This is a genomic window from Pseudomonas sp. UFMG81 (assembly GCF_015354575.1).
In the GTDB taxonomy this organism is placed as follows: Bacteria; Pseudomonadota; Gammaproteobacteria; order Pseudomonadales; family Pseudomonadaceae; genus Aquipseudomonas.
On sequence record NZ_JACAFQ010000010.1, the window covers coordinates 1 to 114493 of the forward strand.

Consider the following 114493-nt stretch of genomic DNA (forward strand, 5'->3'; position numbering starts at 1 on the left):
GCTCAGCGATTTCGGCTCGTAACCGCGCTAGTTCGCTGTCTTCCTTGGTGATGGTTTTACGCTCGGGAGAGCTCAGCGGCAGGCCTTTACGCGTAGCATCAACCCAGTTGTCGAGCGTTTTGACGGACATCTCAAGCTGACGTGCAGCTTCAGTTCTGCCAACGCTTTCGGCTAGAGCTACGGCTTGCGTTTTGAACTCATCGGTGTAGTTGCGGCGAGTACGTGGGTACATGGCGACCTCCAAGAGAACGATGTAAGTATCGCTTCTTGGCGTCCGTTGTCAGGGGACAGGCCCATGGTTACTTTTTGATGCTTCAAAAAGTGACCCGCCGTAAGGGCGGAAAGGTGAATAAGCGTCACCCGTGCAAATGGATATGTTCACAACTTAAAAACCGCCAACCAATTAACCAATTAACCAAGCAATTATTAAGCAAGAGCACAAAAACCTGCCCAACATCAGATCCCAAGAAACTGACACAACTCCCGCTTCTTGACCAACGCATCCCTACGCCCCAGCTCGATCAACTCACTGCAATAACCCGCCTCGAACAACAAATAGCTCAACACCCCCGCCCCGCTGGTCCTGGTCGCACCCGGCCCCCGCAGGAACAACCGCAACGCCGCCGGCAACTCCCGCCGATGCCGAGCAGCAATCTCATCCAACGGCTGGCTGGGCGCCACCACCAGCACCTCGATCGGCGCCAACCCCAGGCGCCGCGTATCCAGGTGCGCAGGCAACAGATGACTGAGGTGATTCAGCCGCTGCAGCAACTCGATATCGTCCTCGAGGCTGTCGATGAACGTGCTGTTGAGCATGTGCCCGCCAATCTGCGCCAAGCTCGGCTGCTGGCCGCTGAACACCCGCTGGGTCGGCAGCGGCGGCGCCGGGCGCTGCGGGTTGCCACTGACCCCCACCACCAGCACCCGGCTGGCCCCCAGGTGCAAGGCCGGGCTGATCGGAGCCGACTGACGCACCGCGCCATCGCCGAAATACTCCTCGCCAAGCCGCACCGGGGCGAACAGCAGCGGGATGGCCGAACTGGCCAGCAGATGGTCGATGGTCAACGGCGTGGGCATGCCGATACGCCGATGGCGCAGCCACGGCTCGATGGTGTCGCGGCCTTGGTAGAAGGTCACCGCCTGGCCGGACTCATAGCCAAAGGCAGTCACCGCGATGGCCCGCAGCTGATTGGCCGCCAGCGCATGGCCAATGCCATCCAGGTCCAGGTGCTGATGCAGCAGTTTGCGCAGCGGCCGGCTGTCGAGCAACGCCACCGGCACCTGGCCGCCCAGACCCAACAGGCTGTGGCCGACAAAGCGGCTAGCCTGGCGGATCACCCCAGGCCAGTCGCTGCGTAACACCAGGTGGCTGCGAAAGTGCTGCCAGAACGCGGTGAGCTGATGCACCGACTCGGCAAAACGGCTGGCGCCGCTGGCCAGTTTGACCGCGTTGATGGCGCCGGCGGAGGTGCCGACGATCACCGGGAAGGGATTGGCCGCGCCGGGTGGCAGCAGTTCGGCGATGCCGGCAAGCACGCCGACCTGGTAGGCGGCGCGGGCGCCGCCGCCGGAGAGGATCAGGCCGGTGGTTGGGGTCATGCTTCCTTCCTGGATCATGTTTGACTGGGCTGGCCACTTCGCCGCTGCGATTTACCCGCGAAGAAGCCACCGCTGCATTAAAACCGTCAGCGCTTTTTCTTGTCATACAGCCGCGGCTCGCCTTCGGGCCGCGACTTGAAGCGCCGGTGCGCCCACAGGTACTGCTCCGGGCACTCGCGCAGGACACCCTCTACCCACTGGTTGATGCGCAGGCAGTCGGCCTCTTCGGTCTCCCCCGGGAAGCCTTCGAGCGGCGGGTGCACCACCAAACGATAGCCACTGCCATCCTCCAGGCGCTTCTGGGTGAACGGGATCACTCGCGCCTTGCCCAGCCGGGCAAACTTGCTGGTGGCGGTGACGGTGGCGGCGGGGATACCGAACAGCGGCACGAAAATGCTCTGCTTCATCCCGTAGTCCTGGTCTGGCGCATACCAGATCGCCCGGCCCTTGCGCAGCAGCTTGAGCATGCCGCGCACATCGTCGCGCTCCACCGCCAGCGAGTCGGGGTTGTGGCGCTCGCGGCCACGGCGCTGGATGAAGTCGAACACGGCATTGCCGTGCTCGCGGTACATGCCGTCGATGGTGTGGACCTGGCCCAGCAGCGCGGCGCCGATCTCCAGGGTGGTGAAGTGCACGGCCATGAGGATCGCGCCCTCGCCGTCACGCTGGGCGGCCTGCAAGTGCTCGATGCCCTCGATGTGCGCCAGGCGCGCCAGGCGGGCCTTGGGCCACCACCAGCTCATGGCCATTTCGAAGAAGGCGATGCCGGTGGAGGCGAAGTTTTCCTTGAGCAGACGCTGCCGTTCGTCGCCGGAAAGCGCAGGGAAGCACAGCTCCAGGTTGCGCGCGGCGATACGCCGACGCTCGCCGGCCACCCGGTACATCACCGCGCCCAGGGCGCGCCCCAGCCCGAGCAGTGCGCGGTAGGGCAACTGGGCGACCAGCCACAGCAGGCCCAGGCCGAGCCACAGGGCCCAGAATCGTGGGTGGAGGAAATAGCGGCGAAAACGCGGGCGTTCCATTGAAGCTTCCGGCAAGACAAGGGCCGGGCATTCTACATCGGTTGCGGGCAAACGGTCTTATCGCTATAAGTCAGGGCACTTTTTTCGCAACAAGCCGTCTATGCAGACCATGAGCCTCAACCAGACACCCGACAACGCCCCCGTGTTCCAGCTCAAGGGCAGCATGCTTGCCATCACCGTGCTGGAACTGGCGCGCAACGACCTCGAATCCCTCGACCGCCAGCTGGCGGCGAAGGTGGCGCAGGCGCCGAACTTCTTCAGCAACACCCCGCTGGTGCTGGCCCTGGACAAGCTGCCCCCCGACGAGGGTGCCATCGACCTGCCCGGGCTGATGCGCGTGTGCCGCCATCATGGTTTGCGCACCCTGGCGCTGCGCGCCAACCGCATCGAGGACATCGCCGCGGCGATCGCCATCGACCTGCCGGTGCTGCCGCCGTCCGGTGCCCGCGAGCGACCGCTGGAGCCAGAGCCTGAAGTGAAGGCCCCCGAACCCCAGCCCACCCCGCCACCGGCACCGGCCGAACCCGAGGTGCGCCCAACGCGCATCATCACCTCGCCGGTACGTGGCGGCCAGCAGATCTACGCCCAGGGCGGCGACCTGGTGGTCACCGGCTCCGTAAGCCCGGGCGCGGAACTTCTCGCCGATGGCAACATCCATGTGTACGGCGCCATGCGCGGCCGCGCCCTGGCCGGTATCAAGGGCAACACCCGGGCACGCATCTTCTGCCAGCAGATGACCGCGGAAATGGTCTCCATCGCCGGCCAGTACAAGGTCTGCGAAGACCTGCGCCGCGACCCGCTGTGGGGTGCGGGGGTACAGGTCAGCCTGTCCGGTGACGTGTTGAACATCACCCGTCTTTAACGGATACTTGCCGGCATTTTTAGCGCAACTTCTTTACCGTTGCCGTTTTTGTGTATTTGCAGGGACCTCTTGTCCCGACTTATTTTAGGGGTGAAACACCTTGGCCAAGATTCTCGTGGTTACTTCCGGCAAGGGGGGTGTGGGCAAGACCACCACCAGCGCCGCCATCGGTACCGGCCTCGCACTGCGTGGCCACAAGACGGTCATCGTCGACTTCGACGTCGGCCTGCGTAACCTCGACCTGATCATGGGCTGCGAACGCCGCGTGGTGTACGACTTCGTCAACGTGGTCAACGGCGAAGCCAACCTGCAGCAAGCCCTGATCAAGGACAAGCGCCTGGAGAACCTGTTCGTGCTGGCCGCCAGCCAGACCCGCGACAAGGACGCCCTCACGCAAGAAGGCGTGGAAAAGGTCCTGATGGAACTCAAGGAACAGTTCGACTACGTCATCTGCGACTCGCCGGCCGGTATCGAGAAAGGCGCGCACCTGGCAATGTACTTCGCCGACGAAGCCATCGTCGTGACCAACCCCGAAGTGTCGTCGGTGCGTGACTCGGACCGCATGCTGGGCATCCTGTCGAGCAAGTCGCGCCGCTCCGAGAACGGCGAAGAGCCGATCAAGGAACACCTGCTGATCACCCGTTACCACCCTGAGCGCGTCGAAAAGGGCGAAATGCTCAGCATCGCCGACGTCGAAGAGATCCTGGCGATCAAGCTCAAGGGTGTGATCCCCGAGTCGCAAGCCGTTCTCAAGGCCTCCAACCAGGGCATCCCGGTCATCCTTGACGACCAGAGCGATGCCGGCCAGGCGTACAGTGACACCGTCGACCGTCTGCTGGGCAAAGAGAAGCCCCTGCGGTTCATCGACGTGCAGAAGCAAGGATTCTTCGCGCGTCTGTTTGGAGGCAAGTAAACCATGAACCTTTTTGACTTCTTTCGTGGCAGGCAGAAACAGACCAGCGCGTCGGTAGCGAAAGAGCGTCTACAGATCATCGTGGCGCACGAGCGCGGCCAGCGCAGCACCCCGGACTACCTGCCCGCCCTGCAAAAGGAGCTGGTCGAAGTGATCCGCAAGTACGTCAACATCGGCAACGACGATGTGCAGGTGGCGCTGGAGAACCAGGGCAGCTGCTCGATCCTCGAGCTGAACATCACCTTGCCTGAGCGCTGATTCAGCGTTTACAGGCCGATCTGGGGCTGCTTTGCAGCCCTTCGCGGGCAAGCCCGCTCCCACACGATCAGTGCAGCCCTTGAGGTTTGCGCAGTACCTGTGGGAGCGGGCTTACCCGCGAAGGGGCGCAGAGCGGCCCCAACTGTCTATAGAGAACCTGCAATGCCGCTGTCGAACATCCAGATCCTTCACGAAGACGCTGCCATCCTGGTGATCAACAAGCCGACCCTGCTGCTGTCGGTACCAGGCCGCGCCGAGGACAACAAGGACTGCCTGATCACCCGCCTGCAGGAAAACGGCTACCCCGACGCCCTGATCGTCCACCGCCTGGACTGGGAGACGTCAGGGATCATCCTGCTCGCCCGTGACGCCGACAGCCACCGCGAGCTGTCGCGCCAGTTCCACGACCGCGAGACAGAGAAGGCCTACACCGCGCTGTGCTGGGGCCAACCTGCGCTCGACAGCGGCAGCATCGACCTGCCCCTGCGCTACGACCCGCCGACCAAGCCGCGCCACGTGGTCGACCACGAGCAGGGCAAGCATGCCCTGACCTTCTGGCGCATCATCGAGCGTTGTGGCGATCACTGCCGGGTCGAGCTGACGCCGATCACCGGGCGCTCGCACCAGCTGCGCGTGCACATGCTGTCGATCGGGCACCCTTTGCTGGGCGACCGCCTGTACGCCAACCCCGAAGCGCTGGCAGCCCATGAGCGGCTGTGCCTGCACGCCTCGATGCTGAGCTTCACCCACCCGGTCAGCGGGGAGCGGTTGAAGTTCGAGTGCCCCGCGCCGTTCTGATCTTTCAACGCAGGCCTCATCGCCGGCAAGCCGGCTCCCACAGGACCGACACAGACCCTGTGGGAGCCGGCTTGCCGGCGAACGGGCCAGCACAAATTCCTGAGCAACTGCGCTAAACTCGCGCCACTGCTGTCTGGAGTGACTTATGCGCGATGCCCTCAACGCCGGCCTGATCGAATACCTCAAGGCCTCCCCGACGCCCTTCCATGCCACCGCCAGCCTCGTGCAGCGCCTCGAAGCCGCAGGCTTCCAGCGCCTGGACGAGCGCGACAGCTGGGCCACGGTGCCCGGCGGGCGCTACTACCTGACCCGCAACGACTCCTCGATCATCGCCATCAAGCTCGGTAAGCATTCGCCGCTGATGAGCGGCATTCGCATGGTCGGCGCCCACACCGACAGCCCGTGCCTGCGGGTCAAACCGCAGCCTGAGCTGCAGCGCCAGGGCTTCTTGCAGCTGGGCGTGGAGGTGTACGGCGGCGCCCTGCTCGCCCCCTGGTTCGACCGCGACCTGTCGCTGGCCGGGCGGGTCACCTTCCGCCGTGACGGCAAGGTCGAGAGCCAGCTGATCGACTTCAAGCTGCCGATCGCCGTGATCCCCAACCTGGCGATCCACCTCAACCGCACCGCCAACGAAGGCTGGATGATCAACCCGCAGAACGAGCTGCCGCCGATCCTGGCGCAGGTGGCGGGTGACGAGCGCATCGACTTCCGTGCCCTGCTCACCGAGCAGCTGGCCCGCGAGCATGAGCTGAATGCCGATGTAGTGCTCGACTACGAGCTGAGCTTCTACGACACGCAAGATGCCGCGCTGATCGGCCTGAACGGCGATTTCATCGCCGGTGCCCGCCTGGACAACCTGCTGTCGTGCTACGCCGGCCTGCAAGCGCTGCTCAATGCCGACAGCGATGAGACCTGCGTGCTGGTGTGCAACGACCATGAAGAAGTCGGTTCCTGTTCGGCCTGCGGCGCCGACGGCCCGATGCTCGAACAGACCCTGCAGCGCCTGCTGCCGGACGGCGACGCCTATGTGCGCACCATCCAGCGCTCGCTGATGGTCTCGGCCGACAATGCCCACGGCGTGCACCCCAACTACGCCGACAAGCACGACGGCAACCACGGGCCCAAGCTCAACGCGGGGCCGGTGATCAAGGTCAACAACAACCAGCGCTATGCCACCAACAGCGAAACCGCTGGGTTCTTCCGCCATCTGTGCATGGCTGAAGAGGTACCGGTGCAAAGCTTCGTGGTGCGCAGCGACATGGGCTGCGGCTCGACCATCGGCCCGATCACCGCCAGCCACCTGGGAGTGCGCACGGTCGACATCGGTTTGCCGACCTTCGCCATGCATTCGATCCGCGAGCTGTGTGGCAGCCATGACCTGGCGCACCTGGTGAAGGTGCTCACGGCCTTCTACCGTAGCCGCGAACTGCCCTGAGTCGGCGCTGGGCCCTTCGCGGGCAAGCCCGCTCCCACAGGATTGCCTCAGTGCTTGAGAGCTGCGCCTAACCTGTGGGAGCGGGCTTGCCCGCGAAGGGGCCTGAACAGGCCGCCACCTGCCCCCGGTCAATCCGCCTCGCTTGCAAGGCGCTATGCTTGATACATGGCCCATCAAGCACAAGGATTGCACTCCATGTCCCCGTTCCTCTCCCTGTTCGTGCCCGTGTTCGGCTTCCTCATGCTGCTGACCATCGGTTTCAGCCTGCGCGAGCGCAACATCGGCGTGCTGATGATGTGGATCGGCACCCTGGGCATCTTCGGCCTCACCTGCTGGAAGATCCTGGAGAAACTGCCCACATAAACCTCTACACTCGGTGAATCGTTTGACCTGAGGTTGATTTCCCGGTGCCTGCCCTCCTGCGTTGCCTGTCCCTGCTGCTGTTACTGTTCATCACCCCGGTGCACGCCGCCGGCCTGCCCAGCCTGCTGGGCGCGAGCGCGCCCGCCCAGCCCGAGGCCACCGAGCCCTTGGGCAAGTCGCTGGACGAGGTGATCAAGAACCTGGAGAACGACCAGCAACGGGCCAAGCTGCTGGCCGACCTGAAGAAGCTGCGCGACGCCACCAAGCAATCGCAACCCAACGTCGAACAGGGCGTGCTCGGCCTGATCGGCGGTGCCCTGCACGACTTCGAAAAGCAGTTCAGCGGCGACGCCAGCCCGTTCAACCGCTGGTCGCAGGAAATCAGCCAGGCACAAGACGAACTGACCGCGCTGGTGGTGCCGGTGCACCAATGGCCAGCCATCCTGTTCGGCTTCGCCGCGATCATCGCCGTGTGGAGCCTGTTGGCCTACGCCTTCAACTGGATCGGCCACCGGGTGCGCATTCGCTTCGGCCTGACCGAGGAACTGCCCCAGCACCCGCGCACCTGGGACCTGGTGCGCTTCGCCCTGCGCAAGCTCGGGCCGTGGCTGGTGGCGCTGGTGTTCACCGTGTACCTGAGCTTCGCCCTACCCTCTTCGCTGGGCAAGTCCATGGCCATGGTGCTGGCCTACGCGCTGGTGGTCGGCACGCTGTTCTCGGCGATCTGCGTGATCGCCTTCTCGCTGCTCGACGGCCCACACCGCCACCGCGCCCTGCACATCCTGCGCCACCAGGCATTCCGCCCGCTGTGGCTGATCGGCAGCTTCGCCGCCTTTGGCGAGGCGATGAGCGACCCGCGCCTGACCACCGCGCTGGGCAGCCACCTGGCCCATGCCCTGGCGACCGTTGCCAACGTCATCGCCGCACTGTGCACCGGGTTGTTCGTGCTGCGCTTCCGCCGCCCGATCGCCCACCTGATCCGCAACCAGCCACTGGCCCGGCGCCTCACCCGCCGCACCCTGAGCGACACCATCGAGCTGCTGGGCAGCTTCTGGTTCGTCCCGGCGCTGATCCTGGTGGCGATTTCGCTGTTCGCCACCTTCGTCTCCGCCGGCGACACCAGCACCGCCCTGCGCCAGTCGCTGATGTGCACCGTGCTGGTGGTGGTGTGCATGGTGCTCAATGGCCTGGTGCGTCGCCACGCCGCCAAACCCAAGCGCGCCAACAAGCGCCAGGCGGTGTACACCGAGCGCCTGAGCAATTTCGGCTACCTGCTGGTGCACCTGTTCATCTGGCTGGTGTTCATCGAACTGGGCCTGCGCGTGTGGGGCCACTCGATGATCAGCTTCGCCGAAGGCGATGGCCATGAAGTCAGCCTGCGCCTGCTGGGCCTGGCCGGCACGCTGATCGTCGCCTGGCTGGTGTGGATCCTCGCCGACACCGCCGTGCACCACGCCCTGGTACGCTCGCGCCGCGGCCTGGCCAATGCCCGGGCGCAGACCATGATGCCGTTGATCCGCAACGTGATGTTCGTGGTGATCTTCATCATCGCGGTGATCGTCGCCCTGGCCAACATGGGCATGAACGTCACCCCGCTGCTGGCCGGTGCCGGGGTGATCGGCCTGGCGATCGGTTTCGGTGCCCAATCGCTGGTCGCCGACCTGATCACCGGGCTGTTCATCATCATCGAGGACAGCCTGGCCATCGATGACTATGTGGATGTCGGCGGCCACCTCGGCACGGTCGAGGGCCTGACCATCCGCACCGTGCGCCTGCGTGACATCGACGGCATCGTGCACACCATTCCGTTCAGCGAGATCAAGAGCATCAAGAACTACTCGCGCGAGTTCGGCTACGCGATCTTCCGTGTGGCGATCCCCCACAACATGAACATCGACCAGGCCATCAGCCTGGTCCGTGAGGTCGGCCAGAAACTGCGCAGCGACCCGCTGATGCGCCGCAACATCTGGTCGCCCCTGGAGCTGCAGGGGGTGGAGAGCTTCGAGTCGGGCTCGGCGATCCTGCGGGCACGGTTCAAGACCGCGCCGATCAAGCAGTGGGAAGTGTCGCGGGCGTTCAACCTGGCGTTGAAGCGCCAGCTCGACGAGGCCGGGCTGGACCTGGCGACGCCGCGGTTGTCGGTGCAGGTGGTGACGGCGGGGGGTGGTGCCACCCCTGAAGCCGGTGGAGCCGCCAGCTAGGGCCGCTTCACGCCCCATCGCCAGCAAGCCGGCTCCCACAAGGTGCACGCGTCCCCTGTGGGAGCAACTGTCTTGCGCAGGTTTTCTGTAGGAGCGGCCTTGTGTCGCGAAAGGGGTGCGCAGCGCCCCCAGGTTCTCGAGTACGCCCAAGATCGCCGGGGCCGCTCTGCGGCCCATTCCGACCGGTCCGGCGCCCCGGCAAGGCCGCTCCTACAGGTGATGTGCAAACTCCAGGGTGGGAGCCGGCTTGCCGGCGATGGGCTGCACAGCAGCCCCTTACCCCGCCTGTGCCCGGATGCGGATCGCATCATGGCGCCAATACTCCAGGTCACAGTCGATCAGATGCCCATGCTGGTCGCTGTTGACCCGGGTGATATGCAGCCCCGGGCTGCCCGCTGACACTTTCAGCGCGCTGGCCGCATCGACCGGCAGGGCAGTCGGCAGGATCTCGAAACAGACCCTCCCATACTGAATGCCGTACTCCCGCCCATAGATCTCGGTCAGCGACTGCGCCAGGTCCTGTTCCAGAATGTCGGGGAAATAGCGCGGGTTCAGGTAGTGCTCGGCATACAGCACCGCCCGCCCATCGATGCGCCGCAAACGGCAGATGCGCACCACGCTGGACAACGCCGGCAGGCGCAGCCGTGCGCAGATGGCAGCGGGGGCCGGTTGCAACCGTGCCGACAGCAGCTCGGTGCTGGGTAGCCGCCCCTGATCCCGCACCATCGCATGGAAATGGCTACGCTCGATCAGGTCGTAGGTCAGCCGCTCGGGCGCGACGAACCAACCCCGCCGCTCCTCGCGGTAGATCAGCCCTTGCGCCTCCAGTTGCACCAGTGCCTCGCGCAGGGTGATGCGCGTGGTGTCGAACACCTCGCTGAGCTTGCGTTCAGCCGGCAGCTTGCCGCCAGGTGTCAGCAGGCCGTGTTCGATCTGCTCCTGCAGGGCATGGCAGATGGCTGTTACCGCGCGCGGTGGCGTCGCTTGCATCAAAGGTTACCTATCTGGACTAGTCCAGCCCCAGAACAGGGCACTTGGAGAGTAGTGCAAGCCTAGGCAGGGCTGATGAACATCCTGTGACAAAGGCTTTTATCGAGGCCTGCCAGATCCGGGCCAGCCCTCGCGGATCAAGGCTTTCGATCTGGTCTACGCTGTATTTCCAGAGCCTTTTCCAAGCCTTGGCTGGCCTTCCCCTACATCAAACTGTCACGCAAGCGGCCTACCTTGGCTCAAGGTTTGCTGACCTAGACCAACGGTTGGCAGGCACAGGTTCATCACATAACAACGATTGCAAGGCACCCACCCAAGGAGCTTCGGATGAAAAAGTTGTTCATGGCGTCACTGCTCGGCTCGGCCATCGCGTTCTGCACCACGGCCATGGCCGACGACCTCAAGGCCCTGGAAGACGCCGCCCGCAAGGAAGGCACGGTCAACAGCGTGGGCATGCCCGATGCCTGGGCCAACTGGAAAGGCACCTGGGAGGACCTGGCGAAAAAGTACGGCCTCAAGCACAGCGACACCGACATGAGCTCGGCCCAGGAAATCGCCAAGTTCGAAGCCGAAAAAGACAACGCCAGCGCCGATATCGGTGACGTGGGCGCCGCCTTCGGCCCGATCGCCGCCGCCAAGGGCGTGACCCAGCCGTACAAGCCCAGCACCTGGGACCAGGTCCCGGCCTGGGCCAAGGACCAGGACGGTCACTGGGCATTGGCCTATACCGGCACCATCGCCTTCATCATCAACAAGGACCTGGTCAAGGAAGGCGAACGCCCGAAAACCTGGCACGACCTGGAAAAAGGCAAGTACAAGGTCGCCATCGGTGACGTCGGCACCGCCGCCCAGGCCGCCAACGGCGTGCTCGCTGCCGCCATCGCCTACAAGGGCGACGAGAACAACGTGGCGCCGGGCCTGCAGCTGTTCACCAAGCTGGCCCAGCAAAAACGCCTGTCACTGGCCAACCCGACCATCCAGACCATCGAGAAGGGTGAGGTGGAAGTCGGCGTGGTGTGGGACTTCAACGGCCTGAGCTACCGCGACCAGATCGACCCCAAGCGCTTTGAAGTGCTGATCCCCTCCGACGGTTCGGTCACCTCCGGCTACACCACCATCATCAACAAGTACGCCAAGCACCCGAACGCGGCCAAGCTTGCGCGTGAGTACATCTTCAGCGACGCCGGCCAGACCAACCTGGCCATCGGCCACGCCCGGCCGATCCGTGCCGAGCACCTGAAGCTGCCGGCCGACGTGCAGGCCAAGCTGCTGCCCAACGAGCAGTACAAGGCCGCCCAGCCGATCAAGGACGCCGCGGCCTGGGAAAAGACCTCCAAGGCCCTGCCGCAGATGTGGCAGGAGCAAGTGATCATCGAGATGGAGTAAAGGCGAGGGCTACGCCCTCGTTCGCGGGCAAGCCCGCTCCCACAAGGCCCAGCGCACTACCTGTGGGAGCGGGCTTGCCCGCGAAGGGTCGCACAGCGGCCCCATCTGAAATCACTCGGAGCTTCGAATGAAACACAACGTCATCCTGGTCCTGCTCGACGGCCTCAACTATCAGGTGGCCCACCACGCCATGGGCCACCTGCACGCCTACGTCGAGGCCGACCGCGCCGCACTGTACCGGGTGGAGTGCGAACTGCCGTCGCTGTCGCGACCGCTCTACGAATGCATCCTCACCGGCGTGCCGCCGATCGACAGCGGCATCGTGCACAACAACGTCAACCGTCTGTCCAACCAGCGCAGCGTCTTCCACTACGCCCGCGAGGCCGGGCTGGGCACCGCGGCGGCGGCTTATCACTGGATGAGCGAGCTGTACAACCGCTCGCCTTTCGACCCGCTGCGCGACCGCCACACCCACGCGCCCAAGCTGCCGATCCAGCACGGCTTGTTCTACTACGCCGACCACTACCCCGACTCGCACCTGCTGGCCGACGCCGAGTACCTGCGCCGCCGCCACGCACCGAACTTTCTGCTGGTGCACCCGATGAACATCGACGACGCCGGCCACCGCCACGGCCTGGACAGCAGCCAGTACCGCAACGCCGCGCGCAGCGCCGACATCCTGCTCGCCGACTACCTGCCGCGCTGGCTCGAAGAGGGCTACCAGGTGCTGGTGACCGCCGACCACGGCATGAACAACGACCGCTCGCACAACGGCCTGCTGGCCGAGGAGCGCGAGGTGCCGTTGTTCGTGTTCGGCGATGCGTTCAGCCTGGACCCTGCGGCCAAGCCGTTGCAGACCGAGCTGTGCGGGACCCTCTGCGAGCTGCTCGGCGCCGCCCATGACAAGACCGTCTGCCGGGAGCTGCTCAAGTGACGACGTCCACCCGCGGCCGCTACCTGGCCCTGCTCTGCCTGTTGCCATTCGCCGTGTGCTTCGTGATCTTCCAGATCGCCCCGCTGGCCTGGGTGGCCATCAACAGCCTGCAAAGCGAAGCCGGCTGGGGCCTGGCCAACTTCAGCAAGGTGTTCGCCTCGAAGTTCTACCTGCAAGCGCTGCAACGCAGCCTGGAGATCAGCTTCTGGTCGAGCCTGTTCGGCATCGTCATCGCCACGCTCGGCGCCTATTCGCTGCGCCAGGTCGACTCGAAGCTGCGCGACTTCGTCACCGCGTTCGCCAACATGACCAGCAACTTCGCCGGCGTGCCGCTGGCCTTCGCCTTCATCATCCTGCTCGGTTTCAACGGTGCACTCACCCTGCTGCTCAAGCAGATGGGCCTGCTGGGTGATTTCAGCATCTACTCCAAGACCGGGCTGATCCTGGTGTACACCTACTTCCAGATCCCGCTGGGGGTGCTGCTGCTCTACCCCGCCTTCGACGCCCTGCGCGAAGACTGGCGCGAATCCGCCGCCTTGCTGGGGGCCAACCATTGGCAGTTCTGGCGGCATATCGGCCTGCCGGTGCTCACCCCGGCGCTGCTCGGCACCTTCGTCATCCTGCTGGCCAACGCCCTGGGCGCCTACGCCACGGTCTACGCCCTCACCACCGGCAACTTCAACGTACTCCCTATCCGTATCGCGGGCCTGGTGGCCGGTGACATCAGCCTCGACCCCAACCTGGCCAGCGCGTTGGCCATGGTGCTGGTGGGGCTGATGACCCTGGTCACGGTGGTCCATCAATGGCTGCTCAAGAGGAGCTACCATGCGCGCTGAAAGAAACGCCGGCGGGCTTTACCACAAACTGGTGGTGTACCTGCTGTTCCTGATCCTGCTGTTGCCGCTGGCCGGCACCCTGCTCTACTCGCTGGCCACCAGTTGGTCGGCCACGCTGCTACCCAGCGGGCTGACCTTCAAGTGGTACCTCGCGCTGTGGAGCGAGCCACGCTTTCTCGCCGCCTTCGGCCAGTCGCTGCTGGTGTGCGTGGGTGCGCTGCTGCTGTCGGTGGTGCTGATCCTGCCGCTGTTGTTCGTGGTGCACTACCACTTCCCCAAACTCGACGCGCTGATGAACATCCTGATCCTGCTGCCCTTTGCGGTACCGCCGGTGGTGTCCTCGGTGGGCCTGCTGCAGCTGTACGGCAGCGGGCCGATGGCCATGGTCGGCACGCCGTGGATCTTGATCGGCTGCTACTTCACCGTCGCCCTGCCGTTCATGTACCGGGCCATCACCAACAACTTGCAGGCGATCAACCTGCGCGACCTGATGGACGCAGCCCAACTGCTGGGGGCCAGCACCTGGCAGGCGGCGTTGCTGGTGGTGCTGCCGAACCTGCGCAAGGGCCTCATGGTGGCGCTGCTGCTGTCGTTCTCATTCCTGTTCGGCGAGTTCGTGTTCGCCAACCTGCTGGTGGGCACTCGCTACGAGACCCTGCAGGTGTACCTGAACAACATGCGCAACAGCAGCGGCCACTTCAACAGCGCGCTGGTGATCTCCTATTTCGCCTTCGTGCTGGTGCTGACCTGGGTCGCCAACCGCTTGAACAAGGACAAGACCTGACATGAGCTTCGTCAGCGTACAGAAACTGCAAAAGAGCTACGCCGGCAGCCCGGTGTTCGAAAACATCGACTGCCACATCGAACGCGGCGAGTTCGTCACCCTGCTCGGCCCTTCGGGCTGCGGCAAGTCCACCCTGCTGCGCTGCATCGCCGGGCTCACCCCGGTGGACAGCGGCCATATCCTGCTCGATGGCCAGGACATCGTGCCGGTCAGCCCGCAAAAGCGCGGGATCGGCATGGTGTTCCAGAGCTACGCGCTGTTCCCCAACATGACCGTGGAACAGAACGTCGCCTTCGGTTTGCGCATGCAGAAGGTCAAGGCCGACGAGAGCCAGGCGCGGGTACGCGAAGTGCTCGACCTGGTGGAGCTGGGCAACTTCGCCGGGCGCTACCCGCACCAGCTCTCGGGCGGCCAGTGCCAGCGCGTGGCCCTGGCCCGCTCGCTGGTCACCCGCCCGCGCCTGCTGCTGCTCGACGAGCCACTGTCGGCGCTGGATGCGCGGATCCGCAAGCACCTGCGCGAGCAGATCCGCGCGATCCAGCGTGAGCTGGGGCTGACCACCATTTTCGTCACCCACGACCAGGAAGAGGCGCTGACCATGTCCGATCGCATCGTCCTGATGAACCAGGGGCGCATCGTCCAGAGCGGTGATGCCGAAACCCTCTACACCGCACCCGTCGACCTGTTCGCCGCGGGCTTCATCGGCAACTACAACCTGCTCGACGCCGACAGTGCCAGCCGCCTGTTGCAGCGCCCGGTAAGCAGCCGCCTGGCGATCCGCCCGGAGTCCATCACCCTGGGGGTGAACGGCGAACTGGACGCCCAAGTGCGCAGCCACAGCCTGCTGGGCAACGTCATCCGCTACCGCGTGCAGGTGCGTGGCGTGGAGCTGGTGGTGGACGTACTCAACCGCTCGGCGGCCGACCTGCACGCCGACGGACAGCGGGTATCCTTGTCGATCGACCCCACGGCGCTACGGGAAGTGGCTTAAGGAGCAACTACACATGGCATTGGCAATTTTCGATCTGGACGAGACCCTGATCCACGGCGACTGCGCGTCGCTGTGGAGCGAACAGATGGCCCGGCTGGGCTGGGTCGACGGCAAGGCGTTCCTCAAGCGCGATCATGAACTGATGGAGGCCTACGGCAAGGGCCACCTGGCCATGGAGGACTACATGGCCTTCAGCCTGGAGCCCATTGCCGGGCGCACCCTGGAGGAGGTCGAGCACCTGGTCGAGCCGTGGGTGGAAGAGGTGATCGAGCCGATCATCTTCGGTGACGCCTGCCGTTGCATCGCCGAGCACCGCAAGCGCGGCGACCGCATCCTGATCATTTCCGCGAGCGGTACACACCTTGTTGGCCCGATTGCGGCGCGACTAGGGGTGGACGAATACCTGGCCATCGAGCTGGAGGCCGTGAACGGGGTGTACACCGGCAAGACCCATGGCGTGCTCACCTACCGCGAGGGCAAGATAACCCGCTTGCTGGAATGGCTGGACCAGGAGCAGGAGAACCTGGAAGGGGCGAGCTTCTATTCCGATTCGCGCAATGACCTGCCGTTGCTGCTGAAGGTGGATCATCCGCATGTGGTGAACCCGGATGCCGTGTTGCGCGAGCATGCCGAGAAAAATGGATGGCCGGTGCTGAGCTGGACTTGAAGGCGATGGGGGCGCTTTGCGCCCCTGTCGCGACACAAGGCCGCTCCTACAAACAGCGGACCGCGTCCCACTGTAGGAGCGGCCTTGTGTCGCGATGGGCCGCATAGCGGCCCCAACAATCTCAGGCCAGGCTCGGGTCGATCACCAGCACCAGCTTGCCCGACACCTGGTTGCTGGCCAATTCGGCATAGGCTGCCTCGGCGAACTCGATCGGATAGGTGTCGACCAACTGCGGCGACAACCGCCCCTCAGCGAACAGCGGCCACACCTGCTGTCCCAGCTCACGCAGCAATTCAGCCTTGAACCCATCATCGCGATTGCGCAGGGTCGACCCGGTGATTTCAAGACGCTTACCCAGCACCAGCGCCAGGTCCAGCTCGACCTTGCGCCCGCCCATCAAGCCGATGATCACCCAGCGCCCGTCACGGGCCAGCAGTTTGAGGTTGAGTGGGCCGTAGCCAGCGCCAACCGGGTCGAGGATTACATCGAACGGCCCCAGTTGCTCAAGGTCGTCGAGATTGGCATTGCGTACCACCCCACCCGCCGCACCCAGCCCCTGGCAATAGGCCAGGCGCTCGGCAGAGCCGACACTCACCCACACCGGGTTGCCGAACGCCTTGCACAACTGGATCGCCGCCGAGCCCACACCGCTGGCGCCGGCATGCACCAGCACCTTCTCGCCGGCCTTCAGGCCTCCGAGTTGGAAGATGTTCAGCCAGGCCGTGGCGTACACTTCGGGGATCGCCGCCGCCTCGTGCAGGCTCAGGCCTTCGGGCACCGGTAGCACATGGCGACCATCGACCACCACCTCCTCAGCCATGCCGCCACCGGCCAGCAGCGCGCAGACGCGGTCACCGACGCGCCAGTTGGCGCCAGCGCCCACCTCTTCAATGATGCCGGCACACTCAAGGCCCATATAAGGGCTGGCCCCCGGCGGTGGCGGGTAAAGACCGGCCTTTTGCAGCAGGTCGGCACGGTTCAGCCCCGCGGCGGCCACGCGGATGCGCACCTGCCCCGCATCACAGGCCGGGCGTTCGGCCTCGACCCAGGCCACATGTCCGTCAACGCCTTGCAATGCCTTCACAGTGCCTCCATAGTTGAATCATATGACGAGCCTGGGTGAGCATTTCCCAGGCTTTTTGCAGTATGCGTCCGGCTCCATGGAACCGGCGAACGGAAAAGACGGCCTACTATGCGTGATCAATTGCCTACACGTCGAATCAGCATGAAGCATTTCCTCCCCAGCACCGCCCTCGCCCTCGTCATCGGGCTCGGCAGCCTCACGCTCGGTGGCAATGCGGCCGCCGCCAACAAGTGGGACAGCCTGCAACCAGACCGCGACGAGATCGTCGCCAGCCTGAACGTGGTCGAGCTGCTCAAGCGCCACCACTACAGCAAGCCGCCGCTCGACGACGCCCGTTCGGTCATCATCTACGACAGCTACATCAAGCTGCTCGACCCGTCGCGCAGCTATTTCAACGCGGCCGACATCGCCGAATTCGACAAGTGGAAGACGCAGTTCGACGATTTTCTCAAAAGCGGTAACCTCGAGCCCGGCTTCACCATCTACAAGCGCTACCTGGACCGTGTGAAGCAACGCCTGGACTACGCCCTCGGCGAGCTGAACAAGGGCGTGGACAAGATCGACTTCACCGTCAAGGAAGACCTGCTGGTCGACCGCAAGGACGCCCCGTGGATGAAGAACCAGGCCGAACTCGACGACCTGTGGCGCAAACGCGTGAAGGATGAGGTGCTGCGCCAGAAGATCGCCGGCAAGGACCTCAAGCAGATCCAGGAAACCCTGATCAAGCGCTACAAGAACCAGCTGGCGCGCCTGGACCAGACCCGTGCCGAAGACATCTTCCAGGCCTACATCAACACCTTTGCCCAGTCGTACGATCCGCACACCAACTACCTGTCGCCGGACAACGCCGAAAACTTCGACATCAACATGAGCCTGTCGCTCGAAGGCATCGGCGCGGTGCTGCAAAGCGACAACGACCAGGTCAAGATCGTGCGCCTGGTACCGGCGGGCCCTGCGGCGAAAACCAAGCAGGTGGCCCCCGCCGACAAGATCATCGGTGTCGCCCAGGGCAACAAGGAAATGGTCGACGTGGTCGGCTGGCGCCTGGACGAAGTGGTCAAGCTGATCCGTGGCCCGAAAGGCTCGGTGGTGCGCCTGGAGGTGATCCCGGCGAGCAACGCGCCGAACGACCAGACCAGCAAGATCGTCTCGATCACCCGCGAAGCGGTCAAGCTCGAAGAGCAGGCGGCGAAGAAGTCGGTGCTCAAGCTCAAGCAGGACGGCCGTGACTACAAGCTGGGGATCATCGAGATCCCGGCCTTCTACCTCGACTTCAAGGCCTATCGCGCGGGCGATCCGGACTACAAGAGCACCACCCGCGATGTGAAGAAGCTGCTCACCGAGCTGCAAAAAGAGAAAGTCGACGGCGTGGTCATCGACCTGCGCAACAACGGCGGCGGCTCGCTGCAGGAAGCCACCGAGCTGACCAGCCTGTTCATCGAGAAAGGCCCCACGGTGCTGGTGCGCAACAGCGACGGCCGCGTGGATGTGCTCGAAGACGAGAACCCCGGTGCCTTCTACAAAGGCCCGCTGGCGCTGTTGGTCAACCGCCTCTCGGCCTCGGCCTCGGAGATCTTCGCCGGCGCCATGCAGGACTACCACCGTGCGCTGATCATCGGTGGCCAGACCTTCGGCAAGGGCACCGTGCAAACCATCCAGCCGCTCAACCATGGCGAACTCAAGCTCACCCTGGCCAAGTTCTACCGGGTCTCCGGGCAGAGCACCCAGCACCAGGGCGTACTGCCGGACATCGCCTATCCGTCGATCATCGACACCAAGGAAATCGGCGAGAGTGCGCTGCCCGAAGCCATGCCGTGGGACACCATCCGCCCGGTGGTCAAGCCGGCATCGGACCCGTTCAAGCCGTTCCTCGCCCAGCTCAAGGCGCAGCATGATGCACGCAGCGACAAGGATGCCGAGTTCGTCTACATCCGCGACCGCCTGGCGCTGACCCAGAAGCTGATGAACGAGAAGACCGTCAGCCTCAACGAGCAGGAACGCCGTGCCCGCCACGACCAGATCGAAGGCAAGCAGTTGGCGCTGGAGAACATTCGGCGCAAGGCCAAGGGCGAAGAGCCGCTCAAGGAGCTGAAGAAGGAAGACGAGGATGCGTTGCCGGCCGAGCCGGACGATACCAAGCCGGAGGACGACGCCTACCTGTCGGAAACCGGGCGCATCCTGCTCGACTACCTGAGCCTGAGCACATCGGTGGCCAAGCACTGAGTAGTGGCAGAATAATGTGACCTGTCATCAAACAGTCATCGGGCTGTCGTGAAATAGAAGGGCCGGGCGTGAAAGCGCCCGGCCTTTTTCTATTCAGGAAAGCAAGCCATGACCGTTACCGAACAGCTCAGCGCATTGAGCGCCATTCTGGCTCAACGAAGCGTACACAGCCTGTTCCAGCCCATCGTCTGCCTTTCCGAACGGAGGATTCTCGGCTACGAAGCCCTGAGCCGCGGCCCCTCCAACAGCCCGCTGCATTCGCCTCTGAACCTGTTCGCCATCGCCCGTCAGGCCGGCCGCTTGAGCGAGCTGGAAGTGCTGTGCCGCGAAACGGCCTGCCGGCGTTTTGCCGAGCAGGGCCTGGAAGGCAAGCTGTTCCTCAACGTCTCGCCCGAATCCCTGCTCGAGCCGCACTACCCTTCCGGGCGCACCCTGAAGATGCTGGAGCAGGTCGGCCTGCCGCCGAGCCGCGTGGTGATCGAGCTCACCGAACAAACCCCCACCGAAGACTTCCAGCTGCTGTTCAATGCCCTGCACCACTACCGCGACATGGGTTTTTCCATCGCCCTGGATGACCTGGGTGCCGGGTACTCGAGCCTGCGCCTGTGGTCGGAGCTGCGCCCGGACTACGTGAAGATCGACCGTCATTTCATCGATGGCATCCACCAGGACCCACTCAAGCGTGAGTTCGTCGGCTCCATCCTGCAGATCGCCCGCGCCTCCCGGGCCCAGGTAATCGCCGAAGGCATCGAACTGACCGAGGAGCTCAGTGTACTGAGCGAGATGGGCGTGGACCTGCTGCAAGGTTACCTGCTGGGCCGCCCGCAGGAGTTCGCCGCACGGGAATGCCAGAACCTGTTACCGCTGGCGCCCGGCAACCTGGTGGTGCTCGGCGAGGAACACGGCGACCTCGCTGCCCTGCTGATCCAGCAACCGACCGTCACCCTCGATACCCCTACCCAGCAGGTGCTCGCCGCGTTCCGCCGCCAGGCCAACCTGAACTCTGTCGCGGTGCTGGACGTGCGTGGCAAACCCTGTGGCATTGTCCATCGCCACTCGCTGTCCGATGCCCTGCTACAGCCTTTTGGCACCGACCTGTTCGCGCGCAAGCCCATCAGCCGGCTGATGAGCGAGGATTTTCTCGCCGTCGAGCGCGGGCAGTCGTTGCAGCAGGTCAGCCGGTTGCTTACCAGCCGTGCCCGGCAACGTATCGAGGAGGATTTCATCATCACCCAGAGCGGTCGCTACCTGGGCTTGGGGCGGGTGATCGATGTGCTGAAGCTGATCACCGAGCAGAAGCTCCAGCAGGCCCGGCACGCCAACCCGTTGACCCTGCTGCCGGGTAACGTGCCGATCCAGCAGTGCCTGGCACGCTTGCTGGAACAACGACGCGAGGCAGCGGTGTGCTATGTGGACATCGATAGCTTCAAACCCTTCAACGACATCTACGGCTATGCCCGTGGCGATGAAGTGCTGCTGTGCCTGGCCCAGTGCCTGAACGATTGCGTCGACCCGAGCCGTGATTTCGTCGGGCATATCGGCGGCGATGATTTCATGCTGGTGCTGGGTTCCAAAGACTGGCGCGAGCGCTTGCAACGGCTGGTGGAGGCGTTTGCCCGCCAATGCCTGCGGTTCTATCGCGCCGAGCATGTCGCAGCCGGATGCTTCATTGCCCATAACCGCATGGGGCAGCGCGAGACCTTTGCACTGCTGTCGCTGTCGATCGGCGTGGTATGGCTGGCCGCTGACATCAGCGAGCCGCTCGATGCCGGACAGTTGGCAGACCTGGCATCGCAGGCCAAGCGCCAGGCCAAGGAGACACAGGGGTCGAGCCTGAGCCTGATCGACACCTCGATACCTGCCTGAACGGGCGGCGCGGCGCTTTGTGGGGGCGGGATTACCCGCCAATGCCCTGATGACACCCCCGACGCTTTCGCGGGTATACCCGCGCCCACACGACTGCCGCGAGTGCCTTACGCCTCTTCCGGATACCGGTACTCGAACACCCGCACCACTTCCGAGGCATGCCATGAGGCCGCCTCCATGCCATCCACGGGCCCGTTGAACCTACCCAAACGCTCGACGCACTCGAAAAAGCCGGTACGCGGCAGGCGGCTGGCGCCCTGGCTGATCACCAGCGAGCTGCGCAAGGGTTGCTCGGCGCGGGCATCGAGCAGCGCCAGGTACTCCAGCGCCGCAGTGAGCGTCTGCATCGCCGGGCTGGGCAGTTGCAGGCGTTCGAGCAGCGCACGGTAGGTGAGCAGGTGGCGTTGACGGCGGGCCAGGTCGAGCTCGGTCAGCAGGTTTTCCCAGTGCTGGCGGCTGATCCTGACCTGGCTCATGACGGTTCGCTCCAGCCGGCCACGCCCAGGTGCCAGGCCAGGCTGCGCAGGATCGCGGCATCCGGGCGGCGCTCGCCGGATTCGATCATCGCAAGGTAAGCCGGGCTGATCCCGACGTTGCGCGCCAACAGCTCCGGGGCCATGCCCTTGGCCTGACGCAACGACGCCAGCTGGTCCAGTGAGGACAGGCTGGCGGTTTGAGTGGAGGCTTCTTCGTTGCTGGTGATGGAAGGTGCCATGGCGGGTGACTGGCCCGCAGCCACGAGCAACGCTTGATACTGCTCCCAGGGAACCACTGCGTACTCGGGCTGACCGTCCCGGCTGATGACCTGAATACCCATACAACCCCCTTTTGTAGGATTACGGCATGTAATCCGTAGGCATAACGCTTATGCCAATTATATTACCAACCTCGGGGGTTCGCCGTGAATCACTGCCTTGGGCGCTCCAGGCGCAGGGCCTCGGGAGTGTCCGGCAGGCGTTCGACCACGCGCAGTTTCTCCGGTGCCTGGCTGGCGCGCCAGGCCTTGAAACGGGCCAGTTCATCGGCCACGGTCTTGAGCACCCACCCCAGCACGGCAATATCGTCGAGGAACCCGACGCCCAGCAGCCAGTCGGGGATGGCATCCAGGGGGCTGACGAAGTACAGCAAACCGGCGACGATGGTCACCAGCGCCTTGGGGCTCACCGCGCGGTACTCGCCCCGCCACCAGGCCAGGCACAAGGCCTGCAACAAGCGTACGTCCTCACGTAATTGGCCAATCCTGGGGCCTTTGCGGGCCACGGCGAACAACAGCGCCGGCAAACGGCCACGGCTGAGCAGGCGCTCGGCCAGCGGCAGAAAGCGAGCGAAATTCCAGGGTGCGCTCATGCAACCTCCAGAGGAGCAGGCAGGTTATCCACATTTATTGTGGATAACCTTGTGAACAGGACAGCCTTTGCGCCGTTTGGTCCCCGCCGGGCAAGGGCCGGGCACGGATCGGGCGTTTTTTACACAGTCGTTTCAAAGGCGCAAACGTTTTGCGACACCTCGTCGCAGGATTCGCTCGCGGCATTGTGTGCGACAGTGACGGACGCCAACGGTTCGCGTCAACTGCCTGCAAAAACGACGACGCCCCGTCGAGACGGGGCGCCGTTGTACAGCAGAGGTTGCGCTTACTCAGCCTGGGCCGGTTCGGCGTCCTGCTTGCTCGGGTCTTTGATACCCAGCAGTTCCAGGTCGAACACCAGTACCGAGTTGGCCGGGATCAGCGGGCTCGGGCTCTGGGCGCCGTAGGCCAGTTCAGCTGGAATGTACAGCTTGTACTTCTCGCCGACGTGCATCAGTTGCAGGCCTTCGACCCAACCTGGGATCACGCCGCTGACTGGCAGGTCGATGGGCGCGCCGCGCTCGACGGAGCTGTCGAACACCTTGCCGTCGATCAGCTTGCCTTCGTAGTGGACGGTGACCACATCGGTCGGTTTGGGTTGAGGGCCGTCGGCCTTCTTGACCACTTCGTACTGCAGGCCAGAGGCGGTGGTGACCACGCCGGCCTTCTTGCCGTTCTCTTCGAGGAATTTCTTGCCTTTGGCGGCCGCTTCTTCGCTGGCCTTGGCCAGGCGTTCTTCGGCGCGCTTCTGCAGGGCGGTGAAGGCCTCGACCAGCTCTTCATCCTTGATGCGCTGTTCTTTCTTGCCAACAGCGTCCTCGATACCTTGGGCGACGGCTTTGGAGTCCAGGTCGTCCATGCCTTCCTGGGCCAGGCTCTTGCCCATGTTCAGGCCGATACCGTAGGAGGCTTTCTGCGCCGGAGTCTTCAACTCGACGCTGCTGGTCTGGGCGTCGCAGCCCGCCAGCACCAGACCTACCAGGGCAACCGCAGCCGCCAGACGAGTTTGTTTCATGCTGATTCCTTGTTCATGCGCCATAAGGGCAAATCAGGGTAAAGCCGCGAGCTTAGCAGGCGGTCGTGACCAATGGCTACCGGCATAAGAGCGGGTTGGGGGCTGGAAGTTCCTGGGTGAAAGGTTGTTCATGGTGGGGGCTTGCAGCCAATGGCCAGTATGGGTGGTTTTGGGTAGGGTGCTGGGTGGTTTGGGCTTGGGCTTGGGCTTGGGGATTAGTGTGCTGGTTTTTAGATTTCGGTGCATATCCATTCACGATAGCGACTTTTCGTCACCTTTCCGCCCTTACGGCGGCTTACTTTGCTCTTGCCTCGCCGGCCGCGGCCAAAGTAAGCAAAACCGCCTGCTCCCATCATCCGGCCCCTACGCTGCGCTTCGGGGTTCCCTCACTCCGGCCTTGCTCCCGCGTGGACGCACCGAAGGGCCATCCATGGCCCATCGGTGCTCGATGGGCATCCATGCCCATCGCCCCGCTCCGCAAGTCCTACGTTCGGCCTCCTGAAGTCGCGTTTGGCGGTGACTGGACTATCGCGCGCTTAGAAGCAAGAGCAAGAGCAAGAGCAAGAGCAAGAGCAGATCGTGCTTAATCGTTGTTGATCTGTTGTTTGTAATGGCCTGTTCGCCGGCAAGGCCGGCTCCTACGGACGGTGTGCAGTTTAAAGTTCGTACACCCGTAGGAGCCGGCTTGCCGGCGAATGCAATTTGATATCCAACACAACAAACAACCAGCGACAGCTGCGCCAATATAGGCGCCGCCCCTAACTTCGCGACTTCAGGAGGCCGATCGGAGGGCTTGCGGAGGGAGGCGACGGGCATGGATGCCCGTCGAGCACCGATGGGCCATGGATGGCCCTTCGGTGCGTACTCCCGGGAGCAAGACCGGAGTGAGGGAACCCCGGAGCGCAGCGCAGGGGCCGTATGAATGGAGCGAGCATTTTTTGGTTACTTTTTGATGCTTCAAAAAGTGACCCGCCGTAAGGGCGGAAAGGTGAATAAGCGTCACACTCACAAATGGATATGCTCACAACTTAAAAACCGCCAACCAATTAACCAACCAATCAATTAACCAATTAACCAATCAACCAATCAACCAATCAACCAATCAACCAATCAACCAATCAACCAATCAACCAATCAACCAATCAACCAGCTTAAAGACCAAAACTTGATCGGCAGCACTAATGGAAAACCCCTAAAGTACGCCCAAGGAAAGTTGACACGCAGCCATTCAAGGATACCCCCCCTCACGATACTCCGAGGCCACCTCCCGCAACACCTCACACACCCACTGCGCCGCCGCCCCCTGATCCAAAGCCGCATTCCGACAGATCCCTACCGATCCCCCCGGCTCCCGAACCCCAAGGTCGAGCTCGACCAGCTCCCCCCGCCCAAGGTCGATCAGCACCGCATCCCGAGGCGCCACCCAGACCGCATCACTGCCCAACAGATAGCGCCGGCTCAACGCCAGCGATAACGTTTCCAGCCGCTGCACCGGCACCTGAATCCCGCATTGCACGAACAGGCTGTCGGCATGCTGGCGAATGGTCGTCCCCGGCGGCGGCAGCACCAATGGATAACGCCCGACCTGGCCCCGGTCGAAAGGCTCAAGCACCAGCAGCGGGTGCCCCGGCCGCACCACCAGGGTCATCGACTCGCTGTACAGGTGTTCGAACGACAAGCCCTGGATCTGCGGGCTGTCGGTCATGCGCCCAACCACCAGCTCCAGCTCGCCAAGGTGCAACTGCCCAAGCAACTGGGCACTCACGCCCGTGACCACACTGATCACCAGCGCCTCATGCCGCTGGTGCAAGCGGCACAACACCTCGGGCATCAGCAGCCCCTCGACCGTCGACAGCACGCCGATACGCACCTGGGACGGCGCCCGAGCCTCGCCCCGCACGCAACTCACACCATCGCGCAGCGCCTGCACGCTGGGCCCGGCGTAGCGCATGAAGCGGGTGCCGGCTGGGCTCAGGGTCACACCCTGATGAGTGCGCTCGAACAGCCGCGCCTCGAGCAGTTCTTCAAGCTCACGCAAGGTCTTGGAAATCGCCGGCTGGCTGATGGCGAGCACATCGGCGGCACGGGCCAGGCTGCCCTGCCGGGCAATCTCCAGGAAGCACAGCAGGTGGCGGAACTTGATGCGGGTATCGAGGTTCATGCGGGGCAGTGTATCTGCGTGGGCATGCGCTGTAATCCATTGCCATGGGGGTGTATTGGCAGTACCGGCCTCATCGCCGGCAAGCCGGCTCCCACAGGTACTCAGATAGCCGCTGACCCTGTGGGAGCCGGCTTGCCGGCGATGAGGCCGATACAGGCGTATGAGAACCCTATTGCCCGATCTCCACCTGCCCCGCCACCACCCGCACCGGCCACACCCGCAAGCGCTGCCCCGCATCCTCCAGGCAACGCCCGTCCCGCAGGCTGAAATGCTGCTTGTACAGCGGCGCCGCCACCACCAGCTCGTCCTGCACGCTGCCCAGCAGCCCGCGGCCGATGATATTGGCCCCCGAGCGTGGGTCGCGATTGTCGATGGCGTAGACCGCCTGGTCCTGCCCCGGCAGATAGAACAGCGCTACCTGCGCCCCCTCATGCCACACCACCACACCAGAGTCGGCGACCAGGTCGGTGGCCTGGCACACAGCCTGCCAGGTGGTTTGCTTTGCTACAGCAGCATTGGACAGGTTCATCAGACAGCCTCCTCATGGGTCGGGATCAAGTGCAGGGCTGCGGCAGGCCGACGCTGGCCACGCTCACGGACAAAATGCACATCAGGGTCGGCGCGCCGGTCGTTGACGAAGGTGCGGAAGCGCTTGAGTTTTTCCGGATCATTCAGGGCGTTGGCCCATTCGCATTCGTACTGCTCGACCACATGCTGCATCTGCGCTTCCAGCTCCGCGGCCAGGCCCAGGCTGTCGTCGAGGATCACCTGCTTGAGGTAGTCCAGCCCACCGTCCAGGCCTTCGCGCCACACCGAGGTGCGCTGCAGCTTGTCGGCGGTGCGGATGTAGAACATCAGCACGCGGTCGATCAGCCGCACCAGGGTTTCGTCGTCCAGGTCGGTGGCGAACAACTCGGCGTGGCGCGGGCGCATGCCACCGTTGCCGCACACGTACAGGTTCCAGCCCTTGTCGGTAGCAATCACGCCGATATCCTTGCTTTGCGCCTCGGCGCACTCGCGGGTGCAGCCCGACACCGCGAACTTGAGCTTGTGCGGCGAGCGCAGGCCCTTGTAGCGGTCTTCCAGGCGCAGGGCCATGGCCACGCTGTCCTGCACCCCATAGCGGCACCAGGTGCTGCCCACGCAGGACTTCACCGTACGGGTCGACTTGCCGTAGGCGTGACCGGTCTCGAACCCGGCCTCGATCAGTTCGCCCCAGATCAGCGGCAGCTCATGCAACTGGGCGCCGAACAGGTCGATGCGTTGGCCGCCGGTGATCTTGGTGTAGAGGTCGTACTTTTTCGCCACCTGACCGATCACGATGAGTTTTTCCGGGGTGATCTCACCACCGGGGATGCGCGGTACCACCGAGTAGGTGCCGTTCTTCTGCATGTTGGCCATGAAGGTGTCGTTGGTGTCCTGCAACGGCACCAGCGCCGGGTCCATGATCGGCTGGTTCCAGCACGAGGCGAGGATGTTGCCCACCGCCGGCTTGCAGATATCGCAGCCGACGTGGCCCTTGCCATGGCGTTCGAGCAGTTCAGCGAAACTGCGGATACCCTCGACCCGCACCAGGCCATAAAGCTCCTGGCGGGTGTAGGCGAAGTGCTCGCACAGGCTCTTGTCGACGGTCACCCCGCGGGCGGTGAGTTCGTGTTCGAAGACTTGCTTGAGCAGCGCCGCGCACCCCCCGCATCCGGTGGCGGCCTTGGTGCAGCCCTTGACCGCTGCAAGGTCGCCGCAGCCGCTGTCGATGGCCGCGCACACCGCGCCCTTGCTGACGTTGTGGCACGAGCAGATGGTCGCGCTGTCAGGCAAGGCATCGGCGCCCAGTGCCGGCGCGCCGCCACTTTGCGGCAGGATCAGCGCGGCCGGGTCGGCCGGCAGCTTGATGCCGTTCTGGGCGTATTGCAGCAGGGTGTCGTAGTAGCTGTTGTCGCCCACCAGCACCGCGCCGATCACGTGCTTGCCGCTGGCGTCCACCACCAGCCGGCGGTAGCTGGCGTTGGCTTCGTCGATGAAGCGGTAGCTGCGCGCGCCTGGCGTGGCGCCGTGGGCATCGCCGATGGAGCCGACATCCACCCCCAGCAACTTGAGCTTGGTCGACATGTCAGCACCGGTGAATTCAACGGCTGGAGCATTCATCAGCAGCGCCGCCAGATTACGCGCCATGGCATAGCCCGGAGCGACCAGGCCGAACACACTGCCGTTCCACGAAGCGCATTCGCCGATGGCGAAAATCTGCGGGTCGCTGGTGCGGCACTGGTTGTCGATCACCACGCCACCACGGGCGGCGATCTCCAGGCCGCTGGCCCGGCCCAGGGCATCCTGCGGGCGGATACCGGCGGAAAACACGATCAGGTCGGTTTCCAGGTGCTCGCCGCCGTCAAAATTCATGCGGTAGCGGTAGTCTTCACCGGCACTCACCGACTGGGTGGCGCGGGACAGGTGCACGCCCACGCCCAGCGCTTCGATCTGTGCCTTGAGTGCGGCGCCGCCATCGCTGTCCAGCTGTACCGGCATCAGCCGTGGCGCGAACTCCACCACATGGGCTTCCAGGCCCAGCGACTTGAGCGCGTTGGCCGCCTCCAGCCCGAGCAGGCCACCGCCGACCACCACGCCACGGCGGGCATCGCTGGCGGCGGCGCGGATTGCGTCGAGGTCATCGAGGGTGCGGTAGACCAGGCGCGCAGTGCCGCTGGAGCCTTCGATCGGTGGCACGAACGGATAGGAGCCGGTGGCCAGCACCAGCTGGTCGTAGCCGTAACGGCCGTCGGCGGTGACCACCTCGCAGCGTTCACGGTCAATGTTCAGCACCGCCTCGCCCAGGTGCAGGTGCACGCCGTTGTCGCCGTAATAGCCCTGCTCGCACAGGGCCAGGGTTTCAGCGCAGCTGCCGGCGAAGTATTCCGACAGGTGCACCCGGTCATAGGCACGCTGGCGCTCTTCACCGAACACATGCAGCTCGAAACGCTCGAGCGCGCCCTGCCCGATCAGTTGCTCGACACAGTGGTGGCCAACCATGCCGTTGCCGACGATCACCAGCCGTGCCCGTTGTGCGCCGTTCGCTGTTGCCTTCATAGCCGTTCCTCGATCACGGAAAACAAAAAGGCGCCTGGAGCGTTAGCTCCAGGCGCCTTTGCCTGTACTCATCAATGTGAGGCCCCTGGGTTGATCGCCGTTGATCAGTGGGGCTGTTGTGAATCTGTCAAAGCAGAGACTGTGCCAATTGCTGCGTGGGAGCGGGCTTGCCCCGCGAAAGCGTTATTGCTGCTGGCCCGCGCCGAATGCCATGCTGCCATCGCGGGGCAAGCCCGCTCCCACCCATGAAGCCGGGCGAACCAGGGCGGTGCATGGCTCCCCACACTGGTGCACTCAATACACATCCCGCCGATAACGCTTGTCGCGCCCCAACGCCTCGACATAGGCATCCGCCGCCGTCGCCTCCATGCCGCCGTGCTCGGCCACCAGCTTGCGCAATGCGATATCCACATCCTTGGCCATGCGTTGGGCATCGCCGCAGATGTAGACATACGCCCCCGCCTGCAGCCACTGCCACAGCTCGGCGCCGTGCTCCAGCAGGCGCTGTTGCACATAGATCTTCTCGGCCTGATCGCGGGAAAACGCCGTGCTCAGGCGCAGGTGCCCACTGGCCTGCCAGGCCTCCAGTTCTTCGCGGTAATAGAAATCGCAGGCCGCACGCTGCTCACCGAAGAACAGCCAGTTGCCCCCGCTGGCCGCGCGCACCTCGCGCTCCTGAAGGAACGCGCGAAACGGCGCCACCCCGGTACCGGGGCCGATCATGATGATCGGCAGGCTGTCGTCCTCGGGCAGGCGGAAGTGCCTGGACGGTTGCGGGAAGATCGCCACTTCCAAGGCCTGGGCCCGGTCGGCAAGAAACGCCGAGCAGACCCCCTTGCGCTCGCCATAGCGCACGGTGGACATCGTCAGGTGCACCTGCCCGGGATGCGCGGCTGGGCTGGAGCTGATCGAGTACAGGCGCGGCTGCAGCGGCTTGAGCAACGTCAGCCAGGTGTCCAGTGGCAACTGCTGGGGGTATTCGCGCAGCACGTCGGCCAGCTGACGGCCCCACAGCCAGTCTTTCAATTCGGTCTTGTCTTGCAGTAGAACTTGCAGCGCTTCGGCCGTCTGGCTGAACACCTCGAGCTGCTGCGGCGTAACCCGGGCGATTTCCAGGTGCCGCTCCAAGGCCTCGGCCAGCGGCATCGGCGCGTGCCCTTTGAGCTCGACGTGGGCCTGGCCATCGAGCTGCATCAGCGCCAGCAGTTCGATGACCAGCGCCGGGCAGTTGCGCGGCCAAACGCCCAGGGCATCGCCGGGTTGATAGGTGAAGCCACTGCCGCTCACGTCGAACACCAGCTGGCGGGTTTCCTTGGTCGAGCCAGGGCCGTTGAGCAAGCGGTTCTCCAGCACCGGCGCAAGCCAGGGCTGCTGCTTGCAGTAGCGCTCGACCGGCTCGGGCTCAATGCGCGCCGACGCGGTGCTGCCCAGCTCGGGCAGCAGGGCCGCCAGCCACGCAGCAAACGCCTCGTCGTGGTCCGGCTCGCAATCGACCCGCGCCAGCAAGCGTCGCCCGCCCAGTTCGGCCAGGCGCTGGTCGAGCTTGCGGCCAAAACCGCAGAACTGCTCGTAGCTCGAATCGCCCAGCGCCAGCACCGCAAAAGGCAGCGCCGTGCAATGCTCGCCCTCCTCCCCCTGCAACGCCTGCCAGAATGCCGCGCCACTGTCCGGAGCCTCACCATCGCCGAAGGTACTGGCGATCAGCAGCACGCTGGCGGCGCCCTGCAACTGCGCCGGGGTCACGGCCTCCATGCAGCTCAATTGCACCGCCAACCCAGCTTCGCGCAGGTGCTGGGCGCAGCGCTCGGCCAGGGCCTCGCCCGTGCCGGTCTGCGAGGCCCAGAGCACGCGGTGGCTGGGCGCTGCATCCATCACTGCCGGCACGCCCGCAGGCTGCGCGAACATGCCCGCCAGCAAGCCATCGACGAACAGACGCCGGGCCGGCGCCAACGGCGCACTGGCCGGCAGGCACGGCACGCCTTCGCTACGGACCTGGCCCAGGCCCAGCAGGAAGCCCTGCAGGTAGTGGCGTTCATCTTCGGCCAGTACTGGGGCCGGCAATGCGTCCAGGCCCAGCAGGTGGGACAGGGTGGCAGTCGGCATGGTGGTAGGCTCCGATGGCGTGGCGGTGGTCAGCTCGAGGGCCTCGATACGCTCGCCGGCCACCCGTTCCAGGGTCACGGCGCAGTGCTTGAAGGCCGGTTGCAGCGAGGTGGGGTCGACCGCATCGCAGGTCACGGCGTTGATCGCCAACTGCTCGCCGTAAAGGTCATTCCAGTGAAAGGGGGCAAAGCAGCTACCGGGCAACACCCGATCACTGAGGCGCACCGGCAGCAGCGCCTGGCCGCGACGGGAGCGGATCGCCACCTGGTCCTTGTCGGCGATGCCCAGGCGCCGGGCGTCGTCGGGGTGGATTTCGACGAAGGGGCCGGGCTCCAGTTTGTTCAGGCTCGGCACCTTGCCGGTCTTGGTCAGGGTGTGCCACTGGTGCTGCACACGGCCGGTGTTGAGCACGAAGGGATAGGCCTCGTCCGGCAACTCGGCCGGCGGCAGCCAGGGCCGGGCGAAAAAGCGCGCCTTGCCGCTGGGCGTGGGGAAGGCCAGCGCCGGCTGGACACCTTGTGCGTCACGCAGCATCTGCTGGCTGAAGCCATCGTTGCGGTAGCGCAGTGGGCTGCGATCGTCGGTGCGCCCGGGAGCACAGGGCCATTGCCGCGGACGTTCGCGCAGCTCGGCGTAGCCGATGCCACGCAGGTCGTAGCCGGTGGCCGGGTTCCAGAAACGGCGGATCTCTTCATACACGGCCTCGGCATCGGGGTAGTCGAAGGCCTCGGCATAGCCCATGGCGCAGGCGATACGGGCGATGATCCGCCAGTCCTCCAGGCTGTCACCGGGCGGCGCGATGGCGCGCGGCATCAGCGTAAGGTTGCGCTCGCTGTTGATCATCACCCCTTCACCTTCGGCCCACAGCGCGGCGGGCAGCAGGATGTCGGCATGGCGGTTGGTTTCGCTGTCGAGAAAGGCGTCCTGGCAGATCACCAGCTCGGCCTGGCCCAGGCCGTCGATCACCTGCTGGCGGTTGGCGACACTGGCCACCGGGTTGCTGCAGATGATCCAGCAGGCCTTCACATCGCCGACCTTCATCTGCTCGAACAGCGCCACGGTGCCCTCGCCGCCTTCGCTGCGCAGATGGCCCGGCGGCAACTGCCATTGCTGCTCGACGAACGCGCGGTCGGCCGCGACCTGCGCTGAACGTTGGCCCGGCAACCCCGGGCCCATGTAGCCCATTTCGCGCCCGCCCATGGCATTGGGCTGGCCGGTCAGCGAGAACGGCCCGCTGCCGGGGCGGCAGATGGCGCCGGTGGCCAGGTGCAGGTTGCACAGCGCATTGCTGTGCCAGGTGCCGTGGATGCTCTGGTTAAGGCCCATGGTCCAGCAGCTCATCCACTCGCCCGCCTCGCCGATCAGGCGTGCGGCCTCATGGATATCGGCCTCGCTCAGGCCGGTGATGGCGGCCACGCGCGCGGGTGTGTAGTCGGCCAAAAACGCCGGCAGTTCATCCCAACCCTCGGTGTAGCGGGCGATGAAGTCGGGGTCGGTATGGCCGTTGGCGTGCAGCAGGTGCAGCAGGCCGTTGAGCAACGCCAGGTCGCTGCCTGGGCGCACTTGCAGGAACAGGTCGGCCTTGTCGGCAGTGGCGCTGCGCCGGGGGTCGACGACGATCAGCTTGGCCCCGGCCTTGAGCCGATCGAGCAGGCGCAGGAACAGGATCGGGTGACAGTCGGCCATGTTCGCGCCGATCACCAGGAACACTTCGGCGCGCTCGAAGTCCTGGTAGCTGCCGGGCGGCCCGTCGGCGCCCAGTGACTGCTTGTAGCCACTGCCGGCGCTGGCCATGCACAGGCGCGAGTTGGACTCGATATGGCGGGTGCGGATGAAGCCCTTGGCCAGCTTGTTGGCCAGGTACTGCGCCTCCAGCGACATCTGCCCGGAGACATACAGGGCCACCGCGTCGGGGCCATGGGTATCGATGATGGCGCGCAGTCGGCCAGCCGCCTCGGCAATGGCTTCGTCCAAGGTGCTGCGCACCGGCTCCTGGCTGCGCTGGCGGCGCACGAAGGCCTGGGCCATGCGTCCGACACCAAGTGGCACATGGGCGGTCAGGCCCTTGGTGCACAGGCGGCCAAAATTGCTGGGGTGCTGTTTGTCGCCGCTGATCTTTACCACCTGGCCGTCGCTCACGCTCATGACGATGCCGCACCCCACCCCGCAATACGGGCAAACGCTGCGCACCTGGCTGCTGCTCATCGGCGATCTCCTGCTGATGAAACGACAAAGGCGCCGGCTGCCCCGCCTGCACTGGGCAAGCGGAGCAACACGGCGCCTTCGTCGTGATGAAATGCGGCCATCGGCGTTGACGGCCTTGATCAGTGATCTTCAGCAAATCCCGGGCCAGCTCATCGCGGAGCAAGCCCGCTCCCACGCAGCCCACATTCATGCGTGGGAGCGGGCTTGCCCCGCGATTGGCTCATGCACCGAGAGAGGGAGCGACGCACCAACGGGTGGCATGCCTTGACCGTTTCAACATATGATTCATATACGTTTCATATATAGGGATGATTCAACCATGGGCATCGTCAAGATCAACGACGACCTCCACGAAGACCTGCGCATCGCCAGTGCCGCCCTGTCGCGCTCGATCAACGCCCAGGCCGAACACTGGATTCGCCTCGGCATGCTTGCCGAACTGCACCCGCAAGCCACCTACCAGGACCTGCTGCGTCAACTGCTGCGCCAGGAGCAGGCCAACCTCAAGGAACTGCTGCAATGAGCAAGGTGATTCTCAAGGACCACGCCCAGCTTGAGCTGATGCGCCGCGCCGGCCAGTTACTGGCCCAGGTGTTCGCCGACCTCGACGGTTTCATCCGCCCGGGGGTGACCACGATGCAGATCAACGACCGCGCCGAGGCGTTCATCGTCGACACCCTCAAGGCGCGCCCGGCGAGCAAGGGCCAATATGGATTTCCCTATGCGCTGAACACCTCGGTGGACCATGTGGTGTGCCACGGCATGCCCAAAGCGGGCGAGGTACTGCAGGAAGGTTCGATCGTCAACGTCGACATCACCCTGGAACAGGGTGGCTATATCGCCGATTCGTCGAAAATGTACTGCCTGGGCCAGATCAGCGAGGATGCTCGGCGGCTGGTCGACACCACTTACGACGCACTCTGGAAGGGCATCGAGCAGGTACGCCCAGGCGCGACCCTAGGTGATATCGGCCACGCCATCCAGACCCACGCCGAGGCCGCCGGCTACAGCGTGGTGCGCGAATATTGCGGGCATGGCATCGGCCAGCAGATGCACGAGGCACCCGAAGTGCTGCACTACGGCCAGCCGGGCATGGGCATGAAGTTGCAACCGGGGATGGTGTTCACCATCGAGCCGATGATCAACCAGGGCGGGCGAGGTACCCGTGGCCTGCGCGATGGCTGGACGGTAATCACCCGCGACCACAGCCTGTCGGCGCAGTGGGAACATACCGTGGCAGTGACTGAGAGTGGGTATGAGGTGCTGACGTTGCGCGCAGAGGAAACCCGCAGCGCCTGAAGCGCGCCTCTGTGGGAGCAACTGTCTTGCACCGGTTTTCTGTAGGAGCGCCCCGGCAAGGCCGCTCCTACAGGGGCCGAGCAGGTCTCAGGCAAAATCGACAGACAAAAAAAAAGCGACCCTAAGGTCGCTTTCCTCGTTGCTTCCGGGTGTTCAGTGGGCCCTGGAAGCTTAATATGGCGCGGCGGACGGGACTCGAACCCGCGACCCCCGGCGTGACAGGCCGGTATTCTAACCGACTGAACTACCGCCGCGCTATACATCGAGTGGTGGGTGATGACGGGATCGAACCGCCGACCCTCTGCTTGTAAGGCAGATGCTCTCCCGGCTGAGCTAATCACCCTTTCGTCTCGGTGTGGCGCGCATTCTACGGAGGACCTCACACCCTGGCAAGCACTTTTTTCAATTTTTTTTGAAGTATTTTCAAAGACCTAGCGCAGCCACGCTTTTCTTCCTTTATAGGTAACTACTGGCCCTCTGACAGGGTTGGCCTGGCACCACCGCTCGGAGAATAATGCCCGCCTTATGTATTAAGGAGAGATTCCCCCTCATGTGGTTCAAGAACCTGCTGACCTACCGCCTGACCCAGGATGTCCCGTTCGAGCCTGAAGCACTGGAAGCTGCCCTGGCCAGCAAGCCGGCCCGCCCCTGCGCCAGCCAGGAACTGACCACCTACGGTTTCGTCGCCCCGTTCGGCAAGGGCGAAGACGCGCCGCTGGTACATGTCAGCGGTGAGTTCCTGTTGATCGCCGCGCGTAAAGAAGAACGCATCCTGCCCAGCAGCGTGGTCAACGACGCGGTGAAGGAAAAGGTCGAGGAGATCGAGACCGAGCAGATGCGCAAGGTCTACAAGAAGGAACGCGACCAGATCAAGGACGAGATCATCCAGGCCTTCCTGCCCCGCGCGTTCATTCGCCGCTCGATGATCTTCGCCGCCATCGCCCCGCGCCAGGGCCTGATCCTGGTCAACTCGGCCAGCGCCAAGCGTGCCGAAGACCTGCTGTCCACCCTGCGTGAAGTGATGGGCTCGCTGCCAGTGCGCCCGGTGACCGTGAAGATCGCCCCGGTGGCGACCATGACCGACTGGGTCAAGGCCCAGGCACCGGCCGCCGACTTCTTCGTCCTCGACGAATGCGAGCTGCGCGACACCGCCGAAGATGGCGGTATCGTCCGCTGCAAACGCCAGGACCTGACCGGCGAAGAAATCCAGCTGCACCTGAGCACCGGCAAGGTGGTCACGCAACTGGCCCTGGCCTGGCAGGACAAGCTGTCGTTCGTGCTCGACGACAAGACCGTGATCAAGCGCCTTAAGTTCGAAGAGCTGCTGCAGGAGCAGGCCGAACAGGATGGCGGCGACGAAGCGGCGCAGCAGTTCGATGCCAGCTTCCAGCTGATGATGATGACCTTCCGCGAGTTCCTGCCGGCGCTGTTCGAAGCACTGGGTGGCGAGGAGATTCCGCAAGGGGTCTGAGGCCTCAATGACATACCGCTGAAGACTCGGAGCTGATCTGTTGTCTTCACCGGCCTCTTCGCGGGCAAGCCCGCTCCCACAGGGAATGCGCAAGACCTGTGGGAGCGGGCTTGCCCGCGAAAGGGCCGGTGAAACCCTAGGCATATAAATAGAAAAGGACCTGCCCATGCGCGCCCTCGCCGCCCTCAGCCGCTTCGTCGGCAACACCTTCGCCCTGTGGGTGCTGTTGTTTGCCTGCCTGGCCTTTCTCATGCCGCAGTGGTTCATCGCCCTGAAGGTGGCCATCGTGCCGCTGCTGGGGCTGGTGATGTTCGGCATGGGCCTCACGCTCAAGCTCGACGACTTCGCTGCCCTCGCCCGCCAGCCCTGGCGGGTGGCGCTGGGGGTGGTGGCGCACTTCGTGATCATGCCGGGCATGGCCTGGCTGCTGTGCCAGCTGTTCCAGCTGCCGGCGGAAATCGCCGTGGGGGTGATCCTGGTCGGCTGCTGCCCAAGCGGCACGGCGTCCAACGTGATGGTGTGGCTGTCGAAGGGCGACCTGGCGCTGGCGGTGGCCATTGCTGCGGTGACTACCCTGCTCGCACCGCTGCTCACCCCGGCGCTGATCTGGTTCCTGGCCTCGGCCTGGTTGCCGGTTTCGTTCATGGACATGTTCTGGTCGATCCTGCAGCTGGTGATGCTGCCGATCGTGCTCGGGGTGCTGGCCCAGCGCTTGCTCGGTGCACGGGTGCAGCTGGCGGTGCAGGTGCTGCCGCTGGTGTCGGTGGTGAGCATCGTGATGATCGTCTGCGCGGTGGTGGCGGCCAGCCAGGCGAAGATCGCAGAGTCCGGTTTGCTGATCATGGCAGTGGTGATCCTGCACAACAGCTTCGGCTTTTTGCTCGGTTACCTCACCGGCAAGCTGTGCAAGCTGCCGCTGGCCCAGCGCAAGTCGCTGGCGCTGGAGGTGGGTATGCAGAACTCGGGGCTGGGCGCGGCGCTGGCGGCGGCGCACTTCTCGCCCCTGGCGGCGGTGCCCAGCGCGCTGTTCAGTGTGTGGCACAACATCTCCGGGGCGCTGCTGTCGACCTGGTTCAGGCGGATGGAAGCGCCTTCGCCAGAGGTTGAGAACATCGCACCTGCCCGAAACTGATGTTGCCTGCCCCGGCCTCATCGCCGGCAAGCCGGCTCCCACAAGGGCATCATGCGTTCGGTGTGGGAGCCGGCTTGCCGGCGATGAGGCAACCACCGATCCTCGAGCCTTGCCCCGGCCTCGGCAAATGGGCACTATAGTGCGCACTGTGAGGACGACCTCACGACGCTGCGCGTGATCGTATCGGGGACGGCCCCATCATTAATAGATGGAGACACACCATGTCCTGGATCATCCTGTTCTTCGCCGGCCTGTTCGAGGTTGGCTGGGCTGTCGGCCTCAAATACACCGACGGCTTCACCCGCCCCCTGCCCACCGTGCTGACCGTCGGCGCCATGGTCATCAGCCTTGGTTTGCTTGGCCTGGCCATGAAAGAGCTGCCGCTGGGCACCGCCTATGCCATCTGGACCGGCGTTGGCGCCGTGGGCACGGTCATCGCCGGGATCATCCTATTCGGTGAGTCCATGGCGCTGATCCGCCTGGCCAGTGTCGCCCTGATCGTCACTGGCCTGGTGGGCCTGAAGGTCAGCGCCAGCTGACCTTCTGCTTCATCCCTTCCTAACGCACATCGCCGCGCAGCAGGCTCACCTGCTCGCGCAGCACTTCGGGCTGCGCCGCCTCCACCGGGATGGCGGCGCCTGCCACGAGGGTCACCCGCGACCACAGGCGCTTGAAAAAGCCCTTGTTCGGATCGCGACTGAAGAAACTGCCCCACAGCCCCTGCAACGCCAATGGAATCACCGGTACTGGCGTCTCTTGCAGGATTCGGCTGACCCCGCCCTTGAACACATCGATCTCGCCGTCGGCACTGAGCTTGCCTTCGGGGAAGATGCACACCAGTTCGCCCTCGGCCAGGTACTGCTTGATGCGGGCAAAGGCACGCTCGTAGATGGCCTCGTCCTCGCCACGCCCGGCGATGGGGATGGTGCCAGCGGTGCGGAAGATGAAGTTGAGCACCGGCAGGTTGTAGATCTTGTAGTACATGACGAAGCGGATTGGCCGGCGAATGGCGCCACCGATCAGCAGCGCATCGACGAACGACACGTGGTTGCACACCAGCAAGGCGGCACCTTCATCGGGAATACGCTCAAGCTCGCGGTGCTGCACCCGGTACATCGAGTGGCTGAGCAGCCAGATGAGAAAACGCATGGTGAATTCCGGCACGATGCGGAAGATGTAGGCGTTGACCGCGATATTGAGCAACGACACCACCAGGAACAGCTGCGGGATGCTCAGCTTGGCCAAGCTCAACAGCACGATGGTGACGATCGCCGACACCACCATGAACAACGCGTTGAGGATGTTGTTGGCGGCGATCACCCGGGCCCGCTCGCCCTCGGCGGTACGCGCCTGGATCAGCGCATACAGCGGCACGATGTAGAAGCCACCGAAGATGCCCAGGCCTACGATCGAGGCCATGATCCACCAGGCCTGGCTCATGCCCAGCAGGTCCAGCCAGCTGTGTGGTGCGACAGCGGCCGGCACATCGCCCGAGTGCCACCACCACAACAGGCCGAACAGGGTCAGGCCGAACGAACCGAACGGCACCAGGCCGATCTCCACCTTGCGCCCACTCAAGCGCTCGCAGAGCAGCGAGCCCACGGCGATGCCCACCGAGAACAGGGTCAGCACCAGGGTGACCACGGTCTCGTCGCCATGCAGCCAGTCCTTGGCGTAGGCCGGGATCTGCGTGAGGTAGATGGCGCCGACGAACCAGAACCACGAGTTGCCGACGATCGAGCGCGACACCGCCGGGGTTTGCCCCAGGCCCAGGCGCAGGGTGGCCCAGGACTGCTTGAAGATATTCCAGTCCAGCTTCATTTCCGGTGCGGCAGCCGCCGCCCGGGGGATCCAGCGGCTGGCCAGGTAGCCGAACACCGCGGTGCCGACCACGCCACCGGCCACCACCGTGGCGTAGCTGGACGACGACATCATCACCCCGGCGCCGATGGTGCCGGCGAGGATCGCCAGGAAGGTACCCATCTCCACCAGGCCGTTGCCGCCCACCAGTTCCTCTTCGCGCAGGGCCTGGGGCAGGATCGAATACTTCACCGGGCCGAACAGCGCCGAATGGGTACCCATGGCGAACAGCGTGAGCAGCATGAGCTCCAGGTGGCTGGTGAGAAAGCCGATGGCGCCGACGGCCATGATCACGATCTCGGCCAGCTTGATGGCGCGGATCAGGCGGTCCTTGGCGAACTTCTCGCCGAACTGCCCGGCCAGCGCCGAGAACAGGAAGAACGGCAGGATGAACAACAAGGCGCAGAGGTTGACCCAGATCGAGCGGTCGCCTTCCAGGCTCAGCTTGTAGAGGATCGCCAGGATCAACGACTGCTTGAACAGGTTGTCGTTGAAGGCGCCCAGCGACTGGGTAATGAAGAACGGCAAGAAGCGCCGCTTGCCGAGCAGGGTGAATTGCGAGGGGTGGCTCATCGTCCGTGTACCTGGTTGGGCTTTGTCATTGGAGGCACGCACAGCGCCCGAAGCCACAAATCTGCACGCAGAGACCGTGCGTGGCAAGTTAGGCGCGCATCTTCGGAACGCTCCGACAAAGCGAGCCATCATCGCGGGGCAAGCCCGTTCCCACGGTTTGTGGCAGCGGGCCTGCCCCGCAATGATGCGCTCAACGCTGCGCGATGCACGGCGAGACGAACAGCTCCCCCCGCCACGCGCCACGCACGGTACGGCTGGCCACCAGCGCCCAGAGCATGGCCAGCGCCACCACCAGCACCTGGCCGAACACCTGGAAGAACCCCAGTTGCAGCCAGGCTGCCAGTTTCAAGGTGGCCAGGCAGTACACCCCCAGCGGGAAGGTGAAGCCCCACCAGCCCAGGTTGAACGGCATGCCCTGGCGCATGTAGCGCAGGGTGATCAGCACCGCCGTCAGCAACCACCACAACCCCGCGCCCCACAGCACGATACCCGCCACCAGCCCCAGGCCACGGGCCACCTCACCCAGCGAACCCAGGCCATTGGCGGCGAACACCGCCGGCGCATCGCCACCGAGTACCAGCATGCCCAGCGCGCCGGTGCCGATCGGCCCCAGCGCCAGCCAGCTGGAGGCGGCCATGTTGGCCGGCGGCAGCTTATGCAGGGCCATGCGCAGCATGAGGATGGTGAGGATGCTGAACGCCACCGGCAGCGACACCGCCCACATCACGTAGCTGGTGATCACCACCAGGAACTGCGCATGTGCATCCGCCAGGTGCGGCGCCAACAGCCCGCCGCTGGCGGCGGCCACCTCCGCCGCCACCACGGGCAGCAGCCACACCGCGGTCATCTGGTCGATGCTGTGCTCCTGGCGGGTGAACATCAGGTAGGGGATGGCCACCCCGCACAGCAGAGCCAGGCCTACGTCCAGCCACCACAGGGTCTGGACCCAAGGCACCACCGCGTCACCCCAGCGGGCCAGGCCGAACACCAGCGCGCCATTGAGGATGGTGGCCAGGCCCATGGGGATGGTGCCGAAGAACATCGACACGGTGGAGTGGGCGAAGATCCGCCGGGCCTCGTCGAAGAACATCACCCAGCGGGCGCCATAAAGGACACAGAACAAGGTGAACAGGCCGATGGTCAGCCACCACAGGCCTTCGGCGAGGCTGTCCAGCAGCGGGATCTGCAACTGGTGGAAAGCCAGCGCCAGTACGCCGGTACCCATGGTCGCGGCGAACCAGTTCGGGGTGAACTGGCGGATCACCTCGCGGGGATGGGCCAATTGGCTGAACGGGCGCCACGACGGTGCGCGGGTCTGGGTGCATGGCATGGGGATGTCTCCTGGCCTTGTGTAAGGTGGAACCATCTTATGCCTGCATAGAATATCTATATAACGGGTAATTTCTCTATCTGTTATCGATTTTAAAGATATAGCCTGTGCCACGGCGCCTGGCATATGCTTGGCCGCTAACAAAGACAAGGATCCGTCGATGCTCCGCGCCCTTAGAAGCTACCCTAGCGCCGTCCGCCTGTTGCTGCTCACCACCTTCACCCTGACCACGGCCCGGGCGATCACCCTGCCCTACCTGGTGGTGTACCTGTCCGCGCACATGGCCCTGTCTGTCGGCCAGACCGGCCTGCTGGTCGGTGGCGCGATGTTCCTGGCATCGTTGCTGAGCCTCTATGGCGGGCATCTGGTCGATACCCTGCGCAGCCACACGCTGATCGTCGCGAGCACACTGGTGTTCGCCCTGGCCATCGCGGGGATGGTGGCGAGCACCTCGGCCGTGCTGTTCTTCTGTTTCCTGGTAGTGGCCAACCTGGCCCAGAGCGTGGTCGACATTGCCGCCAAGGCGGGCTTCTGCGCCTTGCTGCCCGAGGACCGGCGCGGCGAAGTGTTCGCCATCAAGTACACCTTCAACAATATTGCCTGGGCCGCCGGGCCGATGCTCGGGGTGTTGCTGATCGAGGCCAGCGACCACCTGCCGTTCCTGGTTTCGGCCCTGATCGGCCTCGGCCTGAGCCTGCTCTACCAGCGCCTGGGCGAACGCGGCCTGCTGAGCCAGGGCGAGGACAAGCCGGCGGCAGGCTTCGCGCAAGTCGCCCTGGGCATGCTGCGTGACCGGCGGCTGGTGTGCTTCACCCTGGGCGGCGTGCTCAGCGCCGTGGTGTTCGGGCAGTTCACCGCCTACCTGTCGCAGTACCTGGTGGTGAGCATCCACGACCCCGCCGAAGTGGCGCGGCTGGTGAGCTACCTGGTCACCACCAACGCCCTCACCGTGATCGCCCTGCAATACCTGATCGGCCGGCGCATTGCCCGCCAGCACCTGATGCCCTGGCTGATGGCCGGCATGGCCATGTTCGTCGCCGGGCTGCTGGGGTTTTCCCTGGCCGGCTCGGCACTGGCCTGGTGCCTGGCGATGCTGGTGTTCACCCTGGGCGAGATCATCGTGATTCCCGCCGAGTTCATGTTCATCGACCTGATCGCGCCGGAGCATCTGCGGGGGGTCTACTACGGGGCGCAGAACCTTTCCAACCTGGGCGCGGGGCTGGGGCCGATGCTGGTGGGCCTGGCGCTGGGGCACATGGCGCCGGCGGCGGTGTTCTACCTGTTGATCGGGTCGGTGCTGCTGGCGGCGGTGTTCTATTGGCTGGGGACGCGCGGGGCGCAGCAGCTGTAGGAGCGGCCTTGTGCCGCGAAAGGAGTGCGCAGCGCTCCCCGCGTCTTGGGCATGGCTCGCGATAGCCGGGGCCGCTACGCAGCCCTTTCGCGACACAAGGCCGCTCCTACAAGGACCGCGCTGTGGCTGCGACGTCCTGCCACTGCGACCAACGTCGGCGCTGACGAACCTGCGCCTGCGTGCCAGACTGATTGATCGTGACCGCGTTTCATTTTTTGCTCCGGAGTTTGCATGTCGTTGTCCAGCGGGCTGATCGCCGTGGTCGCCCTGGCCTATATGGCCATCATGTTCGCCATCGCCTTCTATGGCGACCGCCGCAGCACCCCGTTGCCGCCGAAGCTGCGTGCCTGGGTGTACAGCCTGTCGCTGGCGGTGTACTGCACCAGCTGGACGTTCTTCGGCGCGGTTGGCCAGGCCGCCGAGCAATTGTGGGCGTTCCTGCCGATCTACCTGGGGCCGATCCTGCTGCTGATGTTCGCGCCCTGGGTGCTGCAGAAGATGGTGCTGATCAGCAAACAGCAGAACATCACCTCCATCGCCGACTTCATCGCTGCCCGCTACGGCAAGTCGCAGACCCTGGCCGTGGTGGTGGCGCTGATCTGCCTGGTCGGCGTGCTGCCCTACATCGCGTTGCAGCTCAAGGGCATCGTACTCGGGGTGAACCTGCTGATCGGCGCCAACGCCGACGCCACCGGCAGCCGCGTGCAGGACACCGCGCTGGTGGTGTCGCTGGTGCTGGCGCTGTTCGCCATCGTGTTCGGCACGCGCAGCCTGGACGTCACCGAGCACCACCGCGGCATGGTCCTGGCCATCGCCTTCGAGTCGCTGGTCAAGTTGCTGGCGTTCCTCGCCGTGGGCGCCTTCGTGGTGTTCAACCTGTACGACGGCTTCGACGACCTGTTCACCCAGGCGCGCCAGTCGGTGCACCTGGAAAGCTACTGGCAGGAGACCATCAACTGGCCGTCGATGGTGGTGCAGACCGCCGTGGCGATGATGGCGATCATCTGCCTGCCGCGGCAGTTCCACGTGACCGTGGTGGAGAACATCGAACCCCAGGACATGCGCATGGCGCGCTGGGTGTTCCCGCTGTACCTGGCGTTGGCGGCGCTGTTCGTGGTACCCATCGCCCTGGCCGGGCAGATGCTGCTGCCGGGCACGGTGATCTCCGACTCGTTCGTGATCAGCCTGCCGCTGGCCGAGGCCCACCCGAGCCTGGCGCTGCTGGCGTTCATCGGCGGCGCATCGGCGGCCACCGGTATGGTCATCGTCGAGGCCGTGGCGCTGTCGACCATGGTCTCCAACGACATGCTGCTGCCCTGGCTGCTGCGGCGCAACAACGCCGAGCGGCCGTTCGAGGCGTTCCGCCACTGGATGCTGTCGGTGCGCCGGGTGACCATCGTGGTCATCCTGCTGCTGGCCTACGTCAGCTACCGCTTGCTCGGTTCCACCGCGAGCCTGGCGACCATCGGCCAGATTGCATTCGCCGCCGTCACCCAGCTGACCCCGGCGATGCTGGGGGCACTGTACTGGAAACAGGCCAACCGCCGCGGCGTGTTCGCAGGCCTGGCCGCTGGCATTTTCCTGTGGTTCTACACCCTGGTGCTGCCGATCACCGCCCACAGCCTAGGCTGGTCGCTGTCGCTGTTCCCGGGCCTGGCCTGGCTGCACGGCAACCCGCTTGACCTGCCGATCACGCCACTCACGCAAGGGGTGGTGCTGTCGCTGGCGGGCAACTTCACGCTGTTCGCCTGGGTCTCGATCCTGTCGCGCACGCGGGTGTCGGAGCACTGGCAGGCCGGGCGCTTCATCGGCCAGCAGACCAGTGCCCGGCCCAGCAGCAAGCCGCTGCTGGCGGTGCAGATCGACGACCTGCTCAAGCTCGCCGCGCGCTTCGTCGGTGAAGAACGCGCGCGGCAGAGCTTCATTCGCTTCGCCTACCGCCAGGGCAAGGGCTTCAACCCCAACCAGAACGCCGACGGCGACTGGATCGAACACACCGAGCGGCTGCTGGCCGGCGTGCTTGGCAGTTCCTCGACCCGCGCCGTGGTCAAGGCCGCCATCGAAGGCCGGGAGATGCAGCTCGAGGACGTGGTGCGCATCGCCGACGAAGCCAGCGAGGTGCTGCAGTTCAACCGCGCCCTGTTGCAGGGCGCCATCGAGAACATCAACCAAGGCATCAGCGTGGTGGACCAGAACCTGCGCCTGGTGGCCTGGAACCGCCGCTACCTGGAGCTGTTCAACTACCCCGACGGGCTGATCAGCGTTGGCCGCCCGATCGCCGACATCATCCGCTACAACGCCGAGCGTGGCCTGTGCGGCCCGGGCGAGGCACAGGTGCACGTGGCCCGGCGTCTGCACTGGATGCGCCAGGGCCGCGCGCATTCCTCGGAGCGCCTGTTCCCCAACGGCCGGGTGATCGAGCTGATCGGCAACCCCATGCCGGGCGGTGGCTTCGTCATGAGCTTCACCGACATCACCCCGTTCCGCGAAGCCGAACAGGCCCTGCGCGACGCCAACGAGGGCCTGGAGCAACGGGTAGCCGAGCGTACCCATGAACTGTCACAGCTCAACCAGGCGCTGACCGAGGCCAAGAGCCGCGCCGAGGCGGTCAGCCAGTCGAAGACCCGCTTCCTCGCCGCCGTCAGCCACGACCTGATGCAACCGCTCAACGCCGCGCGGTTGTTCTCCGCGGCATTGTCGCAACAGGCCGAAGCCATGAACGACGAGGCGCGCCAGTTGGTGCAGCACATGGACAGCTCGTTGCGCTCGGCCGAGGAGCTGATCAGCGACCTGCTGGACATCTCGCGCCTGGAGAACGGCAAGGTCACCCCGGACGTCAAGGCCTTCGCCCTGGACGAGCTGTTCAACACCCTGGGCGCCGAGTTCAAGCTGCTAGCCGCCGAGAAAGGCCTGGAGTTCCGCCTGCGCAGCAGCCGCCTGCGGGTCGACAGTGACATGAAACTGCTGCGCCGGGTGCTGCAGAACTTCCTCACCAACGCCCTGCGCTACGGCAAGGGGCCGATCCTGCTTGGCGTGCGGCGCCAAGGCGAACGGCTGTGGCTGGAGGTGTGGGACCGCGGCCCAGGGATCGCCGACGACAAGCTGGCGGTGATCTTCCAGGAGTTCAAGCGCCTGGACAGCCACCAGACCCGCGCCGAGAAAGGCCTGGGTCTGGGCCTGGCGATCGCCGATGGCCTGTGCCGGGTGCTCGGTCATCAGTTGGAGGTGCGTTCGTGGCCGGGCAAGGGCAGCGTGTTCCGTGTCAATGTGCCCATCGCGCGCAGCCCAGCACCCGCGACGCCGGCACCGGTGGAACAGGCCGGGCAACCGCTGGCGGGGCTACAGGTACTGTGCGTGGACAACGAAGACAGCATCCTGATCGGCATGAACAGCCTGCTCAGCCGCTGGGGCTGCCAGGTATGGACCGCGCGCAACCAGGCCGAGTGCGAGGCACTGCTGGCTGAAGGCCTGCGCCCGCACCTGGCGCTGGTGGACTATCACCTGGACTTTGGCGAGACCGGCACCGGGTTGATGGGCTGGCTACGGGCGCGCCTGGGCGAGCCGGTGCCGGGGGTGGTGATCAGTGCCGACGGGCGCAACGAGACCATCGCCATGGTTCACGCCGCGGGCCTGGACTACCTGGCCAAGCCGGTCAAGCCGGCCGCCCTGCGCGCCCTGCTCAATCGGCATCTGAGCCTGGTTCAGTAAGGGCCTCGTCGGCCAGGGCCCGTTCAAGCAGCTCGGCAGGCAGGCTCTTGCTGGCCCGGGCACCGAGCAGCTTGAGCTGTTCGCTGCGGCTGACCAGGTTGCCACGCCCTTCGCAGAGCTTGTTGCGCGCCGCGGCATAGGCTTTGTCGACCTGCGCCAGGCGCGCACCGAGCTCGTCCAGGTCCTGGATGAACAGCACGAACTTGTCGTACAGCCAGCCGGCGCGCTCGGCGATCTCGCGGGCGTTCTGGCCCTGGCGCTCCTGCTTCCACAGGCTGTCGATCACCCGCAGGGTGGCCAGCAGGGTGGTCGGGCTGACGATCACGATCTGCCGGTCGAAGGCCTCCTGGAACAGGTTCGGCTCGGCCTGCAAGGCTGCCGAAAAGGCCGCTTCGATGGGCACGAACAACAGCACGAAATCGAGGCTGTGCAGGCCCTCCAGGCGGTTGTAGTCCTTGCTCGACAGGCCTTTGACGTGGTTGCGCAGGGAAAGTACATGCTGCTTGAGCGCCGTTTCATCGTTGTTGCTGACGAACTGCTGGTAGGCGGTAAGGCTGACCTTGGCGTCGACCACCACCTGCTTGTCGCCCGGCAGCATGATCAGCACATCGGGCTGGAAACGCTCACCATCGGCGCTCTTGAGGCTGACCTGGGTCTGGTATTCGCGGCCCTTCTCCAGGCCCGCGTGCTCCAGCACACGCTCCAGGATCAACTCGCCCCAATTACCTTGAGTCTTCTGGCCCTTGAGCGCCTGGGTGAGGTTGGTGGCTTCGTCGGACAGGCGCAGGTTGAGCTGTTGCAGGCGTTCGAGCTCCTTGCCCAGGGAGAACCGCTCGCGCGCCTCCTGCTGGTAGCTCTCCTCGACGCGTTTTTCGAAGGCCTGGATGCGCTCCTTGAGCGGGTCGAGCAGTTGGCCCATTTGCTGCTGGCTGGTCTGGGCGAAGCGCTGCTCGCGCTCGTCGAAGATCTTGGTGGCCATGTCGGCGAACTGGGCGCGCAGGGTGTCACGGGCTTCCTGCAAGTCTTCCAGGCGCTGCTGGTGGCTGTCCTGCTGTTCGCGCAGCTCAGCTTCCAGGCGGGCGGCCTGGGCCTCCAGGCGGCGCTGCTCGGCTTCGCGGCCGGCCCGCTCGAGGCTCCAGGCGTGGGCGGCGTCGCGGGCGTTGTCGCGGTCAATCTGCAACAGCTCCAGCTCGCGACCCTGGGCGGCCAGCTGGGCCTGCTTGACGGTGTTGGCTTCGCTCAGGTCGCTGACTTCGTCACGGCTGGACTCCAGCTGCGCTTGCAGGCCCGCCTGGGCCATTTGCGCGGCGTTGAAGCGTTCTTCGAGCAGGGCCTGTTCGGCCTTGCGCGCGCCCTGGCCGCGCTGGAGCTGCATGACCCATGCAAGACAGGGAACGGCGCCTGCCACCAAACCCAGCAGAATGCTGGTCAGATCCACTGCCATGCTTACCCCGATCGAATCTTGAAGAATGCCGTGCAGCTTAACAGGCACGCAGGCGAGATGCCTTCACGGGCCCCATCGCAGGGCAAGCCCGCTCTCACACCGACCGCGCGATTGATCAAGGCTTGCACTGTAGCTGTGGGAGCGGGCTTGCCCCGCGATGGGCGTCGTCAGCCCGGGAACCACTGACGCAACAACCGCCGCGCCTCCTGCGACCCCTGCCCCGCCGCCAGCTCCAGCCAATAGCGGGCCTGCTCGGGCGCCTGCGCCTGGCACAGGCGTGCGTATTCCAGCTGTGCGCGCCGGTCACCGGCCCGCGCGGCCTGGCGCAGCAGCTCGTGGCCGATACGCCGGTCACGGGAACTGCCACAGTCGCGGCAAAGCATCTGCCCCAGGCGGCTCTGCGCGACCACCACGCCCTGGCGCGCCGGCTGCTTGAGCATGCGCCCGGCCAGGTGTTTGACGCTGGGTTTATCCCCCAGGCGCGGGCTATCGAGCAGCCACAGGGCGACCTTCAGGGAAAAACGTTCGTTCCGGGGGATGGATGTATCCGAAGTGAGGGGGGGTTTACCGCGAAGCTTCATGACCGACAGCGTAGGTGACTCGAAAGGCGCGCCACTCTACGCTTTTTTTTCGGTCGATTCTCGGCCGACTTTTGTCGCACGCAATTTTTTTCAGCATTTTTTTCTTGACGTTTTCAGCACCGCGACAAAGAACCAGAGGCACCCACTCCGATTGTCGGACAGTTCCCCAAACTGCTGGCACGCCCGTGCTAGAGCAAGCGCCTGTGACAATCCACAGAAGCTGTGGATAACTCGGTGGACAACCCCTACGAACAGCCCTCAAACCCTGATGAAACGGGGCCTTCAGTCAAACTGTCGATTTTTTCACCAGCAAAAATTAGTGTTTTTTTTCATTGACTTAACGCCGGAGTCAAGTCATTGGCGAACCCTTGGCAGGCTGTTGCAGCCTGCTTACAGCCGTTGGCCCAAATGTGTACAAGTGCACCAACAAACGGCATATCGATGCACGAAAACAGCACAAGCGAGCGTATGCAGGGGTATTCCCCCCTCTTCACAGCACCGGAAAGAATCGACATAATGGCCGGCTTGGCTAAAAACAAATTGGTGCTTGCCAACCCCTGAACAGTCGTGTAGGGTTGCGCCCCGTTAGTACCCAGCTGAAAGTCAATTCTGGCCAAGCAGTCCCCGCAGCACACCGTTCGCTTACGAACGTGCTGCCCCTTCAGGACCGGCCCATTCGATGATTCACTCGGCGGCCCATACCGTCCAAGCACGAATCACGTATTCAGATTGATCAGGATCTCCCCCGGTGCCTCGAACCCTGGCCCCGGTGTGCTGCCTGCCTTCTGTCGTACCTACCAGTCAGCCCAGCGCCCACCTTTGCTTGCGCCACTCTGGCTGCCCTGTTCCAGTCAGGTTCTGCGTCTCCTTAATAAAGACGTCACTGGAACGTTTCTATTGTGCACGGATCAATTACCGTGTCTTACGCAGGAACATCCAACAACATGAGTAACATTCAACACATTCAGGTTGCCGCTGGCACCCTCTCCAAAGCCTTCGCGCCACTGAAGTGCCTTATCGTTGCCCCACGCAAGGGCAGCTTCAGCTTCACCCTGGTCGACCAATATGGCGTGGCTTGCCACACCGAGCGCCTCTACCCAGACCAGTACATGCGCGCAGAACCCTTGCAAGCCGTGATCGAGCGCACTCGCCAATCGCTGACCGCATGAATGAATGGCGGGCGATTCACCCCGTGAATCCATCTGCCTGATGGTTCTTGGCTTAATTGCCAGCGGGCATATAGCCCGGCCCCTCAGGCAGCAATCGATTTAAAAACAGCCCTTTACACCATGCTTATCACACTACACTTCAACTCGAGCGGCCGTTGCCGCTTCCGGCGGGCCTGACCACTCACCAGCTGCCAAGCTCCAGTGCCCGCTGGTCCTCACCTGTTCGAGGGCATCATGGGCATCGCTGCGAACGAGTTGATTCGATACGTGATCCGGCCAACGCTGATCTACCTGGACCGCCACTGTGACAGCGCTGAAGCTTTGTTACTGGGCGTTGCCGCCAGCCAATCGGCATTGGGTTCAGCCCTTCACGACCGCCGTGGCCACGGCTTGTACCGCATCGGCGAGCACCGCCACCGCTGCCTGTGGGACCACTTCCTCGCCCGCGATCCGGAACTGGCCAGCCTGGTCCGCGGCCTGGCCAGCCAGCATGCGTTCCTCGGCGGGCCGCACCTGGAGCTCACGGTCAACCTGCGCTATGCCACCGCGATCGCCTGGATGCTCATCGAGGAACAGGCCGCGCCATTGCCGGCTGCCGACGACCTGCTGGGTCTGGCACGCATCTGGCGCCAAACCTTCAACCCCCAAGGGCGCTTGCGTGATTTCACCCGGGCCTGGCAACACTGCATCGAACCAAAGCTGGTCGAGCATTCTTGATAACCGTTCTTGAATGCATCCCGGAAAAAAGGAATTTTGGTCGGATTGTCCTACAAAACCGCTCTATCTCGTAGGTTACAGCCTATAGCGTGGCGCGCGATTTGTTGGTAGCTTTCCGCCCCGGAGATCCCAAGGAGTTTCTAATAATGAAAAAAGCAATGCTCAAAACCTCCCTCGGTATTGCCGTTGCCCTCGCTTCCAGCCACTTGCTCGCCAGCGGTTTCGCCCTGAACGAGCAAAGTGTCAGCGGCATGGGGACAGGTTTCGCGGGGCGTTCTTCGTCTGCCGATGATGCCAGCACCGTGTACGGCAACCCTGCCGGCATGGCGCGCCTCAAGCGCGAGCAAGTTACCGTGGGTGGCGCAGCCATTTTCGCCAAATCCGACATCTCGGGCCGTGGCAGCAACCTCGGGGGAGAAACCGACGGTGACATGGTTCCCGTGGTCGGCGTACCGATGGGTTACTACGTCAAACCGCTCGACGACAACTGGAGCGTCGGTTTCGGCGTGTATGTACCGTTCGGCCTGGTTACCGACTACGGCAGCGGCGACGCTGCTCGTTACTGGGGCAAGAAGAGCCACGTCGAAGTGGTCACCTTCCAGCCTACCGTCAGCTATGCGTTCAACGACAAGGTGTCGATCGGCTTCGGCCCGACCATCAACCGCATCAAGGGCGAGCTGGGTTCGAACACCATCAACCCGCGCACCCCTGGCCGCAACGACGGCGAAGTGAAGATCAAGGGTGACGACACCGCGGTCGGCTACAACATCGGTATCCTGGTCCAGGCCACCGACCGTACCCGCCTCGGCCTGACCTACCACTCGATGGTCGACTACAAGCTCGAAGGCGATACCAAGGTCAACAACGCGCTGCTCGGCCCATTCAGCGGCAGCAAGTTCGACGCCGAGTTGAAAATCAAGACCCCGGAGTCGGCCGACTTCTCGATCACCCACGAGCTGGATGATCAGTGGACCCTGTACGCCGGCACCACGTTCACCCGTTGGAGCCGCCTGAAGGACATCACCGTCACCAACGAGCTGCCGGCCCCGGTCGCGGCAAGTGCGGTGGGTCGTTCGCTGGGCACCATCACCGAAGAGCAGAACTGGCATGACACCTGGGCAGGCGCCATCGGTGCCGCCTACAAGGTGAACAAGGAGTGGACCCTGCGTACCGGTTTCTCGGTCGACCAGTCGCCCACCAACAACCAGGACCGCTCTCCGCGCATCCCCACTGGCGATCGCAAGATCTTCAGCCTGGGTGCCGGCTGGAGCCCGAACGACGACATGACCATCGACCTGGCTTATTCCTACCTGTGGGAAGAAGACACCAAGGTCAACCTGGCGAGCCCGACCAAGGGCACCTACCAGGCCAAGTACGAAAACAGCGCTCACGGCGTCGGTGCTTCGCTCACCTATCGCTTCTGAGTCACTGTCGCAGCATGAAAAAACCGCCCGCGTGGCGGTTTTTTCATGCCTGTACGCGCCAGCGGTCGCCCAGGCTCGCCTGCAGGTAGTCCGTGAAGGCCCGCACCTTGGTGGTCATGGCGAAGCGATCGGCCAGGCACAGGTAGATGTCCATTGGCTCGGTCTGGGCGTAGGCCTGCCCGCTGTCGCTGTACTCGAACAGCGGCACCAGCCTGCCCGCCTCCAGATGCGGGCGCACGATGAACTCGGCCAGGCGGGTAATGCCGCCGTCGTTTAGGGCCATCTGGGTCAGGGCGTCGATGTCGTCGCTGATCAGCACCTTGCCAAAGCGTGGCTCGAAGCGCAGCCCGTCGCGCATGAAGCCCCAGGGCAGAAAGCGCCCGTCCACCGGATAGCGGAACACCAGGCAGCTGTGATCATGCATGGCTTCGGGGGTGGTCGGTCGTCCCGCGCTGGCCAGGTAGCCGGGCGAGGCGCAGCAGATGAAGGGGATCGTGGCGATATGCCGGGCCAGCAGGTGGTCCTCGAGCTGCGGGGTGATGCGCAGGCTTACGTCGACGTCCTCGCGGGCGTGGTTGACCTTGCGGTCGCTCATCACCAACTCTATTGAAAGCAGCGGATAGCGGGCACTGAAGGCGGGAATCAGCGGGGCCAGCACATGCCGGCCGAAAGCGGATGTGGAGGCGATGCACAAGCGGCCTTGCGGTTCGCTGTCGGGCGTGGTCAGTGCTTGCTCGGCCAGCAGCAGCTCACGCTCGATATGCCGCACGCGTTCGTAGTACTGGCAGCCGGGGGGCGTCAGGGCCATGCTGCGGGTGGTGCGGGTCAGCAGGCGCACCTGCAGGTGGGCTTCCAGGCGTGCCAGGTTCTGGCTCACCGCTGCGGGGCTCAGGCCCAATGCGCGGGCGCCGCCAGCGATGCTGCCGGCTTCCACCACTTTGATGAAACTGCGGATGGCGTTGAGCAGGTCCATGGTGGAGCCCTTTTGATTCGTAAGAATTTCTTTATAAAGAACTCAGTGGTGCCGGTCTACAGGGTTGGCCATGGCCATTGCTAACCTGCGCATCCATTCTTTGGAACCGGAGTGACGATGAACGACCTGACCGCTACCCGCCGCCGTAAGCTGCGACCTGGGGCGACGCCCTATGTGTTTGCCTTCTACATGTCGGCGATCATGGCGATGCTGATGTGCTTCGTGATCACGGCGGCGACTGCCGGGGTCGATGGCGACTACCTGGGGCAGGTGCTCAAGGCTTATCAACTGGCGATGCCGGTGGCGTTTGTCTGTGTGCTGGTGGTCAGGCCTGTGGTTGTTCGCCTGGTGGCGTTGACTGTGCATTCGCATTGATTTGGTGGTTTTGGTGAACTGGTGATTTGTGAGCATATCCATTCACGATAGGGACTTTTCGTCACCTTTCCGCCCTTACGGCGGCCTACTTTTTTCTTGGAAAAAGTAGGCAAAACCGCCTGCTCCCATCATCCGGCCCCTACGCTGCGCTTCGGGGTTCCCTCACTCCGGCCTTGCTCCCGCGTGGACGCACTGAAGGGCCATCCATGGCCCATCAGTGCTCGATGGGCATCCATGCCCATCGCCCCGCTCCGCAAGTCCTACGTTCGGCCTCCTGAAGTCGCGTTTGGCGGTGACTGGACTATCGCGCGCTTAGAAGCAAGAGCAAGAGCAAGAGCAAGAGCAAGAGCAGCGAGTGTTTAATTGTTATTGATGTGTTGTTTGTAATGACCTGTTCGCCGGCAAGCCGGCTCCTACGGACGGGGTGTGCAATTAAAAGTTCGCACACCGTAGGAGCCGGCTTGCCAGCGAATGCAATTTGATATCCAACACAACAATTAACTAGCGACAGCTGCGCCAATGCAGGCGCCGCCCCTAACTTCGCGACTTCAGGAGGCCGATCGGAGGGCTTGCGGAGGGAGGCGACGGGCATGGATGCCCGTCGAGCACCGATGGGCCATGGATGGCCCTTCGGTGCGTACTCCCGGGAGCAAGACCGGAGTGAGGGAACCCCGAAGCGAAGCGTAGGGGCCGTATGAATGGAGCGAGGATTTTTTGGTGACTTTTTGATCCTTCAAAAAGTTACCCGCCGTAAGGGCGGAAAGGTGAATAAGCGTCACCCAAGNAAATGGATATTCACACCAACACCAAAACAAACAAACAAACAACTTAGATCCAGCCCCATCGATCAAGCAAAAACCTCAAGGCTGCGAAGCGATGGCCTTCTCGATAGCCGCCCTGAACGCCGGATCATCCGGCTTGGTAAGGCTGGAAAAGTTACCGATCACCTTCCCCCGCCGATCCACCACATACTTGTAGAAGTTCCACTTCGGCGCACTACTCTGCCGCGCCAATTCAACAAACAGCGGTATCGCGTCCTTGCCCCGCACCGACTGTGTCTTGGTCATGACAAAAGTCACCCCGTAGTTGGCATAACAGACCTTGGCCGTCTTCTCGCTATCGGCATCTTCCTGCTTGAAGTCGTTGGACGGCACCCCAAGCATCTCCAGCCCCTGCTCGTGAAACGCCTTGTACGTCGCCTCGAGCCCTTCGAACTGCGGCGCGAACCCGCAATAACTGGCGGTATTGATGACCACCAGCGGCTTGCCGGCAAACCGCTGGCACAGGTCGACCTGCTCCTTGCCCCGCAACTCCGGCAGGCTGCCCTGCAACAACACCGGGCAGTCCGCCGCCCAGCTCGAAGTAGCAGCGGCCAGGGCCAGCACGGGAAGGGTCAACCAGCGTATGCGCATGACGAGGTACTCCTGCAACACAGTCCATGAACTTGCAGGGTAGCGCCTAACACAGGCTCATGCCCAATTGCAGCAACGCCAACCCACCCGCGTGCCACCCCCACCACACCAGCGCCAGCACCAACAGCGCGGCGATGGCCAGCAGGCTGCGCCCCAGTAGGCGGTTCATGCCGCCTGAGCCTGCAAGCGCGCCACCGGACGCTCGCGCACCGGCCAGTTGAGCGCGGCCGCCAGCAGGCTGAGCAGGATCGAGATCTGCCACACCAGGTCGTAGTTGCCGGTGTGGTCATACACCACGCCCCCCAGCCAGCCGCCGAGGAACGCGCCCAGTTGATGGAACAGGAACACGATACCGCCCAGCATCGACAGGTTGCGCACACCAAACAGCGTGGCCACGGTGCCATTGGTCAGCGGTACGGTCGACAACCACAGCAGGCCCATGGCGATACCGAACAGGTAGGCGCTGAACTGGGTTACCGGCGCCCACAGGAACAGCACGATCACCACCGCCCGCAGCAGGTAAAGGCCCGTCAACAGGCGCGGCTTGGACATCCGCCCGCCCAACCAGCCCGCGGTGTAGGTACCGACGATATTGAACAACCCCACCAGCGCCAGCACCGTGGTGCCGGTAATGGCCGGCAGGTGCTGGTCCACCAGGTAGGCCGGCAAGTGCACACCGATGAACACCACCTGGAAGCCGCAGACGAAGAAGCCCAGCGCCAGCAGCCAGAACCCCGAATGCGAGCACGCTTCACGCAACGCCTGGCCAAGGGTCTGCTCGGCACCCTGGGCGGGCAACGGGTTGTCGCGCAACAGGCCCACCAGCGGCACGATCAAGGCCACCATCAGGCCCAGCACCAGCAACGCTGCCGACCAGCCCAGCCACTGGATCAGGCCGAGGGTGCCCGGCAACATGGCGAACTGGCCGAACGAGCCGGCCGCGCTGGCGATGCCCATGGCCATGCTGCGCTTCTCCGGCGGCACGGCGCGGCCAACCACGCCAAGAATCACCGAGAACGAGGTACCGGACAGGCCGATACCGATCAACAGGCCAGCACTGAGCGACAGCGACCAGAGCGAGTCGGCCATGCCCATCAGCACCAGCCCTGTGGCGTACAGGATGCCGCCGATGATCACCACCTTCGCCGCACCCAGGCGGTCGGCCAGGGCGCCGGAAAACGGCTGCGCCAGGCCCCAGATCAGGTTCTGCAGGGCGATGGCGAAGGCGAACACTTCGCGCCCCCAGCCAAAGTCGGCGCTCATCGGCGCCAGGAACAGGCCGAAGCCGTGCCGCACACCCAATGACAACGCCAGGATCAGCGCCGCCCCCAGTAACACCCAACCGCTGCTCCGCCACAGGGAAGTCATTGTCGTCGTCTCCAGCACATCGCAAGGTTTATGCGGGTATATACCCGCTTATAGTCGTAATGAATCAGGCCAGGCGCTCCAGCAGGCGCACTAACTGGTCGCGCTGCCCTTCACCCAGTTGTTCCACCAGCTGCCGCTGGGCCAGCTCCCAGGCGGGGTAAGCCGCATCGAGCCGCGCCCTGCCCTCGTCACTCAACAGCACCAGCCGGTTGCGCTGGTCGTCGCCATCAGCCAGCAGCACCAGCCCTTCGGCTTCCAGCACCCGCAGGTTGCGGCCCAGGGTGCTGCGTTCCAGGCCCATGGCTTCGGCCAGGCTGGTGATACTCGGCCGGTCGAGCCGCTGCACGCTGCGCAGCAGCGAAAACTGGGCGACGTTGATGCCGAAGCCGGCAAGGGCTTCGTCATAGTGCCGGCTCACCCCACGGGCGGCGCGACGCAGATGGGTACAGATGCATTCACTGGTCAGCATGGATAGGTGTATATACCCGCAATATGGATGTTGCAAGAAGTTTCAAAATGCTCGCTGGCCGATTCGCCGGCAAGCCACCCACATCTTGCGCGGTCTCTGTAGGAGCGGGCATTCAGCCAGCCGTAAGCGCCAGCCCCACCACTACTGCCAACTCCAACAGTTCCAGCAATGCCCCGGCCGTGTCCCCGGTGGTTCCACCCAGCCGCTTGCACATCAGCCGGCGCAACCAAGCGAATACCAGTAGCGCCAGGCCGAGCACCCACAGCACAGGCCAACCACCCAGCATCACCGCGACCAGGGCGCAGCCCGACAATACCCAGCCCGCCGCCTGGCGCGGCAAGTGCTCGGCCAACGCCGAGCCCAACCCGCCTCTACGCACATAGGGCGTGCCCAGGAATAAGCCGAGCATCGCAGCCCGCCCGACCACCGGCGTCAGTACCAGCAATCCACCAACACCCCGCTCCACCAGCACCCACAACGCGCAGAACTTGAGCAGCAGCACCAATACCAGCGTCACCACGGCAATCGGCCCGCTACGCGGGTCCTTCATGATCTCGAGGGTGCGCTCACGGTCGCCGAAGCCACCCAGCCAGGCATCGGCGCTGTCGGCCAGGCCATCCAGGTGCAGGGCGCCGCTGAGCAGTACCCACAGCGCCAGCAGCAGCGCGGCATGCAGCGGCGCCGCCACGCCCTGGAGCAGGTGGCTGGCCAGCCACAGCAGCAGGCCGAACAGCAACCCCACCAGCGGATAGCACAGCAGCGAACGCCCCATCTCCTGCGGTGTCGGCATGCCCGGCAAGCGCACCGGCAGGCTGCTGAGGAACTGCAAGGCGATCCAGAACGGCAACATTCAGTCGCCCTCGCGCAATGAACCGTCCGCACCCACCGTCACGCGCAGCAACGCCCCATGCCCGACCTCGACCTGCAACAACTGCTCACGCGGCAGGCCACGGGCCTGTGCCAGCAACAGCCGCATCACTCCGCCATGGGTGACCAGCAGCACGCGCTTACCGGCATGCTGGTACGCGAGCCGGCCGACAGCGCCCTGTACACGCTCGGCAAACGCCAGCACCGGCTCGCCTGCCGGCGGGGTAAAGGCGTAGGGGTCGTTCCAGAACAGCCCGAGCGCTTCGGCCTCGGAGTCCATGATCTGCGCCGCGCTGCGCCCCTCCCAATCACCGAAGTGCAGCTCACGCACATCCGCTTCACGCTGCACCGGCAAGCCCAGGCGCGCGCCCAGCTCATCGGCGAACAGGGCGCAGCGCTGCAAGGGCGAGCTGACCAGCACGTCCCAGGGACCGCCTTCGGCCACCGCCTGGCGCATCTGTGCCCACCCCTTCTCGGTCAGGGCATCGTCCAGGCTGCCGCGCAGCCCACCGCCCAGCTCGGTCTCGCCATGGCGCAGCAGGTCGAGGATCATGCCGGGCGATCCGCCACCGCCGCCTCGGCGAAAGTCGCCATCTGCCCGTGCAGGGCGCAGGCCAGGCGGATCAACGGCACGGCCAGGGCGGCACCACTGCCCTCGCCCAGGCGCAGGCCCAGGGCCAGCAGCGGCTCGGCCTCCAGCGCCGCCAGCAACGCTTTGTGGCCTGGCTCGGCGCCCTGGTGGGCGAACAGCAGCCAAGGGCGGCATTGCGGGTTGAGGCGCACCGCCACCAGCGCGGCGACGCTGCAGATGAAACCATCGACCAGCACCGCCACACCCTGCTGGGCACACGCCAGGTAAGCGCCAGCCAGCGCGGCGATCTCGAAACCACCAACACAGGCCAACGCTTGCAAGGGCTGGTCGGCGCGCAGGCCATGCCGCACCAGGGCACGCTCGATCACTTCGGCCTTGTGCCGCACACCGGCGCTGTCCAGGCCCGTACCAGGCCCACTCAGTTCCCGCGCCGGGCATCCCAGCAGGGTACTGGCCAGCGCAGCGGCTGCCGTGGTGTTGCCGATGCCCATCTCGCCACCAATGAACAGCTGGGCGCCTTGCTCGACGGCGCGCAGGGCACTGTCGCGGCCGGCTTGCAACGCGGCGGCCAGTTGCGCCTCGGTCAGCGCCGGCTGGCGGGCGAAGTTGGCCGTGCCCGCCCCCAGGCGCAGGTGATGCACGCCGGGCAGTTCGAGCGTCGGGTCGATGGTGCCGAGGTCGACCACTTCCAGGCTGGCACCCAACTGGCGCGCCAGCACGCTGATGGCCGCGCCGCCACCGACGAAGTTGCGCAGCATCTGCCCGGTGACGGCTTGCGGATAGGCCGAGATGCCCTCCTCCACCACGCCGTGGTCACCGGCGAAAATCGTGATCGCCACCTGCTCCAGGCTCGGGCGCTCACGCCCTTGCAGGCCGGCCAGGCGGATCGCCAAGTCTTCGAGCTGGCCTAAGGAGCCGGCGGGTTTGGTCAGTTGCTGCTGACGGGCACGGGCCTGGTCCATGGCGGTGGTGTCGAGGGGTTGGCAGGCGTCACGCCACCATAGCTGAGTCATGGAACGGGTCCTTTGAAGGAGGCGGAGAAGGTCGGGACCGCGTTGCGGTCCTTTCGCGGCACAAGGCCGCTCCTACAGCGTGTTGCGCTTTGCCGCGATGGGCTGCAAAGCAGCCCCAATGGAAAATGGCCAGCGTCAAAGCGCGGGGCCTTTGAGCGTGAGAGGCAGGCCGGCCACGGTCAGCACCACGCGCTGGCAGCGTTCGGCCACGGCCTGGTGCAGCAGGCCGGCCGCATCGACATAGCGGCGGGTCAGCTCGCCCATGGGCACCACGCCCAGGCCGGTTTCGTTGCTGACCAGGATGATCGTGCCGGGCAATGTTTCGAGGCAATCGAGCAAGGCATCGCGCTCTTGCGCAAGGCGTCGGGCGTCTTCGAGCATCAGCAGGTTGGTCAGCCACAGCGTCAGGCAGTCCACCAGCAGACAGCGGCCTTCGCTGGCTTGCGCGCGCAGCACGGCGGCCAGCGCCAGGGGCTCTTCGATCAACCCCCACTCGGCCGGGCGGCGTTCGCGATGCAGGCGCACGCGTTCGTTCATTTCACCGTCCAGCGGCTCGCTGGTGGCGATGTAGGTCACTGGCAGCCCGCTCTCGCTCGCCAGGCGTTCAGCCAGACGGCTCTTGCCAGAGCGGGCGCCGCCGAGGATCAGGTTACGCATCGTTTTCGACTCCGCAGAGCTTGCGCAATTGCGCGGTATCCAGATGCTGCTCGACCAGGTCGGCCAGGCGTTCGATATCGCGCTCGCGCAGGGCCTCGTAGTCGATGGTCTGCGCATCGGCCAGCCCCGCCCAGCGCAGTAATGCTGCGCACGACTGGCTGCCTTCGAACAGGCCATGCAGGTAAGTGGCGAGGATCTGCCCGTCGGCGCTGATGGCGCCGTCGCTACGGCCATCGGCCAGCTGCACGGCCGGCTGCTCCAGGGCCGGGCCACGGGTGACGCCGGCGTGGATCTCGTAGCCCGCAACCGGCGACTGCTGAAGATCAAGCGTACCGCTGACATTGCGCAGCTGCTTCTGCGCCTCCAGCACGGTCTGGTAGTCCAGCAGCCCAAGCCCTGCGCTCGAACCGGCGGCGCCTTCGAGCCCCAGCGGATCGTGAACCGCACTACCGAGCATCTGCAAGCCACCGCAAATACCGATCAGCTTGCCCCCATAGCGCAGATGGCGAGCGATGGCGCTGTCCCAGCCGCGCGCGCGCAAATGCGCCAGGTCGCCGCGCACGCTCTTGGAGCCGGGCAGGATGATCAGGTCGGCGGGCGGGATCGGCTGGCCCGGGCCAATGAACTGCAAGTCCACCTGCGGGTGTAAACGCAGCGGGTCGAAATCGGTGTGGTTGCTGATGCGCGGCAGCACCGGCACGATCACCTTGAGCAATTGCTCGCCCTTGGCCGCCTGGCGCACATCGATACCGTCCTCGGCTTCCAGGTGCAGGTCGGTGACATACGGCAGCACCCCCAGCACCGGTTTGCCGGTGCGCTGCTCCAGCCAGTCCAGGCCCGGTTGCAGCAAGGCGATATCGCCACGGAAACGATTGATGACGAAGCCCTTGATCCGCGCCTGCTCGCTTGGTGACAGCAGTTCGAGGGTGCCGACCAGGTGGGCGAACACCCCGCCGCGGTTGATGTCGGCCACCAGGATCACCGGGCAGTCGACCGCTTCGGCGAAGCCCATGTTGGCGATATCACCGGCGCGCAGGTTGATCTCGGCGGGCGAGCCTGCACCCTCGACCATCACCACCGGGTAGGCCTGTTCCAGGCGCGCATGGGAGGCCAGCACCGCCTGCATGGCGATGGCCTTGTAGTCGTGGTAGGCCACGGCGTTCATGCAGGTCACCGCCCGGCCGTGCACGATCACCTGGGCGCCGGTGTCGCTGTTGGGCTTGAGCAGCACCGGGTTCATGTCGGTGTGCGGCGCCAACCGGCAGGCCTGGGCCTGCACCGCCTGGGCGCGGCCGATTTCGCCGCCGTCGGCGGTGACGGCACTGTTGAGTGCCATGTTCTGCGGTTTGAACGGCACCACGGCGACGCCCTGGCGCAGCAGCCAGCGGCACAAGGCGGTGACCAATGTGCTCTTGCCGGCATCGGAGGTGGTGCCTTGCACCATGAGGGTGGTCATGCCGTTTCCTTTTGGTAGTCCGCCAACGCCTGGGCCAGGCGTTGCTCGTCGGCCTCATTGGCCGGCAGCCCGAAACGCAAGGCCGCGGGCTGGGCGAACAGGCGCACCAGAATGCCGCGCCGGGCGAGAAATTCATGCAGCGGCGCGGCCTGCTCGCCGCGCACGTACTGGAACAGGTTGCAGCCACCACTGGGGGCGAACCCGTGGCTTTCCAGCAATGTCGCAAGACGCTGGCTGGCCTGGGCGCAACGGGCGATCTGCGCCGCGTGCGCCGCTCCATCGGCGAAGCAGGCCTGGCCCAGCACCCGGCTCGGGCCACTGACGGTCCAGGGCCCGAGCGCTTCGGCCACAGCTTGCAGCAAGGCTGGCTCGGCAATCACGAAGCCCAGCCGCACGCCGGCCAGGCCAAAGAACTTGCCGAACGAACGCAACACGATCAGCCCCGGGCGGTCGGCGCAATCGGAGATGCTGTGTGCCGGCGAGTTGTCCATGAACGCTTCGTCCACCAGCAGCCAGCCGCCACGCGCGGCCAGCCGGGCATGCCAGGCCAGCAGCTGCTCAGGCGGCACGAGCCGGCCCGTGGGGTTGTTGGGGTTGACCAGCAGCAGCACATCGAGGCTGTCGAGGGCCGCCTCGACCTGGGTTTCGTCCAGCTCGACCAGGGTATGACCGGCCCGTTGCCAGGCATGGGGGTGCTCGGCATAACAGGGCGACAACACCCCTACCCGGCTACTACCGCGCATATGCGGCAACACCTGGATCGCCGCCTGCGAGCCGGCCACCGCCAGCAGGTGCTGCACGCCGTAGTACTGGCGGGCCGCCGCCTCCAGCCCATCCTCGACTTCCGGCAAGCGGGCCCAGGCGTCCAGCGGGATCGGCGGAACCGGGTAGGCCCAGGGGGCGATGCCGCTGGACAGGTCGAGCCACTGCTCACGCGCGATCCCGTAATGCTTCACCGCACGCAGCAAGCGGCCGCCATGTTCAAGCATTCAGGTAACCTCCCAGGCAGATCACCAGCAACCACAGCCAGACGCCGCGCTGCACCAGGCTCCAGCCGCGTTCGATGGCGTCGGCGTCGGCCATCGGCCCCTCGCCCAGGCGCGGGCGCTCGTGCAACTCGCCGTGATACACCGCCGGGCCGCCAAGCTCCACCCCCAGCGCCCCCGCGCCGGCGGCCATCACCGGGCCGGCGTTAGGGCTGTCCCACAACGGCGCCTGCTGGCGCCAGCAGCGCAGCGCCAGGCGGGTCTTGCCGAGTACGGCGTAGGTCAGGGCCACCAGCCTTGCGGGAATATAGTTGAGGCCATCGTCGATGCGCGCCGCGCACCAGCCGAAGCGCTCGAAGCGCGCGTTGCGGTAGCCCCACATGGCGTCGAGGGTATTGCTCAGGCGGTACAGCACCACGCCGGGGGCGCCGGCCACGACGAACCAGAACAGCGCAGCGAACACCGCATCGCTGCCGTTCTCCAGCACCGATTCGGTAGCTGCCCGGGCCACGGCGGGCTCATCCAGTTCGCGGGTTTCGCGGCTGACCAGGTAGCCCACGCGGCGGCGCGCCTCGTCCAGGTCGCCTTGACGCAGGGCCTGGGCCACCGGCAGCACATGCTCGCCAAGGCTGCGCAGGCCCAGCGCGCAATACAGCGCCAGGGCATCGACGATCCAACCGATATAGGGCAGCCACGACAACACCAGGGCGATCAGCGTCAACGGCACCACGGCCAGGAACCAGGCACTCACACCATGGCTGCGCCAGCCACGGCCACCGGTATTCAGGCGGCGCTCCAGGTTGGCCGCCAGGTTGCCGAAGCCCACCAGCGGGTGGCGGCGTTTCGGCTCGCCGAGCAGGGCATCCAGGGCCACGCCCGCGACAGTCAGCAAGGCCACGCTCATGGCCGGTCTCCCCAATGGTTCTCGTACAGCATGTCGCTCAGGGGCCGTTGTTCGGCCCAGTTTTCCAGCACCAGCATCGGTGCCGGGTAGAAGTCGGTCACCGGCCCCAGGCACAGCACCGCCACCGGCTTGGCGCCAGCGGGCATGCCCAGCAGCTCGGCCAAAGCCTGCGGGTCGAACAGCGAGACCCAGCCCATGCCCAGGCCTTCGGCACGCGCCGCCAGCCACAGGTTCTGGATGGCGCATGCCAGCGAGGCCAGGTCCATCTCGGGCAAGGTGCGACGGCCGAAGATGTGCGGCTCGCGGTCTTCCATCAACGCTGCCACCAGCACTTCGGCACAGTCGTTGATGCCTTCGACCTTCAGTTTCATGAACTCATCGGAGCGCTGGCCCAGGGCCTCGGCGGTGCGTACTCGCTCCTCCTCGACCAACGCCTGGATGCGCTCGCGCAGCGCGCGCTGGCTAATGCGGATGAAGCGCCACGGCTGCATCAGGCCCACGCTGGGTGCCTGGTGCGCGGCGGCCAGCAGGCGCGCGAGCAGTTCAGGTGCCACCTCGCCACCGGCGAAATGGCGCATGTCGCGGCGCTCGCCGATGGCGCGGTAGAGGGCTGCGCGTTCGGCCTCGCTGTAGGCGTGCTCGCTCATGGTCGCAGCAGCGCCGCCGCCGCGTCGGGGTTGGAGGGGAAATAGAAGTGCACGTAGGAAGCGGTCAACCGCCCCTGCCGGTACACCGCTTCGTTGCCGCGCCCACCATTGGGGCTCAGGCCGCGGGCGATGGGCTCAAGCTCAGTGCTGGTCAGCGAATGGTGGTAGGTGTGCCCGCGCAGGGTACCTTCCGGCAATTCGACCGCTTGCAGGGCCAGGGCCGCCAGGCGCTTCTGCATGGTCGCCTCGCCGGGCAGCAAGCCGAGCAGGGCGGCGCGTTCGCCGGCCACGTCGGTCAGGGCATCGAGCAGATAGAGCATGCCGCCGCACTCGGCCAGCAGGGGTTTGCCTTGCTCATGGTGGGCGCGGATCGCCTCCAGCATCGGCGCGTTGGCCGCCAGCGCGTGATGATGCAGCTCGGGGTAACCGCCCGGCAGATAGAGGCTGTCCACGCTTGGTAGCTCGCGGTCATGCACCGGCGAGAAGAATTCGAGCTTTGCACCGAGGTTGCGCAACAGGTCCAGGTTGGCGCCGTAGGTGAACGCGAAGGCTTCATCACGGGCAACGCCGATGCTGACGCCGGCCAACGAGGCGGCCATGGTTTGTGGCGCTGGCGCGGCAAAACTGACGGGGGGCGGCAACGCCGCATCGCAGCTGGCAGCCAGTGCTTCGGCGGCGGCGTCCAGGCGGGCGTCGAGGTCATTGAGCTCGCTGGCCTGCACCAGCCCCAGGTGACGGCTGGGCAATTCGATGCCGCGCTCGCGGGACAGCCCGCCGTACCAGCGCAAGCCCTCGGTCAGGCTGCCTTCGAGCAGTTGCGCGTGGCGCAGAGTGCCCACCCGGTTGGCCAGCACACCGGCGAACGGCAGGTCCGGCTGGTAGCGCGCCAGGCCCAGGGCCAGGGCGCCGAAGGTCTGGGCCATGGCCGTGCCGTCGATCACCGCCAGCACCGGCACGCCGAAGTGACGTGCCAGGTCTGCACTGGAAGGCGTGCCGTCGAACAGCCCCATCACCCCTTCGATCAGGATCAGGTCGGCATCAACGGCCGCTTCCCACAGCAGGCGACGGCTTTCGTCGGCGCCGATCATCCACAGGTCCAGCTGGTACACCGGGGCACCGCTGGCACGCTCGAGGATCATCGGGTCGAGAAAGTCCGGCCCGCACTTGAACACTCGCACCTTGCGCCCGAGGTTACGGTGCAGGCGTGCAAGCGCAGCGGTGACGGTGGTCTTGCCCTGGCCGGAGGCCGGGGCGGCGATCAACACCGCCGGGCAGTGGCGTGGCTCACTCACAGCTCGACGCCCTTCTGCGCGCGGATACCGGCCTGGAAGGCGTGCTTGAGCATGCCCATCTCAGTGACGGTATCGGCCAGCTCGATCATCTCGGGCTTGGCCGCACGGCCGGTGACGATCACGTGCTGCATCGGCGGGCGGGCCTGGATGTCGCTGAGCACCTGGTCGAGGTCGAGGTAGCCGTGCTTGAGGGCGATATTCAGCTCATCGAGCACCACGAACTGAATCGATGGGTCCTGCAGCAACTGGCGCGACACCGCCCAGGCGGCTTCGGCGGCGGCGATGTCGCGCTGGCGATCCTGGGTTTCCCAGGTGAAGCCCTCGCCCATCACGTGGTAGCTCACCTGCTCGGGAAAGCGCCGGAAGAACAGCTCCTCACCCGTGCTGTTACGGCCCTTGATGAACTGCACCACGCCGCACTGCATGCCGTGGCCCATGGCCCGCGCAAGCATGCCGAAGGCCGAGCTGCTCTTGCCCTTGCCGTTGCCGGTGAGTACCAGCAGCAAGCCGCATTCGTTGGGGGAATTGGCGATGCGCTCATCGATGAGCGCCTTCTTGCGCTGCATGCGCGCCACGTGGCGTTCGTCGCGTTCGGGGGATTCGCTCATCAGGGGTTCTCCGCAGCTGTCGCCGCCAGGCGACAGGTAAAAGGCGGGCAGACGGAGAACGCGCAGGGGCCGTGGCAGGCGCCACATCGCTCCGCGCATCACCCTCCGTGATGCCGTTGGCAGTTGCAGGCCGGTCTCCGGGCTCGTGAGTGGGCCAAAGGGCCCGGCCAGCGCGCCTTCCCGGGTATTCACACCCAGTGGCATTGCGCGGCGTCGACTCACCTACCGTTGCGGGGGCAGCGCCGGAATCGCGCCTTGCTGGCGCCCACCGGCTTCCCAGTTTCACCCCACGCAACCGCAGTTCGCAGGGCACCTGAAACACGCCGCGAAGGTTAGAGGGTTGCACTGGGAGCGTCAATCGAACGGGGGCCGATCTGGCGTGGATCAATGGCCGATCCGTCCGCTTGTGCCACACTGGGAGAAGTGATATCACATGGCCACCACTTCGGCTGACCTCGATCACAATGACAAGGAGAGCGCAGCATGCAAGGCCTGATCATCAACAACCCGCACCTGGAATTCCTGCGCCCGGCGCTGGAGCGCTGGGTTGACTGCATCGACCGTTTCAACCAGTTGCAGGGCGACAACGAGGCCCCCTACTGGCATGGCAGCGCCGCCAACGTCGGGATGCTCGCCGCCGCCGCCTGGCAGGGCGAGCTGGTGGCGTTGCAGCAGTACACCAGCAAGAAGCAGCGCGACGAAGGTGAACGCGAGGGGCGCTGCGACCTGTCCATCAGCAGTGCCGACGAGTCCATTCACCTGCACGCGGGCCAGCGCTGGCCCCGTATCGCCCGCCTCGACCTGGCCGGCGCCTTGCAAGAAATCGCGACCGGGGCCAAACAGATCGCCTATCCCAGCCAGCTCAAGGCCGGTGCGCTATTCGTCACCCCCTTCAAAGCCGGCCAGCACGCCAGCCCCGAAGAATTGCAGGACCTGGTCGACGATCTGCAAAAGCACACCGCCTGCGCCATCGCCTGGTACTTCCCCTATGCCTACCGCAAGCTGCACAACGACCTGGGGCAGTATTTCCCCGGCGTGGCGCTGCTGCTCAAGCAAGCCTGAGGGCAGGTGCCAGATAGCTACCGCCGCCCCGCCTCAACCCTGACGACAATGGCCACTCCATCCCCCTGAAGGAGCTGGCCATGACCGCCCTGCTGGACAAGTTTCAACGCACCCTCGACTCCCTTGAACTGGCCGGCCCGTTCGTGCGCCTGGTCGATGATTTCATTCGGGACTTTCCCGACCCCTTCGCCCTGGCGAACAGGCATGCGGCACGTATCGTGCGCAGCTACGTGGGCAAGTCCCTGGACCCGCGGTTTTTCTGGTGGCACCAGTTCAACAGCACAACCAGCAGCCCCCGCACGTTCACTGGCTGGCAGCACAGCGGCCCACCGCAGAAATCGATGGCCTTGACACAACTGGTGGTACAGCGTTTCGACCTGCGCTTCCAGGAGGCCGTCGACGAGCTGAACCTGTATGGCGGTTTTTACCGGGACAGTGCCCAGGCCCCGGTGTTCGACGAGCGCAACGAGCAGCGGCTGTTGGGGACGGATGTTCAGAGCGAGCTCTGGACGCTGGATTTCGCTGCGGCCTACCGCAGCGATGTAGAGCGGTTCTGGCAGGGCAGCGGCCGGCACTTCAAGACACTGGCCCGGCTGCACCTGCTGGGCCAGGCCTGCAACGCCGAGCGCGCCGGGCGGATCACCGACGCAGACCTTGGCTTGATCCGGAGGATGGTCGGTGCGTCCACCCCTACCCCGACATTTGCCGAGTTGCAACGCGATACCAACGACCTGTCACTCACCGCGAGCCGTTACGACGCCGGGCACGGCAGCAGGCCCTGGCTATACAGCCTGGCGGCGAGCAGTGGGCGCGTGCTGCTTTACCTGCCCTGGTCCACCGAACCGCTCCGGGCGTTCGACTCGGCGCAGCAGATGGCCGGTTGGCTGCGCGCACAGCTGCAGGATCCAGAGCGGCTTGCGGCCTTTGTCCGGGCGGCGCAGAACGACATGCCCACTGCCGAGCAGTCGCAGCAACTGCGCGGGACTTTCATCAGCATCCGGGACAGCCGCACCGACGAAGCGGCAGAGGTGCTGCTCGCTTTCATTCGCAGGCAGTTGCCGGGGAACTTCTTCGTCTACCTCGCTGAGCAGGCGAAAGCCCAAATGCAGCGCAGCGCTTCGGCAATGCTGGACAACACCGCGCTGCGCAAAGCCCTGTGGAGCGGCTACCTGGCAGCGTTTCTCGGCGTGTTCGGCGGCTTCGCCGCCCTCGGATGGCCAATGACCCTTCTGCTGCTCGGCGCGGGCATCGCCAAGCTGGCACTGGATGTGGATGCGGCGGTCAGTGCCATCGATATGGAGGCACGCCAGGACGCATTGCGTGAAGCCATGATCGACAGCCTTTGCGCAGCTTTCAGCCTGGTGGACCTGAGCTTCCATTCGAGCTTCGCGTCACTGAGCACTCCCCCCCCCACCCATGAACTGAACACTTCAGTGAGTACATGGGAGCCACACCCCACGCCGGGCGTGGTACTCGATGGACTGGAAAGCAATCAGCTGGCCCTTGGCGAGCTGGGCAGGGCAGGCGCGATAAGAGGGGTGAGCCTGCATGACGACGGCAGTTGCCGGATCAACCTGGCAGGAACGACCTACCGGGTGCGCTATAGCCGCGAGCTATCGAACTGGCTGATCGTGGCAGAAGACCATCCGTTCGCATTTGCACCGTTGCGCCCGGTACGCCTGAACGCTGCCGGCCAATGGGAACTGCTGGATCGCCCAGGGCTGATCGGGGGCGCGCCGCCGTCGCCGGAAGGTATGGCCAACGCCCCTTCGGCGTTCTGGGACCCGTACATGGTGGCCGACCAGAACAAAAGCTCAGTGCTTTCGGCACGGGCCAGGGTCCGCCAGAAAAAACTGCTCACCGGTTTGCCTGTGCTGGCCAAGGACCAGCTGCCAGAAGCGGATGAAGATGGCATCTATTGCATCAAGGTGGACGGCACGCCTGCTTATTCGTACCTGCACGAAGGCGATGGTTTCCACAACGAACTGATCGAGTACTTCACCGATGAAGATTCACAGGTGAACCGAGTGTTTCGGCAAGGCACCTATGACCATGACGATGTGGACAGCTATATCGCCAAGCTCGCCGACTCGCTTCAGGCCTTGCCCAAGAGCAACAAGGTCACGCTGTACCGTGGCGGCAACGCTGCGCGTGGCACCAGCGGCACCCTGTATCGCAACGGCCAATTGAAGGTAGGTGACACGCTGATCAATACCGACCTGACCTCGTTCACCGAGAACCCCCATATCGTTCCCGAATTCGCGGCCAAGGTCTCGGCCACGTCCGAAGTGCCCTGGTTGTTCGATGACACCTCGGTGGTGTTTGAATTGCCGGCGGGGCACTACCAGGAAGGGACGCCGATCAGCGCCTTTTCCATGTACTGGGAGGAAGCCGAGACACTATTCCTGCCCGGCCAGTACTTCCGTATCGAAAAGCTCGAGCAGGTCTACGGCACCAACTACCGATTCATTCACGTGACACTCAGGCAGGTCGCCAGGCCCGCCTCAGGGCCCGTCTATGATCTGCGCACCGGTACACTGTACGAGCGCGCGCTGATGCAGACGCGGATCAGAACGCCTTCGTTGGTGCAACGGTTCTTCCCGCAGGAGCACTAGCCAGCTCACCGCTGAATGAACCTCCGTTCGGCCGCAGCGCTCTGAGCTTACATAGCCACTACCAAGGACACTGCCCATGGACAGCCTGCGCCTTGCAGCTCTGCTGGCTTTGCTCGCCAGCCTCGGCGCCTGCGGCGAGACCGCCCGCCTGCAAGTCAACGACGGCAGCGGCCCCTCGCCGCAGCTGCCCAAGCCCAATGAAACGCTGCTGCCCACGGTCAACATCGCCCCGGCCATCGGGTGGCCGCCAGGCGCCAAACCGAAGGCGGCGGCCGGCACCCAGGTCAGCGCTTTCGCCGAGGGGCTGGACCACCCGCGCTGGCTATACGTCCTGCCTAATGGCGACGTATTGGTGGCCGAGACCAACGCACCGCCCAAGCCCGACGATGGCAAAGGCATCCGCGGCTGGGTCATGACCAAGGTGATGAAGCGCGCGGGTGCGGGCGTGCCGAGCGCCAACCGCATCACCTTGCTGCGCGATGCCGACCATGACGGGGTGGCGGAGATCCGTATCCCGTTCATCGAGGGGCTCAACTCGCCCTTTGGCATGGCCTTGGTGGACAAGGACCTGTATGTCGCCGATACCGACAAGCTGCTGCGCTTTCATTACGAGCCGGGCGCCATGCAGCTGGACGCCCCCGGCCAGACAGTGACCGAGCTGCCCGGCGGGCGGCTGAACCACCACTGGACCAAGAACGTGATCGCCAGCCGCGATGGCCGCAAGCTGTACGTGACCGTCGGTTCCAACAGCAATGTCGGCGAAAACGGCATGGACAAGGAGCAAGGCCGCGCGGCGATCTGGGAAATCGACCGGGCCAGCGGCCAGCAGCGGGTTTTTGCCTCAGGCTTGCGCAACCCCAATGGCTTGGCCTGGGAGCCTCACAGCGGCGCCTTGTGGACAGCGGTCAACGAACGTGACGAAATCGGCAGCGATCTTGTGCCCGACTACATCACCTCGGTGAAAGACGGCGGCTTCTACGGCTGGCCATACAGCTACTACGGGCAGCATGTGGATGCACGGGTGAAACCCCAAGATCCGGCCAAGGTAGCCACGGCCATTGCGCCCGATTACGCTGTTGGCCCGCATACAGCCTCCCTGGGGCTGGCGTTCGCCCAAACCGGGGGACTACCACCGCCCTTCGAGCAAGGCGCCTTCGTCGGCCAGCATGGCTCGTGGAACCGCAAGCCGCACAGCGGCTACAAGGTGATTTTCGTGCCCTTCAACGACCAGGGGAAGCCGGCGGGCATGCCGCTTGACCTGCTCAGCGGCTTCGTCGATGACCAGGGCAAGGCCATGGGGCGGCCGGTGGGGGTCATCAACGATAATCGCGGCGGCGTGCTGGTGGCCGATGACGTGGGCAATGTGGTCTGGCGAATCAGCAAGGCCCCCTGAAGAACCTGCCGCAAGGGCCGGCCTCAGGGATTCTGTGCCAGATGCCCGGGTGGCAACACCCGCTTGGCCTGCAGATAGGCCTTGGCCCAGTAGCTGCTGGAGAGGTAGTCCAGGCGCACCGTGCCGCCGGTCGATGGGGCATGCACGAAACGCCCCTCGCCCACATAGATACCGGCATGGCTGACCTGTGCCCCGCCATTGGTGGCGAAGAACACCAGGTCGCCGGACTGCAGGGCGTTGATATCGATGCTGGGCGCACGCATGACGATCATGTCGCGGGTGGTGCGTGGCAGGCTGATGCCCGCGGCATCACGGTACACGTAGCCGATCAGGCCGCTGCAATCGAACCCGGAATCCGGGGTGTTGCCGCCCCAGCGATAGGGTGTGCCGACCAAACCGATTGCGCGGAACAGTACATCTTCAGCCGCAGGCGACGCCGCCGGCTGTTGGCTGAAGACAACCGATTGCTTGACCGGCGCCGGGGCCGGTGCACGGCTGGAGCAGGCGGCAAGCAGTGCCACCAGCGAAAGAACTGCGAAGCGCGCCAACATCACCATGATGCGAACGTCCTGTCAGGCAAGCTGCGGCCACGGCCGAAGCTGAAAAGAGGTGAGAATTTAGATTAGACGCTTTCTGTAAATGCGCACGGCGGCGAGCTTTTCAGCTACGCCGCCGCGGCAGGGTACAGCATTTTGATATCAAATCAATTGCGCGAGATCGTGGTCGGTGCCATGGCCAGCGCGCGCTTGGCTTCGATGAAGGTCTTGCTCCAGTAGCGATCGCCGAGGCTGTCGATGCGCACGCCACCGCTGCGGCGGCTGCTGGAGTGGATGAACTGGTTGTCGCCCAGGTAGATGCCAGCGTGGCTGACGCGGCCACGGCCATTGGTGCTGAAGAACAGCAGGTCGCCTGGCTTGAGCTTGTTACGCGCGACTTTGGGGGCGTCGACGTTGATCATCTCGCGGGTCGAGCGCGGCAGGTTCATGCCCGCCTCTTCACGGAACAGGTAACCGATGAAGCCGCTGCAATCGAAGCCCTGCTCGGTGGTGCCGCCGAAGCGGTAGCGGGTACCGATCAGCGCCATGCCGCGCTCAAGGATGCTGTCGGCCAGGACCGGGAGCTGGTAAGGCTTGCTGCTGGAGAAAGTATTGAGATCGTCGTCGCTGGCCAGCTCTTCCTCGGTGAATACGGAAGAAGCCGAAGCCTTGGCCTTGACCGAATGCTCGGCGGCCAGATAGTGATCCTGCGACGGGGTGGTTGGGCCTTGGGAGGCGCAACCAAAAAGAAGGGTGACAAGTGCAAGTGGCACGAGGGGTGCGAAGCGCTTCAGCATGGGCACGACCGTGTCTGTAGTCCTTTAGAAGGGGGAAACTATGCCTTCTATCAGAACCATTTGCAAATTTTATCGAAAAAGATGTGACTTTTCCGTTTTGACGCTCTGGCACCGTGTTTTCAGGGCTACCAACCCAAGGTTTCCTTGAGGAAGGGAATGGTCAGCTTGCGCTGGGCCTGAAGCGAGGCCTGGTCGAGGCGTTCGAGCAGGTCGAACAGCGCGCCCATGCTGCGCGTGCCACGGGTGAGGATGAAATGGCCGACCTCGTCGGTCAGGTGCAGCCCGCGCCGCGAAGCACGCAGTTGCAGGGCGCGCAGCTTGTCCTCGTCGGACATCCCGCGCATCTGGAAGATCAGCGCCAGGGTGAGCCGCGATTTGAGGTCAGGGAGTTTGATCGGCAATTCGCGCGGTGAACTGGAGGCAGCCAGGAGCAAGCGCCGGCCGCTGTCACGCAGGCGGTTGAACAGGTGGAACATGGCCTCTTCCCAATCCGCCTTGCCAGCGATCACATGCAGGTCGTCGATGCACACCAGCTCGTACTGTTCGAGATGGTCGAGCAGTTCCACGCCGCGTTCGATCAATTGTGCCAGTGGCAAGTAGACCGCCGGCTCGCCGCGTTGCTGAAAACGCTGGGTGGCGGCCTGCAACAGGTGGGTGCGCCCAACACCCTGCTTGCCCCACAGGTAGATGAGGCTCTCGGTCCAGCCGGCGTCGGCTTCGCAGAGCCGCTCGACATAGCCCAGTGCCGCGGCATTGGCGCCGGGGTAGTAGTTGATGAAGGTGGCGTCGTCGCGCAGACGCACACCCAGGGGCAACTGGATCGGTTTCATGCTGGCGGGCGGTCACGAGGACCACAGGGGGCCTTTGGTCAAGAGTGTGCAAAGTCTATACCCGCAATGCCGACGGCACAATCGGTGAGGGGAATAGCCCAAGTAAAATCAAGATGTTGCGTTAGTTTCAAGCGCATCGCGGGGCAAGCCCGCTGCCACCTCATTGGTGGCAGCGGGCTTGCCCCGCGAGGGGTCACAGGTCCGGGTCGATGTCCCCGGCATACATGTCCGACTCCTTGTACAGGTCATGCACATGGCGCAGCAGCACCATGATCACCGCCGCCACCGGCAATGCCAGCAATACGCCAGTGAAACCGAACAACTCGCCCCCGGCGAGGATGGCGAAGATCACCGCCACCGGGTGCAGGCCGATGCGGTCGCCCACCAACAAGGGTGTCAGCACCATGCCTTCCAGGGCCTGACCGACCATGAACACCGCGACGATACCAAGCATCGGGTACAGATCGCCGCTGAACTGGAACAGCCCAGCCACCAATGCCGCGCCAATGCCAATGATGAAGCCCATGTACGGCACGATGGCCGCCAGCCCCGCCAGCATGCCGATCAGCAGGCCCAGCTCCAGGCCCACCAGCATCAGCCCGGTGGAATAGATGACACCCAACGCCAGCATCACCAGCAACTGACCGCGTACGAACGCCCCCAGCACTTCGTGGCATTCGCCCGCCAACCCCACCACCTGTGGCTCGCGCTGACGCGGCAGCAGGCTGCGCAGCTTGGCCATCATCAGGTCCCAGTCACGCAGCAGGTAGAAGCCCACCACCGGGATCAGCACCAGGTTGGCCAGCCAGCCGATCAGCGCCAGGCTCGACGCCGTGGCCTGGGACAGCAGCACACCGACGATATCGGTGGTCTGTCCCATGTGCTCGCCGATGGCGGACTTGATCTTGTCGAACTTCCAGAAGCCATCGGCTAGGCCCAGCCGGCTCTGCGCCCACGGCAGAGCCACGTGCTGCAGCCAGTCGAGCATCTGCGGCGCCAGCTCGTACAAGCGCACCAGCTGCTTGGCCAGCATGGGGATCAGCACCAGCAGCAGGGCCAGGAAGATCAAGGTGAACAGGCTGAACACCACCACCACGCCCCAGGTGCGTGACAGCCCGAGGCGCTCCAGGCGGTCGACCAGCGGATCGGCCAGGTAGGCGAGCAGGATCCCCACCAGGAAGGGCGAAAGGATGTTGTGCAGGAAGTACAGCAGTACAGCGACAAGCAGGGCCGCGCCCAGCCCGATCCAACGACGCGTATCCATCATGTTCAAGTTTCCTTACCAGCGAAAACGCAAGCCGTCGAACGGCTTGGGGGGTGCGGGAGGTGGGGTCGCGCCAGGCTCGCTTGGCGCAGAGGGCGCTGGCGTGACCGCCGTGGGTTCCGCAGGCAGCTCCTGCAATTTGGCCAGGCTCAACTGGGCACGCAGTTGGTCGCGGTTGCCGGTCACGGCGTAGGTCAGCGTGCCACCCTCGGCCATGCGCAAGCGCGCGCCATAAGGTTCGAGCACCTGGCCGAGCTGGGCATAGCGCTGCAGGTTCATGCCCTGCACCTGAACCTGCAGCTCACTGCCAGCACCTGGGCGGGACACATAGCGTGGCGCCAGGCGGTTGCTCACCGCCAGCAGAACGGCGTCGGCCAGGGCGGCCTGGTCGGCGCCTTCGGCGTTGCCCTGTTCGCGCTGGTCGCCCAGCCACAGCTGCCACTTGCCCTGCCATTTGCCATCGGCTTCTTGGGCATGCACCGCCAGCAGGGCATTGGCGCCATAACGCTCGGAGGCCTCGCGCAGCGGCCCGGGATCCTTGCCTTCAAGCTGCTTGGCGTTGGCCACCAGCTGCTCTTGCAGGTCGGCCAGCGGCAGGCGCAGTGGCAGGCCACGGTGCTGGGCGGCGCGGCGCAGCGGTTCGGCGGCGGCCTGGCCGTCACCGACCAGGCTGCTGCCGTCGACGTTTTCATTCAGCCACCAGCCGAGGATCGACGGCCGGTTGCTGCCCCACAGGGCCAACCCGGCCTGGCGCAGGGCACGCTCGGTGCTGCCGGGGTCGAATTCGACCAATACCGACTCCGGCGGCCCCGCCTCGGTGCCGACCTGGTTGATGATCTGTTGCGGGTCCTTGCGCAGGTTGGCCAGTGCCGGGCTCTGCGGCGCCTTGGGGTCGCCGGTCAGGCGCAGCACCAGGGTGTCCAACGCCTTGGCGGTGGCCTGGGCGCGGGCCTCGCTGCCCTGCCCTTCGATGGGTTCACGGACCTGGTACAACCCGGAGACGGTGTCGGCCTGCGCCGCGACGCCGACCAGCGCCAGGCACCCGGCCGCAATGAATGTGAAAAGACGCATGGAGGATTCCTGTCCGTTTTTGAGCTGCAAGCCGCACGCTTGAAGCTGCAAGAAAAGCCGTTCAAACCTCAAGCCGCGGGTCTTGCAACTTGAAGCTCGTGGCTTGCAGCTTATACAGCAGTGGCCAGATCAACCACCCAAACGGATTTTTCCCCCAATTTGCGGCCTGCCCGTCGGCCTGAGGATGGCCGCGTGGGGGCAACCCTGATAAAATCGCGCGCCTTCGCAGACCAGTGACGAACAGGCAGCCGCACTCATTGCAGTCGGTCTTGGCCGTCGTGGTCGTTTTCTAAGAATCCCTCCCTCTTAAAGGCCTGGATCAATGAGCAAGCAACCCTCCCTGAGCTACAAGGACGCCGGTGTAGACATCGACGCCGGCGAAGCACTGGTCGAACGCATCAAGGGCGTCGCCAAGCGCACCGCACGCCCTGAAGTCATGGGTGGCCTGGGCGGCTTCGGCGCCCTCTGCGAGATCCCGGCCGGCTACAAGCAGCCGGTGCTGGTCTCCGGCACCGACGGCGTCGGCACCAAGCTGCGCCTGGCACTGAACCTGAACAAGCACGACAGCATCGGCCAGGACCTGGTCGCCATGTGCGTCAACGACCTGGTGGTGTGCGGCGCCGAGCCGCTGTTCTTCCTCGACTACTACGCCACCGGCAAGCTCAACGTCGACGTGGCCGCTACCGTGGTCACCGGCATTGGCGCCGGTTGCGAGCTGGCCGGCTGCTCGCTGGTCGGTGGTGAAACCGCCGAGATGCCAGGCATGTACGAAGGCGAAGACTACGACCTGGCCGGTTTCTGTGTCGGCGTGGTGGAAAAAGCGGACATCATCGACGGCTCGAAAGTGGCCACCGGCGACGCCCTGCTCGCCCTGCCCTCCTCCGGCCCGCACTCCAACGGCTACTCGCTGATCCGCAAGATCCTCGAAGTGTCCGGCACCGACATCGAGAACACCCAGCTCGACGGCAAGCCGCTGACCGACCTGCTGATGGCCCCCACCCGCATCTACGTCAAGCCCCTGCTGCAGCTGATCAAACAGACCGGCGCGGTCAAGGCCATGGCCCACATCACCGGCGGCGGCCTGCTGGACAACATCCCACGCGTGCTGCCAAAAGGCGCCCAGGCCGTGGTCGACGTCGCCAGCTGGCAGCGCCCGGCGGTGTTCGACTTCCTCCAGGAAAAAGGCAACGTCGACGAGCACGAAATGCACCGCGTGCTGAACTGCGGCGTGGGCATGGTCATCTGCGTAGCCCAGGACCAGGTCGACAACGCCCTTAACGTGCTGCGTGCCGCCGGTGAGCAACCGTGGGTCATCGGCAAGATCGCCGAGGCCGCCGAAGGTGCCGCCCAGGTCGAACTGCAGAACCTCAAGGCACACTGATGCCGAGCAAGACCTGCAACGTCGTGGTACTGCTGTCGGGTTCCGGCAGCAACCTGCAAGCGCTGATCGACAGCAACAGCGCCAGTGACAGCCCGGCACGCATCCGCGCGGTGATTTCCAACCGCGCCGATGCCTACGGCCTGGAACGTGCCAAGGCCGCCGGTATCGACACCGCAGTGCTCGAGCACACCGGTTTCGACGGCCGCGAAGCCTTCGATGCAGCGCTGATGGCGCTGATCGACGGCTTCGATCCCGACCTGGTGGTGCTGGCCGGTTTCATGCGCATCTTGAGTGGTGGCTTCGTGCGCCACTATCAAGGCCGCCTGCTGAACATACATCCGTCACTGTTACCCAAGTACAAAGGCCTGCACACCCACCAGCGCGCGCTGGAAGCGGGGGATGCCGAGCACGGCTGCAGCGTGCACTTCGTCACCGAGGAACTCGATGGCGGGCCTTTGGTCGTACAGGCTGTGGTTCCGGTCGCTGCGGATGACACCGTGCAGACACTCGCCCAGCGCGTGCATGTGCAGGAACACCAGATCTACCCGCTGGCAGTGCACTGGTTCGCCGAAGGACGCTTGCGTCTGGGCCAACAGGGTGCATTACTGGATGGCCAGCCGCTGGCGGCCAGCGGTCACTTGATTCGATCCTAGGAGAATTTATGCGTCGCGCCCTGCTCTTGGCTCTCGCCGTGCTCGCCCTGCCCCTCCAGGCAGCTGATCTGAAGCCTTTCGCGGCCAGCTACACGGCTGACTGGAAGCAGCTGCCCATGAGCGGCACTGCCGAGCGCAGCCTGGTAAAGAACGCCAACGGTACCTGGGACCTTAACTTCAAGGCCTCCATGATGATCGCCAGCCTCTCCGAGCAAAGCACCCTCAAGCTCGACAACGACACCCTGCTGCCGCAGAAGTACCACTTCGAGCGCGGTGGCCTGGGCAAGGCGAAGAAGGTCGACCTGACTTTCGACTGGGCGAGCAAGAAGGTCACAGGCAGCGACCGTGGTGATGCGATCAGCCTGCCGCTCAACCGCGGTGTGCTGGACAAGTCCTCTTACCAGCTGGCCCTGCAGCATGACGTGGCCGCCGGCAAGAAGAGCATGACCTACCAGGTGGTCGACGGTGACGAGATCGACACCTACGACTTCCGTGTGCTGGGCTCGGAGAAAGTCACCACCAAGACCGGCCAGGTCGACGCCATCAAGGTCGAGCGCGTGCGCGACCCGAGCCAGAGCAAGCGCATCACCGAGCTGTGGTTCGCCAAGGATTGGGACTACCTGCTGGTGCAATTGCGCCAGGTCGAGACCGATGGCAAGGAGTACGTGATCGTGCTGCAAGATGGCACGGTCGATGGCAAGGCGGTCAAGGGCAACTGATCAGCAATGCCCGCAACACCCGAAGCCCCGCCTTGTGCGGGGCTTTTCTTTGCAGCAGACAGCGCCCGCTCTTACAGGGAACGCGTTTAACTGCCAGTGCTTCATGAAACTTGTTTCATCGCCGTTTAATTTACTTAGCCTGCTAACAAATTCTATAAAGAAGGCCTGCGACACGCTGTCGCAGCCAACCCAAGCAGTGGAGTTTGACGATGACAGTCCAAGTAACCGAACGCGACGAATCGAAAATGTCCCACGAAGGCCTGGCCGCCGGTGTGCGCATCTGGGATGTGCATCAGCAGGGCCAACTGGTCGGCATGTTCCATGAAGAACACCTGGCCCACCAGTACCGCAACGAACTGGAAGTCCTGGAAAACCAGCGCACAGCCCAGTGACACCGCCTTCAAACAAAAAACCCCGCCTAGGCGGGGTTTTTCATGCTTACCACATCAGATCGTCGGGGATCTTGTAGGCCGCGTACGGATCATCGGCTTCGTCGGCTTCCTCGACGTGGGTGTTGAGCAGCAGGATGCGATTGGGGTCACGCTCCTGGATCTTCACCGCGGCCTCGCGGGGGATCACTTCGTAGCCGCCGCCATGGGCGACGATGGCCAGCGCGCCGTTGCTCAGCTTGCTGCGCATCAGGGCGTTGACGGCGATGCGCTTGACCTTCTTGTCATCGACGAAGTTGAAGTAGTCCTCGGTGGTGAGCTTGGGCAGGCGTGTCGCTTCGATCAATTGCTTGACCTGCGCGGCGCGGGCCTTCTGCTCGGCCTTCTCCTGGACCTGGCGGTTCAGCTCCTGGTCTTTCTTGGCCTTTTCGGCCTGGGCTTGTTTGGCCAGGCGCTGCTGGCTGTCGTCCACCTCGACCTGGCCTTTGTGCTCCAGGCGTTTCTGCTTCTTCTCAGCCTTGTTGGTCTGGGAAACTTGTTTCTGGTTGACCAGGCCGGCTTTGAGCAACTGGTCGCGAAGGGAAAGGCTCATGGGTGTTCACTCACTTAGGCATCGGCTCAGCCGCAGCTGGGCAGGTTCTTTTCCTGACGCTTGGCCTCACCCCACAGGGCGTCCAGCTCGTCGAGGGTACGATCTTGGATGGACAGGCCCTGCTCGCGCAATGCCTGTTCGATGAATCGGAAACGCCGCTCGAACTTGCGGTTGGCGCGGCGCAGGGCGTTTTCCGGGTCGTGCTTGAGGTGACGGGCCAGGTTGACGGTGGCGAACAGCAGGTCGCCCAGCTCGTCTTCCAGCGCATCGCTGTCGCCATCGGCCATCGCCTGCAGGACTTCGTCGAGCTCTTCGCGCACCTTGTCCAGCACCGGCAGCGCGTCAGGCCAGTCGAAACCGACCGTGGCGGCACGTTTTTGCAGCTTGGCGGCGCGGGACAGCGCAGGCAGCGCCGCCGGCACGTCGTCGAGCAGCGACAGTTGTTCGGGCTCGCTGTTCTCGGCGCGTTCCTCGGCCTTGATTTCCTCCCAGCGCGACTTGACCTGGGCTTCGCTCAGCGAGGGTGTATCGAGCGGCGCGTAGAGTTCACCGGTGGGGAATACATGCGGGTGGCGGCGAATCAGCTTGCGGGTGATCGAGTCGACCACACCGGCGAACTCGAAACGCCCTTCTTCGCGCGCCAGCTGGCTGTAATAGACCACCTGGAACAGCAGGTCGCCCAACTCGCCCTGCAAGTGGGCGAAATCACCCCGCTCGATGGTATCGGCGACTTCGTAGGCTTCTTCGATGGTGTGCTGGACGATACTGGCGTAGTTCTGCTTGAGGTCCCAAGGGCAGCCGTATTGCGGGTCGCGCAGGCGGGCCATCAGGTGCAGCAGGTCGTCGAGGGTGTAGGTCATAAAGGTTTGTTCCTGGGCGAGGGCTTCGCCCTCGATCGCTGGCAAGCCAGCTCCCACAACATCCTGTGGGAGCCGGCTTGCCGGCGATGGGCCGCAACGCGGCCCCGATTCTCAAGGGGTACGGTTACGCCGCGTCTCGATGATGTTGGGCAACTGCGAGATCCGCCCGAGCAAACGCCCGAGGGCGTCCAGGCCGGGGATCTCGATGGTCAGCGACATCAAGGCGGTGTTGTCTTCCTTGTTCGAGCGGGTATTGACCGCCAGCACGTTGATCTTCTCGTTGAGCAGCACCTGCGACACATCGCGCAACAGGCCCGGGCGGTCGTAGGCGCGGATCACGATGTCGACCGGATATGTCTGCACCGGGATCGGCCCCCAGCTGACCTGGATCATCCGCTCCGGTTCCTTGCCCGCCAGTTGCAGCACCGAGGCGCAGTCCTGGCGGTGGATGCTCACGCCGCGGCCCTGGGTGATGTAGCCGACGATGGCATCGCCCGGCAGCGGCTGGCAGCAACCGGCCATTTGCGTGAGCAGGTTGCCGACGCCCTGGATCTGGATGTCGTTGCGCTTGCCCGCGCGAATGCCCCGGGCCTGGCGCGGCACCAGCTCTACCGGTTCGATGCGCTCGGGTTCGAGCAACTGCTGGGCGGCGTTGACCATGTGCGCCAGGCGCAGGTCGCCCGCCCCCAGCGCTGCGAACATGTCTTCGGCGGTCTTGACGTTGGCCTTCTCGGCCAGGCGCTCGAAGTCCACCTGGGGTAGGCCCAGGCGGCTGAGCTCACGCTCGATCAGGGTCTTGCCGGCGGCGACGTTCTGGTCGCGGGCTTGCAGCTTGAACCAGTGGACGATCTTCGCTCGCGCCCGCGAGGTGGTCACGTAGCCTAAGTTGGAGTTCAGCCAGTCACGGCTCGGGTTGCCGTGCTTGCTGGTGATGATCTCCACCTGCTCGCCAGTTTGCAGGCTGTAGTTCAGCGGCACGATGCGCCCGTTGATCTTGGCGCCACGGCAGTTGTGGCCGATCTCGGTGTGCACGCGGTAGGCGAAGTCCAGCGGCGTGGCGCCCTTGGGCAGGTCGATGGCGTGGCCGTCGGGGGTGAATACATAGACCCGGTCCGGCTCGATATCGACGCGCAGCTGTTCGGCCAGGCCGCCAATGTCGCCCAGCTCTTCATGCCACTCGAGCACCTGGCGCAACCAGGAAATCTTCTCTTCGTAGTGGTTGGAGCTGGGCTTGACGTCGGTGCCCTTGTAGCGCCAATGCGCGCACACCCCAAGCTCGGCCTCTTCGTGCATGGCGTGGGTGCGGATCTGCACTTCCAGCACCTTGCCCTCGGGGCCGATCACCGCAGTATGCAGCGAGCGGTAGCCGTTTTCCTTGGGGTTGGCGATGTAGTCGTCGAACTCTTTGGGGATGTGCCGCCACAGGGTGTGGACGATGCCCAGCGCGGTGTAGCAGTCGCGCACTTCCGGCACCAGCACACGCACCGCGCGCACGTCGTAGATCTGGCTAAACTCCAGGCCCTTGCGCTGCATCTTGCGCCAGATCGAATAGATGTGTTTCGCCCGGCCACTGATGTCGGCCTTCACGCCGGTGGCCAGCAGCTCGTTCTGCAACTGGTTCATCACGTCGCTGATGAAGCGCTCGCGGTCCAGCCGGCGCTCGTGCAGCAGCTTGGCGATTTGCTTGTACTGGTCGGGTTCGAGGTAGCGGAACGAGAGGTCTTCGAGCTCCCACTTGATATGGCCGATGCCCAGGCGGTGGGCCAGCGGCGCGTAGATGTCGAACACCTCGCGGGCTACGCGCAGGCGCTTTTCATCGTCGGCGGCCTTCACCGCGCGAATGGCGCAGGTACGTTCGGCGAGCTTGATCAGCGCCACACGCACGTCATCGACCATCGCCACCAGCATCTTGCGCAGGTTCTCGACCTGCGCCTGCGAGCCCAGTACCAGTGACTGGCGGGGGCTGAGGCTGGCACTGATGGCGGCCATGCGCAGCACACCGTCGATCAGCTTGGACACTACCGGGCCGAAACGCTGGCCAACCTCAGCCAGCGTGACCTTGCCCTCGCGCACCGAGCGGTAGATGACTGCGGCGACCAGCGAATCCTGGTCGAGCTTCAGGTCGGCGAGGATTTCGGCGATCTCCAGCCCTGCCTGGAAGCTCGACGTGCCATCGGCCCAGGAATGCTTGGCCGGGTTGCCCTTCTTCTCGACTTCCTGGGCGAACTCGCACGCTTGCTTGAGCGCCGGGCGATCAAGCTGCGAATCGACGCTCACCACATGATCGAGCCATGCTTCGAGATTGATACTGCCGTCGGTGTTGACCGGCTGGTGCACTCTCACCTGTACCATCTTTGTTTTACCTTTCCCTACAGTGCACCACGCGGGTGCACTGGTTTTCACCTGTGCCGCCCTCACTCCCTGAGTGCCGCACCAAGAAGGCCAGCCTGGCTAGCCTGCCTCGAATAACGCCATGGCCTCGACATGCGCCGTCTGAGGAAACATGTCGAGAATCCCGGCCCTTTTTAACCGGTACCCCTGCCCGACCAGCACCTGCGCGTCTCGCGCCAGCGTGGCGGGGTTGCACGATACGTAGACCAGCCGCTTCGCGCCGAGCCGAGCGATGCCTTGCACCACCTCGTAGGCCCCGTCGCGCGGTGGATCCAAGAGTACCGCAGAAAAGCCTTCGGCGACCCATTCGGCGCCGGCCAAAGGCTGCGATAAATCGGCCTGAAAAAACCGTGCGTTATGCACATTGTTGCTGCTGGCGTTGGCTTCGGCACGCTCGACCATCGCCTGCACACCCTCCACCGCCACCACTTCGCGCGCCTGACGCGCCAGCGGCAGGGCAAAGTTGCCCAGGCCACAGAACAGGTCGAGCACTCGCTCGTCGCCTTGCGGTGCCAGCCAGGCCAAGGCCTGCTGGATCATCAGCGTGTTGACCTGGGCATTGACCTGGACGAAGTCGCCCGGGCGCCAGGCCAGTTCCAGCCCCCAAGGCTCCAGCGTGAACCCCAGCTTCGCCGCAGCGTCCACCGGGGCCGGCTCACCTTCGCCCTGCAGCCACAACTGGGCGCCGGCTTCGCGGCAGAATGCGTCAAGGCGCGCCAGGTCGTCAGCGGGAAGCGCTGCCACATGACGCACCAACAGTGCCTCGGCGGTACCGCTGAACAATTCCACATGCCCCAGTGCCTGCGGCTTGCTCAAGCTGCGCAATACGGTTGGCAGGTGGCGGAAAATGTTCTGCAAGGGTTGTACCAGCACCGGGCAGTCGTCGATGGCGACGATGTCCTGGCTGGCCTCGGCGCGAAAACCCACATCGAGTTGGCGCGCCTTGGCGTCCCAGCGCACGGCGACCCGCGCCCGCCGCCGGTAGCCGAATTCCGGCCCGCTCAGGGGGGCGGCCCATTCTTCGGGCTGCAGGCCTGCCACCCGTTGCAGTTGCTCGGCCAGCAGGCGCTGCTTGAGCGCCAACTGCCCCTCATGGGGCAGGTGCTGGAGGTTGCAGCCGCCGCAGCGGTCATAGTGGCGGCAAGGTGCCTCGCGACGCTCGGCGCTGGCCTGGAACACCCGCTCGAGGCGCGCCTCGACCACCTTGCCCCGGGCGGCGAGCACCCGGGCTTCGACCTCCTCCCCGGCCAGTGCGCCGCTGACGAACCAGGTACGGCCTTCGAAGAAGGCGATGCCGCGCCCGTCACCGGCCAGGCGCTCGATGACCAGGCGCTGCTTCTTGCCCACCGGAATCTGCGTGGAGCGGTTGCCGCCGGCCGGCTGGAAGCGCAGGCCGCTGTTGCTTTTCTTTCTGGACATCAGATGGGATCGAACAGGCCGGTGGAGAGATAACGGTCGCCGCGGTCGCAGATGATGGCGACCATCACCGCGTGCTCGACTTCCTGGGACAGGCGCAGCATCGCCGCCACCGCGCCGCCAGAGGAGACGCCACAGAAAATGCCTTCTTCACGGGCCAGGCGACGGGTGGTCTCCTCGGCCTCGTGCTGGGACATGTCGACCACGCGGTCGACCCGGGTGGCGTCGAAGATCTTCGGCAGGTACTCGTGGGGCCAGCGGCGAATGCCGGGGATGGCCGAGCCTTCCATCGGTTGCAGGCCGACGATCTGCACCTGCGGGTTCTGCTCCTTGAGGTACTGCGAGCAGCCCATGATGGTGCCGGTGGTGCCCATGGAGCTGATGAAATGGGTGATGGTGCCCTGGGTTTGCTGCCAGATCTCGGGGCCGGTGCTGTTGTAGTGGGCGATCGGGTTGTCGCCATTGGCGAACTGATCGAGCACCAGGCCACGGCCTTCGGCCTGCAGTTTTTCGGCGAGGTCGCGCGCCCCTTCCATGCCCTCTTCCTTGGTCACCAGGATCAGCTCGGCGCCATAGGCGGTCATGGCCGCCTTGCGTTCGGCGGTGGAGTTGTCCGGCATGATCAGGATCATCTTGTAGCCCTTGATCGCCGCCGCCATGGCCAGGGCAATACCGGTGTTGCCGGAGGTGGCTTCGATGAGGGTGTCGCCTGGCTTGATCTGGCCACGCAGCTCGGCGCGAGTGATCATCGACAACGCCGGGCGGTCCTTGACCGAACCCGCCGGGTTGTTGCCTTCGAGCTTGAGCAGCAGGGTGTTGCTGGTGTTCCCCGCGATGCGCTGCAGGCGAACCAGAGGCGTGTGGCCGACGCAATCGGCGATGGTTGGGTACTGCAGGGTCATGGGCGTTTTCGCAATCCGGACGGCAGGGGCGCCTATCATACCGGCAAACCCCGCGCGGCCATATCACGCAATTGTCGGACGCTATAGCCGATGGCTATAAGCCGTGAAACGCTTCACTTGCAGGGGCAGTTGCCTTGCTCAAAATCTAAAGCACCCGCACGCCCCGTGTGGGAGCGGCGAACCGCCGCGCCCACACAAATCACGCCGTCGTCTCGCTCTGCACCGGCTCGCAGGCCGCCAGGCGCATGCACACGCGCAAGCCGTGCTCGCCGTTCAATGCCCACACTCTCCCGCCCTGGCGCTGGATGGCATTGCGCGCGATGCTCAGGCCAAGCCCGAAACCGCCATCCCCTGGCCGTGAGCCGTCGAGCCGCGAGAACGGCGCGAAAATCCGCTCCAGGTCATCGTCGGCCACGCCACCGCCCTGGTCTTCCAGGTCAATGCGCCAGTAACCGCCGTCGCGTCGCCCGCTCAGCTTCACCACGCCATTGGCGGGTGAGTGGCGGATGGCGTTGCGCAGCATGTTCTCCAGCGCCTGGGCCAGGTCGTTGAGGTTGCCCTGCACCCAGCAGTCGAGCGGCAATGCGCAATGCAGATGCTGCGCCGGCCAGCCACTTTCATAGCAAGCGTTCTCGCTGAGCATGTCCCACAGCACCGGTAGCTGGATCGGCTCGAGGTTCATCGGCGCGCGCTCGGCATCCTGCCAGGCCAGTTGCAGGGTGCATTCGACCAGCTGCTGCATGCCGTCAACCTCGCGGTGCAAACGCTCGCGCAAGCGCCCAAGGTCGGTTTCACCCTCGCAAGCCACACGCAGGCGGCTCAGTGGCGTGCGCATCTCGTGGGAGAGGTCACGCAGCAATTGCTGTTGCAGCGCCACGGTCCCTTGCAGGCGCTCGGCCATCTGGTCGAAGGCCCGCGCCAGCTCGCCGAGTTCGTCGCGGCGCCGGGTGGTGCCAGGGTCCAGGCGCGCGGTGAGCTGGTCGGCGCGCCAGGCCCTGGCCTGTTCGCGCAGCTGGTTCAGCGGCACGATCAACATGCGGTACAGGCCGACGCACAACAGCAGGGTGAACAGCCCGGGGATGATGCCGTTGGTGATGACCCGCCAGAACAATCGGTACTGGCCCGGGTTGAAACGCTCTGGCAACTCGATCACCAGCGAGCCTTGCTCCGGGCTGTTGGGGAACGGCAAGCGCAGCCAGGGCTGGCCAATGGTGCGCCGGCTCATCGGCCAGTCGACACCGCGCAGGCGGGTCAGGTGCTGGACCTGGGCAGCGCTGAGGCCGGCGCTACCCAGTGGCTGCAGATCGCCGTCGAGCACACCGACCCAGCCCTGCTCACGCTGGCGCATGCCGGCCAGCCAGCGGTCCACCCCCGCCTGGCCGTCATCGCGCCAGGCCTGCTCCGCCTCGCTGGCATAGCCGCGCAAGACCTCGCGTGCCGGCTCGGCGAGAAAGGCGTTCTGGGTTTCCATGTGCCGGCCCCAGGTGTAGCTCAGGCCGATCATCAGCAGGCAGAAGCCCACCAGCAGGATGGCCAGTTTCCAGAACAGCGAGTGGCGATCGAGCACGGCTCAGTCCGCCTCGCCCGCGCCGAACAGGTAACCCTTGCCCCACACCGTGCGCACCTGGCACTCGTGGTAGCCGATGGCTTTGAGCTTGCGGCGGATCTGGCTGACGTGCATGTCCAGGCTGCGGTCGTGACGCGCATAGCCTCGCTGCAACACCTGCTGATAGAGAAACGCCTTGCTCAGCACTTCGCCGTGGCTCTGGTGCAAGGTTTCCAGCAGGCGAAACTCGCTGGGCGTGAGGCCGGCCCAGGCGCCGTCCAGGCTGACGTCGCAGGTTTGCTCATCGAAGCGCAGCTGCCCCGCGGGCACCTCCTGGGCGGGCCGACCACGGCGCTCGAATGCCACCCGCCGCAGGATCGCCTCGATGCGCACACGCAGTTCAGTAAAGCTGAACGGCTTGGGCAGGTAGTCATCGGCGCCGCGCTCGAAGCCGCTGATGCGATCGGCCTCGGCCCCCAGCGCCGACATCAGGATGACCGGCGTGGCGCTGTGCCGACGCAACCTGGCCAGGGCGTCCAGGCCATTGAGCCCCGGCAGCAGGATGTCCATCAGCACCAGGTCGAAGGCCTGCCGCGCGGCAGTTTCCAGGCCCTCCAGGCCGCTGCGGCACCAGGTCACCTGGTAACCGCCGCGCTGCAACTCTTCGTGCAGGTAGGCGCCGAGGACCGGATCATCTTCGATGGCGAGGATAGTGGATGAGTTGATCGTTACGGGATGCATTGGCAACTGCCATCAATTCTCAGTTACGCGATTATTGGGCAAGCCTGCTTGCCAAGCAACCACGGCACGACCGGCGTGGTGGGTATAGAGCAATCATCTGCTGGCTCACATGCCCCCTGTAGGAGCGGCCTCGTGCCGCGAAAGGGCCGCAAAGCGGCCCCAGGATTTCCAATACGCCTCAAGCCTGCTGGGGCCGCTACGCGGCCCTTTCGCGACACAAGGCCGCTCCTACAGGAGTCACGTATTTCAGCGTTCTAACCAAACAAAAACAGATACAAATGAGTGCATTGCCCGGGCACCCGGAGTAACGTTCCCGCTCTAGTGCGAACCGCGCACCAGGCACATGACAGGAGACAGGTGTGCTCGACCGTTTGGGAATCCGCAGCCGCGTGCTGCTATTGGCCCTGCTGCCCGCCAGCCTGATGGCCCTGGTGCTGGGCAGCTATTTCACCTGGTTGCAGCAAAGTGAATTGCGCACCCAGTTGCTGCAACGCGGCAAGATGATCGCCGAACAACTGGCCCCGCTGGCCGCCCCGGCCCTCGCCAACCCCGCCCCGGCGCAACTGGAGCGCATCGCCGCCCAGGCCCTGGAGCAGACCGACGTGCGCGCCGTGGCCTTCCTCGCCGCCGACCGATCGCGGCTGGCCCACGCCGGCCCCAGCATGCTCAACCAGCCACCGAGCGGCGGTACTGGCACGCAGTTGCTGCAACGCACCGGTAATGACGCCACCCGCTACCTGATGCCGGTGTTCGGCCATCACCGCGACCTGGCCGCCAGCGATGCCGTGCCCGCCGAGGCCGAGCGTCTGCTCGGCTGGGTGGAGATCGAACTGTCCCACGACGGCACCCTGCTACGCGGCTACCGCAACCTGTTCACCAGCCTGCTGCTGATCCTCGCCTGCCTGGGCCTGACCGGGCTGCTCGCCGTGCGCATGAGCCGCACCATCAACGGCCCGATCAACCGCATCAAGCATACGGTCAACCAGCTCAAGGACGGCCACCTCGACGAGCGCCTGCCGGCGATGGGCAGCCATGAGCTCGACGAGCTTGCCGCCGGCATCAACCGCATGGCCGAAACCCTGCACAGCGCCCATGAAGAGCTGCAGCACAGCATCGACCAGGCCACCGAAGATGTACGCCAGAACCTGGAAACCATCGAGATCCAGAACATCGAGCTGGACATGGCGCGCAAGGAGGCCCTTGAGGCCAGCCGCATCAAGTCCGAGTTCCTCGCCAACATGAGCCACGAGATCCGCACCCCGCTCAACGGCATCCTGGGCTTTACCCACCTGCTGCAAAAAAGCGAACTCACCCCGCGCCAGCTCGACTACTTGGGCACCATCGAGAAGTCCGCCGACAACCTGCTGGGGATCATCAACGAGATCCTCGACTTCTCCAAAATCGAGGCCGGCAAGCTGGTGCTCGACAGCATCCCGTTCAACCTGCGCGACCTGATCCAGGACACCCTGACCATCCTCGCCCCGGCCGCCCACGCCAAGCAGCTGGAGCTGCTCAGCCTGGTGTACCGCGACACCCCACTGTCGCTGGTCGGTGACCCGCTGCGGCTCAAGCAGATCCTCACCAATCTGGTGAGCAATGCGATCAAGTTCACCCGTGAAGGCACGATCGTCGTACGCGCCATGCTCGAAGACGAGCAGGAAGACAGCGTGCAATTGCGCATCAGCGTGCAGGACACCGGCATCGGCCTGTCGCCGCAAGACGTGCGCACCCTGTTCCAGGCCTTCAGCCAGGCCGACAACTCGCTGTCGCGCCAGCCCGGCGGCACCGGCCTGGGGCTGGTGATCTCCAAGCGCCTGATCGAGCAGATGGGCGGCGAGATCGGCGTCGACAGCACCCCTGGCGAAGGCTCGCAGTTCTGGATCAGCCTCAACTTGCCACGGGCCCACGACGATGCCGAAGAGCAACCGCTGCAGGCGCTGCTCGGTCGCCGCGTGGCGGTGGTGGATGGCCACGACCTGGCCCGCCAGGCGCTGGAGCATCAGCTGGAAGATTGCGGCCTTTCGCCATTTCTCTTCACCTCCTACGACCAGTTGCTGCACGCCGTGCAGGCGGCGGCGCAGGCCGGGCAGCCGTTCGAGTTCGCCGTACTCGGCGCCAATCTGGGCAGCCTGTCGCCCGAGCAGCTCGGCCAGTACCAGCAGCACCTCGACCGCCTGGGCTGCCAGTGCGTGGTGCTGTGCCCGACCACCGAGCAGACCCTGTACCACCCCTACCTGCCCAACGCCCACGGCCAGCTGCTGGCCAAGCCGACCTGTACCCGCAAGTTGCGCCGGCTGTTGCTGGAGCTGGTGCAGCCACGCCGCCCCCTGCCCGAACCACGCATCGCCACGGGCCAGCGCGTGCCAAAGATCCTCTGCGTCGATGACAACCCGGCCAACTTGCTGCTGGTGCGCACCCTGCTCGAAGGCATGGGCGCCGAAGTACTGGCGGTGGACAGCGGCTTCGCCGCGGTACAGGCAGTGCAGGACGAACCTTTCGACCTGGTGCTGATGGATGTGCAGATGCCGGGCATGGACGGCCGGGCCTGCACCGAGCAGATCCGTCAGTGGGAAAACAGCCAGAGCGGCCCGGCACTGCCGATCGTCGCCCTCACCGCCCATGCCATGGCCAACGAGAAGCGCGCCTTGCTGCACAGTGGCATGGACGACTACCTGACCAAGCCGATCAGCGAGCGCCAACTGGCCCAGGTGGTGATGAAATGGACCGGCCTGAGCCTGGGTGCACCGCAACCCGAACGCGCCTCCGAGCGCCTGCCGGAGAGCCGTGAGCTGAAGGTGCTGGACCCAGAGGAAGGTTTGCGCCTGGCGGCTGGCAAGGCCGACCTGGCCGCGGACATGCTGACCATGCTGCTGGCTTCGCTGGAACCTGAACGCAACGCCATTCGCGCTGCCCGCGAAGCCTGCGACCGCACGGCGATGATCGAGCGTGTGCATCGCCTCAATGGCGCCTCGCGCTATTGCGGGGTACCGCAACTGCGCGCGGCCTGCCAGCAGAGCGAAACCTTGCTCAAGCAGGACAGCCCACAGGCGCAACAGGCGTTGGATGAGCTGGACCGGGCGATCGAGCGGCTCGCCGCGCAGGCCCAGTTGAGTGCCTGATAGCGGGGCAAGCCCGCTCCCACATCGCCGTTGTGGGAGCGGGCTTGCCCCGCGACTGGCTCGGTACAGCCGCTGCAGATCAATGCCCATCCTGTTCAATTGGCTAGAATGGCGGCGTTGCCCCTAGAAGGAACCCGACCATGCGCGCTCTGTTGTTCAGCAGTCAGCACTACGACCAGGAAAGCTTCACCCGTGCCGCCGCTGGCACAGCCCTGGAGCTGCACTACCAGCCGGCTCGCCTGACCCTCGACACTGCCGCCTTGGCCTGCGGTTTCGACGTGGTCTGCGCCTTCATCAACGATGAACTTGACGCCTCGGTGATCGAGCGCCTGACCGCCGGTGGCACGCGCCTTATCGCCCTGCGTTCGGCCGGCTACAACCATGTCGACCTGGCTGCCGCACGGCGCCTGGGGATTGCCGTGGTTCGCGTTCCAGCCTATTCGCCGCATGCCGTCGCCGAACATGCCGTGGCATTGATCCTGGCCCTCAATCGCCGCCTGCACCGGGCTTACAACCGCACCCGCGAGGGCGATTTCACCCTGCATGGGCTGACCGGCTTCGACTTGCACGGCAAGACTGTCGGCGTGGTCGGCACCGGGCAGATCGGCGCGGCCTTCGCCCGCATCATGGCCGGCTTCGGCTGTCAGTTGCTGGCGTACGATCCGTACCCCAACCCCGAGCTGATCGCCCTGGGTGCCCGCTACCTGGAACTGCCCGACCTGCTGCGTGAAGCGCGGATCATCAGCCTGCACTGCCCGCTGACCGAGCACACCCGGCACCTGATCAATACGCGCAGCCTGGCCCAACTGCAACCCGGCGCCATGTTGATCAACACCGGCCGCGGCGCGCTGGTCGACACCCCGGCGCTGATCGACGCACTCAAGTGCGGCCAGCTCGGCTACCTGGGCCTGGATGTGTATGAAGAAGAAGCGCAGTTGTTCTTCGAGGACCGCTCCGACCTGCCGTTGCAGGACGACGTACTGGCGCGGCTGCTGACCTTCCCCAATGTGATCGTCACCGCCCACCAGGCCTTCCTGACCCGCGAGGCACTGGATGCCATCGCCGCGACCACCCTGGACAACATCACCCGCTGGGCGGCAGGCAATCCGCAGAACATCGTCGAAGGTTGATGCTAGGATACGCGGCAATTCTGGAGGACCCATGGTCGAACACGATTTCCGCTACACCCTTTTCAACCCGCAACACACCCTGATCGAGTGCCGCGCGCTGGTGCCAGGCCGTTACCAGGTCACCGGCAACGGCGGCTCGATCCAGAAGGACGACGTGCTGCTGGTCTCCCTCAAAGGCAGCAAGACCCTGTCGATGCGCCTGACCGTGGAAACCGTGCGCCACCTGATCAACCCGAGCGGCCAGTGGGTCGCCGTGGCCAAGGGCCCGGTGTTCAACGAGCTGGAAATCCTCGAATGGCAGGTCAAGTGCGACAGCTGCGATGCGGTACTGGACTTCGAGTTCGCCGCCGAAGCCAAGCTGGGCAAGAAAGGCCACGCACCGGCCGCCAGCGCCCGTGTGGCAGAGCTGGGCTGGGCCAGCCAGGGCGACAAGCACCTGTGCCCACAGTGCCAGGAGCGCGGTTGAGTGAAACAGCTGTTGAGCGCCGCGCTGATCGCCGGCGGCCTGATGGGCTGCGCCTCGCAGCCTTCGCCGCTGCAACAGGAACAGAGCTATGTGCTGGAGTGGATCGGTGAACGCCCGCTGATCGACTACAGCCACCTGACACTGACGCTGGCCGACGATGGCCGCGCCTACGGCAACGCCGGCTGCAACCATTGGTTCGCGCCGTACACGCTGGAAGGTGAGCACATCAGCTTCGGCAAGGTCGGCAAGACCCGCAAACTGTGCGCACCAGCGTTGATGGACCAGGAAAAACGCTTCCTGCAAGCGCTGGAAACGGTGCAGCGCTGGGATGTGTCGCCGATCGAGCAGATCCGCTTCTGGCCGGTCGAAGGCAAGCCGCTGCGCTTCTGGCCTGAGGAAGGCTGATCGGGCCTCTTCGCCGGCAAGCCGGCTCCCACAAAGGCAGCGAGAACCCTGTGGGAGCCGGCTTGCCGGCGATGGCCGCGACGCGGCCCGGGCCCGCTATCAGGCGCCGCCCTTGAGCGCCTTGATCTTCGCTTGCAGCCCTTCGAGGGTCTGCTCGCCCATCAACTGCTCACGCACCTTGCCCTTGTCGTCGATGATGTAGGTCACCGGCAGCGCCTCGCTGCGCGGCAGCTCGTAGCGCTCGGCCGGGTCCTGGGCGAGCACGGTGAAGGCGATGCCCAGGGTGTCGGCAGCCGTCTTCAGGTCAGCGCCCTGCAAACCATCGAAGTTCACCCCCACCACCTTGATGCCCTGGGCTTCCCACTGCTTGGCCGCGGCGTTCAGTTCAGGGATTTCCGTGCGGCACGGGCCACACCATTCGGCCCAGTAGTTGAGCACCAGCCAGTGCCCGTCGATCTGCTGCGCCTTTACCGTGTTGCCGTGCTGGTCCACGCCGTAGTCCGCACCGCAGCCGCCAAGCAACAGGCTTGCGGTGATGGCCAGTGCTACTGCCAAACGCCTTGCCATGGGTCAATCCTTCTCGAAGTTTTCAAGCATTGAAGTCGATCGCTGCGGTTAGAATAGCCGCCACACCCTGCTGGATGCGACCCGCCATGACCGATCTGACCCTGTATCATAACCCGCGTTGCTCGAAATCCCGTGGCGCCCTGGAGCTGCTCGAGGCACAAGGCTTGTCGCCCACAATCGTGCGCTACCTCGAAACCCCGCCGGATGCCGCCACCCTCAAGCAACTGCTGGGCAAGCTGGGCATCACTGCGCGCCAGCTGCTGCGCACCGGCGAAGACGAATACAAGGCCCTCGACCTGGCCAATCCGGCCCTGACCGACGCCCAGCTGATCGAGGCCATGACCCAGCACCCCAAGCTGATCGAACGCCCCATTCTCGTCGCAGGTGACAAGGCCGTGGTCGGCCGCCCACCGGAGAAGGTCCTGGAGATCCTGCCGTGAGCGCCCCCTACATCCTGGTGCTGTATTACAGCCGCCACGGCTCGACCAGCGAGATGGCCCGGCACATCGCCCGCGGCATCGAGATGGCCGGCCTGGAAGCTCGCCTACGCACCGTGCCGGCGATCTCCACCGAATGCGAAGCCGTGGCCCCGGACATCCCGGCCAGCGGTGCGCTGTACGCCACCCTCGACGACCTGCGCCACTGCGCGGGCCTGGCCATGGGCAGCCCGACCCGCTTCGGCAACATGGCCGCGCCATTGAAGTACTTCCTCGACGGCACCAGCAGCTTGTGGCTGGGTGGCGAGCTGGTGGGTAAGCCGGCAGCGGTGTTCACCTCCACTGCCAGCCTGCATGGCGGCCAGGAAACCACCCTGCTGTCGATGCTGCTGCCGCTGATGCACCACGGCATGCTGGTGCTGGGCCTGCCCTACAGCGAGTCGGCGCTGCTGGAAACCCGCGGCGGCGGCACCCCGTATGGTGCGAGCCACCATGCCGGCGCCGATGGCAAGCGCGAGCTGGACCAACACGAGATCGCCCTGTGCCGGGCGCTGGGTCAGCGGTTGGCCAACACTGCCAAGGCCCTGGGTGGTGAGCGTGGCTAGAAAACCCAAGGTGCTGCCGCCGCTGGACTGGCTGGCGCCACGGGTGCGCCTGACCCGGGCCCTGAGCCTGGCCTGCTTCTTTGGCTTGATCGCATTGCTGGTGGTGAACAACCTGTGGTTCGCCAACCTGCACGGGGCGCGGGTCGAAGTGATCCTGGCCATCGAGCTGATCCCCCTGCTGCTGCTGTTGCCGGGCATGCTGCTGGGCAGCGCCCGGGCGCATGCCTGGACCTGCTTCGTGGTGAACATCTACTTCATCAAGGGCGTGCTGGCGGCGTTCGACCCGGCGCGGGCGGTGTTTGGCTGGGTGGAGGTGCTGGTGAGCCTGGGGTTGTTCGTGGCCGGGCTGCTGTATGTGCGCTGGAAGTTTCAGTTCGAGCGGCGCATGGCCGGCGAAGGGCGCTGAATTCATCGCGGGGCAAGCCCGCTCCCACAACCTTACGTGGGAGCGGGCTTGCCCCGCGATGGCCATTACAGCCTGAGTCAATGGTTGACGGTATGCGCCAGCATCACTGACAACTGGCACAGCGGTCGCCCGCTTTCTGTGTGCCACTGGTTGAACGCTTCCTGCACCAGCGCCAGGTCGCGCTGGCTGGTCGGTGGCTTGTCGATGATCTTCTGCGCGATCAGCGCCGCCGCCATGTCGTCGGTGGGGATGAAGGTATCCTTGCCGACCATGCGCAGGAAGCGCGGCGCCGACAACCCGCCCAGCTGGTTGCCATGCTTGGCCAGGTACTTCCATAACCCCACGATGTCGGTCACCGGCCAGTCGGCGATGAATGCACCGAAACTGCCGTGCGCCTTGGCCACATCCAGCACCATCTGCGCATTGCGCGGCACGCTCTTGAGCTTGCCCAGGTGGCGGATGATGCGCTCGTCGTGCATCAGCCGCTCCAGGTGCTCGGCGCCCATCAACACCACCTTTTCCGGATCGAAGTCGAAGAACACCTGCTCGAACGCCGGCCACTTGGCGTCCACCAGGCTGTGCTTGAGCCCGGCGCGGAACACCCGCAGGGCCAGGGTGGACAGGTAGCGATCATTTGCGATGTCGCGCAACTGCGCGGGCGTGCGCGGCTGCGGCAGGAAGGCTTCCAGCGCCTCGGCAGAGCCGAAGCGGTTCAGGCAGTACTCATGCAGCCACGGGTAGTCGCGCATGGGTCAGAGGTTGACCACGTCGAGGAAGCGCGGGGTGGCGTTTTCGTCGATCGTAAGGCTGGTGAAGTCGAACAGGTTGCGGTCGGCCAGTTGCGACGGCGCCACGTTCTGCATCGCGCGGAAGATGCTTTCGGTGCGGCCCGGGTGCTTGCGCTCCCACTCCACCAGCATGTCCTTGACCACCTGGCGCTGCAGGTTCTCCTGCGAGCCGCACAGGTTGCACGGGATGATGGGGAATTCCTTCATGTCCGAGTAGGCCTGAATATCCTTCTCGCTGCAGTAGGCCAGCGGGCGGATCACCACGTTGCGGCCGTCGTCGGCACGCAGCTTGGGTGGCATGCCCTTGAGCGCGCCGTTGAAGAACATGTTGAGGAAGAAGGTCTCGACGATGTCGTCGCGGTGGTGCCCCAGGGCCATCTTGGTCGCGCCGATCTCGTCGGCGAAGGTGTACAGGGTGCCGCGGCGCAGGCGCGAGCACAGCGAGCAGGTGGTCTTGCCTTCGGGCACCAACTCCTTGACCACCGAGTAGGTGTCCTTCTCGACGATGTGGTACTCGACGCCCAGCTCTTTGAGATAGGCCGGCAGCACGTGCTCGGGGAAGCCTGGTTGCTTCTGGTCCATGTTCACCGCGACGATGTCGAACTTGATCGGCGCCACCTTCTGCAGGTGCAACAGAACGTCGAGCATGGTGTAGCTGTCCTTGCCGCCGGACAGGCAGACCATGACCTTGTCGCCATCCTCGATCATGTTGTAGTCGGTGATGGCTTCGCCAGCGAGGCGACGCAGGCGTTTTTGCAGTTTGTTCTGGTTGACCGAGAGGGTGCCCATAGCGCTTGGATCCGCGAGGTGTGACAAAAGCCGGCTATTTTACGCACAAACCGGGCGAGGCAGTAGGGCATTCCGATAAAGACTTCAACGGAATCAGTACCCCGCCAAGCAGCACAATTTGCTCTAAAAAGCGGGATTTGTGCCAGGAAACGCTTCCTATACTGCGACATAAGGCCACATTACCGCAGCCATCGGTTTCCTGGCCTCGGGCCGCTTGCGCTCCACGTGGGGGGCGATTGGCAACACGCAGAGGAGTGACCGGCATGATTCATCACGTTGTAGGGCTGTTTACCCATCCCGACCAGGAGTGGCGGGAGATTCGCGGTGAAGAAGAATCCATCAGCCACATGTACCTGACCCACACGCTGATCCTGGCGGCGATCCCCGCCATCTCGGCGTTCATCGGCACCACCCAGGTGGGCTGGGTGATCGGCGACCGCCCGGCGGTGATGCTAACGATGGAAAGTGCGCTATGGATGAGCATCATGTCGTACCTGGCGATGCTCGCCGGGGTGGCGGTGATGGGTGCCTTCATCCACTGGATGGCGCGCACCTACGATGCCAACCCGAGCATGGCGCAGTGCATCGCCTTCGCCACCTACACCGCCACACCCCTGTTCATTGGTGGGCTGGCGGCGCTGTACCCGCACTTGTGGCTGGGCATGCTGATCGGTACCGCGGCGATCTGCTACACGGTGTACCTGCTGTACGTGGGGCTGCCGACGTTCATGAACATTCCGTCCGACGAGGGTTTCCTGTTCTCGAGTTCGGTGCTGGCGGTGGGCCTGGTGGTCCTGGTGGCGATCATGGCTGCCACGGTGATCATCTGGGGACTGGGCGTGGGGCCCGTCTACACCAACTAGCAACACAACATCATTAGATCCAAACCGACACTGGAGCATCACCCGAGGCCGCCGCAAGGCGGCTTCGTTTCGTCTGCTGACCGGTGGCTCGGCAGGCCGTTCATGCTTGCGGCATAATGCCCGGCCAGGAGAACCACCCCGCCATGCCCGAGCAGCTCAAGCAACGCGTCGAAACCTGTTACCAGCAAGCCGAAGCCTTCTTCAAACGCCCCTTCCCCCGCCCTGAAGTCAGCTTCAAGCTGCGCGGGCAGAAGGCCGGCGTCGCCCACCTGCACGAGAACCTGCTGCGCTTCAACCTGCAGCTGTACCGCGAGAACCAGGAAGACTTCCTGCGCCAGACCGTGGCCCACGAAGTGGCACACCTGGTGGCCCACCAACTGTTCGGCGACCGTATCCAAGCCCATGGTGAAGAGTGGCAGCTGATCATGCGTGGGGTGTATGAACTGCCGCCGAACCGTTGCCACAACTACGAAGTGCAGCGGCGGCTGGCGACGCGCTACATCTACCGTTGCCCGTGCCCGCAGAGCGACTTCCCGTTTACCGCGCAACGGCACAAGCTGGTGCGCCAGGGGCGACGCTACCTGTGCCGGCGGTGCCGGGAGATATTGGTGTACAGCGGCGAGACCCGCGTCGAGTAAACGCAGGCGGCGGGGGTTGTTTGTAGGAGCGGCCTTGTGCCGCGAAAGGGCTGCAAAGCGGCCCCGGCTGGCGTTACATCAACACTGAATTGCTGGGGCTACCATGCAGCCCTTTCGCGGCACAAGGCCGCTCCTACAGAGACGGCGCAAACCCCGATGACAAAGCACAAAAAAGGCGACCCGAGGGTCGCCTTCTTCATTTCAAGCAGCGATCAACGCGCCGGGCCTTCAGCCACGCCCAGGTCGTCGGTCGGGCGGGTGTCGATCAGTGGCGAACCACCAGACTCCAGCTCCGATTGCAGCTTGTCGGTGTCCAGCTCCTTGACCCACTTGGCCACGACCACGGTGGCCACGGCGTTGCCGATCAGGTTGGTCAGGGCACGGGCTTCGGACATGAAGCGGTCGATACCCAGGATCAGCGCCAGGCCGGCAACCGGCAGGTGGCCCACGGCGGACAGGGTTGCGGCCAGGACGATGAAGCCCGAACCGGTGACGCCCGCGGCACCCTTGGAGGCCACCAGCAGCACCAGCAGCAGGGTGATCTGGTGGGTGATGTCCATGGTGGTGTCGGTGGCCTGGGCGATGAACACCGCGGCCATGGTCAGGTAGATCGAGGTGCCGTCGAGGTTGAACGAGTAGCCGGTCGGGATCACCAGGCCCACCACCGATTTCTTCGCGCCCAGGCGCTCCATCTTGGCCAGCATGCGCGGCAGGGCCGACTCGGAGGACGAGGTGCCGAGCACGATCAGCAGTTCTTCACGGATGTAGCGGATCAGCTTGAGGACGCTGAAGCCGTGGGCGCGGCAGATGCCACCCAGCACCACCAGCACGAACAGCACGCAGGTGATGTAGAAGCAGGCCATCAGGTAGCCCAGCTGCACCAGCGAACCCACGCCGTACTGGCCGATGGTGAAGGCCATGGCACCGAAGGCACCGATCGGGGCCAGCTTCATGATCATGTTGATGATGTTGAACATCACATGGGCGAAGCGGTCGATCAGGTCCAGCACCGGCTTGCCGTAGCTGCCCAGGCGGTGCAGGGCGAAGCCGAACAGCACCGAGAACATCAGCACCTGCAGGATGTCGCCGTTGGCGAAGGCACCCACCACGGTGTTGGGGATGACGTTGAGCAGGAAGCCGACGGTGGTCTGCTGCGCGCCGGCCGAGGCATAGGCGGCCACGCTGCTGGCGTTGAGGGTGCTGACGTCGACGTGCATGCCGGCGCCCGGCTGAACCACGTTGACCACGACCAGGCCGATGATCAGGGCGACGGTGGAGACGATCTCGAAGTACAGCAGCGCGTAGCCGCCGGTCTTGCCGACCGACTTCATGCTCTGCATGCCAGCGATGCCGCTGACCACGGTACAGAAGATGATCGGGGCGATGACCATCTTGATCAGTTTGACGAAGCCGTCACCCAGCGGTTTCAGGGCGACGCCGGTCTCCGGGTAGTAGTGGCCGAGCAGGATACCGATGGTGATCGCGACGATCACCTGGACATACAGCGATTTGTACAGCGGCTGACGAGTCGTCATGGCTTGTTAATCCTCAAGTGGGCCGGCGCATCCTTCCCAGGATGACGGGGCACCTGAATCGCGAACCCTCCTGTACCCGGAGGGATTTGTCGTTGTGGGCGAGGGCCTGGCTGGGCCTCTGCCAGGTGAATAGCAAGGGCGATGCCAAAGTGCCCGCTTGAGGTGCGAGGGCAATGTTTACGGGGGATATGTGCCCCGAGACGGGGCGAAAAAGCAGGTAGGAAATGGCGGATTTCCGCCCGATGGCGGAAATCGTACAAGGCAGGTTGGCGGGAATCCGCCCGATAGCCTGAAGGGCCTCTTCGCCGGCAAGCCGGCTCCCACAGGAACTACGCCGATCGCAACTGCCTTGCAGCGCTTTATTGTAGGAGCGGCCTTGCCGGGGGCCGGACCGGCCGGAAAGGGGTGCGCAGCGCCCCCAGGATCTCGAGTATGCCCAAGATCGCCGGGGCCGCTTGCGGCCCTTTCCGAACGGTCCGGCGCCCCGGCAAGGCCGCTCCTACAGAGACCGCGCAAGATGTGGGAGCTTGCCGGCGATTGGGCCGGTGCATTCACTCCAGGTGGAAGACGATCCGGAACGCCGCCCCGCCCAAGGGCGAATCACCCAGGCTCAGTTCGGCGTCATAGCTGTCGATGATGTCCTTGACCACCGCCAGCCCAATACCCTGCCCTGGATGCTGGCTATCCAGCCGTTCACCGCGCTCAAGGATGCGCTCGCGCTGGTCGGGCGGCACGCCGGGGCCATCGTCCTCGACGCACAGCTCCAACAGCCCCGGGGTCTCGAGCAGGCTCACCCGCACCTGCCCCAGGCACAGCCGATAGGCGTTCTCCAGCAAGTTGCCGAGCAGTTCGAGCAAGGCGCCCTGCTCCATCGGCACCCGGGCCTGGCCGGGCACCTGCAAGCTCACCTCGACGCGCTTGTCGCGATAAACCTTGGCCAGGGTGCTGCACAGGCTGTCGAGCAGCGGTTCGAGCTGCACCTGATGGCGCACCAGGCCGCTCTTGCGCAGGCTGGCGCGTTGCAACTGATAGTCGACCTGCTGGCTCATGCGTTCGATCTGGCTTTGCAGCACCCGCCCCTGCTCCGGCGCCTGCTTGCCCTGGGCCATGTCTTCACCAACCCCCTGCAAGACCGCCAGCGGGGTCTTGAGACTGTGCGCCAGGTCATCGAGCGAGTCGCGATAGCGCTGGCGCTGCTCGCGTTCGCTGCGCAGCAGGCGGTTGAGCGAGCCGGTCAGGCGCAGCAGCTCGCGCGGGTGTTCACGGCTCAGCCCATCGCGCGCACCGGCCTCGACTTCGTCGAGCTCGACGCTGAGCCGGCGCAATGAGCGCAGCCCCCAGGTCAGGCCGGCCCAAAGCAACGCCAGCAACGCCAACAGCGCGGCACCGAAGCCCAGGTAGAGCTTTTCGCGCAGGCCGTCGAGGGTGTGCTGGTACTCGCTCACCGGCTGCAAGGCGACGATGCTGAACGCCGCGCTCTTGCCCCCCAGCAGCTTGACCTCGACGTCATAGACGAAGAACTCGTCGCCATCACCCTGCTGGATGCGCGCGAATTCGTTGCCGCGCCCGTCGTAGCGCGGCTGGTAGTTGATGTTCTGGTTGCGGGTGGCCCGCGACTGCCAGACCAGCTTGCCCTGGCGGTCGAAGATATAGCCGAGCAGGCCGGTGTAGGGCAGGTTGAAGCGCTCGTCGGGCAGCAGCGCCGGCATCTGCAGCTGGCCGCGCTCGATGCGCGCAGCGGAAATCAGGGTGGTCACGTCCGAGGCCAGGCGCTGCTCGATGGACTCCTGCAAGGCCAGGCTGAAGGCCTTCTGCAACGCCGGCAACAGCGCCAGCATGAACAGCAGCGCCAGCAACGCCGCCGCCAGCATCAGGCGCACGCGCAGCGAGCGGATCATCGGCAGCGCTCGGTGAACAGGTAGCCCAGGCCACGTACCGTGTCGATTGGCTTGAAGCCGTGAGCGCCCTCGAGCTTGCGCCGCAGGCGGCCGACCAGCACCTCGATGACGTTGGGGTCGCGCTCTTCGTCGTCTGGATAGAGCTGCTCCATCAGCCGGTCCTTGGCCACCACTTGCTGGTGATGGCGCATGAGGTATTCGAGGATGCGGTACTCGTAGGCGGTGAGCGCCAGCGGCGCGTCGTCCAGGGTGGCCTGCTTGCGGTTGAGGTCGAGCACCAGGGGGCCGGCGGCGATGGTCGATTGGGTGAAGCCGCTGGAGCGACGCAGCAAGGCGTTGAGACGCGCCTCCAACTCTTCGAACTGGAAGGGTTTGACCACGTAGTCGTCGGCCCCGGCGGCCAGGCCCTCGACCTTGTCCTGCCAGTTGCCACGGGCGGTAAGGATGAGGATCGGGAAGGTCTGGCCGAGGCTGCGCAGCTGGCGGATCAGGTCAAGCCCGCTCATGCCCGGCAAGCCCAGGTCGATGATCGCCAGGTCGTGGTTGTACTGCTCGGCCTGGTACAGCGCCTCTTCGGCGTTGGCCACCGCCTGCACCACATGGCCGCCTTCGCCCAGGCGGGTGAACAGGTGGTGACGCAGCAGCGCCTCGTCCTCGACCACCAGCAATTTCATGTGGATCTCCTTTTTCGGGTTGCCTCTATGGGCACTATCGCGGGGCAAGCCCGCTGCCACAGGTGTTTGTGGCAGCGGGTTTGCCCCGCGATAGTGCCCGTACAGGATAACAGCGGCCTCAGAACTTGTAGTTGGCCGCCAGGTAGGTCTGGGCGCTGCTGTCCAGGCGCAGGGTACCGCTCTTTGCGCCGCCGTGGGGCGACAGCTCGGTGGCGGCGTTGCTGCGCAGGTAGCGGTAGCCCAGCTCTACCGAGGTATTGTCGGTGACCTGTTGCAGCACGCCGGCCTGCAGGCCGATGGCGTAGCCGGTGTCGGTGTCGCGGCTGTAGCCGGAGGACTCCTGGGACAGCTTGGTCACACCGATCGAGCCACCGCCGAACAGCTTGGTGGTGTCGCCCACCGGCAGGAACAGGTCGTAGCTGCCCAGCAGGTTTTCCTGGCGCAGCTTGAGGCCGCTGTGGTCGCCGGAGACGTTGTCGTAGGTGAGGTAGTAGCGGCCCTGGTCGTTCATCTTGCCCACGCGCACGCCCCAGGTACCGTCCTTGGCGATGATGCCGTCGGTGTTGAGGTGGTCGGTGTTGCTTTGCAGCAGGCCGGACTTGCGCACTTTGTCGCTGGTCTGGCCGTAAGTCAGGCTGGCGAAGGTGTCGTCGGCCTGGGCGGTGGTGGTCAGGCCAGCGGCGCAAACGGCCATGGCGGCGATGAGGGTATTGAGGGTTTTCATGGTTCAGGTACTCCCGTTGGATGCGTTGTTACTGTCTGGGGGCTAGAGTAGGGAGGTCGCCCTGAACGACCGCTGAACCCAGCCTGAACTGCGGCTGAACGAAGTACCCAACGCCGAAGAAGGAGCTTTGCCCATGCGTTCCCTGCTTGCCCTGGCCCTGCTGTGCAGTACCGCCCTCGCCCAGGCGGCGGTGCAGACCCGTGAAATCCCCTACCAGGACGCCGACGGCAAGCGCTACGTCGGCTATTTCGCCTACGACGACGCGATCGAGGGCAAGCGCCCCGGCATCGTGGTGGTGCATGAGTGGTGGGGGCTGAACGACTACGCCAAGCGCCGCGCACGTGACTTTGCAGCGCTGGGCTACAACGCCCTGGCCATCGACATGTACGGTGACGGCAAGAACACCGAGCACCCGCAGGATGCCCAGGCGTTCATGGCGGCGGCGATGAAGGACCCGCAAGCGGCGGCCCGGCGCTTCGATGCAGGCCTTGAGCTGCTGAAGCTGCAACCGAACACCAACAAGCACCAGTTGGCAGCCGTGGGCTACTGTTTCGGCGGCAAGGTGGTGCTCGATGCCGCGCGCCGGGGCGAGAAGCTCGATGGCGTGGTGAGCTTCCATGGCGCGCTGGCGACGCAAACACCCGCCAAGCCTGGCATCGTCCGGGCGAAGATCCTGGTGGAGCATGGCGAGGCCGACAGCATGGTCACGCCGGAGCAGGTGGCGGCGTTCAAGGCGGAAATGGATGCGGCCAAGGTCGACTACAAGTTCGTCGGGATTCCAGGGGCCAAGCATGGGTTCACCAACCCCGACGCCGACCGGTTGAGCCATGGCGGGCATGGCGGGCCGGATATCGGCTATGACAAGGCGGCGGATGAAAGCTCGTGGAAGGACATGCAGGCGTTCCTCAAGACCGCGTTCGATTGAGGATTGCCGGGGCCGCTTTGCGGCCCATCGCCGGCAAGCCGGCTCCTACATCTTGCGCGGTCTCTGTAGGAGTGGCCTTGTGCCGCGAATGGGCCGCAGAGCGGCCCCAGCGATTTTGGGAGTACTCGAGATCTTGGGGGCGCTGCGCACCCCTTTCGCGGCACAAGGCCGCTCCTACAGGAACTGCGCGGTCTTTGTAGGAGCGGCCTTGCCGGGGCGCCGGACCGGCCGGAAAGGGCTGCACAGCAGCCCCAGCAATTACAGCTCCACCGCCCACCCAACGGCTGGCACAATACCCGCCATGAACAGACTCCCCACCTGCTGCGCCCCGCTCCAGCACCACTGGCCCCTGCCCCGCCCGCTGCCCGGCGCGGTGCTGGTCAGTTGCGCCTTCGACCCGAAAAAGCTCGCCGCCGACGACTTCCAGCGCGCCGGCATCGAACACAGCGCCAGCCTGCAACGCTCGGTGGCCAAGCGCCAGGCCGAGTACCTGGCCGGCCGGGTGTGCGCCCGCGACGCCCTGCAACGCCTGGACGGCCGCGACTACGTGCCCGCCACCCACGAAGACCGCTCGCCCATCTGGCCTGCCGGCATCCACGGCTCGATCACCCATGGCCAGGGCTGGGCCGCGGCCGTGGTGGCCGCCGACGGCGCCTGCCAGGGCCTGGGGCTGGATCAGGAAACCCTGCTCAGTGACGAGCGCGCCGAGCGCCTGGCCGGCGAGATCCTCACCCCCGCCGAACTCGAACGCCTGGATCGCCGCCAGCAGGCCCTGGTCGTGACCTTGACCTTCTCGCTCAAGGAAAGCCTGTTCAAGACGCTCTACCCGCTGACCAGGCAGCGCTTCTACTTCGAGCACGCCGAAGTGCTGCAATGGTCGGCCGATGGCCATGCCCGCCTGCGCCTGCTCACCGACCTGTCGGCGCAGTGGCGCCACGGCGTCGAGCTCGATGGCCAGTTCTGCCTGCAGGATGGCCACCTGCTCAGTTTGATCAGCGTTTAGTCGCCTGGCTGCTCGCGCGGCCAGCTCAGGCTGAAACACGCCCCGCCCAGCTGCTCGCTGCGCCCGACCAGGGCGCGGCCGCCGTGCCAGTAGATGATCCGCCGCACGATCGACAACCCCAGCCCGTGGCCGCCCGACGCGCGCGTGCGGCTGTCGTCGAGGCGGGTGAAGGGCGTGAAGATACGGTCCCACACCCCTTCCGGAATGCCCGGGCCGTCGTCTTCCACATCGATGCGGCAGCGCTGCTGGCCCAGCTCATAGCTCAGGCGCACTTCGGCTTCGGCATGGCGCATGGCATTGCGCACCAAGTTTTGCAAGGCCCGGTGCAGGTAGCGCGGCTCGGCCTCGACCCAGGCGCCGCCACCGTCCAGCCCATGGCACTCGCCGCGCAGCACCCGCACGTCGGCCCGTAGCGGCGCCAACTCATCGATTACCCGCGCCAGCAGCTCGTCCAGGTCCACGGCCTGGAAGTTCAGGGCTGGCGCCCCCTGCTCCAGGCGGGCGTAGGTGAGCATCTCGTCGACCAGCTTGTCCAGGTCCTGGATATCGCCGTCCATCCCGGCCAGGTGCTTGGCGCGGGCCTGCTCGGTGCTGGCGCTCTCGATCATCTCCAGGCCGAAGCGCAGGCGCGCCACCGGCGTACGCAGCTCGTGGGACACCGCGCGCACCAGCTCGCGCTGCATGGTCAGCGAGCGTTGCAGGTGCTCGGCCATGCCGTTGAAGGCTTCGGCCAGGCGCCCCACCGAGTCGGCGTCGCCCGCCGGCACGCGGGTGTCGAGGCTGCCCTGGGCAATGCGCGTGGCGGCCACCTCCAGGCCCGACAGGCGCCGCTCGAGCTGGCGCACCAGCAGGTACACCACCAGGCCGATCAGGCACAGCCCAAGGAAGGCGATAAGGATCAGCAACTGCGGTGGATACGGGTTGAGCTGGTACAGCGGGCCGATCTCCAGCACCCAGGGCGAGCCGGTCAGGCCCGCGAACACCCGGATCGAATCGCCATCCCGGCCCAGGGCCATCACCGTGTCGCCCTCCTCCACCCGCCGGCGCTGGTCGTCGTCCAGCGCCGCGCGCTCGATGCGCTGCAGGGCGACATCGAAGCCAAAGCCCTTGCTCTGGCGGATCTGCGCCAGGCGGTTCTGCTGCTCGGTCACGGGGTAGCGCACCAGCTCGTCGGCCAGCAGGTAAAGGGTGGCGCGGGCCAACTGCTCGCTGATCTGCTTGACCTCGGCCACCAGCAGCTGGTCTTCACGCCCGATCCGGCGCAGCACCCGGGCCGCGTGCGGGCCAGTCTTCTCCACCACCACCAGGTCGCGGTACAGCCGCGCACGCTGGCCACCGTCGAGGGTGAACGCGGTCATCGGGCGTACGTCCAGCGGCACCCCCAGCAGGCGCTCCCAGATCACCAGCGAGCGCTGGCGCTCCACCGCGTTCTGCTGCGCCAGGTTGTCGGCCATCAGGCTGAAGGTGCCCTGGGCCAGGCGCTCACGGTGCTGGCCGGCACGCACCTCGTTGAGCAGGTGCAGGCTGAGCACACCGAGCACGGCCACCAGCACCAGCACGGCGAGCATGCCGCCGTAGATGCGCAGGAAGATCGAATTCATGGGGCCTCGCCGACGAACAGGTAGCCCTTGCTGCGCAGGGTCTTGATCAGCCGCGGGGTGATCGGGTCGTCGCCGATCTTGGGGCGGATCTTGGAAATGCGCACATCGATGGAGCGGTCCTGGCCGTCGTAACCGACCCCGCGCAGCGAGGTAAAGATTTCTTCGCGGGACAATACCCGCCCGGCGTTGCTGGCCAGCAGCCACAGCAGGTCGAACTCGGCGCCGGTCAGGTCGATGAGCTGCCCGGCCAGCCGAGCCTCGCGCAGGCGGTTGTCGATATGCAGCGGGCCGAAGGCCAGCTCCTGCCGGCGTTCGGGGGCTTCGCTACGGCGCAGCAGGGCGTTGATGCGCGCCAGCAGCAGGCGTGGGCGCACGGGCTTGCACACATAATCGTCGGCGCCCTGGTCGAGCCCCTGCACCTGGTCGAGCTCGTCGCTGCGGGCGGTGAGCATGAGGATGGGGCCGGCGTACTGGCCGCGCACCCGCCGGCAGATGCTCAGGCCATCCTCGCCGGGCAGCATCAGGTCGAGGATCACCAGGTCCGGCTGGCTGTCGATGATGCGCCGCGCGGCGCGGCCACCGTCGCCCTCCACTGCCACTTCGAAGCCGTTGGCCTGCAGGTACTCGGCGGTGAGCTCGGCGAGGCGCTGGTCGTCCTCGACGATGAGGATGCGGTTGTTTGGCTGGTCCATGGCCTCTGCCTTTTGATTGTTGTTTTATGGATGCCAGTGCCGGCCTCTTCGCGGGTAAACCCGCTCCCACAGAACCCGAGCAGTACCTGTGGGAGCGGGTTTACCCGCGAAAGGGCCGGCACAGGCAACCTGATCCCGTGATTCGCGTGATGATTCCCGTTCATCAACAAGCAACATCGCCCCCGGATACTACGTCCCGCCCCCACCCCTGCCAACCTCATCACAAGCCTCTGGACTGAAGCGGTTTTTGTGATAGGGTTCGCGCCCGCAAAATTCTGCGCGGGGGCACGGCAGCGCTAAAAAATAGTGCAAACCTCTTGGGACAAGGCCTACAACCGATACCCACGAATCACTCACAAAGTACCCACAAGTTATCCACAGGCGCCCGCCTTGCAAAGCCCCCCAGACCGCATTATCTTGTATCCCCATCGCAGCGAACCACTAGATGTTGGGGTTTGCGCAAAATCACAAACACAAGTCAGCAGGCAAATTCAAGCGAATTTTCTGGCTGAACTTAACGTGATTTCATGAGCCAAACCGCTCCTGCGGAGGCGACCGAGGCAACGCCGCTGACGGCCTTGTTCGGGTATGAGTGTTGCAGGCAAGGCCGCGCACTCATCAGCAACAGATTTTGGGCACGGCCCAGAACCTTTGACTTCGGCCAGGGAGCGGCAGGTTATTGCCCTTATTCCTGAGTCTGTCCCGAAGTCGGTGAGCCCGAGCGGGCGCATGCGCGTGCATGCCGCCGCCCGCACAGGCCCACCAGGCTAGTGGATGGAACGGTGGGCGCTGAACAGGCGCCTGAACAATATAGAAACTGTGGAGACACCCACCCATGCAAACCGACACAACTCGCGAGAACCCGCAGGCCAAGGCGCCGCTGGCCGATTCCAACCAGGATCTGGCCGCCACCGCCCCGGGCCAACTGCGCGTGATCAAGCGCAACGGCACTGTCGTCCCCTACACCGACGACAAGATCACCGTGGCCATCACCAAGGCGTTCCTCGCAGTTGAAGGCGGCACCGCCGCCGCCTCGTCGCGCATCCACGACACCGTCGCGCGCCTGACCGAGCAGGTCACCGCCACGTTCAAGCGTCGCATGCCATCGGGTGGCACCATCCACATCGAAGAAATCCAGGACCAGGTCGAACTGGCCCTGATGCGCGCCGGCGAGCAGAAAGTCGCCCGCGACTACGTGATCTACCGCGACCAGCGCGCCAAAGAGCGCGCCACCCGCGCCAACACCGGCGCCGTGGTCGAGCCGCACCCAAGCATCCGCATCACCCTGGCCGACGGCAGCCTGGCGCCGCTGGACATGGCGCGCCTGAACACCATCATCAGCGAAGCCTGCGAAGGCCTGGCCGAAGTCGATGGCGAGCTGATCCAGCGCGAAACCCTGAAGAACCTGTACGACGGCGTGGCCATCAAGGACGTCAACACCGCCCTGGTGATGACCTCGCGCACCCTGGTGGAGCGTGAGCCGAACTACTCGTTCGTCACCGCCCGCCTGCTGATGGACACCCTGCGCGCCGAAGGCCTGGGCTTCTTGGATGTGGCCGACAGCGCCACCCACCACGAGATGGCCGACCTGTACGCCAAGGCCCTGCCGGCCTACGTGGCCAAAGGTATCGAGTTCGAACTGCTCAACCCGGCCCTGGCCGACTTCGACCTGGAAAAACTGGGCAAGGCGATCAACCACGAGCGCGACCAGCAGTTCACCTACCTGGGCCTGCAGACCCTCTACGACCGCTACTTCATCCACAAGGATGGCGTGCGCTTCGAACTGCCGCAGGTGTTCTTCATGCGTGTGGCCATGGGCCTGGCGCTGGAAGAGAAAGACAAAGAAGCCCGTGCGATCGAGTTCTACAACCTGTTGTCGTCGTTCGACTACATGGCCTCGACCCCAACCCTGTTCAACGCCGGCACCCTGCGCCCGCAACTGTCCAGCTGCTACCTGACCACCGTGCCGGATGACCTGTCGGGCATCTACCACGCGATCCACGACAACGCCATGCTGTCGAAATTCGCTGGTGGCCTGGGCAACGACTGGACCCCGGTGCGCGCCCTGGGTTCGTACATCAAGGGCACCAACGGCAAGTCGCAAGGCGTCGTGCCGTTCCTCAAAGTGGTCAACGACACCGCCGTTGCCGTGAACCAGGGTGGCAAGCGCAAAGGCGCCGTGTGTGCCTACCTGGAAACCTGGCACCTGGACATCGAAGAGTTCATCGAGCTGCGCAAGAACACCGGTGATGACCGTCGTCGTACCCACGACATGAACACCGCCAACTGGATCCCTGACCTGTTCATGAAGCGCGTCTTCGATGACGGCAAGTGGACCCTGTTCTCGCCAAGCGAAGTGCCTGATCTGCACGACCTGACCGGCAAGGCCTTCGAAGAGCGCTACGAGTACTACGAAGCCCTGACCGAGTACAACAAGATCAAGGTGTTCAAGACCATCCAGGCCAAAGACCTGTGGCGCAAGATGCTGTCGATGCTGTTCGAGACCGGCCACCCATGGCTGACCTTCAAGGACCCGTGCAACCTGCGCAGCCCGCAGCAGCACGTGGGCGTGGTCCACAGCTCGAACCTGTGCACCGAGATCACCCTGAACACCAACAAGGACGAGATCGCGGTCTGCAACCTGGGCTCGATCAACCTGCCGAACCACATCGTCGATGGCAAGCTGGACACCGCCAAGCTGCAACGCACCGTGAACACCGCCGTGCGCATGCTCGACAACGTGATCGACATCAACTACTACTCGGTGCCGCAAGCGCGTAACTCGAACTTCAAGCACCGCCCGGTCGGCCTGGGCATCATGGGCTTCCAGGACGCGCTGTACCTGCAGCACATTCCGTACGGTTCGGATGCCGCAGTAGAGTTCGCCGACAAGTCGATGGAAGCGGTCAGCTACTTCGCGATCCAGGCTTCCTGCGACCTGGCCGACGAGCGCGGCGCCTACGAGACCTTCCAGGGTTCGCTGTGGTCCAAGGGCATCCTGCCGCTGGATTCGCAACAGATCCTGATCGAAGCCCGTGGCCAGAAGTACATCGACGTCGACCTGACCGAAAGCCTGGACTGGGCACCGGTGCGTGCTCGCGTACAAAAAGGTATTCGTAACTCGAACATCATGGCCATCGCGCCGACCGCGACCATCGCCAACATCACTGGCGTGTCGCAGTCCATCGAGCCGACCTACCAGAACCTGTACGTGAAATCGAACCTGTCGGGCGAATTCACCGTGATCAACCCGTACCTGGTGCGCGACCTGAAGGCCCGCGACCTGTGGGACTCGGTGATGATCAACGACCTGAAGTACTACGACGGTTCGGTGCAGCAGATCGAGCGCATCCCGCAGGAGCTCAAAGACCTGTACGCCACCGCGTTCGAAGTCGAGACCAAGTGGATCGTCGATGCCGCCTCGCGTCGCCAGAAGTGGATCGACCAGGCCCAGTCGCTGAACCTGTACATTGCTGGCGCTTCGGGCAAGAAGCTGGACGTGACCTACCGCATGGCCTGGTACCGTGGTCTGAAGACCACCTACTACCTCCGTGCCCTGGCCGCGACCAGCACCGAGAAGTCGACCATCAACACCGGCAAGCTCAACGCCGTGTCGAGCGGCGGCGACAGCGCCCCGGTCCAGGCCGCAGGCCCTGCCCCGGTACCGAAGGCTTGCGCCATCGACGAGCCGGATTGCGAAGCCTGCCAGTAAGGCTTGGCTGAGGCTTCCCCCGGGAAGCCTCTTTTCCGTGTAGCCACACGGAACCCTGTGGGAGCGGGTTTACCCGCGAAGCGGCCAACACCGCCCTTCAGCCAGACATAAAAAGCCGCAGCCCACCGCTGCGGCCAGCCCTCAAAGGGCATCCAGATTTGCGTGCACCGCACCGCAACCAAGATCCACCGGCCATACTCAAGATGGCCCTCAAGCAGGAGAACTCACCATGCTGAGCTGGGACGAATTCGATAAAGAAGACGGCGAAGTAGCCGCCAAGGGCAACACCGGCGCACAAGCCGCCGCAGCCGCCACTCTGGACAAGCTCGACAGCGCCGGCGGTGCCGCCGCCCTGGAAGCCCGCGCCGCCACTGCCTCGGACTCCGACGCCGTCAAGCGCGCCAAGGCTGCCCTGGACGCCCTGGACATCGCCGAAGGCCTGGCCGAGCTGGAAGGCTCCTCGGCCCGCGTCGCTGTTGACGAAAAGCGCATGATCAACTGCCGCGCCGACCTCAACCAGCTGGTACCTTTCAAGTACGACTGGGCCTGGCAGAAGTACCTCGACGGCTGCGCCAACCACTGGATGCCGCAAGAGGTCAACATGACCGCCGACATCGCCCTGTGGAAGAGCATGGACGGCCTGACCGAAGACGAGCGCCGCATCGTGATGCGCAACCTCGGCTTCTTCTCCACCGCCGACTCCCTGGTTGCCAACAACCTGGCCCTGGCCGTGTACCGCCTGATCACCAACCCCGAGTGCCGCCAGTACATCCTGCGCCAGGCCTTCGAAGAGGCGATCCACACCCACGCCTACCAGTACTGCATCGAGTCGCTGGGCATGGATGAAGGCGAGATCTTCAACATGTACCACGAGATCCCATCGGTCGCGAAGAAAGCCGCCTGGGGCCTGAAGTACACCCGCGCCATCTCCGACCCGGAGTTCAACACCGGCACCGTCGAGACCGACAAAGAGCTGCTGCGCAACCTGATCGCCTACTACTGCGTCCTGGAAGGCATCTTCTTCTACTGCGGCTTCACCCAGATCCTGTCCATGGGCCGCCGCAACAAGATGACCGGCGTTGCCGAGCAGTTCCAGTACATCCTGCGTGACGAGTCCATGCACCTGAACTTCGGCATCGACGTGATCAACCAGATCAAGATCGAGAACCCGCACCTGTGGGATGCCGCGATGAAGGAAGAAGCGACCCAGATGATCCTGCAAGGGACTCAGCTGGAGATCGAATACGCCCGTGACACCATGCCACGCGGCGTGCTGGGGATGAACGCAGCGATGATGGAGGATTACCTCAAGTTCATTGCCAACCGTCGTTTGACCCAGATTGGGTTGAAGGAAGAGTATCCGGGGACTACTAACCCGTTCCCATGGATGAGCGAGATTATGGACTTGAAGAAGGAGAAGAACTTCTTTGAGACTCGCGTGATTGAGTATCAGACTGGTGGTGCTCTGAGCTGGGACTGATTTGTCCGGCTACTCCAGGAAGGCTGCCCTCGGGCAGCCTTTTTTGTTGCGTGTTCAAACCGTGCACCTCAAGGTGTTCCCTGATGGCTACCAAATGTTCGTCGGCATTTTTGCAGCGCCTATGAGATCGAGCGGCGCATCGCGGCACAAGGCCGCTCCTACATCTGTTTCGGGCCAATTACGCCTGGACCATTACCGCTGTCCGCCTTGTTGGCATGACGCGATATCGCGGTGGGCGTTGCAGTCGTCCCGCACTACGTGAGACATGCACCAAAGCAGGCGCCGCCTCTCTCACAGGATTGCCGCAGCCGAAACAGATGTAGGAGCGGCCTTGTGCCGCGATGCGCCGCGCGGGCGGCGCTCGATCTGATAGGCGCCAAAAGGCTTTCGGCGAACACTTGGTGGCCCTCACGCTATAGCACTCAAAATGCCCCTCAAACATCAGATATCAAATCAAGAAACACCCTACAGATTTGCCGCTGTTTAACCCCGGCAAACCACGCTAGTTTCTCCAAGCGCTAAGAACGCTCACGCGGCGGAATCCCGTTCCCGTTAGAAACGGCTCTCCTGATTCTGGATAGCCCATCATGGACAACCACTACTCCTCCACCCTCTTCACCCGCCACAACCGCCCCCTCCACACTCTCTGGCTCGAATCCCAAGCCTGGTTCTGCGCCCACGAACTCGGCCGGATGACCGGGCGCTTCTTCGACGAACACTGCATCCGCAAGCTCGACCCGGACCAGCATCGCACCGTGCAACTGCTGCGCTACGGCCAGTACAGCGAGACCACCCTGGTCAGCGAGTCCGGGGCCTATACCCTGCTGGCCCATCACCATATTCCGGAGAACCGCCACCTGCGCCACTGGCTAACCCATGAGGTGGTGGCGGTGCTGCGCGATGGGCAGGACTCGGCGCTTCACGACCTGCCGCGCCTGGGCAGGATGTGCTGGCCGGGTGGGCAGACGGCGAGTTTGCTGTATTGGCAAAGCGAGCCTTGGGTACGGATGCGGGATATGCCGGTGGTGATGGCGGCGGAAGTGCCTTTGGCCGTGGCGGCTAAGCGCAAGCTGAGCTGGAAGGAATGTGCGCAGCGGGCGTTGCGGTTGCATGGGGTTGGGGATTGACGAGCCCTGTGCCGTATTGGGGCCGCTCTGCGGCCCTTCGCGGGTAAACCCGCTCCCACAGAAATCAGTGATGGCAGTAAGAGGGCTTGCCCTCGCCACAAAGGGCATCGGTGTGCCGGACTGGAACATGCCAGTCACGTGGTCGAGGGCAAGACCGTAGATGAGTATAGAGCGGGACTTGGATCACGCCACGGGTGTTCGGTCGACCGCAGCGAAAAACGAAGAAGGTGGGTCCCTCGCAGTGTCATGCAAGTAAGGCAACGCACTCATTGATTCAAGTTTGATTCGCGCCCTTGCCCGGTACTGGTTTGTTTGCTTCTGATGCGCTGGCGCTTGGCCCCCTGCTCATAACGCTGCAGATCGGCAAGGCTGTCGAGCTTGGGCAGAAACAGGCTTTCAAGCTCCTTGGCCCGCCCCAGCACCATGGCGACCCGCACCAGGTTCTCGAACCCCACATTACGCCCGGCTTCCAAGTTCGACACCGTATTGGTAGCGATACCTGCGCGCCCAGCTACCTCCGCTTGCGTCATCTGCTGAGCAAGCCGCTCGGTGCGCAAGCGCTCGCATAGACGCCTGACGATCTCGCTGGGCTTAGTGAGACTTAAATCCAACATGACGTGGCTTAACCTCATAAAAACGACTTAAGCCACAAAATTATAGGCCTAAAGATAATCAACTCAAATCAGCAAAACAACCGTCTACGGCCTTGGTAAACATTCATTGCTCGAAAAGCACAAAGCCCGGAATCCTGGGCATTGGAACTGAAAACAATCCAGTAAGCCCAGAATTCCAGGCATTAGCGACTTCCCTTCAGCGCTTGGCAATTACCAACAATCGCGAATGCACTCACGCCTCGCCGCGATACCGCTCAGCCACCAGGGACTGGCGCAGATCCCCCATCAACATCTGCCGCGCACCGTCCAGCGCCGCCCAACGCTCGGCATGCTGCAACGGCGGAATGGTGATCCCCTCACGCCGGTCATAACCCACCAGCGCGGCATCGACCAGATCCTCCACCTCCATCACTTCAGGCAGCGAATCGATATCCAGCCCGGAGCGCGACCAGATCTCGGTGCGGGTTGCCGCCGGCAGCACGGCCTGCACGTAGACGCCCTTTGGCCCCAGCTCCAGCGCCAGCCCCTGGGACAGGAACTGCACGAACGCCTTGGTAGCGCCATACACCGTCATGCCCAGCTCCGGCGCCAGCCCCACCACCGAACCGATATTGACGATCGCACCACTGCCCTGCTCGGCCAGGCGCGGCGCGACGGCGGCCGCCAGGCGGGTGACGGCGGTGACGTTCAGGCCGATCAGGCGTTCGAGGCTTTCGCCGTTCTGCCCGAGGAAGCCGCCCGACTGGCCTTGGCCTGCGTTGTTGATCAATACACCGATGCGGCCATCTTCACGCAGACGGGCTTCGACCCGGGCTAGATCGTCTTCCTGGGTCAGATCGGCGACCAGCACTTCGACTGCGACGCTGAACTGCTCATGCAGGCGATCGGCCAGGGCCTCCAGCCGGGCCTGATCGCGGGCGACCAGCACCAGGTCGTGGCCGCGCTGGGCGAAGCGTTCAGCATAGGTGGCGCCGATGCCGCTGGAGGCGCCGGTGACAAGAACAGTAGGCAAGGCACTCATGGGTAGATCCTCAAGTTTGGGGGTGTCTGCCATTATGATTACGATCATAATCTAACCATGTCAACGTTTTGATGATGAACGACATCAATGTATGATGAGCCTCACCACCCCGGTGCAGGAGTCGCCCGCCATGAAAGTCACCAAGGCACAAGCCCAAGCCAACCGCGCGCACATTGTCGAGACGGCCTCTGCGCTGTTTCGCGAGCGGGGGTATGACGGAGTTGGGGTGGCCGACCTGATGGCCGCTGCCGGTTTTACCCATGGCGGGTTCTACAAGCACTTTGGCTCCAAGGCCGATCTTATGGCCGAAGCGGCGGCCTGTGGCCTGGCCAGCAGCACGGCACGCAGCGAAGGGGTCGATCTGGCGCAGTACCTAGATCGGTATCTGTCGCGCGAACATCGGGACAACCCTGCCGCAGGCTGCACCCTGGCGGCACTGAGCAGCGACGCGGCGCGCCAGCCCGATGCGGTCAAGGCGGTGTTTGCCGAAGGCTTGGAACAGTTGTTGGAGACGCTGCAAGCGGCTGATGGGCCAGCCGATGCTGTCGATGAACAGGCTCAGCGTGCCCGGCGCTTGAGCGTGATTGCCACACTCGTGGGCGCCATCACGCTTTCCCGAGCCTGCCCGGATGATTCGGCGTTGGCGGATGAGATTCTTGAGGCTTGCCGGGACCGGCTGCTTCCACCGCAATAACTTTCACTCGGACACTGCCCAGCACTGTGGGGGCAACTGTCTCGCACAGTTTTTGTAGGAGCGGCCTTGTGTCGCGAAAGGGCCGCAAAGCGGCCCCAGCGATCTTGAGGTGTAATCGAGATCCTGGGGGCGCTGCGCACCCCTTTCGCGACACAAGGCCGCTCCTACAGGTATTGCGCCGGGCGTTCCGATTTTGAGCAAGGCAGGTGCTCGCGCAAGCCGCCTCCCGCTGTATTGAAAAATCCCGATTTTCTGTATCTGTCGCCCTCCCCTCCCGCACCCGCACCATCACTTCCGCAGCGTCAGGCCAAGTACCTGCCGCGCACTTGCATGCCAACCCCAACATCATGAGCAACATCGTTTCCACGGATGGAAAGCGCGTTTGTAAATAACCGTAGAACAGGCAAGCGCTACCACCCGGTACTCAACTTCCCTGCTGCCCCGTTATTTCCAAGCCGCCCGGCACCCCGCCGGACGGCCCGCTTCGTTCAGGAAATCTGACAGGGATGCCCCAATGATCAAGCAACTGATAAACGAAAATAACTACATCCAGGTCGATCAGCTGTGCAGTGCCAAAGTGCACTTGAAGATCGAGGGCCTGAACCCGGCCGGCTCCATCAAG

General features: G+C 64.6%; 103 protein-coding genes, 2 tRNA genes, 1 pseudogene and 1 riboswitch (1 of these 107 cut by a window edge). Of the genes and pseudogenes, 49 read left to right on the forward strand and 57 right to left on the reverse strand.

Going from position 1 to position 114493, the window contains the following annotated elements:
* The 3 genes from IX761_RS09765 to IX761_RS09775 all read right to left on the reverse strand — a co-directional run.
* The coding region (locus tag IX761_RS09765; protein ID WP_194789391.1) for a transposase at positions 1-232 on the reverse strand (232 nt) is incomplete at its 3' end.
* 224 nt (positions 233-456) lie between these two features.
* On the reverse strand, positions 457-1599 hold the full coding sequence (locus tag IX761_RS09770) for a patatin-like phospholipase family protein (protein WP_194789392.1): 1143 nt from the start codon (positions 1597-1599) through the stop codon (positions 457-459).
* Between the two features lie 86 nt (positions 1600-1685).
* Positions 1686-2621, reverse strand: a complete 936-nt coding sequence (locus tag IX761_RS09775) for a lipid A biosynthesis lauroyl acyltransferase (RefSeq protein ID WP_194789393.1) — start codon at positions 2619-2621, stop codon at positions 1686-1688.
* A 100-nt stretch (positions 2622-2721) separates the two neighbouring features.
* Here IX761_RS09775 and minC point away from each other — a divergent pair, with 100 nt between their 5' ends.
* The 7 genes from minC to IX761_RS09810 all read left to right on the forward strand — a co-directional run bounded on the left by minC (position 2722) and on the right by IX761_RS09810 (position 9451).
* Positions 2722-3483, forward strand: coding sequence for a septum site-determining protein MinC (gene minC / locus IX761_RS09780; protein WP_194789394.1), 762 nt, complete (start codon positions 2722-2724; stop codon positions 3481-3483).
* A gap of 100 nt (positions 3484-3583) precedes the next feature.
* Positions 3584-4396 carry a septum site-determining protein MinD gene (minD, locus tag IX761_RS09785; protein WP_194789395.1) on the forward strand — a complete coding sequence of 271 codons (813 nt, stop codon included), beginning with the start codon at positions 3584-3586 and terminating at the stop codon, positions 4394-4396.
* Positions 4397-4399: 3 nt separating this feature from the next.
* Entirely contained in the window at positions 4400-4654 is a 255-nt protein-coding gene (gene minE, locus IX761_RS09790; protein WP_011532731.1) for a cell division topological specificity factor MinE, read from the forward strand.
* A gap of 162 nt (positions 4655-4816) precedes the next feature.
* Positions 4817-5452 (forward strand): RluA family pseudouridine synthase, encoded by a 636-nt coding sequence (locus tag IX761_RS09795; RefSeq protein WP_194789396.1) that lies wholly within the window; start codon positions 4817-4819, stop codon positions 5450-5452.
* A 145-nt stretch (positions 5453-5597) separates the two neighbouring features.
* Positions 5598-6887, forward strand: a complete 1290-nt coding sequence (locus IX761_RS09800) for a M18 family aminopeptidase (protein ID WP_194789397.1) — start codon at positions 5598-5600, stop codon at positions 6885-6887.
* 195 nt (positions 6888-7082) lie between these two features.
* Entirely contained in the window at positions 7083-7250 is a 168-nt protein-coding gene (locus IX761_RS09805) for a hypothetical protein (RefSeq protein WP_194789398.1), read from the forward strand.
* A 44-nt stretch (positions 7251-7294) separates the two neighbouring features.
* The gene (locus tag IX761_RS09810; RefSeq protein WP_194789399.1) at positions 7295-9451 is read left to right on the forward strand and encodes a mechanosensitive ion channel family protein; all 2157 of its coding nucleotides are present in this window, start codon (positions 7295-7297) and stop codon (positions 9449-9451) included.
* Between the two features lie 276 nt (positions 9452-9727).
* Here IX761_RS09810 and phnR read toward each other — a convergent pair whose 3' ends face one another.
* Positions 9728-10441: a phosphonate utilization transcriptional regulator PhnR gene (gene phnR, locus IX761_RS09815; protein WP_194789400.1), complete on the reverse strand. Its 714-nt coding sequence runs from the start codon at positions 10439-10441 to the stop codon at positions 9728-9730.
* A gap of 327 nt (positions 10442-10768) precedes the next feature.
* Here phnR and IX761_RS09820 point away from each other — a divergent pair, with 327 nt between their 5' ends.
* From IX761_RS09820 to IX761_RS09845, 6 genes are all read left to right on the forward strand, one after another.
* Entirely contained in the window at positions 10769-11827 is a 1059-nt protein-coding gene (locus IX761_RS09820; RefSeq protein ID WP_194789401.1) for an ABC transporter substrate-binding protein, read from the forward strand.
* Between the two features lie 127 nt (positions 11828-11954).
* Positions 11955-12761: an alkaline phosphatase family protein gene (locus IX761_RS09825; protein ID WP_194789402.1), complete on the forward strand. Its 807-nt coding sequence runs from the start codon at positions 11955-11957 to the stop codon at positions 12759-12761.
* Positions 12758-13597 (forward strand): ABC transporter permease, encoded by an 840-nt coding sequence (locus IX761_RS09830; protein ID WP_194789403.1) that lies wholly within the window; start codon positions 12758-12760, stop codon positions 13595-13597. Before IX761_RS09825 ends, IX761_RS09830 begins: the two co-directional genes overlap by 4 nt.
* Positions 13587-14381, forward strand: coding sequence for an ABC transporter permease (locus IX761_RS09835; protein ID WP_194789404.1), 795 nt, complete (start codon positions 13587-13589; stop codon positions 14379-14381). The genes IX761_RS09830 and IX761_RS09835 overlap by 11 nt, the downstream gene beginning before the upstream one ends.
* A gap of 1 nt (position 14382) precedes the next feature.
* The gene (locus IX761_RS09840) at positions 14383-15372 is read left to right on the forward strand and encodes an ABC transporter ATP-binding protein (RefSeq protein WP_194789405.1); all 990 of its coding nucleotides are present in this window, start codon (positions 14383-14385) and stop codon (positions 15370-15372) included.
* A gap of 13 nt (positions 15373-15385) precedes the next feature.
* A complete protein-coding gene (locus IX761_RS09845; protein ID WP_194789406.1) occupies positions 15386-16039 on the forward strand; it encodes an HAD family hydrolase in 654 nt (217 codons plus the stop codon).
* A gap of 121 nt (positions 16040-16160) precedes the next feature.
* Here the strand turns inward: IX761_RS09845 and IX761_RS09850 are convergent, their stop codons facing one another.
* On the reverse strand, positions 16161-17123 hold the full coding sequence (locus IX761_RS09850; RefSeq protein WP_194789407.1) for an NAD(P)H-quinone oxidoreductase: 963 nt from the start codon (positions 17121-17123) through the stop codon (positions 16161-16163).
* Positions 17124-17264: 141 nt separating this feature from the next.
* Between IX761_RS09850 and IX761_RS09855 the strand changes: the two genes are divergently transcribed.
* Positions 17265-19346 (forward strand): carboxy terminal-processing peptidase, encoded by a 2082-nt coding sequence (locus IX761_RS09855; RefSeq protein WP_194789408.1) that lies wholly within the window; start codon positions 17265-17267, stop codon positions 19344-19346.
* Positions 19347-19454: 108 nt separating this feature from the next.
* Positions 19455-21212, forward strand: coding sequence for a bifunctional diguanylate cyclase/phosphodiesterase (locus IX761_RS09860; RefSeq protein WP_194789409.1), 1758 nt, complete (start codon positions 19455-19457; stop codon positions 21210-21212).
* 107 nt (positions 21213-21319) lie between these two features.
* Here the strand turns inward: IX761_RS09860 and IX761_RS09865 are convergent, their stop codons facing one another.
* From IX761_RS09865 to IX761_RS09905, 8 genes are all read right to left on the reverse strand, one after another.
* Entirely contained in the window at positions 21320-21688 is a 369-nt protein-coding gene (locus IX761_RS09865; RefSeq protein ID WP_194789410.1) for a hypothetical protein, read from the reverse strand.
* Complete coding sequence (locus IX761_RS09870; RefSeq protein WP_194789411.1) at positions 21685-22029, reverse strand: helix-turn-helix domain-containing protein; 345 nt, start codon at positions 22027-22029, stop codon at positions 21685-21687. Before IX761_RS09870 ends, IX761_RS09865 begins: the two co-directional genes overlap by 4 nt.
* 89 nt (positions 22030-22118) lie before the next feature.
* Entirely contained in the window at positions 22119-22559 is a 441-nt protein-coding gene (locus IX761_RS09875; protein WP_194789412.1) for a YkvA family protein, read from the reverse strand.
* A 284-nt stretch (positions 22560-22843) separates the two neighbouring features.
* The gene (locus IX761_RS09880; RefSeq protein ID WP_194789413.1) at positions 22844-23572 is read right to left on the reverse strand and encodes an FKBP-type peptidyl-prolyl cis-trans isomerase; all 729 of its coding nucleotides are present in this window, start codon (positions 23570-23572) and stop codon (positions 22844-22846) included.
* A gap of 1228 nt (positions 23573-24800) precedes the next feature.
* Positions 24801-25733 carry a pca operon transcription factor PcaQ gene (pcaQ, locus tag IX761_RS09890; protein ID WP_194789414.1) on the reverse strand — a complete coding sequence of 311 codons (933 nt, stop codon included), beginning with the start codon at positions 25731-25733 and terminating at the stop codon, positions 24801-24803.
* A 169-nt stretch (positions 25734-25902) separates the two neighbouring features.
* The gene (gene nirD, locus IX761_RS09895) at positions 25903-26262 is read right to left on the reverse strand and encodes a nitrite reductase small subunit NirD (protein WP_194789415.1); all 360 of its coding nucleotides are present in this window, start codon (positions 26260-26262) and stop codon (positions 25903-25905) included.
* A complete protein-coding gene (nirB, locus tag IX761_RS09900) occupies positions 26262-28814 on the reverse strand; it encodes a nitrite reductase large subunit NirB (protein ID WP_194789416.1) in 2553 nt (850 codons plus the stop codon). The genes nirD and nirB overlap by 1 nt, the downstream gene beginning before the upstream one ends.
* A 294-nt stretch (positions 28815-29108) precedes the next feature.
* Positions 29109-33122, reverse strand: coding sequence for a bifunctional nitrate reductase/sulfite reductase flavoprotein subunit alpha (locus IX761_RS09905; protein WP_194789417.1), 4014 nt, complete (start codon positions 33120-33122; stop codon positions 29109-29111).
* A gap of 319 nt (positions 33123-33441) precedes the next feature.
* Here IX761_RS09905 and IX761_RS09910 point away from each other — a divergent pair, with 319 nt between their 5' ends.
* Both IX761_RS09910 and map read left to right on the forward strand, forming a co-directional pair.
* On the forward strand, positions 33442-33645 hold the full coding sequence (locus IX761_RS09910) for a ParD-like family protein (protein WP_194789418.1): 204 nt from the start codon (positions 33442-33444) through the stop codon (positions 33643-33645).
* Positions 33642-34421: a type I methionyl aminopeptidase gene (gene map, locus IX761_RS09915; protein WP_194789419.1), complete on the forward strand. Its 780-nt coding sequence runs from the start codon at positions 33642-33644 to the stop codon at positions 34419-34421. The genes IX761_RS09910 and map overlap by 4 nt, the downstream gene beginning before the upstream one ends.
* A gap of 177 nt (positions 34422-34598) precedes the next feature.
* Here map and IX761_RS09920 read toward each other — a convergent pair.
* Both IX761_RS09920 and IX761_RS09925 read right to left on the reverse strand, forming a co-directional pair.
* Positions 34599-34675, reverse strand: a tRNA-Asp gene (locus IX761_RS09920).
* 13 nt (positions 34676-34688) lie between these two features.
* Positions 34689-34764: transfer RNA gene (locus IX761_RS09925), tRNA-Val, on the reverse strand.
* 207 nt (positions 34765-34971) lie between these two features.
* Between IX761_RS09925 and rdgC the strand changes: the two genes are divergently transcribed.
* The 3 genes from rdgC to sugE all read left to right on the forward strand — a co-directional run bounded on the left by rdgC (position 34972) and on the right by sugE (position 37563).
* Positions 34972-35892 carry a recombination-associated protein RdgC gene (gene rdgC / locus IX761_RS09930; protein ID WP_194789420.1) on the forward strand — a complete coding sequence of 307 codons (921 nt, stop codon included), beginning with the start codon at positions 34972-34974 and terminating at the stop codon, positions 35890-35892.
* 166 nt (positions 35893-36058) lie between these two features.
* Entirely contained in the window at positions 36059-37024 is a 966-nt protein-coding gene (locus IX761_RS09935; protein ID WP_194789421.1) for a bile acid:sodium symporter family protein, read from the forward strand.
* A gap of 221 nt (positions 37025-37245) precedes the next feature.
* Complete coding sequence (gene sugE / locus IX761_RS09940; RefSeq protein WP_153784979.1) at positions 37246-37563, forward strand: quaternary ammonium compound efflux SMR transporter SugE; 318 nt, start codon at positions 37246-37248, stop codon at positions 37561-37563.
* A gap of 19 nt (positions 37564-37582) precedes the next feature.
* On the opposite strand, the gene IX761_RS09945 is transcribed toward sugE, so the two are convergent.
* Positions 37583-39457: an MFS transporter gene (locus tag IX761_RS09945; protein ID WP_194789422.1), complete on the reverse strand. Its 1875-nt coding sequence runs from the start codon at positions 39455-39457 to the stop codon at positions 37583-37585.
* 190 nt (positions 39458-39647) lie between these two features.
* Positions 39648-40787 carry a TDT family transporter gene (locus IX761_RS09950; protein WP_194789423.1) on the reverse strand — a complete coding sequence of 380 codons (1140 nt, stop codon included), beginning with the start codon at positions 40785-40787 and terminating at the stop codon, positions 39648-39650.
* 160 nt (positions 40788-40947) lie between these two features.
* On the opposite strand from IX761_RS09950, the gene IX761_RS09955 reads away from it, so the two are divergent.
* On the forward strand, positions 40948-42138 hold the full coding sequence (locus IX761_RS09955) for an MFS transporter (RefSeq protein ID WP_194789424.1): 1191 nt from the start codon (positions 40948-40950) through the stop codon (positions 42136-42138).
* Positions 42139-42369: 231 nt separating this feature from the next.
* Entirely contained in the window at positions 42370-45846 is a 3477-nt protein-coding gene (locus tag IX761_RS09960; RefSeq protein ID WP_194789425.1) for a PAS domain-containing hybrid sensor histidine kinase/response regulator, read from the forward strand.
* Here the strand turns inward: IX761_RS09960 and rmuC are convergent.
* Together rmuC and IX761_RS09970 are read right to left on the reverse strand one after the other, a co-directional pair.
* Entirely contained in the window at positions 45818-47176 is a 1359-nt protein-coding gene (rmuC, locus tag IX761_RS09965) for a DNA recombination protein RmuC (RefSeq protein ID WP_194789507.1), read from the reverse strand. The genes IX761_RS09960 and rmuC overlap by 29 nt on opposite strands.
* A gap of 281 nt (positions 47177-47457) precedes the next feature.
* Positions 47458-47871, reverse strand: coding sequence for a tetratricopeptide repeat protein (locus tag IX761_RS09970; RefSeq protein WP_194789426.1), 414 nt, complete (start codon positions 47869-47871; stop codon positions 47458-47460).
* A gap of 944 nt (positions 47872-48815) precedes the next feature.
* On the opposite strand from IX761_RS09970, the gene IX761_RS09975 reads away from it, so the two are divergent.
* The 3 genes from IX761_RS09975 to IX761_RS09985 all read left to right on the forward strand — a co-directional run bounded on the left by IX761_RS09975 (position 48816) and on the right by IX761_RS09985 (position 51181).
* Complete coding sequence (locus IX761_RS09975) at positions 48816-49040, forward strand: hypothetical protein (RefSeq protein ID WP_194789427.1); 225 nt, start codon at positions 48816-48818, stop codon at positions 49038-49040.
* 234 nt (positions 49041-49274) lie between these two features.
* Positions 49275-49757 carry a hypothetical protein gene (locus IX761_RS09980; RefSeq protein WP_194789428.1) on the forward strand — a complete coding sequence of 161 codons (483 nt, stop codon included), beginning with the start codon at positions 49275-49277 and terminating at the stop codon, positions 49755-49757.
* A gap of 146 nt (positions 49758-49903) precedes the next feature.
* Positions 49904-51181, forward strand: coding sequence for an OmpP1/FadL family transporter (locus tag IX761_RS09985; protein ID WP_194789429.1), 1278 nt, complete (start codon positions 49904-49906; stop codon positions 51179-51181).
* A 43-nt stretch (positions 51182-51224) separates the two neighbouring features.
* Here the strand turns inward: IX761_RS09985 and IX761_RS09990 are convergent, their stop codons facing one another.
* On the reverse strand, positions 51225-52154 hold the full coding sequence (locus tag IX761_RS09990; RefSeq protein ID WP_194789430.1) for a LysR family transcriptional regulator: 930 nt from the start codon (positions 52152-52154) through the stop codon (positions 51225-51227).
* A 117-nt stretch (positions 52155-52271) separates the two neighbouring features.
* On the opposite strand from IX761_RS09990, the gene IX761_RS09995 reads away from it, so the two are divergent.
* A complete protein-coding gene (locus IX761_RS09995; RefSeq protein WP_194789431.1) occupies positions 52272-52529 on the forward strand; it encodes a DUF2798 domain-containing protein in 258 nt (85 codons plus the stop codon).
* Between the two features lie 860 nt (positions 52530-53389).
* Here the strand turns inward: IX761_RS09995 and IX761_RS10000 are convergent.
* The 14 genes from IX761_RS10000 to cobO form a co-directional block, all read right to left on the reverse strand.
* On the reverse strand, positions 53390-53941 hold the full coding sequence (locus IX761_RS10000) for a glutathione peroxidase (RefSeq protein WP_194789432.1): 552 nt from the start codon (positions 53939-53941) through the stop codon (positions 53390-53392).
* Between the two features lie 46 nt (positions 53942-53987).
* The gene (locus tag IX761_RS27315; RefSeq protein WP_267241125.1) at positions 53988-54110 is read right to left on the reverse strand and encodes a hypothetical protein; all 123 of its coding nucleotides are present in this window, start codon (positions 54108-54110) and stop codon (positions 53988-53990) included.
* The gene (locus tag IX761_RS10005; protein WP_416366767.1) at positions 54107-55309 is read right to left on the reverse strand and encodes an MFS transporter; all 1203 of its coding nucleotides are present in this window, start codon (positions 55307-55309) and stop codon (positions 54107-54109) included. Before IX761_RS10005 ends, IX761_RS27315 begins: the two co-directional genes overlap by 4 nt.
* Positions 55310-55373: 64 nt before the next feature.
* A complete protein-coding gene (locus tag IX761_RS10010) occupies positions 55374-55778 on the reverse strand; it encodes a MarR family winged helix-turn-helix transcriptional regulator (protein WP_194789433.1) in 405 nt (134 codons plus the stop codon).
* A 112-nt stretch (positions 55779-55890) separates the two neighbouring features.
* The gene (locus tag IX761_RS10015; protein WP_194789434.1) at positions 55891-56628 is read right to left on the reverse strand and encodes an adenosylcobinamide-GDP ribazoletransferase; all 738 of its coding nucleotides are present in this window, start codon (positions 56626-56628) and stop codon (positions 55891-55893) included.
* Entirely contained in the window at positions 56629-57198 is a 570-nt protein-coding gene (gene cobC / locus IX761_RS10020) for an alpha-ribazole phosphatase family protein (protein ID WP_194789435.1), read from the reverse strand.
* Positions 57195-58250, reverse strand: a complete 1056-nt coding sequence (gene cobT, locus IX761_RS10025; RefSeq protein ID WP_194789436.1) for a nicotinate-nucleotide--dimethylbenzimidazole phosphoribosyltransferase — start codon at positions 58248-58250, stop codon at positions 57195-57197. The genes cobC and cobT overlap by 4 nt, the downstream gene beginning before the upstream one ends.
* 135 nt (positions 58251-58385) lie before the next feature.
* Positions 58386-58907: a bifunctional adenosylcobinamide kinase/adenosylcobinamide-phosphate guanylyltransferase gene (gene cobU / locus IX761_RS10030; RefSeq protein ID WP_194789437.1), complete on the reverse strand. Its 522-nt coding sequence runs from the start codon at positions 58905-58907 to the stop codon at positions 58386-58388.
* Positions 58900-60363: a cobyric acid synthase gene (locus tag IX761_RS10035; protein WP_194789438.1), complete on the reverse strand. Its 1464-nt coding sequence runs from the start codon at positions 60361-60363 to the stop codon at positions 58900-58902. Before IX761_RS10035 ends, cobU begins: the two co-directional genes overlap by 8 nt.
* Positions 60360-61352 (reverse strand): threonine-phosphate decarboxylase CobD, encoded by a 993-nt coding sequence (cobD, locus tag IX761_RS10040; protein ID WP_194789439.1) that lies wholly within the window; start codon positions 61350-61352, stop codon positions 60360-60362. Before cobD ends, IX761_RS10035 begins: the two co-directional genes overlap by 4 nt.
* Positions 61345-62253, reverse strand: a complete 909-nt coding sequence (gene cbiB / locus IX761_RS10045) for an adenosylcobinamide-phosphate synthase CbiB (protein WP_194789440.1) — start codon at positions 62251-62253, stop codon at positions 61345-61347. Before cbiB ends, cobD begins: the two co-directional genes overlap by 8 nt.
* On the reverse strand, positions 62250-62900 hold the full coding sequence (bluB, locus tag IX761_RS10050) for a 5,6-dimethylbenzimidazole synthase (RefSeq protein ID WP_194789441.1): 651 nt from the start codon (positions 62898-62900) through the stop codon (positions 62250-62252). The genes cbiB and bluB overlap by 4 nt, the downstream gene beginning before the upstream one ends.
* Complete coding sequence (locus IX761_RS10055) at positions 62897-64192, reverse strand: cobyrinate a,c-diamide synthase (protein WP_194789442.1); 1296 nt, start codon at positions 64190-64192, stop codon at positions 62897-62899. The genes bluB and IX761_RS10055 overlap by 4 nt, the downstream gene beginning before the upstream one ends.
* The gene (cobO, locus tag IX761_RS10060) at positions 64189-64800 is read right to left on the reverse strand and encodes a cob(I)yrinic acid a,c-diamide adenosyltransferase (RefSeq protein ID WP_194789443.1); all 612 of its coding nucleotides are present in this window, start codon (positions 64798-64800) and stop codon (positions 64189-64191) included. The genes IX761_RS10055 and cobO overlap by 4 nt, the downstream gene beginning before the upstream one ends.
* A gap of 110 nt (positions 64801-64910) precedes the next feature.
* Positions 64911-65132: riboswitch (cobalamin riboswitch) on the reverse strand.
* Between the two features lie 151 nt (positions 65133-65283).
* On the opposite strand from cobO, the gene IX761_RS10065 reads away from it, so the two are divergent.
* The 3 genes from IX761_RS10065 to IX761_RS10075 all read left to right on the forward strand — a co-directional run bounded on the left by IX761_RS10065 (position 65284) and on the right by IX761_RS10075 (position 69870).
* Positions 65284-65862: a hypothetical protein gene (locus IX761_RS10065; protein WP_194789444.1), complete on the forward strand. Its 579-nt coding sequence runs from the start codon at positions 65284-65286 to the stop codon at positions 65860-65862.
* An 80-nt stretch (positions 65863-65942) separates the two neighbouring features.
* Positions 65943-68477, forward strand: coding sequence for a dermonecrotic toxin domain-containing protein (locus IX761_RS10070; protein WP_194789445.1), 2535 nt, complete (start codon positions 65943-65945; stop codon positions 68475-68477).
* 76 nt (positions 68478-68553) lie between these two features.
* Positions 68554-69870, forward strand: a complete 1317-nt coding sequence (locus IX761_RS10075; protein ID WP_194789446.1) for a PQQ-dependent sugar dehydrogenase — start codon at positions 68554-68556, stop codon at positions 69868-69870.
* 23 nt (positions 69871-69893) lie between these two features.
* On the opposite strand, the gene IX761_RS10080 is transcribed toward IX761_RS10075, so the two are convergent.
* From IX761_RS10080 to IX761_RS10100, 5 genes are all read right to left on the reverse strand, one after another.
* Positions 69894-70427, reverse strand: a complete 534-nt coding sequence (locus IX761_RS10080) for a C40 family peptidase (RefSeq protein WP_194789447.1) — start codon at positions 70425-70427, stop codon at positions 69894-69896.
* 146 nt (positions 70428-70573) lie between these two features.
* Complete coding sequence (locus tag IX761_RS10085; protein ID WP_194789448.1) at positions 70574-71203, reverse strand: C40 family peptidase; 630 nt, start codon at positions 71201-71203, stop codon at positions 70574-70576.
* 125 nt (positions 71204-71328) lie between these two features.
* Entirely contained in the window at positions 71329-72033 is a 705-nt protein-coding gene (hda, locus tag IX761_RS10090; protein WP_194789449.1) for a DnaA regulatory inactivator Hda, read from the reverse strand.
* A 193-nt stretch (positions 72034-72226) separates the two neighbouring features.
* The gene (locus IX761_RS10095) at positions 72227-73300 is read right to left on the reverse strand and encodes an AI-2E family transporter (protein WP_194789450.1); all 1074 of its coding nucleotides are present in this window, start codon (positions 73298-73300) and stop codon (positions 72227-72229) included.
* Positions 73301-73312: 12 nt separating this feature from the next.
* Complete coding sequence (locus IX761_RS10100) at positions 73313-74368, reverse strand: DUF2066 domain-containing protein (protein ID WP_194789451.1); 1056 nt, start codon at positions 74366-74368, stop codon at positions 73313-73315.
* A gap of 322 nt (positions 74369-74690) precedes the next feature.
* Here IX761_RS10100 and purM point away from each other — a divergent pair, with 322 nt between their 5' ends.
* The 4 genes from purM (at position 74691) to IX761_RS10120 (ending at position 77513) form a co-directional block, all read left to right on the forward strand.
* The gene (purM, locus tag IX761_RS10105; RefSeq protein WP_194789452.1) at positions 74691-75749 is read left to right on the forward strand and encodes a phosphoribosylformylglycinamidine cyclo-ligase; all 1059 of its coding nucleotides are present in this window, start codon (positions 74691-74693) and stop codon (positions 75747-75749) included.
* Positions 75749-76402: a phosphoribosylglycinamide formyltransferase gene (gene purN, locus IX761_RS10110; protein WP_194789453.1), complete on the forward strand. Its 654-nt coding sequence runs from the start codon at positions 75749-75751 to the stop codon at positions 76400-76402. Before purM ends, purN begins: the two co-directional genes overlap by 1 nt.
* 8 nt (positions 76403-76410) lie before the next feature.
* A complete protein-coding gene (locus IX761_RS10115) occupies positions 76411-77121 on the forward strand; it encodes a DUF3108 domain-containing protein (RefSeq protein WP_194789454.1) in 711 nt (236 codons plus the stop codon).
* Between the two features lie 209 nt (positions 77122-77330).
* The gene (locus tag IX761_RS10120; RefSeq protein WP_194789455.1) at positions 77331-77513 is read left to right on the forward strand and encodes a hypothetical protein; all 183 of its coding nucleotides are present in this window, start codon (positions 77331-77333) and stop codon (positions 77511-77513) included.
* Between the two features lie 46 nt (positions 77514-77559).
* Here IX761_RS10120 and IX761_RS10125 read toward each other — a convergent pair whose 3' ends face one another.
* The 7 genes from IX761_RS10125 to IX761_RS10155 all read right to left on the reverse strand — a co-directional run bounded on the left by IX761_RS10125 (position 77560) and on the right by IX761_RS10155 (position 85958).
* A complete protein-coding gene (locus IX761_RS10125; RefSeq protein WP_194789456.1) occupies positions 77560-78102 on the reverse strand; it encodes a DUF2058 domain-containing protein in 543 nt (180 codons plus the stop codon).
* Positions 78103-78128: 26 nt separating this feature from the next.
* Complete coding sequence (mazG, locus tag IX761_RS10130) at positions 78129-78962, reverse strand: nucleoside triphosphate pyrophosphohydrolase (protein WP_194789457.1); 834 nt, start codon at positions 78960-78962, stop codon at positions 78129-78131.
* Between the two features lie 111 nt (positions 78963-79073).
* On the reverse strand, positions 79074-81314 hold the full coding sequence (relA, locus tag IX761_RS10135) for a GTP diphosphokinase (protein ID WP_194789458.1): 2241 nt from the start codon (positions 81312-81314) through the stop codon (positions 79074-79076).
* Between the two features lie 99 nt (positions 81315-81413).
* A complete protein-coding gene (gene rlmD / locus IX761_RS10140; RefSeq protein ID WP_194789459.1) occupies positions 81414-82772 on the reverse strand; it encodes a 23S rRNA (uracil(1939)-C(5))-methyltransferase RlmD in 1359 nt (452 codons plus the stop codon).
* Entirely contained in the window at positions 82772-83671 is a 900-nt protein-coding gene (cysM, locus tag IX761_RS10145; protein ID WP_194789460.1) for a cysteine synthase CysM, read from the reverse strand. The genes rlmD and cysM overlap by 1 nt, the downstream gene beginning before the upstream one ends.
* A gap of 199 nt (positions 83672-83870) precedes the next feature.
* Positions 83871-85238 (reverse strand): histidine kinase sensor domain-containing protein, encoded by a 1368-nt coding sequence (locus IX761_RS10150; protein WP_194789461.1) that lies wholly within the window; start codon positions 85236-85238, stop codon positions 83871-83873.
* Between the two features lie 3 nt (positions 85239-85241).
* Positions 85242-85958, reverse strand: coding sequence for a response regulator transcription factor (locus tag IX761_RS10155; RefSeq protein ID WP_194789462.1), 717 nt, complete (start codon positions 85956-85958; stop codon positions 85242-85244).
* Positions 85959-86317: 359 nt separating this feature from the next.
* Between IX761_RS10155 and IX761_RS10160 the strand changes: the two genes are divergently transcribed.
* From IX761_RS10160 to IX761_RS10175, 4 genes are all read left to right on the forward strand, one after another.
* Complete coding sequence (locus IX761_RS10160) at positions 86318-89077, forward strand: response regulator (RefSeq protein WP_194789463.1); 2760 nt, start codon at positions 86318-86320, stop codon at positions 89075-89077.
* 140 nt (positions 89078-89217) lie between these two features.
* Positions 89218-90207 carry a 2-hydroxyacid dehydrogenase gene (locus tag IX761_RS10165; protein WP_194789464.1) on the forward strand — a complete coding sequence of 330 codons (990 nt, stop codon included), beginning with the start codon at positions 89218-89220 and terminating at the stop codon, positions 90205-90207.
* A 31-nt stretch (positions 90208-90238) separates the two neighbouring features.
* Entirely contained in the window at positions 90239-90673 is a 435-nt protein-coding gene (locus IX761_RS10170) for a hypothetical protein (RefSeq protein WP_194789465.1), read from the forward strand.
* Positions 90674-91078 (forward strand): META domain-containing protein, encoded by a 405-nt coding sequence (locus IX761_RS10175; RefSeq protein WP_194789466.1) that lies wholly within the window; start codon positions 90674-90676, stop codon positions 91076-91078.
* Positions 91079-91177: 99 nt separating this feature from the next.
* On the opposite strand, the gene IX761_RS10180 is transcribed toward IX761_RS10175, so the two are convergent.
* Entirely contained in the window at positions 91178-91645 is a 468-nt protein-coding gene (locus IX761_RS10180) for a TlpA disulfide reductase family protein (RefSeq protein WP_194789467.1), read from the reverse strand.
* 86 nt (positions 91646-91731) lie between these two features.
* On the opposite strand from IX761_RS10180, the gene arsC reads away from it, so the two are divergent.
* From arsC to IX761_RS10195, 3 genes are read left to right on the forward strand one after another with little or no spacing between them, the layout of a single operon-like run.
* On the forward strand, positions 91732-92085 hold the full coding sequence (gene arsC / locus IX761_RS10185) for an arsenate reductase (glutaredoxin) (protein ID WP_194789468.1): 354 nt from the start codon (positions 91732-91734) through the stop codon (positions 92083-92085).
* Entirely contained in the window at positions 92082-92687 is a 606-nt protein-coding gene (wrbA, locus tag IX761_RS10190) for an NAD(P)H:quinone oxidoreductase (RefSeq protein WP_194789469.1), read from the forward strand. The genes arsC and wrbA overlap by 4 nt, the downstream gene beginning before the upstream one ends.
* A complete protein-coding gene (locus IX761_RS10195; RefSeq protein WP_194789470.1) occupies positions 92680-93093 on the forward strand; it encodes a DUF2069 domain-containing protein in 414 nt (137 codons plus the stop codon). The genes wrbA and IX761_RS10195 overlap by 8 nt, the downstream gene beginning before the upstream one ends.
* Before the next feature lie 77 nt (positions 93094-93170).
* On the opposite strand, the gene IX761_RS10200 is transcribed toward IX761_RS10195, so the two are convergent.
* Both IX761_RS10200 and ttcA read right to left on the reverse strand, forming a co-directional pair.
* Entirely contained in the window at positions 93171-93842 is a 672-nt protein-coding gene (locus IX761_RS10200; RefSeq protein WP_194789471.1) for a DNA-3-methyladenine glycosylase I, read from the reverse strand.
* 3 nt (positions 93843-93845) lie between these two features.
* Positions 93846-94670, reverse strand: coding sequence for a tRNA 2-thiocytidine(32) synthetase TtcA (gene ttcA, locus IX761_RS10205; RefSeq protein WP_110993013.1), 825 nt, complete (start codon positions 94668-94670; stop codon positions 93846-93848).
* Positions 94671-94933: 263 nt separating this feature from the next.
* Here ttcA and IX761_RS10210 point away from each other — a divergent pair, with 263 nt between their 5' ends.
* Both IX761_RS10210 and IX761_RS10215 read left to right on the forward strand, forming a co-directional pair.
* A complete protein-coding gene (locus IX761_RS10210) occupies positions 94934-95533 on the forward strand; it encodes a Yip1 family protein (RefSeq protein ID WP_194789472.1) in 600 nt (199 codons plus the stop codon).
* 143 nt (positions 95534-95676) lie between these two features.
* A complete protein-coding gene (locus tag IX761_RS10215) occupies positions 95677-96171 on the forward strand; it encodes a SprT family zinc-dependent metalloprotease (protein WP_194789473.1) in 495 nt (164 codons plus the stop codon).
* A 212-nt stretch (positions 96172-96383) separates the two neighbouring features.
* Here IX761_RS10215 and IX761_RS10220 read toward each other — a convergent pair whose 3' ends face one another.
* From IX761_RS10220 to IX761_RS10235, 4 genes are all read right to left on the reverse strand, one after another.
* Complete coding sequence (locus IX761_RS10220; RefSeq protein WP_194789474.1) at positions 96384-97706, reverse strand: dicarboxylate/amino acid:cation symporter; 1323 nt, start codon at positions 97704-97706, stop codon at positions 96384-96386.
* A 551-nt stretch (positions 97707-98257) separates the two neighbouring features.
* Complete coding sequence (locus IX761_RS10225) at positions 98258-99604, reverse strand: ATP-binding protein (RefSeq protein ID WP_194789475.1); 1347 nt, start codon at positions 99602-99604, stop codon at positions 98258-98260.
* Positions 99601-100278 (reverse strand): response regulator, encoded by a 678-nt coding sequence (locus tag IX761_RS10230; protein ID WP_194789476.1) that lies wholly within the window; start codon positions 100276-100278, stop codon positions 99601-99603. The genes IX761_RS10225 and IX761_RS10230 overlap by 4 nt, the downstream gene beginning before the upstream one ends.
* A 118-nt stretch (positions 100279-100396) precedes the next feature.
* Positions 100397-101002: an outer membrane protein gene (locus tag IX761_RS10235; RefSeq protein ID WP_194789477.1), complete on the reverse strand. Its 606-nt coding sequence runs from the start codon at positions 101000-101002 to the stop codon at positions 100397-100399.
* A gap of 133 nt (positions 101003-101135) precedes the next feature.
* On the opposite strand from IX761_RS10235, the gene IX761_RS10240 reads away from it, so the two are divergent.
* Both IX761_RS10240 and IX761_RS10245 read left to right on the forward strand, forming a co-directional pair.
* Positions 101136-101927 (forward strand): dienelactone hydrolase family protein, encoded by a 792-nt coding sequence (locus IX761_RS10240; protein WP_194789478.1) that lies wholly within the window; start codon positions 101136-101138, stop codon positions 101925-101927.
* A gap of 301 nt (positions 101928-102228) precedes the next feature.
* Entirely contained in the window at positions 102229-102930 is a 702-nt protein-coding gene (locus IX761_RS10245; RefSeq protein WP_194789479.1) for a 4'-phosphopantetheinyl transferase family protein, read from the forward strand.
* Here the strand turns inward: IX761_RS10245 and IX761_RS10250 are convergent.
* The gene (locus IX761_RS10250; protein WP_194789480.1) at positions 102927-104531 is read right to left on the reverse strand and encodes an ATP-binding protein; all 1605 of its coding nucleotides are present in this window, start codon (positions 104529-104531) and stop codon (positions 102927-102929) included. The two genes, IX761_RS10245 and IX761_RS10250, sit on opposite strands and share 4 nt — an antisense overlap.
* Complete coding sequence (locus IX761_RS10255) at positions 104528-105223, reverse strand: response regulator transcription factor (protein WP_194789481.1); 696 nt, start codon at positions 105221-105223, stop codon at positions 104528-104530. Before IX761_RS10255 ends, IX761_RS10250 begins: the two co-directional genes overlap by 4 nt.
* Positions 105224-106058: 835 nt before the next feature.
* On the opposite strand from IX761_RS10255, the gene IX761_RS10260 reads away from it, so the two are divergent.
* The 3 genes from IX761_RS10260 (at position 106059) to IX761_RS10270 (ending at position 111542) form a co-directional block, all read left to right on the forward strand.
* Positions 106059-108935, forward strand: coding sequence for a ribonucleoside-diphosphate reductase subunit alpha (locus tag IX761_RS10260; RefSeq protein ID WP_194789482.1), 2877 nt, complete (start codon positions 106059-106061; stop codon positions 108933-108935).
* 229 nt (positions 108936-109164) lie between these two features.
* Positions 109165-110415, forward strand: coding sequence for a ribonucleotide-diphosphate reductase subunit beta (locus IX761_RS10265; RefSeq protein ID WP_110993000.1), 1251 nt, complete (start codon positions 109165-109167; stop codon positions 110413-110415).
* Between the two features lie 587 nt (positions 110416-111002).
* Positions 111003-111542, forward strand: a complete 540-nt coding sequence (locus IX761_RS10270; protein WP_194789483.1) for a Bro-N domain-containing protein — start codon at positions 111003-111005, stop codon at positions 111540-111542.
* A 266-nt stretch (positions 111543-111808) separates the two neighbouring features.
* On the opposite strand, the gene IX761_RS10275 is transcribed toward IX761_RS10270, so the two are convergent.
* A complete protein-coding gene (locus IX761_RS10275; protein WP_194789484.1) occupies positions 111809-112156 on the reverse strand; it encodes a helix-turn-helix domain-containing protein in 348 nt (115 codons plus the stop codon).
* Between the two features lie 232 nt (positions 112157-112388).
* Positions 112389-113177, reverse strand: a complete 789-nt coding sequence (locus IX761_RS10280) for an SDR family NAD(P)-dependent oxidoreductase (RefSeq protein WP_194789485.1) — start codon at positions 113175-113177, stop codon at positions 112389-112391.
* A gap of 130 nt (positions 113178-113307) precedes the next feature.
* Between IX761_RS10280 and IX761_RS10285 the strand changes: the two genes are divergently transcribed.
* Both IX761_RS10285 and sbnA read left to right on the forward strand, forming a co-directional pair.
* Positions 113308-113871: a TetR/AcrR family transcriptional regulator gene (locus IX761_RS10285; RefSeq protein WP_194789486.1), complete on the forward strand. Its 564-nt coding sequence runs from the start codon at positions 113308-113310 to the stop codon at positions 113869-113871.
* Between the two features lie 514 nt (positions 113872-114385).
* A pseudogene (gene sbnA, locus IX761_RS27555) lies at positions 114386-114493 on the forward strand (2,3-diaminopropionate biosynthesis protein SbnA) (it continues 1905 nt past the right edge of the window).

Coding starts and splice junctions, on each gene's coding strand:
- IX761_RS09770 (WP_194789392.1), bottom strand. CDS start 1,599: ATGACCCCAACCACCGGCCTGATCCTCTCCGGCGGCGGCGCCCGCGCC.
- IX761_RS09775 (WP_194789393.1), bottom strand. CDS start 2,621: ATGGAACGCCCGCGTTTTCGCCGCTATTTCCTCCACCCACGATTCTGG.
- minC (WP_194789394.1), top strand. CDS start 2,722: ATGCAGACCATGAGCCTCAACCAGACACCCGACAACGCCCCCGTGTTC.
- minE (WP_011532731.1), top strand. CDS start 4,400: ATGAACCTTTTTGACTTCTTTCGTGGCAGGCAGAAACAGACCAGCGCG.
- IX761_RS09795 (WP_194789396.1), top strand. CDS start 4,817: ATGCCGCTGTCGAACATCCAGATCCTTCACGAAGACGCTGCCATCCTG.
- IX761_RS09800 (WP_194789397.1), top strand. CDS start 5,598: ATGCGCGATGCCCTCAACGCCGGCCTGATCGAATACCTCAAGGCCTCC.
- IX761_RS09805 (WP_194789398.1), top strand. CDS start 7,083: ATGTCCCCGTTCCTCTCCCTGTTCGTGCCCGTGTTCGGCTTCCTCATG.
- phnR (WP_194789400.1), bottom strand. CDS start 10,441: ATGCAAGCGACGCCACCGCGCGCGGTAACAGCCATCTGCCATGCCCTG.
- IX761_RS09820 (WP_194789401.1), top strand. CDS start 10,769: ATGAAAAAGTTGTTCATGGCGTCACTGCTCGGCTCGGCCATCGCGTTC.
- IX761_RS09825 (WP_194789402.1), top strand. CDS start 11,955: ATGAAACACAACGTCATCCTGGTCCTGCTCGACGGCCTCAACTATCAG.
- IX761_RS09835 (WP_194789404.1), top strand. CDS start 13,587: ATGCGCGCTGAAAGAAACGCCGGCGGGCTTTACCACAAACTGGTGGTG.
- IX761_RS09840 (WP_194789405.1), top strand. CDS start 14,383: ATGAGCTTCGTCAGCGTACAGAAACTGCAAAAGAGCTACGCCGGCAGC.
- IX761_RS09845 (WP_194789406.1), top strand. CDS start 15,386: ATGGCATTGGCAATTTTCGATCTGGACGAGACCCTGATCCACGGCGAC.
- IX761_RS09855 (WP_194789408.1), top strand. CDS start 17,265: ATGAAGCATTTCCTCCCCAGCACCGCCCTCGCCCTCGTCATCGGGCTC.
- IX761_RS09860 (WP_194789409.1), top strand. CDS start 19,455: ATGACCGTTACCGAACAGCTCAGCGCATTGAGCGCCATTCTGGCTCAA.
- IX761_RS09865 (WP_194789410.1), bottom strand. CDS start 21,688: ATGAGCCAGGTCAGGATCAGCCGCCAGCACTGGGAAAACCTGCTGACC.
- IX761_RS09870 (WP_194789411.1), bottom strand. CDS start 22,029: ATGGGTATTCAGGTCATCAGCCGGGACGGTCAGCCCGAGTACGCAGTG.
- IX761_RS09875 (WP_194789412.1), bottom strand. CDS start 22,559: ATGAGCGCACCCTGGAATTTCGCTCGCTTTCTGCCGCTGGCCGAGCGC.
- IX761_RS09880 (WP_194789413.1), bottom strand. CDS start 23,572: ATGAAACAAACTCGTCTGGCGGCTGCGGTTGCCCTGGTAGGTCTGGTG.
- pcaQ (WP_194789414.1), bottom strand. CDS start 25,733: ATGAACCTCGATACCCGCATCAAGTTCCGCCACCTGCTGTGCTTCCTG.
- nirD (WP_194789415.1), bottom strand. CDS start 26,262: ATGAACCTGTCCAATGCTGCTGTAGCAAAGCAAACCACCTGGCAGGCT.
- nirB (WP_194789416.1), bottom strand. CDS start 28,814: ATGAAGGCAACAGCGAACGGCGCACAACGGGCACGGCTGGTGATCGTC.
- IX761_RS09905 (WP_194789417.1), bottom strand. CDS start 33,122: ATGAGCAGCAGCCAGGTGCGCAGCGTTTGCCCGTATTGCGGGGTGGGG.
- IX761_RS09910 (WP_194789418.1), top strand. CDS start 33,442: ATGGGCATCGTCAAGATCAACGACGACCTCCACGAAGACCTGCGCATC.
- map (WP_194789419.1), top strand. CDS start 33,642: ATGAGCAAGGTGATTCTCAAGGACCACGCCCAGCTTGAGCTGATGCGC.
- rdgC (WP_194789420.1), top strand. CDS start 34,972: ATGTGGTTCAAGAACCTGCTGACCTACCGCCTGACCCAGGATGTCCCG.
- IX761_RS09935 (WP_194789421.1), top strand. CDS start 36,059: ATGCGCGCCCTCGCCGCCCTCAGCCGCTTCGTCGGCAACACCTTCGCC.
- sugE (WP_153784979.1), top strand. CDS start 37,246: ATGTCCTGGATCATCCTGTTCTTCGCCGGCCTGTTCGAGGTTGGCTGG.
- IX761_RS09945 (WP_194789422.1), bottom strand. CDS start 39,457: ATGAGCCACCCCTCGCAATTCACCCTGCTCGGCAAGCGGCGCTTCTTG.
- IX761_RS09950 (WP_194789423.1), bottom strand. CDS start 40,787: ATGCCATGCACCCAGACCCGCGCACCGTCGTGGCGCCCGTTCAGCCAA.
- IX761_RS09955 (WP_194789424.1), top strand. CDS start 40,948: ATGCTCCGCGCCCTTAGAAGCTACCCTAGCGCCGTCCGCCTGTTGCTG.
- IX761_RS09960 (WP_194789425.1), top strand. CDS start 42,370: ATGTCGTTGTCCAGCGGGCTGATCGCCGTGGTCGCCCTGGCCTATATG.
- IX761_RS09970 (WP_194789426.1), bottom strand. CDS start 47,871: ATGAAGCTTCGCGGTAAACCCCCCCTCACTTCGGATACATCCATCCCC.
- IX761_RS09975 (WP_194789427.1), top strand. CDS start 48,816: ATGAGTAACATTCAACACATTCAGGTTGCCGCTGGCACCCTCTCCAAA.
- IX761_RS09980 (WP_194789428.1), top strand. CDS start 49,275: ATGGGCATCGCTGCGAACGAGTTGATTCGATACGTGATCCGGCCAACG.
- IX761_RS09985 (WP_194789429.1), top strand. CDS start 49,904: ATGAAAAAAGCAATGCTCAAAACCTCCCTCGGTATTGCCGTTGCCCTC.
- IX761_RS09990 (WP_194789430.1), bottom strand. CDS start 52,154: ATGGACCTGCTCAACGCCATCCGCAGTTTCATCAAAGTGGTGGAAGCC.
- IX761_RS09995 (WP_194789431.1), top strand. CDS start 52,272: ATGAACGACCTGACCGCTACCCGCCGCCGTAAGCTGCGACCTGGGGCG.
- IX761_RS10000 (WP_194789432.1), bottom strand. CDS start 53,941: ATGCGCATACGCTGGTTGACCCTTCCCGTGCTGGCCCTGGCCGCTGCT.
- IX761_RS27315 (WP_267241125.1), bottom strand. CDS start 54,110: ATGAACCGCCTACTGGGGCGCAGCCTGCTGGCCATCGCCGCGCTGTTG.
- IX761_RS10005 (WP_416366767.1), bottom strand. CDS start 55,309: ATGACTTCCCTGTGGCGGAGCAGCGGTTGGGTGTTACTGGGGGCGGCG.
- IX761_RS10010 (WP_194789433.1), bottom strand. CDS start 55,778: ATGCTGACCAGTGAATGCATCTGTACCCATCTGCGTCGCGCCGCCCGT.
- IX761_RS10015 (WP_194789434.1), bottom strand. CDS start 56,628: ATGTTGCCGTTCTGGATCGCCTTGCAGTTCCTCAGCAGCCTGCCGGTG.
- cobC (WP_194789435.1), bottom strand. CDS start 57,198: ATGATCCTCGACCTGCTGCGCCATGGCGAGACCGAGCTGGGCGGTGGG.
- cobT (WP_194789436.1), bottom strand. CDS start 58,250: ATGACTCAGCTATGGTGGCGTGACGCCTGCCAACCCCTCGACACCACC.
- cobU (WP_194789437.1), bottom strand. CDS start 58,907: ATGCGTAACCTGATCCTCGGCGGCGCCCGCTCTGGCAAGAGCCGTCTG.
- IX761_RS10035 (WP_194789438.1), bottom strand. CDS start 60,363: ATGACCACCCTCATGGTGCAAGGCACCACCTCCGATGCCGGCAAGAGC.
- cobD (WP_194789439.1), bottom strand. CDS start 61,352: ATGCTTGAACATGGCGGCCGCTTGCTGCGTGCGGTGAAGCATTACGGG.
- cbiB (WP_194789440.1), bottom strand. CDS start 62,253: ATGAGCGTGGCCTTGCTGACTGTCGCGGGCGTGGCCCTGGATGCCCTG.
- bluB (WP_194789441.1), bottom strand. CDS start 62,900: ATGAGCGAGCACGCCTACAGCGAGGCCGAACGCGCAGCCCTCTACCGC.
- cobO (WP_194789443.1), bottom strand. CDS start 64,800: ATGAGCGAATCCCCCGAACGCGACGAACGCCACGTGGCGCGCATGCAG.
- IX761_RS10065 (WP_194789444.1), top strand. CDS start 65,284: ATGCAAGGCCTGATCATCAACAACCCGCACCTGGAATTCCTGCGCCCG.
- IX761_RS10070 (WP_194789445.1), top strand. CDS start 65,943: ATGACCGCCCTGCTGGACAAGTTTCAACGCACCCTCGACTCCCTTGAA.
- IX761_RS10075 (WP_194789446.1), top strand. CDS start 68,554: ATGGACAGCCTGCGCCTTGCAGCTCTGCTGGCTTTGCTCGCCAGCCTC.
- IX761_RS10080 (WP_194789447.1), bottom strand. CDS start 70,427: ATGGTGATGTTGGCGCGCTTCGCAGTTCTTTCGCTGGTGGCACTGCTT.
- IX761_RS10085 (WP_194789448.1), bottom strand. CDS start 71,203: ATGCTGAAGCGCTTCGCACCCCTCGTGCCACTTGCACTTGTCACCCTT.
- hda (WP_194789449.1), bottom strand. CDS start 72,033: ATGAAACCGATCCAGTTGCCCCTGGGTGTGCGTCTGCGCGACGACGCC.
- IX761_RS10095 (WP_194789450.1), bottom strand. CDS start 73,300: ATGATGGATACGCGTCGTTGGATCGGGCTGGGCGCGGCCCTGCTTGTC.
- IX761_RS10100 (WP_194789451.1), bottom strand. CDS start 74,368: ATGCGTCTTTTCACATTCATTGCGGCCGGGTGCCTGGCGCTGGTCGGC.
- purM (WP_194789452.1), top strand. CDS start 74,691: ATGAGCAAGCAACCCTCCCTGAGCTACAAGGACGCCGGTGTAGACATC.
- purN (WP_194789453.1), top strand. CDS start 75,749: ATGCCGAGCAAGACCTGCAACGTCGTGGTACTGCTGTCGGGTTCCGGC.
- IX761_RS10115 (WP_194789454.1), top strand. CDS start 76,411: ATGCGTCGCGCCCTGCTCTTGGCTCTCGCCGTGCTCGCCCTGCCCCTC.
- IX761_RS10120 (WP_194789455.1), top strand. CDS start 77,331: ATGACAGTCCAAGTAACCGAACGCGACGAATCGAAAATGTCCCACGAA.
- IX761_RS10125 (WP_194789456.1), bottom strand. CDS start 78,102: ATGAGCCTTTCCCTTCGCGACCAGTTGCTCAAAGCCGGCCTGGTCAAC.
- mazG (WP_194789457.1), bottom strand. CDS start 78,962: ATGACCTACACCCTCGACGACCTGCTGCACCTGATGGCCCGCCTGCGC.
- relA (WP_194789458.1), bottom strand. CDS start 81,314: ATGGTACAGGTGAGAGTGCACCAGCCGGTCAACACCGACGGCAGTATC.
- rlmD (WP_194789459.1), bottom strand. CDS start 82,772: ATGTCCAGAAAGAAAAGCAACAGCGGCCTGCGCTTCCAGCCGGCCGGC.
- cysM (WP_194789460.1), bottom strand. CDS start 83,671: ATGACCCTGCAGTACCCAACCATCGCCGATTGCGTCGGCCACACGCCT.
- IX761_RS10155 (WP_194789462.1), bottom strand. CDS start 85,958: ATGCATCCCGTAACGATCAACTCATCCACTATCCTCGCCATCGAAGAT.
- IX761_RS10165 (WP_194789464.1), top strand. CDS start 89,218: ATGCGCGCTCTGTTGTTCAGCAGTCAGCACTACGACCAGGAAAGCTTC.
- IX761_RS10170 (WP_194789465.1), top strand. CDS start 90,239: ATGGTCGAACACGATTTCCGCTACACCCTTTTCAACCCGCAACACACC.
- IX761_RS10180 (WP_194789467.1), bottom strand. CDS start 91,645: ATGGCAAGGCGTTTGGCAGTAGCACTGGCCATCACCGCAAGCCTGTTG.
- arsC (WP_194789468.1), top strand. CDS start 91,732: ATGACCGATCTGACCCTGTATCATAACCCGCGTTGCTCGAAATCCCGT.
- IX761_RS10200 (WP_194789471.1), bottom strand. CDS start 93,842: ATGCGCGACTACCCGTGGCTGCATGAGTACTGCCTGAACCGCTTCGGC.
- ttcA (WP_110993013.1), bottom strand. CDS start 94,670: ATGGGCACCCTCTCGGTCAACCAGAACAAACTGCAAAAACGCCTGCGT.
- IX761_RS10210 (WP_194789472.1), top strand. CDS start 94,934: ATGATTCATCACGTTGTAGGGCTGTTTACCCATCCCGACCAGGAGTGG.
- IX761_RS10215 (WP_194789473.1), top strand. CDS start 95,677: ATGCCCGAGCAGCTCAAGCAACGCGTCGAAACCTGTTACCAGCAAGCC.
- IX761_RS10220 (WP_194789474.1), bottom strand. CDS start 97,706: ATGACGACTCGTCAGCCGCTGTACAAATCGCTGTATGTCCAGGTGATC.
- IX761_RS10225 (WP_194789475.1), bottom strand. CDS start 99,604: ATGATCCGCTCGCTGCGCGTGCGCCTGATGCTGGCGGCGGCGTTGCTG.
- IX761_RS10230 (WP_194789476.1), bottom strand. CDS start 100,278: ATGAAATTGCTGGTGGTCGAGGACGAGGCGCTGCTGCGTCACCACCTG.
- IX761_RS10235 (WP_194789477.1), bottom strand. CDS start 101,002: ATGAAAACCCTCAATACCCTCATCGCCGCCATGGCCGTTTGCGCCGCT.
- IX761_RS10240 (WP_194789478.1), top strand. CDS start 101,136: ATGCGTTCCCTGCTTGCCCTGGCCCTGCTGTGCAGTACCGCCCTCGCC.
- IX761_RS10245 (WP_194789479.1), top strand. CDS start 102,229: ATGAACAGACTCCCCACCTGCTGCGCCCCGCTCCAGCACCACTGGCCC.
- IX761_RS10250 (WP_194789480.1), bottom strand. CDS start 104,531: ATGAATTCGATCTTCCTGCGCATCTACGGCGGCATGCTCGCCGTGCTG.
- IX761_RS10255 (WP_194789481.1), bottom strand. CDS start 105,223: ATGGACCAGCCAAACAACCGCATCCTCATCGTCGAGGACGACCAGCGC.
- IX761_RS10260 (WP_194789482.1), top strand. CDS start 106,059: ATGCAAACCGACACAACTCGCGAGAACCCGCAGGCCAAGGCGCCGCTG.
- IX761_RS10265 (WP_110993000.1), top strand. CDS start 109,165: ATGCTGAGCTGGGACGAATTCGATAAAGAAGACGGCGAAGTAGCCGCC.
- IX761_RS10270 (WP_194789483.1), top strand. CDS start 111,003: ATGGACAACCACTACTCCTCCACCCTCTTCACCCGCCACAACCGCCCC.
- IX761_RS10275 (WP_194789484.1), bottom strand. CDS start 112,156: ATGTTGGATTTAAGTCTCACTAAGCCCAGCGAGATCGTCAGGCGTCTA.
- IX761_RS10280 (WP_194789485.1), bottom strand. CDS start 113,177: ATGAGTGCCTTGCCTACTGTTCTTGTCACCGGCGCCTCCAGCGGCATC.
- IX761_RS10285 (WP_194789486.1), top strand. CDS start 113,308: ATGAAAGTCACCAAGGCACAAGCCCAAGCCAACCGCGCGCACATTGTC.